Origin of the sequence: Pseudoalteromonas sp. J010, assembly GCF_003934235.1 — a bacterium.
Classification (GTDB): domain Bacteria; phylum Pseudomonadota; class Gammaproteobacteria; order Enterobacterales; family Alteromonadaceae; genus Pseudoalteromonas; species Pseudoalteromonas peptidolytica.
In genome coordinates, this window is sequence record NZ_RDBW01000001.1 from 230,686 (window position 1) to 333,339 (window position 102,654).

The following is a 102,654-nucleotide window of genomic DNA, read 5'->3' on the forward strand; positions in this document are numbered from 1 at the left end:
TGATACACCATCACGATGGGGCCAAAAATTTCATTACTCAAATGAAATGCTAAACCAGTGATCACCCCCATGATAATTCTGGCTCCCATGCTTACTGTTCTAAGAGGCCCAAAAATAAAAGAAAGTGCGACCAACAGCATCACCCCTATCGTCAGCGGCTGCATCACCTTACGCCATAGCGCCAGCTCGTAACTACTTGCGTCTTGCTCATTTTGTTTCAAATACGCTAAAAACGACCATAACCCCGTAAAAGATAGCGCGTCTGGTTCTACTGAGACTACGCCAAGCCTGTCTTCACTTAACTCAGATTCATACAACATGGATTTGGAATAGTGAGTAGTGATTTGCTGCTGACTCAAAAGCACTTCTTCAACATCCTGCAATTGCCAGCCACTCGGGGTGCTTTGTGCCGATTGCGCACGCACAATTTTTGCAAGAGTCAGCGAATCGTCGAAGTAGTAGATGGCAATGTCTTTTAATTGCCCACTTTTTTCAACATTACTGATGTTGATGAAATTGCTCCCGTCTTTAGCCCAAACACCACGCTGAGCACTGTAAACTTCACCACCATAGATAGCTTCATTTTTAAGCTTTTTTGCAGTTTGCTCTGCCTTAGGAGCGCCCCACTCTCCCAAAGCCATCATAAATAACGCCAGTACCACCGCGGTCTTCATTACTGACATTATAATTTGCAGGCGTGACCAACCTGCGGCCTGCATCACAATAAGTTCGCTGCTAGATGCCAACGCGCCAAGCCCAATTAAGCCACCTATTAATGCGGCCATAGGAAAAAACACCACGACATCACTGGGCATGCTATAAAGGGTATATAACATCGCACCAAGCAGGTCATAGCTTCCACGACCCACAGAGCGCAACTGTTCAATAAACTTGATTAAGGTATTAATACCCACAAATACCAGCAGTGCAAACCCAGTAGTTTGCAGGATACTTCGGCCTAGATACCAATCTAGTGTCTTCATCATGCCGTTGTCTCCCGCTTCATAAATACCGATCGCACCCAAACACCAAACGGCCGTCCCTTAGCGATTAAATAAACACCAATAAATAGTACACATAAGTGGATCCACCATAAACCAACAGATGCAGGAACTTTTTCTTCCGCTAGTAAAAATTTACCGGCATTGAGGAGGATAAAATAGCCCAAATATAATGCGATAGCAGGAACCAATTTCGCAAATTTGCCTTGCCTTGGGTTAACCACACTCAGTGGGACTGCGAGCAGGGTTAGCAACAAAATAGAAATAGGTACTGACAGTCTCAACTGAAATTGTGCTTTGGCTTCAGGCGTATCCATTTCTAGTAACTGTAGACTAGGAATAGCCTCTAGTTTTCGACGCTGATGCTCTATTTCTTGTTCTTTAATTTGCACTTGATAGCTACCAAATTCAGTTCTATTTAGCGCCTGACTGAAACCATCGGTTTCGTAGCGTTTACCGTCATGGAGCAACAGCTGCTGCTCACCGGTCTCTAACTCTATGACTTCGCCTTTTTGGGCATACACTAAGCGTGCAGCCTGATTGGAATCTTTTTCAGGGAGTTGTGCTACAAATACTTTGTTTAGTTCACGTCCCTGGTCACTGATCCCATGGACAAATACCACCGCTTTTTCATTTCCGGTTTGTTGAAACCTACCTGCACGAAGAGCAGATAAACCTGACTCGGCATCAGCCTGCTCTCTTAGCTGATACTCTTTTTCACTGGCCCATGGCGCTATATACATGCTCACGCAAGCCGCAAGTAACGCAAAGAAGGCGCTAGACACCAACGTCACTCGCACAACATACCATTCGCTTACCCCGCAGGCTTTTAATACTGTCATTTCACTGTCAGCATAGATGCGACTGTACGCAAGAATTATCCCAAGAAAGAGGCTCAGTGGTAAAATGTAGCCAGCCAGTTGCGGCAATTTTAAGGCTAGCATAGCAAGCACTAACTTACCGGGTATACCTCCTTCAGATGCAGAGCTCAGAATGAGTACAAACTTTTGTGACAAAAAAATTGTCATTAGGGTGAGAAAAACCGCAATCTGAGATTTTAGTACCTCACCCGTTAAATAGCGGAAAATAAGCAATGTTCGTCCCTATAAAACGTCTCGTTTCACTGGAATAGTGGGAAAAATTGAGTAAACTGATTATTTTAGTCAGTTTATTATATGTCAATGTAACGCAATATCCTACCTAAGGTTAAAGCATAATCACGACTTTAATGTAGGAAAGTGTGTTGACATCAAAAGTTCAAAAAGACATAACAAAGACTCAGGAGTCGCAATGGAATTCAGCGTTAAAAGTGGTAGTCCAGAGAAACAGCGCAGTGCATGTATTGTTGTAGGTGTATATGAACCACGCCGTCTCTCACCAATTGGTGAACAGCTGGATAAAATAAGCGAAGGCTACATCTCCAACTTACTCAGACGTGGTGATCTTGAAGGCAAACCAGGACAAGTTTTACTGCTGCACCATGTTCCTAACGTGTTAAGTGAACGTGTTTTATTGGTCGGCTGTGGTAAAGAAAGAGAATTAGACGACAAGCAATATAAACAAATCATCTCAAAGACCATCAATACATTGAATGAAACCGGCTCAATGGAAGCGGTATGTTTCTTAACAGAACAACATGTAAAAGGCCGTGACACCTATTGGAAAGTTCGCCAAGCTGTTGAGACCACACAAGACTGTTTATATACCTTTAATCAATTAAAGAGTAAAAAGAGCGAAGCAAGACGCCCACTTCGCAAAATAGTGTTTAACGTACCCACACGCCGTGAACTAACTATTGGTGAAAGCGCGATTGAACATGGCCTAGCGATCGCCGCGGGAAGCAAGCTGTGTAAAGACGTAGCAAATATGCCACCAAATATCTGTAACCCACGCTATTTAGGTGAGCAGGCACAACAATTGGCTGAAGACTTTGATAATGTGACGGTAAACCTTGTTGGCGAACAAGAAATGGAAGAGCTGGGTATGCACTCTTACCTAGCGGTTGGCCGTGGCAGCCATAACGAGTCGGTGATGTCTGTGATCCACTATAATGGTGGTGATGAAGGGCAAGCACCAATCGTATTCGTGGGCAAAGGGCTCACTTTCGACTCCGGTGGTATCTCTATAAAACCAGGAGAAGCCATGGACGAAATGAAATACGACATGGGAGGTGCCGCTGGCGTGCTTGGTTTGATGCGCGCAGTAGTACAAATGCAGCTACCACTTAACGTCATAGGTGTATTAGCAGGCTGTGAAAACATGCCTAGCGGCGATGCTTATCGCCCTGGCGACATTCTAACAACTATGTCTGGCCAGACCGTTGAAGTACTTAACACGGATGCCGAGGGTAGGTTGGTGCTATGTGACGCCTTAACGTATGTTGAAGCCTTCGAGCCAGAGACGGTTGTAGATGTTGCAACACTCACTGGTGCCTGCATTGTCGCACTTGGCAGTCATGCCACAGGTTTGTTATCTAACCACAATCCGCTAGCCCATGATTTACTCAAAGCATCTGAGCAAAGTGGTGACAGAGCATGGCAACTACCACTTTGGGATGATTATCAAGAGCAGTTAGAAAGCCCATTTGCAGACTTTACTAACTTAGGCGGTCGTGCAGCTGGCACAATCACAGCAGCATGCTTCTTATCTAAGTTTACTAAAAAATACAACTGGGCGCATTTAGACATCGCAGGTACCGCATGGCGTAGCGGCAAAAACAAAGGCGCTACGGGCCGTCCTGTGCCTATGCTGATGCAATATTTACTTAACCGCGCCAATATCACGGATGCACAGCAAGACTAACACTTTTGGTCGCGAACTTGTTTAAGCAAGTTCGCGACATCAAATCACGGCCTATCCCCCCATCATAGCCAAAGGCTACAGAGTACTTGAATTTCCCAAGTCGGCGATTCCCACCACTTATTATATTTTATTCTGCTTAGTTTGGTTCTTGATTGATGGTATTGCCTTTATATGGCAGAATACAGCCTTATTTATGTGCATTTATATGGCGCTATATTTAGTTTTAAACTAAGCCGCGCATACTAACTTTATTAGTCTACTCAATCACAGTAAAAACATTACAGATATTGAGCAGCTGTGGAGCCTGTGGCAAACCACAATACTCCTCGCAACTGGTATTATTATCATGACTATCAAAGCGCGCTTTTACGTGTTAAAACAAAACGATGAGCCGGGGGTTAGCGTTCCGGCTCATTTTGATCTGGCAGCACAAACTGCGGCGAGCTTATATCAAGCTGGACACCGTATCTTTGTTAACGTGGATAATACTGACGACGCTCATTTATTCGATGAGCATCTTTGGTGTTTTGACGCAGACAGATTTGTGCCCCACAACTTACAAGGCGAAGGCCCCAAAGGCGGCGCACCAGTGGAAATTGGCACTATGCCTCCTGCTGCTCGTCGCCCCGTGCTCATTAATCTGGCTCGGGTCATCCCTGACTTTATTCGTCGCTTTGAGCAGGTGATAGATTTTGTGCCTGTTGAAGCCAGCGCTAAGCAAGCCGCGCGAGAACGCTTTAAGCAACTTCGTGCACTTGGCGCAACAATTTCCACTGAAGACATTGAGAAATAGCATTTTTAGGGTTCTGTGTAATGGATAAAACCTACAATCCACAAGATATTGAACAGTCTTTGTATCAAGACTGGGAGTCAAATGGCTACTTTAAGCCATCAGGCAATGGTGACGCATACTCGATTATGATCCCACCGCCGAATGTCACAGGTAGTCTACACATGGGCCACGCGTTCCAAGACACTATCATGGACACGTTGATCCGCTACCAGCGTATGAAAGGCAAGAACACGCTTTGGCAAGTAGGCACTGACCATGCAGGTATTGCAACTCAGATGGTGGTTGAGCGTAAGCTTGCAGCCGAAGAAGGTAAATCACGCCATGATTTAGGCCGTGACGAATTCATCAATAAAATCTGGGAATGGAAAGAGCAATCAGGTGGCACAATCACCAAACAGTTACGCCGTTTAGGTGCATCTGTAGATTGGGATAGAGAACGTTTTACCATGGACGATGGTCTGTCTGAAGCGGTAAAAGAAGTATTCGTGCGCCTATATCAAGATGACTTAATCTACCGCGGTAAGCGCCTTGTTAACTGGGATCCAAAATTACACACTGCGATTTCTGATTTAGAAGTTGAAAACAAAGATAAGCAGGGTCATATGTGGAATTTGCGCTACCCGCTTGCGGATGGCGTAACCACTAAAGATGGTAAAGACTACATTATCGTAGCAACCACACGTCCAGAGACCATGCTAGGTGACACTGGTGTTGCAGTAAACCCGGATGATGAACGTTACCAAGACTTAATTGGCAAAGAAATTCTACTTCCTATCGTCAACCGTCGCATCCCTATCGTTGCTGATGAACATGCAGATATGGAGAAAGGTACAGGCTGCGTAAAGATCACACCAGCACACGACTTTAACGATAACGAAGTTGGTAAGCGTCATGAGCTGCCAATGATCAACGTGTTCAACAAAGACGCAGCTGTTCTGAATACGGGAGAGTGCTTTACTTTTGATGGTAAGCCACTTGAAGCGATGGATGCCCCAATTCCAGAGCGTTTCCACGGCCTTGACCGTTTCGATGCGCGCAAGCTAATTATTGACGAGTTTGAGCAGCTTGGTCTACTTGAGAAAATCGACGACCACAGCCTAACTGTGCCTTACGGCGACCGCTCTGGCGTAGTTATCGAGCCACTACTTACCGATCAGTGGTATGTTCGCGTAGCTCCTCTTGCAGAGCCTGCGGTAAAAGCGGTAGAAGATGGTGATATTCAATTCGTACCTAAGCAATACGAGAACATGTACTTTTCTTGGATGCGTGATGTTCAAGACTGGTGTATTTCTCGTCAACTTTGGTGGGGCCACAGGATCCCAGCTTGGTATGATAATGAAGGTAATGTATATGTTGGCCGTGACGAAGCAGAAGTACGTCAAAGCCATAACCTTGATGCAAGCGTAGTACTTACACAAGATGAAGACGTATTAGACACTTGGTTCTCTTCAGCACTGTGGACTTTCTCAACATTAGGTTGGCCTGAAAACACAGAAGATCTAAAGGTATTCCACCCTTCAGATACCTTGGTTACTGGTTTTGACATTATCTTCTTCTGGGTAGCTCGCATGATCATGATGACCATGCACTTCATCAAAGATGAAGATGGTAAACCTCAAGTTCCATTTAAGACCGTTTATGTGACTGGCCTTATTCGCGATGAAAATGGCGATAAGATGTCTAAGTCAAAAGGTAACGTGTTAGACCCACTAGACATGATTGATGGTATCGATCTTGAGAGTCTAGTGACTAAACGTACGGGCAACATGATGCAGCCACAACTTGCTGCAAAAATTGAGAAAAACACGCGCAAAACATTTGCCGATGGTATTGAAGCACACGGTACTGACGCATTGCGTTTCACTCTTGCAGCAATGGCGTCAACGGGACGTGATATCAACTGGGATATGAATCGTCTTGAAGGTTACCGTAACTTCTGTAACAAGCTTTGGAATGCTAGCCGTTATGTTTTGATGAACACAGAAGAGCAAGACTGTGGCTTCAACGATAACGAAAAAGTGTATTCTCTTGCCGATCGTTGGATTTTAGGTCAATTCCAAAATACAGTTAAGGTGTTCTCAGAGCACTTGGATAACTACCGTTTTGACCTTGCAGCAAATACAATTTATGAGTTCACATGGAACCAATTCTGTGACTGGTATCTAGAGCTAACAAAGCCAATTCTGTTTAAAGGCAATGAAGCACAGCAACGTGGTACACGCCATACGCTTATCACCGTGTTGGAAGGCTTACTTCGTTTGATGCACCCACTAATGCCTTATATCACAGAGACCATTTGGCAACGTGTAGCACCAATCGCTGGGGTCGAAGCAAAGACAATTATGCTTGAAGCCTTCCCTGTATTTGACGAAAGCAAAGTTGATGCGCAAGCGATGGCAGACCTTGAGTGGGTGAAGCAATTTATTATCGCTATCCGTAATATTCGTGGTGAAATGGATATCAGCCCAAGTAAGCCGTTAAACGTGTTACTTGCTGGTGCAAGCGACGATGACAAGCGTCGTCTAGAAGAAAATCAGGCTTTCTTAAGCGCATTAGCGAAACTAGAAACAGTAGACTTACTCGCAAGCAAAGACGAAGCACCTGCTTGTGCAACTGCATTTATTGGCGACCTTGAGATTATGATCCCAATGGCAGGCCTGATTGATGTTGAAGCAGAGCTTGCGCGTATTGCTAAGCAGCTTGAAAAAGCAGAAAAAGGCCTAGCTCAGGTTGAGAAAAAACTTGCGAACGAAAAGTTTGTAAGCAATGCACCTGAAGCAGTACTTGCTAAAGAAAAAGCGAAATTAGCTGAGTTTAGCGATGCGAAAACAAAGCTACTTGAACAAAAAGCTAAGATAGAAAGCTTATAATCGCTTTCTATTGTCCAGCTTTTTAGCTATAAAATCGAAAAAGCCGCAAAATTGCGGCTTTTTTCATAATACTAATTAATTTTACTGTTGTTCAAATAAGCTGTCTGTGCTCAGCCCTTCGTGCTGTAAAATGTCTTTTAAACGTCTCAGTGCTTCTACTTGGATTTGTCTTACACGCTCTCTAGTTAAGCCTATTTCGCGGCCAACATCTTCAAGCGTAGACGGTTCATAGCCAAGTAGACCAAAGCGTCTTGCCAACACTTCTCGCTGCTTTGGATTAAGTTCACCAAGCCAGTCAACGATGTGCTTATTAATGTCATTGCTTTGTACTTCAGTTTCTGGGCCACCACCCTTTTCGTCCGCGATAATATCGAGCAGTGCTTTGTCATTTTCACCACCAATAGGCGTATCTACTGAGGTGATCTTCTCATTCAAACGTAGCATCTTACTGACTTCTTCGACTGGTTTATCGAGGCACTCAGCGATTTCTTCCGCAGTGGGTTCATGATCTAACTTTTGCGTCAACTCTCGCGCTGTACGCAGATACACATTGAGCTCTTTTACGACATGGATTGGTAAACGAATAGTGCGAGTCTGATTCATTATCGCTCGCTCGATGGTTTGGCGGATCCACCAAGTTGCGTAGGTAGAAAATCTAAACCCGCGTTCCGGGTCAAATTTTTCTACGGCTCTTATGAGTCCTAGGTTCCCCTCTTCGATCAGGTCAAGTAAAGCTAAGCCGCGGTTGTTGTAACGGCGCGCTATTTTCACAACTAGCCTTAAATTGCTCTCAATCATCCGTTTGCGTGAAGCTTCACAGCCTCTGAGTGCCTTGCGTGCAAAATACACTTCTTCTTCTGCACTGAGCAGAGGGGAAAATCCAATTTCACCTAAATAAAGCTGAGTAGCGTCCAAGTTTTTAACCACTTCTTCTTTGGCAAAAACATCTTCGTCATCTTCGAGATCTTCGAGCAATTCATCTTTTGGTTCGTCGATGTTGTCATCGTCAAACTTATCTAACTCTGGAGTTGATTTTGTAGGTAATTTTGCAGTGTGAGCCATAAGTATTCTCCCCAAGCGAATAAAAGTACGGGCACTCGACCTAATCGATGTACTCACATACTTTATGGCAAGTATTTTGCCGGGTTTACAGCTTGGCCTTTAAAACGGATCTCAAACCTCAGTGCCGTCTTAGAAGCGTCTGTACTACCCATTTCGGCAATTTTTTCCCCAACTTTAACTTTTTGCTGTTCCCTGACGAGTAACTTAGCGTTATGAGCATAGGCGCTTAGATAATCATCTGTATGTTTCAAAATGATTAAATTACCATATCCTCGCAGTGCGCTCCCTGCATATACAACTACACCGCCAGCAGCAGCCCTTACTGAAGTACCAGGTTTATTAGAGATTTCTAACCCCTTGTAACCGTTTTCTTTAACTGAAAACTGACGTGTTACCTTTCCTTCAGTCGGCCATTTCCATAGTACCTTATTATTATACAAAGCCTTGGCACTATTAGATTTTTGTGTGGCTTGTCTTTGAACATACTCTCGTTGTTTTGGCTTATCAAGCTCTTTTTTAGCGATTTTGTTACTTTTTTGTTTTAAAGACTGAGACTTGCGGTTTACTTTTGTACATTTATTGTTCTTTTTATTCTTATTTACTGGATACTCTAAGCGTATAATTTGATTCGGATAGATGGTGTATGGAGGCTTAATTTTATTGATTTTCGCAAGCGTTCTTACATCTTTGTTAGCACTAAATGCAATTGCAAATAAAGTATCGCCTTTTTTAACTTTGTAACTACTTCCGTTTATATTAATTTTATGTGTCGAAGTGGTCTTACCAGAATATAATGTAGTAACAGGTGCTGGGGTATGATTTGATGAACAAGCAATAAGCAAGCCGCTTAAACAAATCGATATAATGACCCTAGGCTTGCGCATTACTTATATTTTCCAGTATGAATAAGGACTACTTTCATATTAATCTAACTTAAATTTATTGTATTTTCACACTTTACTGGAAAAAATAGAGATATTTTATGTAGTTGCTATGTGAGTTCAGCTTCACGGCATCTAAAAGTCAACGCTACAACTTGTCCTTAATTTAACTTGGACTCGAGTCAACTAAAGACCTAAGCTCAACAGGTGTACTATTACTCTGGCTTGAGACTACTTCTTAATCTAAGGCAAGCTTTTGCGTCAATAGCTAGCCTATTGCAAACAAGCTAAACGCAGTAGCATGGGATTGCAGCTACTAGAGAACAATTTATATCAATTATCTTAGTAAAGTTTGCTTTTTTAAGGCAAGGAAATCTTGTCAATCACACCACTTCCGCATTCTACTAACGCTGCGATAGCGACCTCCGTGGAAGCCAGACAAAAATTTTGCTATTTAGTTGTTCTAAATAAGAATTTTTTAACGCTGTTAGTGTCAGATTTTCCCCTTCAAATTGTGCAAGTATTAAGGCTAATTGGTATCAATATCTCGAGTCCAGATTATCTAATTTGAAGGCCGCCTTTACGCTATTTGCTTAAATTAATTTAAGCGCAGTTGAGTAGTAAACAGCCTGAGCTTCGGATAAGTAGCTAGAGTTTTTGACATCGGCTGTATATTATTGTCTAACTCACTTCACCGGCAACCAAAGGTACAAAGCGTACTGGCGCTAAGGCATGACGAATATATTGCTCTCCCTTTTTGACAAATAAAGTCAACGTTTGTGTCTCAACACCGATTGGGAYGATCATTGCACCTCCGTCTTGTAGCTGAGCAAGTAAGTCATCAGGCACCGATTGTGCTGCTGCGGTGACAATAATGCCAGCAAACGGGGCTTTTGATGGCCAACCTTTCCACCCATCCCCATGCTTCATTGTGACATTGTATAAATCTAATAAGTGAAGCCGTCTTCTAGCTTGCCACTGTAATGATTTAATTCGCTCTATGCTAAATACCTGCTCAAAAACCTGTGCAAGAATAGCAGTTTGATATCCAGAGCCAGTACCAACCTCTAATATACTTCCCTTTACGCCAACTTGTCTCAATACTTCCGTCATTTTTGCGACAATAAAAGGCTGAGAAATAGTTTGTCCTTGTCCAATAGGAAGCGCTGTGTTTTCATAAGATTTATGCTTCAACACTTCGTCGACAAACAAGTGCCTTGGGGTACTTGCCATTACCTCAAGTATTTGTTTGTCTACAACTCCTTGTTGTTTTAACAGCGCCACTAGCGCATTGGCACTGCCCTGATAATTATTCAGCACACGCGCCTCTACAATAACCAGCTAGCCACTGCATCTAAGCTTTCGTGAGCGGTCATATCAACTTTTAACGGAGTAATTGCAGCATAACCATTATTCACTGCATGAAAATCAGTCCCTTCTCCAGCATCACTTTCACGCCCAAGAGTGCCGTACCAATATACGCTTCTACCCCAAGGATCTATTTGCTCAGTCATCGTGTCAGCTTTGTGACGCGCTCCCAAACGCGTTACTTTTATTCCCTTGAGTTCATCAAGGGGAATATCTGGTACATTGATATTAATGATTTGGTCTTTTGGCAGTGGGTGATTTGCCAACTTTTTAATGATCTCTATTGTCACATATGCGGCGGTTTCATAGTGCGCTTCATTTTTTGAACACAGTGATACCGCAATGGCAGGTAGCCCTAAATGCCGTCCCTCAGTCGCAGCAGCAACGGTTCCTGAATATAGCGTATCATCACCAAGATTGGCGCCATTATTAATACCTGCAACCACTAAATCAGGCAATTCATCAGTAAGTTTGCTGACACCTAAGTGAACACAGTCCGTTGGTGTGCCATTCACCGAAATAAAGCCATTATCTAATGTCGTTGCTCGTAAAGGATTTAAAAGCGTTAATGAGTTGCTAGCACCACTACAGTTTCGGTCTGGACCAATCACCGTAACATCAGCTATCTGAGACAATGCTTGATACAAAATAGCAATCCCTTTGGCGTGAACACCATCATCATTACTTAATAGGATCTTCATTTTTACCTCTTCTTTGGCAGGCAATGCGTAGCTTGTTGCCATCTGATTTTTTTATTTTGATTAGTCAATAGGTTGCAAGCAAGCCGAACCAGCTGTTGACTTAATATTAGCACTCTTCACAATGACTGCTAGCACCAGTTAATATCGTTTTGCTTTAATACCTACTCAATTTGCAGGCGTAAGTTTGACGTTCGCTGCAATAAACACCTCATCCTTAAAACGTCGAAGTTACAAACTTTGAGTCTGCCTATAGCGCTGTAGGTACCTTGGCAATAGCAAGCTTAGGTAGTAGCGCTGCCACACCATTTTCTCTTAACCTAGTCCGCTTACACTCAATTAAGCAAATTAATATTACTCACCTGGAACTTTGACTATTTCTTACTAGCGTCACGGTGATTGACAAGCTCTCTGAGCACAGCGGTTGCAAAAGTACCTTTTGGCAAACTAAATTCAAGTACCATAGAACTTTGTTCGGTCATACTAACTTTGAACTCTTGTGGCATTAATCTGAGTGCTCTACGCTCATTCTTCATACCAAACTCAGCCAACCCATTATGCCACTGTGAAAATGGACTCAACCACTCTCGCTCTTGCGGTAGTAACCCTTTTTCACCTTTACCAACTAATGGCGCAGAAAGCAGAATATCGTTACCTAACAGTCGTTCTATTAATTCGCAATCAATATCTGATTCAAAAAAAGCATTACTGCCATTTAAAAGGAATATTTCACGATGCCAGGTGGTTGCCAAGCCATGTTCAGCAACTCGACGACTCACGACTTGATTAAAAAGGTGTGACCTCGCCGCGGACAAAACCAGGCCTCTGAGCTTTTTATCTCGAATTTTTTCACCATCAAACAATCTCTGTGCCATATCAAGGTTGTGACCATCATGACCAAAACGCTGCTCACCAAAGTAATTTGGGACTCCCTGACGCACTGCGTTGATACGAGACAAAATATCGAGTGGCTCAGTGACGTTACGTAACGTAATGGCGAAACGATTACCTTTATGGCAGCCTGTTTTCAGTTTTCGGTTATGTCTTACCTGTTTTACAATGAAGATTGAGTCACTATTGAGCGCGCTAAAGTCCAAAGGTTTTTTTATTGGCACCGGTACACTAAACCATTGGGTACAAACACCATGCCTATCTTTAATACCAGCATAACTCACCTCACGAGGAGGGAGCTGCGCAAACTCTGCTAATTTCTTCGCCACATATGCGGTATTTTCGCCCTTTTTAACGATTTGTAAGCAAACATGCTCACCTTCACCAGTAAAAGGTATGTCTAAGATCTCTTCAACCCGAAAGTCCTCTGGTTGTGACTTGAAGTCACCATCAGAGAGGGGTTTACCATATAGATAATTTAATGTCTTCATGTTTTAACCAATAGCACAACTGCATGACTTGAGATCCCTTCTTTGCGCCCCTCAAACCCCAGTTTTTCTGTGGTAGTCGCTTTCACATTAACTTGGTCTAGCTGAGTTTCACAGTCCGTCGCAATATTGCCGCGCATCGCATCGATATGAGGTCGCATTTTCGGCGCTTGAGCTACAATGGTGACGTCAATATTCCCAATTTGATAACCTCGAGCCTTCACTTGTTCCATAACACGGCGCAACAAAATACGACTGTCTATATTTTCAAATTCACTCGCGGTGTCAGGAAAGTGTTTACCAATGTCTCCAAGTGCGAGCGCACCTAATAAAGCATCACATAACGCATGAATCGCCACATCTCCATCAGAGTGAGCGATAAACCCCTGTTCATAAGGAATTTTTTCGCCACAAATTGTCAGCGGTCCAGCACCACCAAATTTATGAACATCAAATCCGTGGCCAATTCTAATCATGCTGCTTACCTTGTTGTTGAATAATAAACTCCGCCAGAGGTAAATCCTCCGGAGTGGTGATCTTAATATTATCTGTGCGTGCGGCTATCAACTGAACTGGTTTTTTTTGTAATTCCATCGCTGACGCTTCATCTGTAATATTAGCGCCTTGCGCTAACCCAAGCTCCAGTGCCGCCAATAACTCTTCATACTTAAACATTTGCGGTGTGAAAGCCTGCCATAAAGACTCTCTTGGCACCGTTTTTTGCACCAATTCAGTACCACATTTAATCGTATCTTTAACTCTGGCAGCCAGTATGCCACCTTGTCCCTCATTAACACACTTTGCTATCAAGTGATGAATGTCTTCAAGCGCGACGAGAGGTCGAGCAGCATCATGCACGAGTACCCAATCAGGCTTACTCGAAGCTAACGCTCGTAGAGCGAGCAACACAGAATCAGCACGCTCCTTACCACCGTCACAGTGACCAAAGCGACTGTCCGGCAGCAAGCTCGTAGTAAAATAGCTATCTTCTTTCGATACGGCCACCATGAACTGCTCAACGCCATCCAGTTTCGCTAATTTCTCTAATGTGTGCACTAAAATAGGTTTGCCCAATAAAGGGATATACTGCTTAGGCACCTGTGCCTGCATTCTACTGCCGACACCGGCAGCTGGAATAATAACCGCTAATTTATCGTTTCTTTTCATGGGGTACTTTAGGTAATACGCGGATGAAGGTTTCGCCAGGCTTGATCATGCCAAGCTCATGACGAGCCCTCTCTTCAACCCCTTCGAGGCCTAGCTTGAGATCTTCAATATCCGCTTTGAGTAGTTTATTTCTTTTGCTTAGGTTGGTGTTAGTTTCTTGGTGCGATTTAACTACAGATTTAATCCGCGTGTAATCCTCCACGCCGTTGTGGCCGAACCAGAGTCTATATTGAATAAATAGCGCTAACACGAACAGCGCTAATTGAAAAAATCGCATCGTTTATTCCAAACTTCTACCATTGAGCCACTTTTGGATTATTGACTCGTCTTTATTTTTTGTACGTGTGACCAATTAATCGCACTGGCTAATAACATTTCTCTTAATGTTAGCCTGCGCGGTGGTGCCGCTTTACCGTAATGCCAAGTGTGACCGCAGCACGCAGCAACCATCAAGGCTTTTGTGGGTTTTAACAGCTCAATAGATTGCGTCTCCGGTGGCGTTAAGCTGTCACCGTTCATCGCAAACCAGCCAAACTGATTACAATGGACTTTTCCTGAAGCGCAAATTTGATCAACACTATCTAATCGCACAGTAACACCCGAAAGTTCAGCACAAAGAACTGGAGCCACTAACCCAACTTTTACTTTGTTTAAAAAAAATGCCTCATTGGCTACTTTATCACTTTTTGGCTGAATTTTTTGTTTTGCCAGCCAACAGCCATTAAAGCTGTCTAGTTCAAGCGGTACATCACCATGAATAATGTGAGTAGCGGCACGCTCCACATAATACGGTAGGCTGTTTAACAAACGCTGAAGACGTTGATGATCAGATAATTCAGCAAGTTTTGGCAGTTCTCTGGCATAAAATACATTTACAAGTTCTGCAAACATCAGGCGTGATGCTTCATCATACCAAATTGTATTTTGCTGCTGCTCCAAAACGCCTCCTATCGGTACAATCTATCAACGTAGACCGGTGTACATCCTTTATACACTAGCCATGTTTCAAATCAAAGCAAAGTGCGCAGCTGAATAAGCCTTATGGTTTAGTTCCTAGTTTAGCTTCTCCTTCAGCCATAAACTGGACTACCGAACTACGTTTTTTACCAATTAGGAAACTTCCATCCGTCAAAAACATAAAGTTTTGCCAACACCGTTTGAACACATCAAAGCGGGTCTCAATTACATCATCTCGAGAGAGACAAAAATACACCGTGGTATTGGCTTGCCAATCAAGAAATTGCTCAATCGCTTCTGGAAATTGCTCACCAGCCTCCCAGGGCTGTTCCCAACTAAGGGTTTCTTGCCATGACTCAGCTTTGCCAACCCAATCTGTTTTATCAAAAAAATCTGGGTGATCTTTTTCGTTGCTCACCATGGTGCTCCAAAGCACCGCAGCACGCGCCGCAGACATTGGTTTTATCAATGCCAAATCGGCAGCTTCGATTGGAAGATCTTTATGTTTGAAAACCCAAGCTTTCTTATAATCGTCCAGCGCAATATAATTCATCTTTAAACACCTTCAGTCTTAATGGCACGGATTATAACATTTCAGTCCGTCACGTACGGCTTTTATTTTTTGGAGCTTGAATTAGTGGATATCACACCTGGAATTTACCGCCACTACAAAGGAAAACTTTATCGTGTGCATGCTTTGGCAACACACAGTGAAACGCAGGAAAAACAAGTGGTTTATCAAACCCTATATSGAGATATGAGCTTTTGGGTTAGGCCACTTGAAATGTTTTTAGAAAACGTTATGGTCGAAGGCGAGGCGGTACCTCGCTTTACCTTAATTGAAACCGAAGCAGGGTTGGCAGCGAAAAGCTGATTGTGGCAAGATGCAGTTATCTCATCTGACCACAAGAAGTTGAATTATGTTTAAAGGTACTGATCAATATATTGCTACCTCTGCACTACAACAGGCCGTGAATGCGGCCATCGTATTAGAAAAACCACTCTTAATTAAAGGCGAACCTGGTACAGGCAAAACCTTACTCGCTGAAGAACTCGCTAAAAGTTTAGACACAGAGTTAATCCAATGGCATATAAAGTCAACCACCAAGGCCCAGCAAGGCTTGTACGAATACGATGCGGTCTCGCGTTTGCGCGACAGCCAACTTGGCGACCCTCGCGTTAACGATGTTAGTAACTACATCATCAAAGGAAAATTATGGCAGGCGTTTACCGCCACAAAACGCCCTGTTTTACTCATAGATGAAATCGATAAAGCTGATATTGAATTTCCCAATGATCTACTGTTAGAACTCGATAAAATGGAATTTCACGTTTACGAAACTAACGAGCAAATAAAGGCAAAGGTGCGCCCCATCGTTATTATTACTTCAAATAATGAAAAAGAGCTGCCAGATGCCTTTTTACGCCGCTGCTTTTTCCATTATATCGACTTCCCAAGCAAAGAAGAGATGCAGCAAATTGTGGATGTGCATTTTCCACATATTAAATCGAGCTTGGTACAACGTGCTCTTGAAAGCTTTTTCCAATTACGCGACACACCAAACTTAAAGAAAAAGCCCAGTACGAGTGAGCTGCTTGACTGGTTAAAACTATTGCTCGCAGAAGATATTTCCCCTGAGACATTACACGATAAATCCAATCAAGGTGGCTTGATGCCATTATTCGGCGCACTACTTAAAAATGAACAAGATGTTTCTTTGGTTGAAAAACTCGCCTTTATGAGCCGACGCTGATCATGCTTATTGATTTTGTACTCACACTTAGACGTTACGGTATTAAAGCAAGTTTGCGAGAATTACTGGACTGTCTAGAAGCACTTGATAAAGAGGTGTGCTTTGCCGATTTGGATGGCTTTTACTTTTTGGCAAAAACCATCTTCGTGAAAGATGAAACTTTGTTTGATAAATTCGATCGTGCGTTTGCTGATTACTTTGAGGGAATAGAGTCAATAGACCTCTTCTCACAACTTCAACAGCAGCAATTACCTGAGGATTGGCTGCGTAAAGAGTTTGAGAAATCACTGTCTGAAGAAGAAAAAGCCAAACTCAACGCAATGGGTGGACTCGATAAGCTCATTGAAACGTTGAAAGCACGCTTGGCAGAGCAACAAAAACGTCACGCAGGCGGCAATAAGTGGGTGGGTACAGGGGGCACTTCGCCTTTTGGGGCTTACGGCTATAATCCTGAGGGGATCCGCATTGGCCAAGATGGAAGTCGCCACCGTAAAGCCGTAAAAGTTTGGGATAAAAGGCAATACCGCAACCTCGATAGTAATACTGACATTAGCAGCCGCAACATCAAATTGGCTCTTAAGCAGTTGCGTAAATTTGCACGTAGCGGAGCAAGTGATCAGCTTGATCTGAATGAGACCATTCGTGCCACCGCAAGGCAAGGCGGCATGTTAGATGTAAAAATGGCACCAGAGCGACATAACTCAGTTAAAGTCTTGATGCTGTTTGATATTGGTGGCTCCATGGATGACCATATCCAGCTATGTGAGCAACTTTTTAGTGCCGCACACGGTGAGTTTAAGCATCTTGAATTTTTTTACTTCCATAATTGTGTGTACGAACATGTTTGGCACGATAATGACCGTCGTGACAGCGAATTGCTTGACACTTATCAGCTAATTAACCGTTATGACTCAGACTATCGGCTAATATTTGTTGGTGACGCGACAATGGGCCCCTATGAAATCACCTATCCTGGCGGTAGCGTAGAGCATTGGAATCAAGAGGCTGGAGCCACATGGCTGAACCGTTTAACCAATCACTTTAGTAAGGTGGCTTGGCTTAATCCTCAGCCGCAAAGTTATTGGTCTTACTACCATTCAATCGAGCTAATAAATCAATTAATGCAAGACCGAATGTATCCGCTAACAATTGAGGGACTAAGTCAGGCGTTTAAAGAGTTAAGCTAAAAGAGTCTTGCTTGCAAGGAAAGCGTCTTGCAAGCAATGATGCGAGGTTACTCATTCGCTTCAATAGGTTCTAATTGTAGTTTTGAAGCAATCAATACGGCTTGGGTACGATTATAGACCCCTAGCTTTCTGAAAATAGCAGTAATGTGTGCCTTTACCGTCGCTTCTGAGATATTCAATTCATAGGCAATTTGTTTATTTAACAGGCCTTCATGAAGGTATTGCAATACTTTATATTGCTGCGGTGTTAATGACGCAACCTGCTGCGCAAGCTCTTTATCTTCCCCCTCTAGCTCTGCGACTTTGTCTTTCATTCCTTCTGGTAACCAACTTTCTCCATCAAGCACTTGTTCGATAGCTTCTGTAATTTGCTCGACCGACGCTGCTTTTGGGATAAACCCCATCGCACCATAACCCATCACCTTTGAGATGATTGAAAGATCTTCGCTTCCCGACACGACAACAACAGGGAGGCTTGGGTGATCCTCTCGGATCCGAATTAGTCCATATAAATCACCATTGCCCGGCATATGTAAGTCGAGCAGCAGTAGGTCTAGTTCTTCTTGTTGTTGTAAGACCGAGAGCGTAGTGTCAAAGTTTTCAGATTCGAATACCTCTAGCCCTTCAAATTGCGCTTTTAGAGCCCCCTTAAGCGCCTCTCGAAATAGAGGATGATCATCCGCGATTAAAAACTGATACATGCTATGCTCCTAAAAAATCGGCTGTTATCGTAAAGATAACAGCCGTTATAGTATGTTTATATTAGGTCGCAATTCAAGTCATTCTGTTAACGATTTAACCTATTCTCGATTAATTCATCAACAACACTTGGATCAGCAAGGGTAGAAGTATCACCTAATTGCTGATATTCATTCGCAGCTATTTTACGTAAAATGCGGCGCATAATTTTACCGGAGCGCGTTTTAGGCAGACCTGGAGACCACTGGATCATATCTGGGGTTGCTATTGGGCTTAACTCTTTCCTAACCCAGCTTCTCACTTCCTTGGTTAACTCATCAGACACCATAACGCCTTCGTTTGGTGTGATGTAAACATAAATACCTTGGCCTTTGATGTCATGTGGGTATCCTACCACGGCCGCTTCAGCAACCGCCTCATGGGCAACTAACGCACTTTCGATTTCAGCCGTTCCCAAACGATGGCCTGAAACGTTAAGTACATCATCAACACGACCTGTGATCCAATAGTAACCATCCTCGTCCCGACGGCAACCATCGCCCGTAAAATATACGCCCGGATAAGCAGAGAAATAGGTTTGTTCAAAACGTTCATGATCGCCATACACGGTACGCGCTTGAGAGGGCCAGCTATCCAAAATTACCAGATTGCCTTCCGTTGCACCTGTAAGCGTATTACCTTCTGCATCAAATAGTGCAGGCGCAATACCAAAGAATGGACGGGTCGCAGAACCCGGTTTAAGTGCCGTTGCACCAGGTAATGGCGTGATCATGATGCCGCCTGTTTCGGTTTGCCACCAAGTATCTACGATTGGACACTCACTATTACCAATTTGTTCGTAATACCAAGACCAAGCTTCTGGATTAATTGGTTCACCAACCGAACCCAAGATACGTAAACTATCGCGCTTTGAACTTGCAGTCGGCTCGTCACCTTTAGCCATCAAAGCACGGATAGCGGTAGGCGCGGTGTAAAGAATAGTAACGCCATGTTTATCAACAATCTCACCCATACGCCCAGACGTTGGATAGGTTGGCACGCCTTCGAATACAACTTGAGTACAACCATTCACAAGTGGACCATAGGCAATATAACTGTGTCCGGTGATCCAACCGACATCAGCACTACACCAGTAGATATCGTCTTCTTGAAGGTCAAATACATACTCATGTGTCATAGAAGCATACACTAGGTATCCACCCGTAGTATGAACAACCCCTTTTGGTTGACCCGTTGAACCCGAGGTATAAAGAATAAATAGCGGATCTTCCGCATTCATCATTTCAGGTTCACATTCTGCAGGTTTATCAGCAACTAATTCATGCCACCATACATCATGCGTATTCCATTCAACATCACCACCGGTCAGTTGATGTACCACAACATGCTCTATGCTGGTTACACCAGCTTGCGCTACCGCCTCATCGACATTTGCTTTTAATGGAACACAGTTTCCACCACGGCGTCCTTCATCGGAGGTGATGACCACTTTAGCACCTGAATCTTTAATGCGATCTGCAATTGCTGAAGGCGAAAATCCTCCAAAAACCACCGAATGGATGGCACCAATCCTAGCACAAGCTTGCATTGCGTAGATTGCTTGAGGTGTCATAGGCATATAAATAGCGACACGATCGCCCTTTTGTACACCCAAGTGCTTCAAGCCATTTGCCAATTTGGCGACTTCGTCATGAAGTTGCTGGTAGGTAATATTTTCTGTTTGTTCTGGGTTATCACCTTCCCAAATCAATGCAACCTTATCGGCGCGCTTTTCGAGGTGTCTATCGATACAGTTATAAGAGGCATTTAGTACGCCGTCTTCATACCATTTAATATTGATATGGCCTTTGTCGAATGAGGTATTTTTAACTTTGCTATAGGGTTTGAACCAATCTAAACGTTGACCGTGCTCTTTCCAAAACTCTGCGGGGTCATCAACCGACTTTTGATATAGTTCTTGGTATTGTTCGTCGTTGATTAATGCGGCGTTCTTGATTTTTTCAGGAACTGAATAAATGCTCTGTGACATAGTCATCTCCATTATATTTAGAGGTCTAGGTCTGCTAGACACGCTTTTCATAAGGATCACCCAGCCTTGGGTGTTTAAGTATTAGACCTTAGTTGTAGAACCTATGAAAACGAAAAAGTTTCATCGCAACAAATGCTTTGTTACCAATTTAAGATTTACAGCAAAGCCCAAATTCTCGGGTCGCAGACCATCTACCACCTTAGTCTAATAGACCAATAGATAATTGAGTAAAAACCCACCTTCCACAACAGTTAGTGTTGATTTAAATGAATATCAGCTGATGCTGACTGTCAGGCACAGCAATTGAGGAACAGGATTATGACAACGAATAACATTAATAAAAAACTGCTTGCGGTTGCTATCAGCAGTCTTTGTGCGCTTCCTGCCACAGCAGCTGAGATTGGCGACACGAAAGTAAATTACGGTGGTTATATAAAACTTGATGCAATTTGGAGTGACTTTTCTGATGGCTCGTTAGGTGCACAACATATAGGTCGAGATTTTTATGTCCCAGGCACCACTCCTGTTGGCACAAACTCAAGCAGTGACGCTGTTTTTGATATGCATGCCCGTCAATCTCGCTTCAATTTGGCCACCGATACCAAGCTTGATGATGGCAGTAGTATCAAAACTAAAATTGAATTAGATTTTATTGCTTCTGTCGGCGGTAATGAGCGTGTCAGTAACTCCTACTCCCCTCGTATTCGACAAGCTTTTGTTACCTATAAAGGCTTTTTATTTGGTCAAGCTTGGTCAAACTTCCAAAATGTAAGTGCACTACCAGAAACTTTGGACTTTGTAGGCCCTGCAGAAGGTACCGTGTTTGTGCGTCAAGCAATGGCAAAATACACCACTGGCAACTGGTCTTTTTCAATCGAAAACCCTGAAAGCACAGTAACTACAGCCGATAGCAGTCGAGTAGTAACAGATGATGCGAGCATGCCTGATTTTACGGCTCGCTACACACATAATACAGACTGGGGGCATATCGCGGTAGCTGCCCTTGCTCGGCAGATCACTTATAAAGTGGGTGGAGCTGATGAATCTGAAAGCTCATTTGGGATCAGTGCATCTGGCCGTGTCAATTTTGGCAAAAATAACCTGAAATTTATGCTCACTCAAGGTCAAGGGCTTGGCCGCTACATAGGACTAAATGTTGCTAATGGTGCTGTGTACGATGGCAATTCATTGCATGCAATTGACTCAACATCTGGCTTTGTTGCATATCAACACAATTGGAATGATCAATTCCGCTCTACATTTTTATACTCATTTTTTAATGCTGACAACGAAAGTAATCTACTGGCGGTAACGGGAGATCCTACAAAATCAAGCATAAGTTACAGTGCTAATTTACTTTATTCTCCAGTGAAGAAGCTGACTTTTGGTGCTGAATATAAAATCGGTACTCGTGAGACTGAAAGTGGCTTAGAAGGCGATTTAGACAGACTACAGCTTTCTGTAAAATACGTGTTCTAATTTTACAATAAACTGTATTGATCCAACTGTAAGCGGCTAATATGCCGCTTTTTTGCTGTTATACCAACTTGCTTTATTATGTGATCTATTTTGAGGCAAGAAAATCTTATCGATAACTCCGCTACCGCGTCCTGCTATCGCTAAGGTACTTACATCCATACAGGCAAGGCAAAAAGTTTGCTATTTAGGTGTTCTAAATAAGAAATTTTTAACGCTGTTAGCGTCAGATTTACGCCTTTAAATTGAGCAAGTATTAAGTCAAATTGGTATAAGATACCTACAGCCGTAAACAAGGCGAATTTACGCATCAATAGCTGGGTGAATTCAATGCAGTTAGCGCTAACACTGCCTGCTAGAAAGGTATTATTTCTTTGCAGCTCAGGCTATTTAGGTGTTCTAAATAAGGAATTTTTAACGCAGTTAGCGTCAGATTTACGTCTTAAAGTTGAGCAAGTATTGAGATGAATTGGTATTAGAGACCATGCTCTGTTAATACCCTGTTTGCCATAGTTATTATGCGCTACTAAAAGTGAACTAAACGCAGTGTTCATCTGAATTTTTGCCAAATATAAAAAACCCCACACGCTGGCGGGGTTTTTCAGTATAGTAAAGCACGTTACTACTGCGCTTTTGCATCCTTCATATAATCAAAGAATTTACTGTCTGGCGATAACACCATTACGTCATTCTTATTTTTGAAGGTATTTTTATACGCCTCAAGTGAACGTACAAAGCCAAAGAACTCAGGGTCTTTATTGTATGCTTTAGCATAAATGTTGGCAGCTGTTGCATCACCGAGACCACGAACAGCACGAGCATTACGCTCTGCATCTGCAAGCATTACAGTTACCCTGCGGTCTACATCTGCGCGAATTTTCTCTGCCTGTTCTTGACCTTCAGAGCGGTGCTCTTTTGCTACAGCCTGACGCTCCGCACGCATACGCTGGAAAATTGAATTACTTACTTCATTAGGAAGGTTGATTTGCTTAACACGGACGTCTAGCACTTCAATACCTAGTTCAGTTGCACTTTCGGATGCTTGAACAAGGGCTTCTTCCATCAGCTCGCTTCGCTCGCCCGACACAATCTCTTTAATTGTACGAGAACCAAAGTTTGTTCTAAGTCCGTTGTTCACCTTTTGCTTCAGTAGCGTTTCAGCATATTGCTTGTCACCACGAGCACGAAGATAATAAGCGCTGAAGTCATTTACGCGCCATTTTACGTATGAATCAACAWTAAGGTCTTTTTTCTCGCTGGTAACAAAACGGTCAGGTTGTCCATCCAATGTTTGTATACGCGCATCGAGTTTACGAACTTGGCTAAAAAATGGCACTTTAAGGTGAAGCCCTGGCTCATACACCAAAGCATCTCCATTTGCGTCTTTTTGTACCTTACTGAATAGCAAGACAATCGCTCTTTGTCCTTCGTTTACAACGAAAATACCAGAGAAAGACATGATCACGGCAGTGATTAATAGAATGAGACTAAAATTCTTCATATTCATTATCTCCCGTTACCGAATCTATCGCGATTAAATCTATCATTGCTGGAGTTCACAGAGCTGTTTTGCTGCTGATTACCTTCTATCGTTCTGCGCAGTTGTTCGATGTCACTTTGACTCGGCAAGCGTACTGGAGAAGAGCCGCTAGCATGTGATTGCATGATTTTATCTAGTGGCAGATACAACATGTTATTGCCGCCTTCAACATCAACCAAAACTTTAGAACTTTGACCTAAAATTTGCTCCATAGCATCAATATATAAACGCTTACGTGTTACTTCTTTTGCCGCTTGATATTCTGGTAAAAGCTTTTCGAAACGCTCAACTTCACCTTGAGATTCTAGAATGATCCGTTCTCTGTATGCTTCAGCTTCCTGAGTCATACGAGTCACTTGACCACGAGCACGAGGCTCAATCTCTCTTGCGTATGCTTCCGCTTCGCGAATAAAGCGCTCTTCATCTTCCTGTGCTGCAATCGCATCGTCAAACGCGTCTTTTACTTCCGCAGGAGGACGAGAATCTTTAAAGTTAACGTCAGTCACAATCAAGCCTAGATTGTAAGGTTCGATAATGCTGTTCAGCTCATCCCATGTACGCTGACGCACTACTTCACGACCAGTAGTAAGTACTTGATCCATGCGCGAGTGACCAACAACGTAACGTAGAGCACTATCTAGCGCTTGTTGCAAACTATGATCCGCATCTGTCACACTAAAACGATATAGTGTTGGATCGACAACACGGTATTGCACTTCAAACTCCACGCTGACTACGTTTTCGTCTTCTGTCAGCATAAAACCTGATGCAGAAAGTGACCGCACGGCTTCGATATCTACAGGAATAACACGTTCAATAAACGTGGCCTTCCACCGCAGGCCGGGTTCTGCAATACGATCAAATTTCCCGAACTGCAATACGATCCCACGTTCGGCTTCTTTGACGGTATAAATACCGCTTAATGCCCATACAACAACAGCAATAATTAAAATAAAGACGAAGCCCGCTCCGCCTAGTCCGCCGTTACCACCTTTTCCCGGTTTTCCACCGAAGATACCACCGAACTTATTGCCAAATTTACGGAATACTTCATCTAGATCAGGTGGGCCTTGATCCCGCCCTCCGCGGTTTTTCCACGGATCGTTATCATTGCCATTATTACCCGGTTCGTTCCAGGCCATAGCTATACTCCATTGTTATTTAAATGAATTAGGTTAAATCTAACAAAAATCGAGCGACTCTCATATAAAAATACGCTCGAAATTAACGATTTTTAACTGCCAGTGACTAAATCATTGAGATTTTGCCCAAATTCTTTATTGAGCTTTTCCCATTCAATCTGTGGCATTCTTACTGAAACAAGCCAATTGCCTTGCTCATCATAGCCTTTTTCGTTGACCGCATTAAGCTCAAACAAAGCGCCACGCAAACGCCCAAGTGCAGGAGGCACAGCCAGCTCGGCGGTAAAAACCGTTTTAGCTAACAGCTCTTTAATCGCATCGAACAACAGCGAAACTCCAGCCCCCGTATGTGCACTGAGCCACACTCGGACAGGTTTTCCCTCGTCATCCCTATCTATTCTAGGCGCAACATCGTCCATTAGATCAATTTTGTTGTAGACCAAAAGCTGAGGAATGTCATTTGCTTCAATTTCCTCTAAAACCAATTGTACCTGTTCTATATTTTCTTTTCTTCTTGGATCTGCAACATCAATCACATGGAGCTGTAAATCTGCTTCTCGTGTTTCTGTTAGTGTTGCCTTGAACGCCGCGACTAGGTCATGCGGTAAGTGGCGAATAAACCCCACGGTATCCGCTAAAATAACAGCACCAACATCGTCAATTTCAATCTTTCGTAGTGTCGGGTCTAGTGTTGCAAACAGCTGATCTGCAGCATACACCTCTGCATCCGTAATGTGGTTAAATAAGCTCGATTTGCCAGCGTTGGTGTAACCAACAAGCGAAACGGTTGGAATTTCATTGCGACTTCGCGCTCGACGCCCCTGCTCTCGAACAATAGCCACTTTTTCTAGTCGCTTGCGAATACTTTTTATCCGCTCTCGTAGTAAACGCCTATCAGTTTCAAGCTGTGTTTCACCGGGGCCTCTTAAGCCGATCCCCCCTTTTTGCCTTTCTAAGTGCGTCCACCCGCGTATTAAGCGTGTTGAGATATGCCTAAGCTGAGCAAGCTCAACTTGTAATTTACCTTCATGGGTTCGCGCCCTTTGGGCAAAAATGTCTAAGATCAGTGTAGTCCTATCTAACACCCGACACTTACAAATGCGTTCTAAATTGCGCTCTTGTGAGGGACTGAGTTGGTGGTTAAATATGATGACATCTGCGTTGTGGATATTGACAATCTCGGCAATTTCTTCAGCTTTACCCGTTCCGACGAACAACTTCGCATGAGGTGCTTGACGGCTGCCTTGCACAACCGCCACACTACTAACACCAGCAGAAGAAACTAGCATTTCCAATTCACGTAGATCTTCTCGATCACCCTCATGTGGAAATTCTATATGAACCAAGACTGCCTGTTCGCCGGCTTCGTAACGGTCAAACAAGCATTAAGCTCCTACTAATTAAAATCAATAATTACCTTCTTCATTCTGGTCACTCGCGTCACTTCCAGTTGCATTTTGGAAATTTACCGCACGAGCAGGAACCACAGTGGAGATGGCATGTTTATAAACCATTTGGTTTACCGTGTTTTCAAGTAAGATCACAAACTGGTCAAATGACTGGATCTTACCCTGCAATTTAATACCATTTACTAAAAAAATTGAGACAGGAATGCGCTCTCGACGCAAGACATTCAAAAATGGGTCTTGTAAAGATTGGCCTTTTGCCATTTTCTTATCCTTCGTTTTAGGTGTTATTATGTCAGGTCGTTGATTTAATCAGAACACGCTGATTTAACAACTACTATTAGCTTAGCGAAGTTAGAACACGTTGCAAGTTTTCTTGACCATCGGTGTCAAGCCAAGTTACATCTTGCCACCCCCTCAGCCAAGTTAATTGCCGTTTCGCCAGTTGTCTGGTAGCTGCGATGCCTTTGAAAACCATTTCTTCATAATCGCATTCGCCAGCTAAATACTCCCACATTTGCCGATATCCAACACATCGAATTGACGGCAAATCAGGATGTAAATCTTCTCGATTATATAGGGTCAAAACTTCATTTTTAAAGCCTTGTTCCAACATTATTTTAAATCTTTTTTCTATACGTTGGTGCAAGACTTTTCGGTCACTTGGCGCTATCGCAAATTGATGAAATTGATACGGTAATACCGCTTGTTTCGTTTGCTGTAGTTCGGTCATCGTTTTACCACAAATACGATAGACTTCTAGCGCTCGATTTATCCGTTGTGAGTCATTTTCACTAATTTTTAGTGCCGCTTCAGGGTCAATCTCTGTTAATTGTTGATGTAGACCCGGCCATCCAATCTGTTGCGCCTCAAGTTCAAGTGCAGCTCTTACCTCAGCGTTGGCCTCAGGTAATGGCGAAAGCCCCTCTATCAACCCTTTAAAATACATCATAGTGCCACCAACCAAGATGGGCACTTTTCCACGTTGATGCAGATCATCAATCAGTCTGATGGCGTCAGCACGAAACTCTGCCACCGAATAACTTTGCGCAGGGTCAATAATATCAATGAGGTGATGTGGTGCCATTGCTTGCTCTTGCGCGCAAGGCTTAGCCGTACCAATGTCCATGCCACGATACACTAACGCAGAGTCTACACTGATGATTTCGGTGTTAAGCGTTTGGCATAATTCTATCGCTAACGCAGTTTTCCCCGCAGCTGTCGGCCCCATTAGGGTGATGACAGGTAACTTGTTCACATCTAACCTACTAATAAACTACACTAATCTTATATTATAGCTGATTGTGCATCGGAATTAATACCTACTTCTTAGGCAAATTAATCAACACTCAAAAAGCGTACTAACTTATGGCCATCTATTGTAGCAGCATTTTCATGAATGCGAGCCAAACATGCCGTGTTTGAAAGCATTTTATCTTTAACTAAATCAAAGTGCTGACTATCAAAATAAGCGCTAGGCGTGGTTGTCTCAAGCCATTGTAACCAGATAGTGAGTTCAGCTTCCGGTTCCGGCTCCAACATCGCTTTTGAGATTTCCCCCACATCGATGCTGTATAGCGATACAGGAAGTTTTTTAACTAAAATGTGAGTATCGAATAGCTCGATAGAAAAGCCTAAAATCGCGAGCCAAGTTTGCCGTTGCTGAAGAGCAGCAAGTGCGGTTTTATCCAGTTTAATTCGCACAGGTAACAACAATGCTTTACCTTGCAGCGTGCCGTCTTGCTCAATTTGCGCTTGCCAGTAAGGCAACAGGCCATGCTTACAGTCCCCAAACCGCAGCTGATTATCTTGTTCGAGTATTACTTTGCCATGAGGCAACGACATCCAACTGGATTTAGCAGCCAAGCTTGGCGCTTTGGTCAGTTGCTCAGTAGGTATTGCCGACTCAGCTATCGTATCAAAGTGCTGCATCTGTTGATGTGACAGGCCTTGATAAAGCTGATTAACATTTACCTGTTTCTTTTTACTCGCGGCGCTATCTGTATGACCACGGCTTGCTTTTGGTGTTTGTGTGGCGAGACTAGGGTACTGACTAGTGCTTTCATGTCTATGAGATGGCGCTTTAGGTTGGAGTGTTGAGCGATAGCTTTGATGATAAGTCTCATCTTGTTGCTCTTGAGGTGTAAATAAAGGTGTCTCAGAGCTAGGTCTGGGCAGCGATACGGTATCATTATCGCAAGATAACTCCGTTTGCGCTGTTGCAACTTGCTTAATCGCTTGAACAATAAAATCATGTACTAAGCGTGCTTGATGAAAGCGCACTTCGTGTTTAGCTGGGTGGACATTTACATCGACTTGCCGAGGGTCAAGCTCTAGATAGACAACAAACCCAGGAAGTTCTTCATGACCAATTGATTCATCAAATGCTTGGCGGATCGCGTGGAGGATAAGCTTATCTCGCATCATACGACCATTTACGTAAGTATATTGGGTCGAGTTAGTAACGCCTGCTGGTAACACCCAACCAAATAGTCTTAGACCTTCGTGGCCTGATTCGATGAAGCTGGCGTGCTGTGAAAATACCTTGCCACCAACTTGTGCTACCCGTTGCACTCCATGCTCCATCGCGCGCGGTCGGTATTGGCGAACCACTTTTTGATTATGAGTTAAGGTTATTGCAATATCAAAACGGCTCAGTGCGATCCGTTTTACCAATTCATCAATGTGGCTAAACTCCGTTTTCTCGGTTCGTAAAAACTTCCTCCGCGCTGGTGTATTGAAGAATAAGTCCTTTACCTCGATTGTAGTACCGTCTGGGTGCGCCGTTGGCTGGATCTGAACGGCCATATCTCTGCCTTCAGCAAAAGCCTGCCAAGCCGTTTCCTGAGTGCTCGGCTTAGAACTTAGTGTCAGGCGTGACACTGAGCTAATAGATGCCAAGGCTTCACCTCTAAAACCAAGCGATGCAATACACTCAAGGTCATCTAAACTTTTCAGTTTACTAGTGGCATGACGCGACAGTGCCAGCATAAGTTCATCTTTAACGATCCCTTTGCCATTATCACGGATGCGGATCAGCTTGTGACCACCACGTTCAATGTCTATTTGAATTCGGGTTGCCCCAGCGTCGATACTGTTTTCCACCAGCTCTTTTACCACGGAAGCCGGACGTTCTACCACTTCACCTGCGGCAATTTGGTTAGCCAGCCGAGCTGGAAGCACTTCTATTGTCATGGTTTACACTTTTGGGATAGTTAATACTTGGCCGATAAACAAGGTATTGTTTTTTAAGTTGTTTGCTTTTTTAAGAGCTCTGACTGTTATGCCATAACGGCTGGCTAACACACTCAGAGATTCACCACTTTTTACCTTATGGGTTACCGGCTTGTTAGACTGCATACGAGCAAACAGCGAGTTATCAGGTGGGTTTTTCTCATAATACCCCTTGATAGAACTAAAAATAGCGCGGGCTAGGCGTTCTTGATAATGAGGTGAAGTTAATAACTTTTCCTCTCTTGGATTCGAGATAAACCCGGTTTCCACTAAAATCGACGGAATATCAGGGGACTTTAGCACGCCAAAGTTTGCAGCTTGAGGGCGGCTTTTATGCATTTTTGCGACCTTTTTTAGCTCCTTCACAACTTCTTCAGCAACCTGAAATCCGGTTTTCATCGAGTGCTCCATCGACATATCAAGCAGCGCTTTGGCAAGGTATTTCTCATTTGCTGTATCTTTGATTAGATCCGCGGCTCCTCCTAAAAGTTGAGAGTGCTTTTCTTTATCTTCCAACCATTTACCGATTTCAGAGTTAGCTCTTCGTAGCGACAGTACCCATACCGATGCCCCACTTGGTTGTGGACTGGTAAAAGCATCAGCATGAATGGAAACAAAAAAGTCGGCYTTTCTCTCTCTTGCTCTTGCCGTTCGGGTATTTAACTTTAAGTAGTAGTCTCCTGTACGAATGAGTTTCGCACTCATGCCCGGTTGGCTGTCAATTAATCTCGCTAAACGTTTTGCAATTTGTAAAGTCACGAGCTTTTCATAAATACCTGATGGCCCAATTGAGCCGGGGTCTTCCCCCCCATGGCCTGCATCAATGGCAATCACAATATCTCTATCTTGCACTAGCGTTTTTCGCGGAGCAGCTGTTTTGTTATCGCTATAGGCACTTGTTTGTTTGCCATATAAATCTACCACCAGACGGTTTTTATATGGCCCTGTTGGTGCGAGTGCAAATACCTTTGGAGTGGCACTGCGACTTAATTCAACCACAATTCTCGCTGATTGACTGTTTTTAGGTTTACTATGGCGAATTTTGTTAATCACCCGATGCTCATCGGCAATATTTGGGAAGTTTTTTTTCTGTTTAGTGCCTTCGAGATCAATCACCAAGCGTAAGGGATTTTTTAACACAAAGTAGCTGTAATCCGGCTTTTTACTCATATCGAAGACAATACGAGTACTTTCTGGCGAAGGCCACACACGTACACTCTCAATAGCATTTTGAGCAACGCTGTGCATGCTTATAACCAGCATGCACAAAAAAATAAAAAAATACTTACTGTTGAGATGATTACGCATAGTCTTGTAATTGTTTTAGTAACGTCTCACCACGACTAGACTTCGCCTGAAGAATCGCCTGACGACCTTCACCTGCGTATTGCATCGTAATGTCGATATCAGGGCTAGGTATGAATCCTTCCCCTTTTTCTGGCCATTCAACAACACAAATAGCATGGTTTGCGAAGTAGTCGCGGATCCCCATATATTCCAGCTCTTCTGGAGAACCTAGTCGATACAAATCAAAATGATATATTGAGACATCTTCTAATTCATAAGGTTCAACCAAGGTATAGGTAGGACTTTTTACCTTACCTGAATGACCAAGGCTTTGCACTATTCCACGGGTAAGTGTGGTTTTTCCTGCACCCAAATCACCATGTAAAAACAACACGGCACCTTGGCGGACAACTTGGGCAATTTTATTACCCATCGCAACTGTTGCTGGCTCATCAGCCAAATCGAATTTAATATGTCCTGTTGTCACCCTAAAATACCTCGAATATGTTCGAATAAATCCTCGGCTAGCATACCTTTTGCACCATCATCAGCGGCCTGTTCAGCAGCTAAACCATGAATATACACGGCCAGGTTTGTGGCCGCAAATGCTTCCATTCCTTGCGCTAATAAGCCGCCTATAATACCAGATAATACATCCCCCATCCCAGCACTTGCCATTGCGGCGCAGCCTGAACGGTTGATATTTATGCTTTGCTGTTGTGCCACTAGGCTACCAGGCCCTTTTAACACAGTAGTTGCTTGGTATTGCTTGCTAATATTTGATACCACTGCAAATCTATCAGCTTCATCTACTTTTGCATTTACATTTTTCAATAACCGCCTTGCTTCGCCAAGATGAGGCGTTAATACCCAGTTTGACCTTGCAACAGGCTCTTTAGCTAGCAAATTTAGGCCATCAGCATCGAGCACTAATGGTAATTTGGTGTGTATTACTTTTCGAAATAAACTTTGCGCCCACAGATCTTGTCCAAGCCCTGGGCCTAGTACCACCACACTTGCCTTGTTAAGCAGCGGTAATAATGCTTCAGCCGTTGCCACGGCATGCACCATCAATTCATAACGACCATATAGCACCGCGGCGGTATTATCTGGGTGTGTTGCCACCGAAACTAACCCAGCTCCGGCTCTCAATGCGGCTTCTGCGGCTAACCGAACCGCTCCAGCCATGCCATGATTACCACCTATCACTAACACATGGCCATGTGAATTTTTATAACTATCAAGTGCTCTTTGCGGCCTTGTTGCCATCAAAGTTTGATGATTTAAGAAATTCGATGTTGCTGTAACCTGTGAATTAAATGCTTTATCAACACCCAGACCTGCGAGTAATAAATTACCCACAAAACGTTTAGCTGTGCCACTTAACAAACCTTGTTTGAGGGCGATAAAAGTAACCGTTGTAGATGCCATCAGTGCCGATGGCGCAACTTCTCCAGTTGTTGCATTTACACCGCTAGGCACGTCGAGTGCTACTTTCCTAACAGGGAGATTATTAATGCAGTCAAAGCAAGTACGTACATGCTCCGGTAGCTCACCGCGAAATCCAGTTCCAAATACAGCATCGACCACGGTCGTAAATTGGCTCAGGTCTATTTCACTATATGTAGACACCAACTTCCCATGGTATTGACGGTATGCCTGCTGAGCATCTCCAGCTAAGCGTTTAGGTTCAAACAATGTCAGTACAGTTACGGCAATACCAGCCTCCCGACACAGCTGCGCAACTATAAAACCGTCACCAGCATTATTTCCCTTACCAGTGATAACGAGCACCTTTTCATGGGATGACATTGTGTCATTCACATAAGAAAATGCGGCATGACCTGCACGACGCATCAGCGTGGTTAAGTTAGTACCAGATAATTTAGCGGCTTGACCTTCGTATTGCTGTACTTGCTGGGATGTGTAGGCAACTTGTGGTAAATTATCCGAGTATTCATTAGCCATTATTTCTTCCTGTGACAACCAATAACATTAATTATAGTGAACTTGCCGAACAAATTAAGCAATGGGGCCAAGCACTTGGCTTTGCAGAAGTGGGTATCACAGACATTGATCTGAGCCAGCACGAGGCGCAATTACAACGTTGGTTGGATGCCGGCTACCATGGTGAAATGGCTTATATGGCTGCACATGGAATGAAACGAGCTCGCCCTCAGGAGCTGGTTCCAGGAACACAACGTATTATTTCAGTAAAAATGAATTACCTCCCTCCCGATGCCAGTTTTGCCAAGGCATTGGGAAATAAAACAACGGCTTATATTTCACGCTATGCACTAGGTAGAGACTATCATAAAGTGATGCGTAATAAACTAAAACAGCTTGGTAAAATGATAGAGCAGCAAGTTGGGTCTCTAGGCTTTCGGCCATTTGTCGATTCAGCACCTGTTCTAGAGCGTCAAATAGCACAAAAAGCGGGGTTGGGCTGGCAAGGGAAAAATAGCTTAGTCATCAATAAGCAAGCAGGCTCTTGGTTTTTTCTTGGTGAGCTTTTTGTTGATATTCCACTGCCAATCGACAAACCTCATGAAGATGAAGGATGTGGTCGATGTACAGCTTGTCTGACTCTATGTCCAACCGGTGCTATTGTCGCTCCTTATGTTGTCGATGCTAGACGTTGTATTTCATACCTAACGATAGAGCTACAAGGGGCTATTCCTGAGCAATTTCGTGCAAAAATAGGCAACCGAGTTTATGGCTGCGACGACTGCCAATTGGTTTGCCCTTGGAACCGCTACGGGCAACTAACCCAAGAAGACGACTTTCTTCCTCGGCAGCACCTTAAAGATAAAGATCTATTGACATTGTTTGCTTGGAGTGAAGAAACATTTTTAAAAAATACAGAAGGCAGCCCAATACGTCGAATTGGACACGAGCGATGGCTACGCAATTTAGCCGTAGGCCTTGGTAATGCTCCGTATAACGAGGAAATAGTTCGAGCATTAGAAGACAAGCGTCAAAGCACCACCGCGCTGGTGATCGAGCATATAGATTGGGCACTGCAACAACAAAGGGACAAATGTGCTCAATCTACACGTAAAAATGAAAGATTAATCCGTATCATAGAAAAAGGACTGCCACGTGATGCGTAACCTAAGCTCCGCTTCGCAATTTACGTCCTTCTCTTATCGCTCAGCCCGACGCGAGAGTACTTTTAAGTCTTCTTCAATATCATGAAAGGCAGCTCTCACTTCATGAACGCTGGCTTCTCGGGCAACAGAGCTTTGAATTGCTTTATCTACATTTTGATATATAAACTGCTCCTGATCCTCGTCTAGCCCCATTGTAGGGATCCGCTCTTCGAACAGCTCTTGTAGCACTCTAAACACTTTTTCATTTTCTTGACGATTTTTATCCAGTAGCGAAATCATACTTTTGAACTTGCCCTGCACCATTGTGATTGCCGCTTCTAAGTCTTCTCGTTGCCGTGTTAGTTTTCTTTTCGTAAGTATCGCAAGAAGCTGCTGCTCAGTAACACTGGCTATAAAACAGATATGATCTCGTAAGCGGCCATGTTTTTCTTGGTCGTCACTGGGCATATTCAAAATCAAGATACTCAGCCAAGGGTAATTTACCAAAATACGATTTGTGAATTCATGTAATCTTCCCTTGGTATGAAGAATTTCAAATAATTCAATCACGATAGGTGAACATATTCCGGTTGTTGCAAAATGATGTTTTTGCCCTTCAAGCCTTACCTCTACATTGCAATTTAGCCCTAGTCCTTTCAAACATTGGCACAGTGCAGCAGCAAGCCTTGGGATCGAGTCAATTTCCCCTATTTGCTCAATATAATTGACGATTTGACCCATCTCGCTACTATTTGCCATGGCGCTAAACGCGGTAGAAGTAGCGTCTTCAACCTGCTGTGCGAGCAGATCTTTTTCTTTGAGCATCTGACTTAAATGTTGTAACTTGGCTTTTAATTCCCCTTGCCCAAATGGTTTAACAATATAATCCTCGGCACCTACTGAATACCCTTCCATACGCTCTTCAACTGATCCTCTTGCAGAGACAAACATGACGATTATGTGCTGGGTGTTCGGGTTGGCTTTTATTGCTTTACACACCTCATAGCCATTCATCTTCGGCATGCTCACGTCCAGTAAAATAACCTGAGGATCAAACTCCTCAACAACGCCAAGACACGCCTTTCCACTCTCAACCGTTTTAAGCTCAAAATCTAAATCTTCAAGAATTTCTTCAATGATTTCTAAATTAAACGGCTCGTCATCCACCGCCAAGATTCTTTGTAACGCCATAGGTGCTATCCTTTACTGGTATATGACGGTATTAAGTACTCATCAGACTCACCCAATCCAACTTGAACCTAGTTATCACCATTACCTCTATAACTTAACCCAGTTGAAAGACACGCCATTCACATGCTAACCATTTATCAACAGGCAAATAACGAAGTCTGTATTTGTTAATGCACTATTTCTGACTTTAAATAGGGCACATACTCAATACCATAAGTATAAAAACATAGTCTTCTTAGTTATAGACCGATACCGTGAAGCTTGCCAGCTAGAGCCATTACACTAGATAACGTCTTCAGTATGCTCAACCAGTGGTAAGCTTACGTGAATACTGGCGCCGCCATCAGGGTTATTCTGTGCATAAACTTGCCCTTTATGCAGCAAGATGAACTCTTTGCAAATAGCAAGCCCTAAACCAGTACCTCCCGCACCACTATCGGTTTTACTGCTTTGAACAAATTTAGCAAAAATCTGCTCCAGTTCATCTTCTGGGATCCCAACTCCCTGATCGATAATTTTGATATGAATATCCTGCCCTTCGCAGCTAAGCACAATACTCACTTCACTTCCTTCGGGGCTAAATTTCAAAGCATTACCTAGCAAGTTTCTTATCACTTGATTTATTTGCTCTGGATCACAGAATGTCATGACTCCTCGAGTTGGCTTCTCAAAGCGGATCTTAATGCGCCTCTCAAGCGCAGTCCCTGAAACATCTTCAATACCACTTTGAATAATGTTTACTAAGTTATGAAAACTGGGATTAAAAGGAAAACGACCAGCGTCTAGTTTTGATAAATCTAATAGATTATTAAGCAGCACTAACAAGCGCTCTCCGCTGGTTTCAATACGTGACAAGTATTTTTTTAATTTATCGATGGGTACCTCTGGGCTCATCAACTTATCTAGCCCAAATCGCGCAAAACTTAATATCGAGTGCATCGGCGTACGAAGTTCATGAGACATATTAGCTAAAAATTCTGACTTCGATAAGTTAGCTGCCTCAGCCGCTTCCTTCGCTTTTTGCAATTGTGAGGTTCTCGCCTGTACCTCAAACTCTAACAGCTCTTTGGTCTCTTCTAACATTTCTTGCTGCTCTTTGAACTTAGACACATTTTTAAAAATGACCGCAAAGGCCATTTCACCGTGATGATCTATCTCGTTAAAAGTACCCATAAGTGGAATGCTGCGCTCTCCAACTTTAGGAAGGCTTAGCTCACAGTCAAAATGTTTCAGCATCCCGATATGCTTCATTAGGTCACGCAATTGTAAAACTGACACTTCATCAAATAATTCAAAAATAGATAGAGGTTGTAGCTCCTCTACAGTGAGTTCAAATAACTCACAGCACGAGTCATTCGCTTCAATAATGTGCCCTTGGCGATTAAACAGCATGATAGGATCAGGCGTGTGCTTATAAATAACTCGTAACAAACTGTCTCTTTCGATAAGCGCATCTACGGTGTCCTGCAACCGCTCCACTAGTTCTTGATTATGGCGCCTCAGCAGCTCTGTTTGCCAAAGTTTGTGTAAGCTTTGCAACAGATCGCTTTCATCGAACGGTTTGATAAGCACATCCTCAACCCCCTGTCGCACAGCTTCTAACATATCTACCTGATTGACACGAGACGTCATCAGTAAGCAACGGCAATTATGGTGCACTTGGCGCACTTTATTAAATACATCAAGACCTGTGTCTTTTTCTAAATTAAAGTCACAGATCAATAAATCGACTGGATGCTGCTCTGCAACATGTAGTGCTTCGGGCAAGGTAGTTGCAGTTATCACTGCAAGCTGAGCGCCTCGAAGACTATTTGCAAGCATCTCCAAACGGGGGGTATGGTGGTCAACCAACAAGACTTTCGGCAAAACCAGAGAATTGGTTGCACCGACCTCAAGCAAGCGCTCCAATAACCCGGTAATATCTTTATTGGCAAAAAACGGATAGATCACAATGCCATTTGGTAACGCGCGATTTATTTCACTAAATGACTTCAAGTGCTCTGCATTATCGGGTTTTGGTGCTAGCAAAACGAGCTTGTCATGATGTCTAAGCTGTTGAATTGGAGATAATTTACTTGCAGGAACACCATGTGCAACCACCACAACATCAAACCTATCTAGGTCTAGGTCAGCTTCAAGACTGCGATAATGAACATGCTCAACGTCACCACCGAGTAACTCAAACAACACCTTGACTCGCATTGCTTGAACACTGCTGCTGTCAATAATCAGTACCTGACTCGTCATACCCTGATCCTTCAACAAAAAACCTGAATTTTAGTTTAGTTGAAGAATAGCGAGACGCTAAAAAATAGCGGCGATTTAGCCGCCATCAAAAATCAACAGAGACAAACACCTAAAAGATTATCGTAAAGATTTGCCTAATATAGTTAAGCTATATTGAGTTCCGTCCATCTCCGCAATATGGGGTAACTCTCCCCACTTTTGGAAGCCATGTTTTTCGAACAAGCGAATGCTAGGCGCATTATGAGAAAAAATAAACCCTAATAAAGTAGTGATATTAAGCTTTAGTGCCTGCGCTTCAGCAAACATCATTAATTGGCTGCCAAGCCCCTTTCCTTGCTCGGACTTTGCCAGATAAATACTTATTTCTGCGGTACCAGCATACGCAGGACGGCCGTAAAAGTTGCTAAAGCTCAGCCAAGCAACCACTGTATTATCTAACTCAACAACGTAAATTGGTCGACATTTAGTATGTGCATCAAACCAGTCTTGTTTTTGTGCTATGCTGACAGGCTCTGTATCAGCTGTTACTTGGCGACTTGGAATTGTCTCGTTGTAAATGTCGACAATAACACTGAGATCTTGTGAGTTAGCAAGTCGTATATTCATTTAGCTGATCATTTAAATGGATGTGTCCGTATGATAAGAGATAATTTCGTTAAAAGGAAAGTGTTGATGCTAAAAAGTATTTCCACGCTGAGCCTAGCGCTTAGCTTATTATTAAGTGGCGCTGCAAATGCACAGTCGCCAAGCTGCGACGATTTCACCAATGTTGAAATGCGCAAACTACGTTCCGATGAATCTATTAATTTTTGCCAGTTTAAAGACAAACCACTGCTTATCGTAAATACAGCGAGTAACTGCGGCTACACTGGCCAATTTGAAGGGCTAGAAAAGCTTCATCAAAAGTACAAAGATCAAGGGTTAGTTGTGCTTGGGTTTCCATCTGATGACTTTTTTCAAGAAGAAGACGATGAGAAAGAAACCGCAAAGGTGTGCTTTATTAATTATGGTGTAACCTTTGATATGTTTGCCACCACGGCGGTTAGAGGTTCAGATGCAAACCCACTATTTGAGCATTTGAATGAAGTTACTAGCTCACCAAACTGGAACTTTTACAAGTATTTGGTTTCAGCTGACCGTAAAACTATCAAGCGTTTTAATAGCCGCACCAAGCCAATGTCTGAAGAACTTACCAGCGAAATTGAAAAACTATTACCAAGATAAGCTGATTTTTCTATCTGCCTAGATTAGAATAAAGTATGAATAACAATTAATCATTGGAGAAATTATGGCAATCGCTAGTGCAAGGCATATCCTAGTCGATAGTGAAGCGCAATGCTTGGAGCTAAAAGAACGAATCGCCGCAGGGGAGGATTTTGCAGAAATCGCTAAACAGTACTCCAACTGCCCTTCAGGTCAAGATGGTGGTGCGTTGGGAGAGTTTGGCCCCGGCATGATGGTACCTGAGTTTGACAAGGTCGTTTTTTCAGCGCCAATTAACCAGGTACAAGGCCCTGTGCAAACCCAGTTTGGATATCACTTATTAGAAGTGACCAGTCGTAACGACTAATTCACTTGCGAAATCATATGAGTTTCGCCATTATTCCTCACACCGCTTGTTGCAATAGCAACAGAACGTCAGTTTAAGGAATAATGGCATGAAACTCATAGGCTCAAATACCAGCCCTTACGCCCGTCGGATCAGAATGTGGGCGGCGACTAAGCAAATAGAATTAAGCTATCATCATATAGATATTTTTTCGCCAGAAGGTCACAACGAGTTAGTACAGTACAACCCAGCCAGAAAAATACCATTTCTACTAGACGATACACAACTTGTCTGCGACTCCAATCTTATCATCCGTTATCTACGTGAAAAGTACCAGCTTCCAGTGCCTAGCTGGGATCAAGAGAACTGGCTAATACTAATCAATGCGTGCAGTGACTCACTGATTGAATTGTTACTTAGCAAACGCTCCGGCTTCGATATTGAACAAGATAAGCTATTTTTTAATCTGCAACGTGAACGAATTGGTCACACACTTCACACATTAAACGAAGCATGTACAAGCGATACGTTTTTACACTGTGATTATCTGCAAATAAGTTTATACTGCCTACTTGACTGGGTTCTCTTTAGAGAGCTTATCGACCTGAGTGATTATGATAATCTAGTGGCTTTTCATGACCGCTTACAACATCAGCCTATTGCCCAGAAAACAGATCCACGAAATTGAGAACGACGATAATGAATGAAGAAGAAATTGGCTCAGAAGTCAGTGATTTTATTGGACAAGTAAAAAATACTGAAAGTGTTTGGGCACTCAGCTCAAGCGATGGTGGCATGGTTGTAGTTGACTCTAACCAGTTCGACGAAACCGATGTATTGCTTTTGTGGGATAGTGAAGAAAAAGCGCAGGCACAGTGCCGTGATGAGTGGAGCGAATTTTCACCAATGAGCATAGATATTGAAAGTTTCCTAGACGAATGGGTGCTAGATTTAAAAGAAGACGATGCTTTGGTTGGCCTTAACTGGAATGATGACAATGTCTGTATTGAAATTGAACCTGTTGGTCTTGCACGCTTATTAGTTGATATTGAATAAAATAACGATTCACGCAGCTATAGCCATGGGCGCATTATACCAATTTGCTTAATTAAGTGGTCTATTTTGAGGCGAGAAAATTTTGTCGATAACCAGGCAAAAATTTTGCTATTTAGTTGTTCTAAATAAAAAATTTTTAACGCGGTTAGCGTCAGGTTTACTTCCTCAAATTGAGCAAGTAATAAGGCAAATTGGTATTGGTACTAGTTTGATATGCGCCTCGTCAATTTACACCACGCTTTTTATACCAATTCGCTTAATTTAGCTTGCTGTTTTGATTTGAGACGAGAGCATCTTGTCGATAACAGCTGCTAGAGAACAAGTTACCATCTCTATCAGGTTATTATTTCTAAATAATAGATTGTTAACGCAGGTAAACTCAGATTTACTCCTTCAAATTGAGTCTGTATTAGGATTAATTAGTATTACTCATTGGTAGATATTTTTGATACCAGAGCGACCAGCGTCCCTTCTATTGCTCTAACATAAGCTTGTGTCACACTCCCTTTTTGGCTTGGAGCACTTAATGGCTCTGCACCAGCCTCCACAGCTTTGTCATAGCATTCAGGTACATTAGCGCAGCTTAAGGTAATTTCAAAGCCCAGTGCGGGTTGCTTTGGGTGACAACGAATGTAGTCTTGTTTGAATTGAGACTGTGCTAAAGGGTGGCTTGCAAATGCTAATTTAACTTCACCTGTGTCTAATTCGCCGTAGTCGCCATCATCGGTCATGTCACAAGTGCTCAGACCAAACGCTTGATAGTAAAAGTCTAGCACTTCTTCAACGCTATCTACGTATATCACCGTTTTAACAAACACAGATTCCCCACTCCGCTATACACAAAATCGTAACCTTTTATAACTTAAGCACAAATATTGGGCAAGGTAAACTCAGTTTAATACCAATTATCTTAATTAAGTGGTCTATTTTGAGGTAAGAAAATTTTGTGCAAGATTTACATAATCGTATGCTATTAACAGGGCGACTAAGCAAAAACAGATTGGATAAAAACTTTAACGCAGGAATCACCTAGTCGACATGTTTAAAATAAGTACCAAAAAAGAGCAGGGATTATTATACTGGAACCACGCAATTTCGGCCTTCCGCTTTGGCTTGATACACGGCATGATCAGCTGCTTTCAGCGCATGGCTAAACGGTAAGCTGGTATTGACTTGTGCAACACCAAAACTTGAGGTAACGCTAATCTCTCCTGCTGGCGTCGCTATTCGGGCTTGCTCTATTTCATTTCTTAGGCGTTCAGCGATAATCATTGCTGAGTTTATCGATGTGTTTGGCAATAGTACCACAAACTCTTCACCGCCTAAGCGACACATACAATCTTCTAGTCTTAGCGTGTTAACACAAATTTCAGCAAAATGTTTTAATACTAAATCCCCTGTTTCATGACCATAGTTGTCATTTATCTTTTTAAAATGATCAATATCCAGCATCATCAGACTAAAAGGGTGCTCAAAGCGGGCGTGACGGCTCATTTCTCGCTTTGCACTATCCATCAAAAAGCGTCGATTGCTCAGCCCCGTGAGTGGGTCTTTAAATGCCAGCTCTGTTAGTTGTGATTGCAGTTGCCATAGCGCTTTAACTAGCAAGCGGCGGCTACAGCAATCTGCAATCATTTCTGCAAATGCAATTTCATCTTTGTGCCAGGTACGGATCTTATCCCCTTCACAACACACTACACCATGAGGTATTCCATTTTTAAAAATAACGGTATCCAGCATCGTTTTTATGTTGTGAGGGACTAAATAAATATCGTGAAATTCGCAGGTTCTTGGATCTGTTGTTGCATCATTCGCATCAATAGAGCGACCACTGTTAATCGCTGTAAAATAAGCTGCAAAGTCTTCATATTGAAGTGTTGGAAGCTGTTCTGGAAGTGTTTTACCAGACCAATCAGTATTAGCAACATTGATTAACTCTGAAGGCTTATCAAGGTCATCAAACAACCATACTGACACACGAGTGACCTTCAAGGTCTGCTTACCTTCATCAAGTAAATCGAGCAGAAAGCTCTGAAAAGTGCCAGATACATCTAACTCCTGTGAGCTAAGTCGTCTGAGGCGTTGGGTTACATTGCTAAAGTTCTTCAACATAATACGAAGAGTAGACTCTTTTTAGTTAGATTAATACCAATCAAGTCAAATAGCCAATCAAATTGTAGTAACTTGGTGGTAATACAACCCAATCACCTTCAGTGTGCTCGGGTAAGCCATATTTTTTGGTCGGTCATAGAATTTAAGTTCAGACTATTCAACCTAATACCTTGATAGTTATATACTTTTAAAAGAGATGTTTAAGCGTAAACCGTGTTGAATTGACTCTGAATAACTACCAGTATGTAAATTCACGTTGCCAGCCGAGTATAGTTACTATGCTAATCACAGGTCGCAAGCGCAATTCTGTCGCCGAAAGGTGTTGATTAGATAGCGAAGTAATTTAGCGTAACTTTAAAACAATTTGTTAGCCTATTCCCTATCCAAACCTCAAGTTAATTATACCAATTTTCTTAATTAAGTGGTCTATTTTGAGGTGAGAAAATCTTGTTGATAACAAGGCAAAAATTTTGCTATTTAGTTGTTCTAAATAAGAAATTTTTAACGCTGTTAGCGTCAGATTTACTCCTTCAAATTGAGCAAGTATTAAGTCAAATTGGTATTAATATATTTCGCGAGGTACTTTTTGAAAACCGGATCCGTTTTAGCTAATTGTCGCTGCTCTTCCATAATATCGGTCAACATGGCTTCAGAGGTTAGCGGGTTCGCTAATACCACCCTAAATACAACCGTAGGTTGACGCTCATATTGCTCTGGAGTCAAACGTGTCCGTGATACGAACGAGCGCCCGGCTTCACGTTGCCGCTTTTGCATACTTGCAGTGAATCTGTTTAAGGCTGCATAAATGTCTATCTTCTCTTGCTCATCCGCTTGCTCTATTGCCAATTTAATTGCTTCCGGAACATATCGGTAAGTAAGCAAGCAAAGCTCTGGTTCTGAGATGAGCTCAAAATCAGGTGTCTGTTTGATCAATTCAGCAAAATAGCGTGCTTTTTCAATGCCTTTGTCAATGAGCATTTCATAACCTTGACGGCCAATCACTCGTAAACATGCGTGCACAAGCATCGCCATACCGGGCCGGCTCCCCTCTAACGTATGACTTCCTAAGTCTTTTGAGCCTTTTCGCAATATATATTCAGCATGATGTTCAATCGCATCAGATGCTGCGGGGTCTTTAAAAATCACCATCCCAGCCCCCATAGGCACGTACATCTGCTTATGCGCATCAATGGTGATCGAGTCAGCACGCTCCACCCCTTTGAGAAGGTGACGATAATTATTAGAAAGTAATGTTGCCCCTCCCCATGCGGCGTCCACATGAAAGTGGCAACCTAGCTCTTCAGCTAAATCTGCCATATCCTCTAGCGGGTCAATATTACCGGTTTCTGTTGTGCCAGCGACCCCGACAAGCGCTAATACTTTAATGCCTTGGGATTCCAATTCATGTGCTTTTTGTCGCATCGCACTGACATCAACTTTGTTATCAGCTGATGTTTTGATGGAAACGAAGTTATCGCGCCCAATACCTAGCACATCAGCCGCTTTCCCTAATGAATAATGACCACGCTCAGACACTAGTACGGCTAATCCTTTGTAGCCATAGTGCAGCATCGCGGCAACTATACCGGATGCGCCAATCCCCTTAAAATCACCGTCCGCTTTTAATAAGCGGTTGCGTGCAATCCAAAGCGCAGTGATATTTGCAATAGTGCCTCCTGAGCAAAAGGCACCTAAGGAGGTTTTGGCACTGTGCATCCATTTATTGTAGAAAGTATCGTTATTGCCATAGACAAGATGGTGAACCATCCCAAGTACTTGGCGCTCAAGTGGCGTAAATGCTTTTGAAGTTTCTATTTTTACCAAGTTTTGATTCAGCCCTACCATTAACTTGGACAGTGGCAGCACAAAGTGTGGTAACGCGGAGGTCATGTGCCCGATAAAACTAGGCGCTGCTGTATGCACAGAATGCGCAACTAGCTGCTCCATAATATCTTGAGCATAATCGGAGACAAACATTGGCACTTCAGGGATCTGTGCGGACTGAAAGTCTTTTTCAACTTCATGAAGTGGCTTCTCGATTGCAGCTATGTTTTCATTCAAAAAACCAGCCAAGTTACTCGAGATTTCTTGCTCGATTCTGCTCAAAGTTGAATCAGGTGCCTCAGGCACTGTAAATATACGCATTAAGCTTTCTTCAGAGGCAACGGCGCAACGCTTTGGACCCATCAATACTACCTAACATCAAAAGGTGTACTAACACTCTCCCATCAAAATAGACTAGAGCAATGCCAATAACACAAGAGATTGTGATCTATGAAATGGCTAACTTTACTGTAAAGAAAAGGAATTGTCTTCTATTGTCGCGCCAAAATTCATGAAACATTGACAATTTTATGAAAAACCAGCGAAAGTTCAATGAAGGCTAGAGCTCAAATTTGTCGTTTTTATTTTACTTTTCAGGTACAAATAAGGTATAAAATGTCATGCTCATTCAGCTTTTATGAATAGACCAGCTCCTATTCGACAACAATACATTTTGCAGAACATCAATGCGGAACTTTTTTGCTCAATTTCTTTTCATGTGATTAACTTATGATGTATTGTTTATATTATGTAACAAGGCAACACCACCTGAATCCGAAACGGTATTTCGTCATTTACACCAAGTGAATCGGTGGATAAAGGATTATCATGAATACTCGGAGTATCGCTCAGCCACTCAAAGCTAATAAAGTGCGAGAGTCGACCAAAATCTCGCAATTATTGGGACTGACCAGTTATACCCCAAGATTACCAGTTGCGTGGCTCGCTTTAGCATCGTTGATCTTCTTAGCTGCTTTATCCATTTACGTTGTTGCAAACTACTATGATACACGACGTGACATTATGGCTAGTATTGATGCGCAACTTATCAACGCAGCCACCAGCGCAAACGTGATGGTTGGCAAAGGTTATCACAGCTCTCTCGATAGCATTACAGCTGCTGAATTCAAACAAAAAAGCCATGCCTTGACTGAGCTTGCAAACGCATTGAACGTAGAATATGTTTACACTATGGTGCTAAAAGCGCCTAACGTCCATTTTACGGCATCAAGCTATACTCGCGAAGACCTCAAATTAAAACGCCTCACTCGTTATCAAGACATCTACTCTGAAGCTTCTGTAACGTTAAAAAGTGCCTTTCACTCAACGGAGCCGGTCTTTGAAGTAGCGAAAGATAAATGGGGTCATTTTAAAAGTGTATTCATTCCTTTTGTGCTTCCAGATGGTACAACTTATATTGCAGGCGCAGATATTACTATTCATGACCTTGAGAGTAGGCTCAATGAGAGTGTGATAGATGCAGCAGTTGATGCAAGCTTTTTCTTTATCATGTTTTTGGTTGTCGTCAGCCTATATTTTATGTACTACAAGAAAACTCTGACGAGTGATAACCGAACAGGGTTTGGCAATCGAATTGCCTTGGAGCAAGCACTCAAACATTCTAAATCTCAACATTTGTGCTTAAGTGTTGTCTGGGTCAAAGAGCTGGAGGATATCATAAGCTTTTATGGTACAGAGGTTGGGGATAATGTAATGGCTAAAGTAATGAGTTACTTCTCAGAGTTTACTCATCCATTTGAAGTGTATCGCCTAACAACATCTAAAATAGCCTTGGTGACGAGTATTGAGAATAGCGAGCACTACCTTGCCAATTTAACTGAGTCCTTTCCTTGCGCCAAACCTATCTATGATGCGCCGCATCTGTATGTAAATTTGTGCGCAGGCGTTGCCAAAGGCAACTGTGCCTTGTTGCTAGAGAATGCCTTTTTAGCGCTTAGACAAGCACAACAACAAAATATTCAGATTTGTTATTTTGACTCGCAGTTACAAATAAACCCGCAGCAACAATCAAAGAACTTACACCTAACACGATTATTGCAAAGCGCGTGTGAATCAGATCGGATCATACCCTTTTTTACTCCCAGAAAGGCCTGTCATGATCACAACAATATTCAATATCAGTGCAGCGCTCGTATTCTCAATGAGCGAGGTGCAATTATTGATGCAGAGCACTTTTATCCGGTAATGAAGCAACCCAAGTTACGCGCGCAAATTAGTATGAAATTACTTGAGCTATGTGTTACTCGATTTAGAAAATCAAATCATGCCTGGAGCATTCAACTCAGTCATGCAGAAATAGCTGATCCTGAATATTTTGAGTATATCAGTCAAATATTGCGACGATACCCGCAACCTCAACTTATCACGTTTGAGTTTGATGAGAGTGATGTACTAAAGAATTTTAGCGACATGAACTTAATGATGCAGTCCCTAAAGGCTAAAGGTGCCAATGTTGCTGTCAGCGGCGTAAATAGCGGCTYTCTTACAATAAACAGAATATTGAAATTACCACTCGACGCAATTTGCCTCGAGAAAAGTATTTGTGAACAGCTCAGTGATGACGAGATGCTAATGAGCTCCGTCGCCTACTTGGCTGAACACTGCAACACTCGTCGTATCGACCTGATTGTCCCATGTGTGACCACGAGTCGCCAGGCTAAACAACTAGAAGAAGCTGGAGTGGCGCGACTAGAGGGAAGCTGGGTAGGCAAGGCAAGTGGCCACCTTTGATATGAATACCATTAATCTTAATACTTCTCAATTTGACTGAGTGAATCTTGACGATAACAGGACACGAAAGCGGCGTTATCATCGCCAAAATTTTCTTGCCTCACAAAACAACCAAGCCTAGGTTGAATTATGTTGATTTAATCGCATTGCTGAGCATTAAATCTGTGCCAACAAGCGCGTACTCGACTGCCCACTTGCCCAATACTTACGCTCAAAAGGCGTGATTGCTTGCTCGTTTTCGTAAGCTTCAACATGTGCAGAAACACCGCTTAATTCAAGCGCTCTGGCGAACTCTTTAACATAGATATCCCAATTACTACGTAGCTCTAGCTGGCCACCTAATTTTACAATATAGGGAAATACAGCGCTGCCATGCCAACGCCTTTGAATATGCTTAGCCTTTGGCCAAGGATTTGGATAGAGCAAGTAATGGTGGCTAGGTTGCCATTTAGCTTGCAGCGCAAGTCGCCAAAAATCATTTAAGTCAGCTTGTACCAGAATATATTGTCCTTCGTCGGATTGTTTATATTCTACGTCATGCTTTTCAAGGCGATGGGAAGACTTATCAATTCCAATTATAAGCGCTTCAGGGTGGCGCTTAGCAAGGTTCGCGGTACTYTCCCCTACTCCACAGCACGAATCCAAAATAATGGGTCCATCAAATGCCTGAACTCGTTCATTTACCTCATCAAAAGCACGTTGAGTGTGTACTGCTATCGGCTTTTTGAATTCAGCTTTTAAATGTTTTGTGACGATTTCATCGAGCTTTTCATGCAGCCCTTGCTGATTAGTGGTAATACTACGAGAGTTTGCTTCTGTCATAACCTATCGATAATTTGGAAGAAATTGTGGTGATTTTACCTGAAATTAGTCAAGAGTGCTGCCACCATTTACAGCACTCCATTTAAGCGCAAGCGCACTTAGTGCCTAAGCCCAACACCACGTTTAATCAAATTAAGCGCTAATAGGAATAAACCACAGATAAAGATGCCAAGCACTGTAAAGGCCACCCCGATATTTACATCAGAGACTCCTAAAAAGCCAAAGCGAAATGCATTAACCATGTAGATTATTGGGTTTATCTGCGATACGCCTTGCCAAAACTCAGGTAGCAAGGTGATGGAGTAGAACACTCCTCCCAGATAGGTAAGCGGAGTAAGTACAAAAGTAGGAATTATACTGATGTCATCAAAGCTATTGGCGAATACCGCATTGATAAGCCCTCCCAAGGCAAACACCGCAGAGGTTAAGATCACTGTGATAATAATCACCGCAAGATTGTGGATCTGGATATCAACAAAAAATAAGCTCACAATGGTGACGATTAACCCGACCAGCATGCCTCTGGCCATGCCACCTCCCATGTAGCCGAGCACGATAATATAATTAGGTACTGGGGCAACCAATAACTCCTCTATACTTTTTTGAAACTTAGTGGAATAAAAACTAGAAGCTACGTTAGAGTAAGAGTTGGTAATAACCGACATCATAATAAGGCCAGGCACAATAAACTCCATGTAGCTAAAGCCACCCATCTCGCCGATCCTAGAACCTATCAAGCTACCAAAAATCACAAAATAAAGCGTCATTGTGATCGCAGGAGGAACTAAAGTTTGCACCCAAATTCGCAAAAAGCGAATACACTCTTTTATCCAGATACTTTTTAACGCGACGCCGTATTTCAGCACAATTATACCCCTCTGCCCTGCTCTAATAGACCCACAAACAACTCCTCTAATCGGTTAGCCTTGTTGCGCATACTCAGTACTTGATTCCCCTGCTGCGTTAACTGTGAAAAGACCCCATTAAGCCCCTGTGACTTAGCAACTTCGACTTCAATCGTATGATCATCAACACGAGTAAACTGATAACCATCTAACGTCACCGGCTTGATGGGAGACTTGAGATCTAGTACAAAGGTTTCTTTATCTAACTTAGCAAGTAATGCCTTAATAGTTGTATGCTCTACTATGGTGCCTTTATCGATAATCGCAATATTGCGGCACAATAACTCAGCTTCTTCTAAATAGTGGGTAGTTAAGATAATCGTCACCCCTTGTTGGTTTATTTCACGTAAGAAATCCCACATTGAGCGACGTAGTTCAATATCAACACCAGCTGTTGGTTCATCTAAAATAAGTAGCTTTGGTTCGTGCATCAACGCTCTGGCAATCATCAAGCGACGTTTCATGCCACCAGACAAGGTACGAGCTTGCTTATCTTTTTTGTCAAACAGTCCAAGCTGCTTGAGGTACTTTTCTGCTCGTTGATGTGCAACATCTCTTGGCACACCATAGTAGCCTGCTTGTGTCACTAAAATCTGATTTAGCGTCTCAAATTGACTGAAGTTAAACTCTTGCGGCACAAGCCCTAAGTTAGATTTTGCGTCTTCTAAGTGGGTATCAATACTGTGGCCAAATACCTCAACACGGCCCTGGGTTTTATTTACCAGTGAAGCGATAACGCCAATAGTTGTTGATTTTCCGGCGCCATTCGGGCCAAGCAAAGCAAAAAAGTCACCCTCTTGTACTTGTAGATCTATTCCTTTCACTGCTTCGACGCCGTTACTATAGACCTTTTTTAATCCTTCGATGTTAAGTGCTATTGTCATATTTTGTTATTCTCCATAACCCCAGCGTTTCGCTAAAGTATGTTCGATGTTCAAATGATCTAGAATTCGCGCCACCATAAAGTCGACTAAATCCTCAATACTTTGTGGCTGGTGATAGAACCCTGGCGCGGCTGGCATAATCGTCACGCCCAAACGGCTTAATTTAAGCATGTTTTCAAGATGGATTGGGCTAAAAGGCGTCTCACGAGGCACTAAAATCAATTGTCCCCGCTCTTTGATCACAACATCAGCGGCACGCTCCAATAAATTATCAGATGCTCCCAACGCGATGGCTGAAACACTTCCTGCACTACATGGGCATACCACCATTTGTTTTGGTGCCGCCGAGCCAGATGCCACAGGGCTAAACCAATTATCTTTGCCAAACACTTGTATTTGCTGTTGTTTGGCTGCGAATAGCGTTTGTAGCTGCTCGCTCGCTTTTTGCTCATTACCAGATAGCTTTACACTTGACTCGGTGTCCAAAACCACTCGAGCTGCGCTAGAGATTAACACATAAACTTGATAGTTTAACGACACTAATACTTCTAACAACCGCAGTCCGTAAGGTGCACCTGAGGCACCACTAAATGCCAATGTAATTGGCCCTTTAAATGTTTGTTCTGACATACAAATTACTTTTTTAATGCAGTTAATAATTTATCGTGAATACCACCAAAGCCGCCGTTGCTCATTACTAAAACATGTTGATTCGGCGCTTGATTTGCAACAACTTGTGTAACAATTTCATCGACACTAGAAAAGCACCGCCGTCCAGCACTTTCAGCCTGTGCTTTTAACGACCAAGACAAGCCTTCAGGCTCAAACAAATACACCTCATCAGCTACTGCTAATGACTGCATTAAAGTCTCTTGGTGCACCCCAAGCTTCATGGTGTTTGAGCGCGGCTCTAAAATCGCAATGATGGGTGCATCACCTACTTTTGCTCGAAGCCCTGCAAGTGTCGTTGCGATAGCGGTGGGGTGATGAGCAAAATCATCATAAACCGTTACTCCGTTTACTTCTCCTTTACACTCCATGCGTCGTTTAGGTGAGATAAACTGGCCTAGCGCTTCAATACTTACTTCTATTGGGATCCCAACATGTCTTGCGGCTGCAATCGTCACCATGGCATTCTTGACATTGTGTTCACCGATGGCTTGCCAGTTAACTACACCCTTTTCTTCTCCTTCAAACAGTACCGTAAAACTAGAGCCATCTGCTTTGATGAGGTTATACGACCATTCTTTGCCAAGGGATTCCTGCAAGCTCCAAAATCCTCTATTTATCACCTCTTGCAATGCCTTATCGTCGGCAGGATAGATGGCTTTACCTTGGCTCGGTAGCGTACGAATAAGATGATGGAATTGCGTCTGAATGGCGTTTAAATCGGGAAAAATATCCGCATGATCATATTCTAGATTATTCAAGATTAGCGTACGCGGTAAATAATGAACAAACTTACTCCGCTTATCAAAAAATGCGGTGTCATATTCGTCTGCTTCGATGACAAAAAATGGTGTGTCCGAAGTACGCGCAGACACCCCAAAGTTTTGAACCACCCCGCCGATTAAAAACCCTGGACGTAACCCAGCATATTCAAGCACCCAAGCCAGCATACTTGCGGTAGTCGTTTTTCCGTGTGTACCAGCAACAGCGAGTACCCAAGATTCTCTTAGTACATTTTCTCGAAGCCATTCAGGGCCTGACGTATAGTAAAGCCCTTTTTCCAGCACATATTCAACACAGGGGTTACCGCGACTCATGGCATTGCCGATGACCACCACATCAGGCTGAGCATCAACTAATTGCTGTGGGTCATAGCCTTGAGTAAGCTCAATGCCAAGTGCTTCGAGCTGGGTACTCATTGGTGGATAAACGTTGAGATCTGAGCCTGTAACTTTGTGACCTAAAGACTTCGCTATAGCGGCAATACCACCCATAAAGGTGCCGCATATCCCTAAAATATGTACGTGCATAGCATTCGCATTCTTTATTTTTCATTTTTAGCTAGATTAACATACTCAGCTTATCGGTGGCTGACTTTATTGTTGAATCTATTGCACCAGTATTATTCTGGTCTTGCTGAGGGCTGCAAGGCTGAGGTTATACAGAAAGGTTGGGCCGAACAATCGTTCGGCCCAAATAATTTAAGACTTGTTACGATTTTCTTTTGCAAACGCACGTAACTTACGTTTTTGTGATAGCGTCATTTTATTTGAACGGCCTGCGTACGGGTTGTCCCCTTCGCGGAACTCAATTTTAATTGGCGTCCCCATCACATTTAAAGCCTTGCGATAATAGTTCATTAGGTAACGTTTATAACTATCTGGCAGTTCGTGCACCATGTTACCGTGGATAACAATACGCGGTGGGTTATAACCACCTGCGTGTGCGTACTTCAGCTTCACACGACGACCACGTACCAATGGTGGCTGGTGATCAGCCTGCGCCATATCCATAATGCGACGCAACATTGCTGTACTGACACGTTTAGTTGCCGACTCGTAGGCTTCATCGATAGACTCAAACAAGTGACCAACACCGGTGCCATGCAACGCGCTAATAAAGTGTAATCGTGCAAAATCAACAAAGCCCAGTCTGCGGTCTAGCTCTGTTTTGATCCGCTCTTTTACGTAGTCATCAAGACCATCCCACTTGTTCACTGCAATCACCAATGAACGACCCGCATTCAGGGCAAAGCCAAGCAAGCTTAAGTCTTGATCAGAGATCCCTTCACGAGCATCAACAACTAGCAAAACTACATTTGCGTCTTCAATTGCCTGTAATGTTTTTATCACAGAAAACTTCTCAACAACATCGCTGACTTTCTTGCGTTTACGTACACCTGCGGTATCAATCAGTACGTATTCTTTGTCGTTGCGAGTCATTGGGATGTAAATTGAGTCTCGTGTCGTACCTGGCATGTCGTACACTATCACTCGATCTTCGCCTAGAATCCGATTTGTCAGTGTCGACTTACCGACATTTGGGCGTCCAATAATCGCAAGTTTTACAGGCTTGTCTTCAAAGCCAGTTTTGCCAGCTTCAACTTCTTCATCTTCAAGATAAAGTTCCGCAATGTCTTCATCATCTTGCGCCACGGCTTCTTCTTGTAAAGAAAGCTCTGCAATGACTGGCTGTAAGGTTAACTCGAGTAGTTGAGTTACACCACGGCCATGTGCTGCTGCTATTTGCTGTACATCGCCTAATGCTAATTGATAAAACTCTGCACAATTAGAGTCTGCATCAATGCCATCCGTCTTGTTAGCCACGACAAAGCACTTTTTCTGCTGTTTGCGAAGGTGCTGTGCGATTGCTTGATCAGCAACAGTCATGCCTGCTCGTGCATCAACCAAAAATAGCACAATATCCGCCTCTTCAATTGCCAGCAGAGATTGTTCAGCCATTTCAGTTTCAATGCCTTCTTCTGAGCCATCAATACCACCCGTGTCCACCACGATAAACTCATAGCCTTCGTAATTTGCTTGGCCATACTTGCGGTCACGAGTGAGGCCAGGGAAATCAGCAACTAACGCGTCTCGAGTACGTGTTAAACGATTAAATAGTGTGGATTTACCCACATTAGGTCGCCCAACCAGAGCGATCACAGGAAGCATAGACTACCTCTTTTATAAACAACAAAAGGCTTCGCGTAAGCGAAGCCCCATAAAATATTCAAAATTCAGAAGGTTATTTTGGAATTTGAACTGCGCTAAGTTCACCATCTCGCGTATATACAAATACCTTGTCATCAACGACGATTGGCTCAATATAAAACCCTGAATCATCAAACTCAGTACGAGATACTAGCTCTCCTGAGTTTTTATCCAACCAATGTAAGTTACCTTCTTGGTCACCGACCACGATATAATTGCCTGCAACTGTTGGGGCAGTAAGATACCAGCCACGCAAAGCAGCTTGTGTCCAACGTTCAATACCTGAGTTTTTGTCTAGGGCGTATAACACCCCGTCACTGTCAACCAAATAAATAACATCTAGGTCTAGCGTTAAGTCGCGATAACTACTGTACTCACGATCCCATACTACGTTACCGCTGCGAACATCAATAGCCACTAGTTTACCATTATAGGCGATAGAATACACATATGCGCCACTCACGACAGGCTTAGTGTCTACATCAACCAAACGCTCAAACTCTGAAGCACCTTTTGCAATCGCAACATCAGTACTCCAAGCGGTAAAGCCATTCTCGGCGATTAATGCCGTCAGTTTGCCACTTTCTTCACCAACAAGTACACCGCCATTGGCGCTGGTTGGCGAACTTAAACCACGCAAGGTCAGAGCCGGCACTTCTTGTTCGTAGTGCCAACGTTCTTCACCTGTATCAGGGTGTAAAGCAACGAGTTTACCTGAACCTAAGTTAACATATAGCAGGCCATCCCCTGCAGAAGGGGCAGAAAGCGCTTCGCCAGGTACTGATTTACGCCACACCACTTCACCGGTTTCACGGTCTAAGGCAAAAACCTGTCCATGCTCAGAGCCGATGTACAGCTTACCATATGCTTGGGTAATACCGCCTGACAACTTAGCACTGTCACTGTCTTCCCATGGCCAAAAGCTGGTATTTTTACGCACATCAACTTGCCACTTTTCTTTACCTGTCTCGACGTCAAACGCGGTGACTATACCCTCTCGAGCAGCAGCAAAGACCGTTGTTTGGTAGCTCACAGGGGCAAGATGAGAGAAATAATGCTCTACACCGTCACCAACGCCCTCTTGCCACACAATATTCGCTTCAAACTGGTTGTTGATTTCAGGCAGTATCAGTTCTTCTTCGTCATCATTTGATGAGCACCCAGCCGTAAGTGCTGCCACACATAGAGCCAAAGAGGCCATAGTTAACTTCTTCATGGCAACTCCTTAAACCGTTGTCTTTTGTGCTAAATCATCCAGTTTAATTTGCAGCATGGGGTTATTATTACCTGTTGCCGCTTCTAGTGCTGACTGATAAGCGTCACGTGCCTTATCTTGCTCACCTTGCGCTAGGTAAATATCACCTTGGATTTCTGATTGCTGTGCTTTGAATGCCTCAGGCATCGGTTTTGCTAACGTTGCTAGCGCCTGCTCGTACTGCTTTTGAGAAGCCTGAACACGTGCTAATCGAAGCAGCGCCGTTGCTTTGAGCTCAGCATTATCTACATTTTCAGCAGCCCAAGTTAATTTGTCTGCGGCTAATGTTAAGTCATTCTTTTCAATTGCCTCTTTTGCAGCAACAAATGCGGCTAATACGGCATAGTTAGAATCAGCATTATCGGCAACAAACGCTTCGCTTTTTGCAAGCACATCATCGCTTTCCACGATTTGGCTGTAGGCTTCTGATGTCGCTTCTGCGGTGTCAATCTGACTCTGATTATAGGCTTTCCAACCGTATAAACCGCCTAACCCCAATACAGCCCCTATCACTAGGGTTGTACCATTCTCGCGGAAAAATCGCTTTATTGCTTCTTCTTGTTGCTCTTCTGTTGAATAAATTTCCATTCTAACCTCTTAGCTTACCAACTCTGCAAGCAGTGCTTTTACTTCTGCAAGCGGTAAGGTGATTTGTTCTTTCTCTTCACGCAAATATTTTACAGTCACTTTGCCTTGCGCCAGTTCATCTTCGCCTAGCACTAATGCCACGACTGCATCACTTTTGTCTGCGCGTTTAAATTGCTTTTTGAAGTTGCCCCCACCGCAATGTACCATCACGCGAAGTCCTGCAACCTCATCTCGTAGCTGCTGCGCTACTACTGGAGCTTGGATTGCCGCTTTGTCACCCATAGCAACTACATAAACATCAGCATTGCGGCGGATTTCACCAACACACTCTAATGTTTGTAACATTAACACAAGACGCTCGATACCCATCGCAAAACCGACAGCCGGTGTCGCTTTTCCGCCTAGCTGTTCAACCAAGCCATCGTAACGTCCACCTGCACACACAGTGCCTTGAGCACCAAGACTGGTTGTTACCCACTCAAATACAGTACGGTTGTAGTAGTCTAGGCCACGTACCAGCTTTTCATTAACCTGGTATTCGACGCCAGCTGCGTCTAAACGTTCACATAAATTCGCAAAATGTTCACGCGACTCTTGGTCTAAATGCTCAGAAAGCTTTGGTGCATCGACTAAAATTGCCTGAACGTCTGGGTTTTTGCTATCAAGAACTCGAAGCGGGTTACTGTACATACGACGTAAACTGTCTTCATCAAGTGCCGCTTTATGCTGCTCTAAATAAGCTATCAAAGCATCTCGATATTCAGCTCGGGCTTCGTTAGAGCCCAATGAATTAAGCTCAAGCTTGACGTGCTCTTGAATACCAAATTGCTGCCATAGGCGCGCCGTCATTAAGATCACTTCAGCATCAATATCAGGCGTTGCGACCCCATAAGTTTCAACACCAAATTGGTGGAATTGACGATAACGACCTTTCTGCGGCCGCTCATGGCGGAACATTGGCCCCATATACCAAAGACGCTGCTCTTGGTTATACAGCAAACCATGTTGATTACCAGCACGTACGCACACAGCCGTCCCTTCAGGACGTAGCGTTAAGCTGTCGCCGTTACGATCATCAAAGGTATACATTTCTTTTTCAACAATATCGGTTACTTCACCAATAGAGCGTTTGAATAGATCAGTCGATTCAACGATTGGAAAACGGATCTCTTGGTAGCCAAACGCAGCCACAGTTTCTTTTAATACCGATTCTACTTTCTGCCAGATTTGTGTATCACCTGGCAGACAATCATTCATTCCACGGATTGCCTGAAGTTGTTTTGTCACTGAAAACCCTAATTATTCTTTGCCATCAGCCAATATGTGTTGGTTGATGCTATTGCTTAAACACATGCTCAGGTAGCATTGTTTGCGTACCTGGATAAAGCTTGAAAATTCGCTTATCTTAACGATTACATCCGTATCAGTCGATGATTTTTACATCGATTTTTTCTTCGCTCTCTTTTTTCTCTACATACTCTCTAATTTGAGATTCAAGCTGAGCAACAATATCATCATTATCAATACGTGTTTTTTGACGTTCACCATTAATGTAAAGCCCTGAGCGGCGATTTGCACCTGCAAGACCTAAATCACTCACTAATGCTTCACCAGGGCCATTTACCACACACCCTATCACCGACACCGAAATTGGCGTAGTGATATCTTCTAGACGCTCTTCAAGTTGGTTCATGGTGTTGACCACATCAAACTCTTGTCTTGAACAGCTTGGGCAAGCGATAAAGTTAATACCACGCGAACGGATACGCAGCGATTTAAGGATATCGAAGCCAACTTTTATCTCTTGTACTGGATCAGCAGCAAGAGAAACGCGCAGGGTGTCACCTATCCCCTCAGCCAACAACATGCCAAGACCCACTGCCGACTTCACTGAACCGGCTCTAAAGCCACCTGCTTCTGTGATCCCTAAATGTAGTGGCTGATCGATTTCTTTAGCGAGTAGACGATAAGCGCCCACTGCCAGAAATACATCTGACGCTTTTACCGATACCTTAAACTGATCGAAGTTATGGCGCTGAAGAATCTCAACGTGACGCATCGCGGACTCAAGTAAAGCCTCAGGTGTTGGCTCACCGTACTTCTCTTGCAAGTCTCGCTCAAGTGATCCGCCATTGACCCCAATTCGAATAGGGATATTGTGTTCACCAGCGGCGTCAATCACAGCGCGGATCCTGTCTTCACTACCGATATTGCCAGGATTGATCCGCAGACAGTCCGCGCCATACTTGGCAACTTGTAAAGCGATGCGGTAGTCGAAATGAATGTCTGTCACCAGTGGAATGTCTACTTGTGCTTTAATGCTTTTGAATGCTTCAGCGGCATCCATGGTCGGCACAGAAACGCGAACGATATCAGCGCCCGCATCTTGGATTGCTCTTATCTGCGCCACCGTTGCATCGACATCTAGGGTGTTAGTATTCGTCATCGATTGCACCGCTATCGGTGCGCCATCACCAATAGGCACATTACCGACATAGATCCTCGTTGACTTTCTACGCTTAATAGGTGGTTCTGAAAACATGCTGACTACTCTGCTAACGGTAAATTAAATTTGGCTAGACGGTTTTTAGTGAACTCTGGCAAGGTCACAGGTTTACCATCAAGTGTGACCTCTACGGCCCGATGCTTGCCGAGTATAACAGAAAAAGGAGCTTTCCCTTCAACTGTCATGGTATATCCTGCTTTTTTAACCCCAAATGCCACGCGCTCTTGGGTTGCATCAAACATCTCAACCCAACTTTCTTCATTAAAGTACATCACCACCGTGCTGATCCCTGGCGCGCGTTTAGTCTGCTCTTTCGGATTGCTCTGGGCAGGCGTTGATGTCGCCACCTCAAGCGTACTTGTTGGCTGCTCTTCTAGCGCACCTGTACTCTCAGACTGTTCTGGCTCGTCGTTTTGTATCTCTTCTTGAGCGCTGGTTACTTCAAGCTCTGATGCTTCAAGCTCTGGTGCTTCAATTGTGGTGACCGCGCTTTCTTGAGCGCTTTCAGACTCCGAAGTATTGGTCTGCCAAAACCACAACGCTGAGGATCCCAACACAATAGCAAGCACGATATAACTCACCATCATTAAACGGCTATCGTGTGCCTCTTTGTGCGTACGACGCGAAAAGCTTTGCATTCGTTTTTTCTGCGGCGGTACCACTGGGGATTGGTACATAGCCAGTACCTCTACCGGATTTAGTCCGAGCAATGCGGCATAGTTTTTAATATAACCACGCACAAATGTTTCAGGCCCTAAATCTTGATAATCGTCCTGCTCGAGCTTGGTGAGTTGGGCATGAGTCATCTTTAGACGTGATTCAATCTCAGCAAAACTGATCCCAGCATTTTGTCTTGCAGTCGCCAAAGTTTGCCCGATTGAAGGCTGCTCTTGTTCAGGTGCTTCTTGCTCTTTCATATTTTGGTTCATAAAACGTAATTTGTTGGGTCTACTATTAATAATCCGTGGCCTGCTTGCAGCGCCACGTCAGGAGTTAGCTTATTCCATCGCATAATTTCATCGATCAACACACCATATCGATCGGCTACGCTGAGCAAAGTATCTCCCACAGCGATTTTATGGATCACATTGGGATTATTTAGATACACCTTTTGACCCGCAACTAACCTTGCAGATTCACGCACTTGATTATACTGCATCAAATCGACCATTTTAATGTCGTATTTTACAGAAATACTAAATAGGTTTTCACCTGCTATCACCGTGTGAAACGCTACCTTTGGTGGCGTTAATTCGCTGTTTAGCAGCGGTATGGAAGTGTTAGTTGCTGCCGCGGTCACTACATGACGTTCCTTTGGCATTTCACTAAAGGTGACATCTGCAGGATTTGGTTGATAGAACTCAACTTGCTCATCAGAGCGCAATGACGTAGTTACCGCTGGAGAATTTTTAACTACCTCAGGTTTTGCTACTGGCGCAAAATTATTAGTCTCTACAGGTGAATCAGCAGTGAATATAGGCGTTGATTTGCGTTGCGTTTTTTTACGTTTAATTTTTATCTTTGGATTTGCAACGATATGACTGGGTGACGCACCAGCCAACTTGTTAAGCTGCGCTTCTCGGTATCGATTCCTCAGTCGTTCAAACTCACTCGCCACAGTATTGTCAGTTAATATCAAGGCCGCCTGCGCTGACTTTGGATAGCTTTGCACTAACGTGGTTGCTAAGTCCTGCGCTTTTTGTAAATGTCCCATTTGCATGTGAACAAGGTGGCCAAGCATCAGGCTTCTGGGAGAAACAAAACCCCGCTTTTCAATACTTTCTAGAATATCTTCGACTCGCAAAAAGTCACTGCGCGCATAATACAGACCGGCTAAAGCCAGCTGTGAAGAGATCTGCTGCGCATTATGCTTAATAGCGCTTTGCAAATAATCCTCAGCAAGTAAATATTCATTTTGCTTCAAAGCACATAATGCTAAGTTTTCGTAACTGGCTGCTACTCTGAGATAACTTGGCACTTCAATTGCTTTAAAAAAGTACGCATTAGCTTTATCGTACTGCCCTACTCGGCACAAAAACGTGCCATAGTTATTTAGCGTATCGGGATTATCAGGTTCAATATCCAATGCCGCTTGGTACGCATTGTCGGCACGCTGTTGCTCTCCCACCTGCTCATAGTAATAGGCCAGCGTATAGTGTGCTTCTGCCAGCTTTGGCGCGAGTTGCAACGCGCGCTCAAGATTAAACTTCGCTGACGTAGTATTACCTGAATTGAGATATTGAAGTGCAAGCGCGATACGAGTTCTAGCAGCATTGGTGTTATTGACTTGCTGCTCGGCTACTGGACGGCCATCAGCACGATAGCTGCGCTCCGTCACACAACCTGACAAAACTAAACTCGCACCTGCGAGAATGGATGCAGCCAATCCTGTTTTGCGATAATTTCGCGATTGCATCACTCACCTTTGAATGCCACTGGGTTTTATATCTGCACTATATTACCCAAAAGGCTACGAGATTCACCTATTTTTTGTAAGATAACCAGAACTTATCTGAGACTCAGATGAAATGAGCTGACCCAAGCCAGCTCATTATTTATTATTGTGCACTCACATTGACAGCAATGGCATTGTCATCACGTTGCTTTTTCTTGGCTAGACGCTTGGTTCTATCCACAACATCACCAACCAACTGACCACATGCAGCATCAATATCATCGCCACGAGTACGACGCACAATACAAGTCAGTCCAGCCGCTTGTAACACTTTCGAGAATCTATCGATACGACTATTACTAGAGCGGCCATATTCGTTACCAGGGAACGGGTTGAACGGGATCAAGTTAATCTTTGATGGCGTGCCTTTAAGCACTTTTACTAACTCATGGGCATGATCCGTGCTGTCATTAACATCTTGCAGCATTACATACTCAATGGTGACATCTTTATTCGCCTTTGAGCCATCAATATAACGGCGACATGCCGCTAAGAACTCTTCAATTGGATACTTTTTATTGATTGGTACAAGCACATCGCGAAGTGGGTTATTTGGTGCATGTAGTGAAATTGCAAGTGCCACATCTATTTTTTCTTTCAAGATGTCAAGCGCAGGTACCACGCCTGATGTACTGAGCGTGACGCGGCGCTTGGATAGGCCAAACGCCCAATCGTCCATCATCAGCTCCATCGCTGGTACAACGTTATTGAGGTTTAACAGAGGCTCACCCATACCCATCATCACGATGTTAGTAATTGGGCGCTTAGTGCTATCACCTTTATGTAGACCAATGTCGGTTGCCACGCGCCAAACCTGACCTATGATCTCAGACACTTTTAAGTTACGGTTAAAGCCCTGCTGCGCCGTTGAGCAAAAAGTACATTCCAACGCACAGCCAACCTGAGAAGATACACACAGTGTGGCTCTATCTTTTTCTGGGATCCACACGGTTTCAACTTCTTGGCCGCCTTCGAGTAACAGTGCATATTTGATGGTGCCATCTGAAGCCTCTTGCTTTACTGATATTTCAGGCGCTTTAATCTCACACTCAGCCTGCAAACGTGCACGAAGCTTTTTATTTAAGTTACTCATCTCATCGAAATTATCGATACCAAAATGATAAATCCATTTCATCACCTGATCCGCGCGAAACGGCTTTTCGCCATATGATGCAAATAACTCGCGCATCCCCTCGCGATTTAAATCAAGTAAGTTAATTTTTTTCTCAATAGTGGTCATGAACAACCTCGGTTATAGACGGTAAAAACAGCTTAATTGCCAACTGAAAATTGTACAAAAAAGCAGCAAGCATCACAAATAATGAAACGTGTTTTGTGAAGTAGTGTGATTACTTTACAAAGCACGCTTATCCCATATCAACACCATTTGGCTACGGGACAAAAAAAGGGCTCGAAAGCCCTTTTTTGGCACCAAGTCTCGAATTAACGAGTACGTGGGCAGATTTCTTCTTCAGCGAAGAAGTAAGCGATTTCGCGAGCAGCAGACTCTGGTGCGTCAGAACCGTGTACAGCGTTCTCGTCGATGCTGTCTGCGTAGTCAGCACGTAGTGTACCAGCTAACGCTTCTGCAGGGTTAGTAGCACCCATGATTTCACGGTTTTTACGAACTGCATCTTCACCTTCAAGAACCTGAACCATTACAGGGCCTGAAGTCATGAAAGAAACTAGTGCACCAAAGAAAGGACGCTCTTTGTGCTCTGCGTAGAAACCTTCAGCTTTCTCTTGAGAAAGGTGAACCATTTTTGATGCAACGATTTTAAGACCAGCAGACTCAAAACGGTTGTAGATAGCACCGATGTGGTTTTTAGCTACCGCATCAGGCTTGATGATTGAAAAAGTACGCTCTAAAGCCATCTTTTGCTCCAAAATATTGTTGTGAATATTAACGGGCGCGAATTATACGTTGTTTGGTAGAAAAAACCTACTATCTCACGCCGCTTTCTTTGAGAAGATAAAGAAGTTTAGTCAATTTAATATCAATAAACGTCCATAATTCACCGCTACAGCCCAGCTGACAGGGAAATCTATTTGCTTCACAGACAACATCGAAAAACCTGATCTACATCAAAATTATTTTACAGGCTTTCTTCTATACTGCGCCGCTTTTTAGAATCAGCGCACGAAATCACTCAACAGCTGACCCGTAATCAGTTCAATGTATGAGGTAAACCATGTTTGTACCAGAACTTCTCTCTCCAGCCGGCAGTTTAAAGAATATGCGTTACGCTTTTGCGTACGGTGCCGACGCCGTCTATGCCGGACAACCTAGATATAGTTTGCGAGTGCGTAATAACGAATTTGACCTTGAGAACCTTGAGATAGGTATCAATGAAGCTCACCAGCAGAATAAAAAGCTTTATGTGGTGTCAAATATTGCGCCGCATAATGGCAAAGTAAAGACCTACTTACGTGATATTGAACCCGTCATCGCGATGAAACCAGATGCGCTTATCATGTCCGATCCTGGGCTAATTATGCTCGTACGTGACAAGTGGCCTGATATGCCAATTCACCTTTCTGTACAGGCTAATGCAGTCAACTATGCTGCGGTACAATTTTGGGCGAAACAAGGAATTGAGCGCGTAATTCTTTCTCGGGAACTATCACTACAAGAAATAGAAGAGATCCGTGCGCTTTGCCCAGAAACAGAACTTGAGGTGTTTGTCCATGGGGCACTGTGCATGGCATACTCTGGGCGCTGTTTGTTATCTGGTTACATCAATAAGCGCGATCCAAACCAAGGGACGTGTACCAATGCCTGTCGCTGGAGTTACGACGTAAAGCCAGGTCAAGAAGACGAAACCGGTGACGTAGTGCATAAAGTGGATCCAAAGGCCATTATTCCTACTTTGGGTGAAGGCCAGCCAACCGATCAAGTCTTTATGCTCGAAGAGCAAGGCCGTCCAGGTGAATATATGCCAGCGTTTGAGGATGAACACGGCACATACATCATGAACTCCAAAGACTTACGTGCTGTACAGTATGTTGACCAGTTGACTCGTATGGGCGTACATAGCCTTAAAATTGAAGGTCGTACCAAATCTTTCTATTACGTTGCACGTACCGCTCAAGTTTATCGTAAAGCCATCGATGATGCAGTGGCGGGTAAGCCATTTGATCCCAGCTTAATGAAAACTCTAGAGAATCTTGCTCACCGAGGCTACACCGAAGGCTTCTTAAAGCGTCATGTACATCAGGACTACCAAAACTACGACTACGGCCACTCTATCTCAGATAAACAACAATTTGTCGGTGAAGTGCTAGGTCGCACAAACAATGGCTTAGTTGAAATCGACGTAAAGAACAAGTTCTGCACAGGACACAGCCTTGAGTTGATGACACCAAAAGGGAATATTCACTTTAACCTTGAACACATGGAAAATAAAAAAGGTGAGACCATTGATGACGCTAAAGGCTCAGGCCATGTTGTAAAGATCCCATTGCCGGAAGATATTGACTTAGACCATGCGATTTTAATGCGTAATTTAGGTCAGCATGAGGACACACGAAACCCATTTAAAAAGGCTTAGTCATGGCACTTTTGATCAACGATAAATGTATCAACTGTGACATGTGTGACCCTGAATGTCCAAATCAAGCCATTTATATGGGCGATAAAATTTATCAAATTGACCCAGATAAGTGCACAGAATGCGTGGGGCATTACGATACACCAACTTGTGTGAGTGTATGCCCAATAGACTGTATCAAGCCGGACCCAAACTATAAGGAAAGCCTTGATCAACTGGCTGAAAAGTATCTTCGCCTTACTGAACCAAATCCGTGAAGCCTAAAGGCTTCACTTTCTCTTTTCATCCTTCACTCGCCTCAAAAATACCAACGTCTTCCTACTTGCTTGAGACGACAGCATAATTTTGATGCTAACGGTAGGAATAGCCTTATCTCAAACAACTATACAGACAATTTTAATCTGTAATTTATTACCTCAAAATAGCGCGCTTACTAACCTGATGAACGTCTAATAATTAGGCTAATTGATATAGTTCAGATTTGACCTTGTCGAAGTTTCAAATAGATATACTACAATCAAATTAAGCTTAGAAACGAATTAATTATCTTTAATTGCATTATAGCAAATGCGTGATTTTGCAAAGAAAACGATAGAGCTAATAACTCGAAGATTAATACTGCAACTGTGTAGGCCGAAAAACTTTATATTCAATCGTATAGGAATATTTCTCAAATAGGTTAAAGAGCCAACACAGCTTGATAGTTACCCTCTGGAATTGGTATCACTTAAGGTAGGGAAATAACATGGATTTGAACTCATTTGAGTCTTTTTTTCACAATGCCTACATGCCCCATGGCCACTGCTACTTGTGGCAACCTCATTTGCTATGGACAAATGTCATCTCCGATATTCTGATCGCGACTGCATATTTTTCCATCCCCATGGCGATCATCATTTATGCAAAACAGAGACCTGATGTTGGCAAGAATTGGGTATTCGTACTGTTTTGTAGCTTCATTACCTTATGTGGCTTAACACATCTTATTGGTGTCTACACCGTTTGGCATGGTGCGTATGGTATACACGGGATCTCAAAAGCCGCAACCGCCCTTATTTCTATGATCACAGCGGTATACTTATTCAGGCTTATTCCAAGCGCAGTCGCTATTCCAACGCCAAACCAATTTCATGGTATTAGCGCAAAACTCAAACRTGTCACCGATGAAAAGCAAGCCCTACATACCCAGCTTGATCAACATAGGGTCACTGAATTTATGCTCAATACGCTGCCAACAAGCACCTTACTGCTCGATGAGTTGCTTTCGATAAGTAAGTGTAACCCTTATTTCTATCGTGAACTTGGTTATGACTCCCCCGATGAACTTATCGGATTACGATTACATGACATCATCAGCTTGGATGACCCCTTCGATAGTCTCGAGTCTGTAAGCCAATCATTACTTGATCAAAATGAATACAGTAAAGAGTCACTGTGTCATGTTCGGGATAAATTTGGTAACCAAATTCCGATGGAAATGCGACTAGTGCAAGAACCTCATGATGGTACCCATCTCATTCTTGCAGTATTCAATAATCTTTCCTCCCTAAAGAAGACGGAACAAGCGCTTGCCGACTCTATAGATAAAATGAAACGAGCCATTGGTGCAACAGAAGATGGGATATGGGAGTGGAACGTTGTTGACAATAGCGTAAGTTACTCTGCTGGGCTAAAAGCAATGATAGGCAAAAGAGAAGATGAAAACGTGACTTTTGATGACTGGTTTGCACACATCCACCCAGATCATCAAAATAAAGTGCAAGCCGCTATCGAGCAACACTTTGAAACGAAGGCACAATACTTTGTAGAGTATTTAGGCAGAGATAATAAAGGTGAATATGCGTGGTTTTCTGCTGTAGGTAACAGTCAGTTTGATGACAATGGCAAACCCCATATTATGTCTGGTGCGCTGAGAAATATTCACCAAAGAAAAGCCCTTGAATTACAGGTTGCGGAGAAAAGCAAAATTTTAAATGCCATTTACGAAGGTTCAAGCCAAGCCATTTGGTTATTGAAAGTCGAACCAAATCAAGATTTTCGCTTTTTAGAGTTCAATAAATTTGCCTGTCAGCGTACCGGAGTAAAATTAGAACAAGTGCTTGGGAAAACACTGAAAGAGCTCAGAGGCGCGACACTTGACGCAGAATTAGTCGACAGAATAGAAAAAAACTACTTGCTCTGCGTAGAGCTTGCAAAGCCAATCGACTACACCGAAATGATGCCACTGAAAGGCAAAGCGCACTGGTATCAGACTACCCTCTACCCGTTAAAAGATCATAAACAAAATGTTGAGCGTATTGTCGGGGTAGCTGTAGACATTACCGCACGAAAAATTGCAGAAAAAGAACTCAAGGATAATCACAATTTCTTACAACGAATGATTGACTCTGCGGTGTGTGGTCTTTACCTCTACGACTTGAAAGCACATAAAAATACTCGGATCAATAAACGCTATACACAAATACTGGGCTACACCATGAAAGAACTAGAGCTCTGTGACCTTGATAGTTGTTTCCATGAGAGTGAACGCGCTTTGGTGTATGAGCACATAGAAGAAATCAAATCTAGCCAAGATGGCGTGCTTATTCCCATAAAGTATCGATTTAAACACAAAGATGGGCATTGGGTGTGGTGCTACTCAGTAGATACCATTATCACCCGTGATAAACACGGTGAACCTGAATTGATGTTAGGTACTTTCGTCGACATGACTGAGTACACAGAACTCTTACTTCAGTTACAGGAGTCAAACGCGCACCTTGAGCATTTTGCATATATCGCCTCTCATGACTTGCAAGAACCGCTGAGAAAGATCACCGCCTTTTCGGATAGCTTAGCACAGAGGATCACGCCTGAGCTTAAAGACTATGACGATGCAAAGTTTGAAATCGACAGGCTGGTTGATGCCAGTCAGCGAATGCGAGTCATGATCCAAGACCTATTAAAACTTTCACGCTTACATTCACACACTTTAAAGCGACAACCCACTAACTTGACTATACTAATTGAGGATGTTTGTGAAGTGATGAGCTTTAGCTTAGAGGAAAGTCAAGCCGAGATTAAGCTTGAAAATGCTGAGGTACCGCTACAGCTTGATGCTTCTTTATTTTTGCAAGTATTGCAAAATCTAATAAGTAATAGCATCAAATTTAAATCACCTGATACGGTACCAATTATTCGTATTTCAGTTACYCAAAGTAGTAGTGAAACCATGATCTATTATCAAGATAATGGGATAGGAATACCAAAATCACGACGACAACAAATATTCGAACCATTTAGGCGCTTTGGTACAACACAAGAATACGGTAGTGGAATAGGACTTGCTTTGTGTCGTCAAATTATTAAGTTACACGGCGGCACCATTAAGTGTATAGAGTGCGAACAAGGTGCTTTATTTGTAATGGCTTTTGCAAATAAAGCTAAGGAGTAATAATGGAACTGTTATTAGTTGAGGATGACCCCGATGATGTCTATTTCTTTGAACGTGCCTATCGCAGTATAGATAACGCACCTGAGTTGAAAATCTTTTCAGATGGTCATGCTTTGCTGGATTATCTCAACACCTGTAAAACCCCCAACCAAGTGCTGTTGTTAGACTTGAATATGCCTGTGATGAGCGGCTTCGAGGTAATGGAAGCTTTACGCGCTGAGCACATGATAGATAATTTAATTACGGTGTGTTACACCACCTCCACACATCACAGTGATATCCGTAAAGCGTATCAACTCGGTGCAAAATCCTACATCACCAAACCTGGACGTTTGCGTGATTTAGAGTCATTAATTAAGTTGATAAAACAATATTGGTTTGATAACAATCGAGTTGTGCAGGGATAACTATGAATACATGTCTTGTTTACCTTCTAGAAGACAACGATGAAGATGCCTACTTGGTAAAGCGCACGCTTGCCAAAGTCGAAGGCAGACAAAAGTTTAATGTGAAGCACTTTATCAATCTCGAACAGCTTGATCATGCAATCAACACTGTTAAGCCTGACGTGTTATTGCTCGACCTAAATATCGAAGAAAGCCAAGGACTATCCACTTTAATTAAAGTAAAACAGCTTAATATACGCGCCCCTATCGTAGTGTTAACAGGGGTGTCAGAAACGCTTTTTGGAGAAAAGGCCATACAATTGGGTGCACAAGACTATATACCTAAGCATGAACTCAGCGGCCCACTGCTTGCTCGCACTATCACCTTTTCAAAAGAACGTTATGAGATGCATCGCAATTTAGAAAACTTAGTTGTCATGGACAAACTAACCATGCTTCACAACCGTGGAGCATTTGATACTGAACTAGAAAAAGCCATATCAGGCTCTGAGCGATATGGTCACGGATTTGGTTTGTTGTTCATTGATTTAGATAACTTTAAACCGGTCAATGATACGCTCGGTCACCAAGCCGGTGATCAATTGTTAAAAATAATCTCAGCGAAGCTCAAAATGTACAAACGTGCATCTGATTTTGTCGCCCGCTATGGCGGAGATGAGTTTGTCGTTATTGCACCCAATCTTTGCGAAAAAAACCAACTTAAAAAGCTCGTACAACACAAATATGACTTGCTCAGCGATACCTATTGTTTACAAGATGAAAGCGGCTGTATTCAAGAAGTAAAGTTAAGTTTAAGTATCGGTGCTGTCATTTATCCGTCCGATGCGGCTTCGGCCACTGAACTGGTTGCAAAAGCAGACAAAGCCATGTACTTCGCAAAAAGTAATCAACTCCCATACGCTCTCTATAACGAAACTGAACTATCTGAGCAATAAAAGAACAACTCATACCAATTTGACTTAATACTTGCTCAATTTGAAGGAGTAAATCTGACGCTAACCGCGTTAAAAATTTCTTATTTAGAACAACTAAATAGCAAAATTTTTGCCTTGTCTATATGGATGTAGGTACCTTAGCGATAGCAGGACGCGGAAGCGGAGTTATCGACAAGATTTTCTCGCCTCAAAACAGACCACTTAATTAAGAAAATTGGCATCATTCACTCTTGGATGGCCTTCACCTCAGCGATTGCATAGTTTATGTATTCCTTTTGTTTCGTCCGAACACTTCGAGCCAAACAGCCCCCTTGTTAAACCCAGTCAAAACAAAACTTTTATTTTACAAAATAATTACACTTAGTTATAACTTAACCTGAACAAAAAACAAACAAAAAGGATACAGCATGAAACACCACTATCTATCAGCATGTATACTCGCATTGCTTTCGCACCAAGCTACAGCAGCAGGTCAACACGACTCAATCTCGCTACCTGATTTTACTGCAGAGCATGTTCGTAGCTTACCAATCTCCAGCCTGATGGCCGTAAACCCAGATCTATTTCTATTTAGTAACGCGCTGCAGTATGTTGATTGGCAACAAACTCTTGATACAACTGCGCCCCATCTCAACGATAAACTAGAGGTCATCTTGCATTACGCAGGCTATGCCAGTATCAATCCAAAGCTATTGCTCGCTTTAATGGAAATGTCATCTGGCATCATTAGCACGCCAACGCCAGAGGCATACTTAGCACCGTTTGGAAAACTCTCGCATGAAACAGGCTTCGATGCGCAACTTAAAGATATCGCGCTAAATTTAAGTGGTCGATACTACGCGTTCCAAAAACTTCAAACTGAAATGGGCTTACAAGCCTTTCCAGCAGTAAATGAAGCCACCGTTGCCCTTGCTGATCTGACTAATATGCCAGTCAATCAACTATTTAATGTTTATCAGACATTATTTAATGGTGAATCTTTGGCACTCAAGGAAGATAGCGTTTCACACTTTACGGTCTCAAAAGACTCACAAGTAGGCACACTCGCCAGTTTCACTCTCAACTTTCCTTGGCCTTCAGGTTACGCTTGGTATAGTGGTGGCGCACACTCGAATACCGGATCTGGATACCCATACTCTTCATTGGACTTTAATAATGGGTCTGGTGGTTGGGGTAGTAATACACCTTGGGTACAAGCCGCACACGGCGGTACCGTCACGCGCTACTCACAATGTAATATTCGAGTAACACACTCAAGTGGCTACTCAACTCAGTACTACCATATGGAAGGCCTCCAATATAACACTGGTGATGTGGTATCCGCAGGCGCGTGGCTCGGCCGCTATGCCGACGACAAATCAACAGCATTATGCCAAGGAGGTCAATCAACAGGCCCTCATGTGCACTTCTCTTTACTCTATAATGGCGGGCATATTTCACTTCATAATTGGTACATCAGTGGCTATCGCATAGACGTTGGTAACTACAACTATGACGATAATTGCAGCCGCTTCTACTTTGAGAAAAACGGTTACCGCACCTGTGCCTGGAGAGCATTGTATAAGTAGGTGATAACTTGTTCTCTAGCCGCTGTTATCCCTTAGGGTAAAATTTATTTTAAGAGATAGCTTCCGGCTAGCGTGATGTTGCACGTCTGGGTTTAGGTATTTTAGTTGATTAACTAACTTCTTATCTCAAGTTGAGGCTAAGATACCCCCTCAGCTAGAGATAACACTATACTTTTGTATTATTCGATAAAGGCTTGCCTACGTAGCTGGCCTTTACCTACATGACCATTCTAAAGCACTGAAGCTCCAGTAAAATTCAACAATAGCGTCTTATTGCCTAACGTTTTAACGCCAAAAATAGAGTCGTTAATTCAGCAAACCCAAATTATAAAAAACTTAACTTTTTGTAAAAACTATGTATATTAATTTTTAAATAAAATAAAAAAGGATTGAGTACATCCATGCTTACTAAGGAAAATTCTAATGATTTCATCGAGTGGCAAAAACGCAACTTTTTTATCTTAACTCACGCCAAAGCCGATACAAGCTCTACCAACTACACACTATTAATAAAAGTGCTAGAAACCTTAGGCAGCTCGGTTAAAGTTGATACCAGACTTCCTGAGCCAAACTTACGCGCACAAACCGCTCTTTTTTTGGTAGATACTGAACACCGAGACTGTAACGAGCTGATAAGTGCTGAAGTTAAGCTATTGGCCGCAACCCATAAAGTTTTGTTGTTCAATGCCAATCCCGAAGAAGTAAATGAAAAAACAGCATTACTTGGTAATGTGAAAGGCTTACTTTACCAGAACTCCCCCCCCGAAACTCTATTTAAAGGGCTTAGCAGAGTCTTAAAAGGTGAGCTTTGGTTTTGTCGAAGTGCTATTTCTACCGCATTTAGTGAGCTACTTGCTGCACTCCCTCAAACGCTGCCTAATAGCGATATAGTCTTAAACAGTGAAGAGCTAAGTATACTCACCTGTCGAGAAAAATCAGTGATCAAACTAATCGCGGCGGGTGCCAAAAATGAAGATATCGCTGACAAGCTAAATATAAGTAGTCATACAGTAAAAACTCATATCTATAGCGCGTTTAAAAAAACGAACTCACGCAACCGGGTTGAGCTAGCTAATTGGGCGCTACGGCATATACCCATAGTCAGTTTAAATTAAATATCAGTAATTCACTTAACGCTCAGAAAAATATAGTGCCTTTGATTGTACGAACGCAAAGTGAAAAGAGAATAGGCGGCTAGTAAACCTAACCGCTCAATAATACAAAGCGCGAGCTGTATTACGCTACGCCATAGCTATCACGGTATGCTTTAACTGCATCTAGGTGTGCATCCATACCACCTTGTTGCTCAAGGTAAGTAATAAGATCAGCAAGCTTAACAATAGAAACTACCTGAGTATTAAAATCGCGCTCAACTTCCTGAATAGCCGAAAGCTCAGCTTTGCCTTTTTCTTGACGATCCAGCGCAATTAATACACCAGCAAGATCGGCACCGTTGGCAGCGATGATTTCCATTGACTCACGAATAGCAGTACCCGCCGTGATCACATCATCAACCAACATAATACGACCTTCAAGTGCAGAACCTACTAAGTTACCGCCTTCACCGTGCTCTTTCTTTTCTTTACGGTTAAAGCAATAAGGCACATCTTTATTGTGATGATCGGCAAGGGCAACCGCTGTAGTGGTTGCAATCGGGATACCTTTGTATGCCGGGCCAAACAACACATCAAACTCAATACCTGCATCTTCCAATGCTGACGCATAAAAACGGCCTAAACGGGCAAGATCACGACCCGTGTTAAACAAGCCTGCATTGAAAAAGTATGGGCTTGTACGGCCTGATTTTAACGTAAACTCACCAAACTTCAGCACCTGCTTTTCTAAGGCAAATTCAATAAACTCTTTTTGATACTGTTTCATGTTTTCCTACCGAGTGTTGATTACGCTAACGCTTGCTTTTGTAGATCAATAATTTCTCTAATTGAATGTTTCGCCAAGCCAAGTAGCTCGTCTAGCTCGTCGAACGAGAAAGGTTCGCCCTCAGCAGTACCTTGTACTTCAATGAGCTTACCGGTTTCAGTCATGATCACATTCATGTCTGTTTCCGCTTCTGAATCTTCAAGATACTCGAGATCTGTGATTGGCTGACCTTTATAAACCCCAACCGAGATTGCCGCGATCATAAATTTTAATGGGTTTACATTAATCATGCCTTTTGCACGCATGTGCGTTAGTGCATCAACCAATGCCACACAAGCACCACTGATTGAAGCCGTACGCGTACCACCATCAGCTTGAATAACATCACAGTCAATGGTAATTGTGTTTTCACCTAACGCTTTTAAATCAACCGCGGCACGTAAAGCACGCGCGATTAAGCGTTGGATTTCCATGGTGCGACCACCTTGTTTACCGCGCGCCGCTTCACGGTTGTTACGCGTATGTGTAGAGCGCGGAAGCATACCGTATTCTGCGGTGATCCAGCCCTTGCCTTGCCCCTTCATAAAGCGTGGTACACCGGCTTCTACAGAAGCTGTGCATAACACTTTTGTGTTACCAAACTCCACCATTACTGAGCCTTCAGCGTGCATAGTATAGTTACGAGTAAATGTAACCGGCCTGATCTGATTTGCAGTTCTTTCGCTTGGACGCATCCACGTTCCCCCATCATCAAAATTTGCCGTACATTATAAAGGGATCACAAAGACTATGCCACGCGATCCGACTAAAAATAAAATTCACTTTAGGGCTGTGTGGAAATTCGGCTATAATGCTGCGGTTAAACCAAGCTAAATTTTAGGGACTTTATATGATCCATAGTATGACCGCCTACGCCCGCAAAGAAGTGAAAGGTGATTGGGGCACTGGGGTTTGGGAAATTCGTTCAGTTAATCAACGCTACCTTGAAACCTTTATCCGCGCACCGGAACAATTTAGAGGCTTAGAGCCAGTAATACGTGAGCGCCTGCGTAAACACCTACAACGCGGCAAAGTTGAAGTATTCCTAAAGTTCACCGCCAACCCAGCGCACGTAGGCCAACTCAGTGTCAACGAAGCACTCGCGAAGCAACTTGTTGAAAGCGCAAAGTGGCTGCAATCTCAAAGTGGTGGCGACATCAATCCCGTAGATATTCTACGCTGGCCAGGCGTGATGGAAGCCGAAGAAGTTGATTTGGACTCCGTAAACAGCGAGCTGTTAAGTGGCTTTGACGATCTAGTTGAAGACTTTAAAGCGGCGCGTGCAAGTGAAGGTGAAAATTTAGAGACCATGATCACCACCCGCCTCGACGGTATATTAGAACAAGTTGACATTGTTGAAGGGCACATGCCTGAGGTGACAAAATGGCAACGTGAAAAGCTTTCTCAAAAGCTTGAAGAACTCAAAACCGACATTGATGAAGGCCGCTTAGAGCAAGAACTTATTTATCTTGCACAAAAACAAGATGTTGCCGAAGAACTCGACCGTCTTAAGTCACACGTTAAAGAAACCCACAAAATCCTCAAAAAAGGAGGCGCTTGTGGCCGTCGTTTAGACTTTATGATGCAAGAATTTAACCGCGAATCTAACACCCTTGCTTCAAAGTCGATCAACAGCGACATCACCAACGCCGCTGTAGAATTAAAAGTGCTGATCGAACAGATGCGCGAGCAGATCCAAAACATCGAATAACCAGCCATATTTTGAGATATGTCACCGGTTTGGTGACATATCTCATTATGTTCGATACCGTGATATTGTCGGCAGTTTGAGCTGAGCTTACATTTGCATATCTCATTACACTTGGCACTTGATGGCGATAATAAAAACCAATTTTGACTTAAATTCTGTGCCATTGCCCCCGTTCAAATCGCTTTAGTACGTTGCATTTTGGTGAAATGGAAATTAAATATAACCATTCATTTTCCACCAGCTGTTTCACCACTTCATGCTCAGCCATCACATGCTCAAGGGCGCTTGTCGGTGCTTGGACTATTACGCTCAAACGCTGTGGTGTGTGCATCCACTTTTCACCGTTATAAACTGATTGCAGTGGCAGACCAATTCGCAAATCACCACCATTACCCTCAAAAACGCCTATTCGCCCCCCTACCACGTTATGAAGTACTTTATTACCACTACCATACTTACCAGGATCGGTGACTGAAGCGTTATATTGCATATTAATCCAATTAGTAACGAGCATTGGCGCCGTTAAAATTGAGGTTAATTTAGTTAACTCTGGGTCTTGCTGATAATCGTACTCATGTAAGAACACTCGACCTTGCAGGTCTAGCCCCTGCGTTGTCTGTCGAGGCGCAATAATAAATCCAGCGTTATTCGCAAGCCCCCACTCAGGACGTACTTGAGACCAGTCCTTGGTTCGAGCGCTAAACTGCTGTTCTAGCTGTTGCTGTGACAAAATATCTGGGTTGATTGCAAGTGCCTCTGAGCGCTCAATGCGGGCTAGATGTGATGCCTGTTTTAGCCACTGACTGATCTCTGGTTTGAGTTCGCCATAAGTTACAATTTGCTCTGTTGTGGTATTGTGTAATGCCGCGATGAACCGAGTTGTGACAGGGATCTGCACCCCCAGTTTTATCAGCTCATTACGCACCGCAACATCATTTAATAGCTGGGCGAGTACCTTTACATTAACCTCGCCAGATTGACCACCGCATGCGCCACACTGTAGCCCCGCGTCGTGAAGATTATTAGTGGTTTTTGCTCCGTGGCCTACTAACAAAACTGTATCTGCAAATGTTGTTAGTCCCATACCCGCTAAGATAGGTGCAACCAATTGAGCTTGTTCAGTAGCCGAAATCTCTCTTTCATCTTGAGTAAGCCGCCATGCTGTTGTACCTATGTGGCTATCAATAGGGTGCGCGGTGGGATGCAGCATAAACACTTTACGTAACAGCTTGTAAAAATAGCTCATCCCCATCGATTCAACCATAGAAAAAGAAGCTGCGGCAGAATGTGACCAACTCTGCCAGCGCCCCGCATGTTGACGTTGTGTGGTTAGCGATTGTGGCTCGTGTATTTGTGTTACCTTTAATGGGGCTTTTAATAAACCGGGTAATTGTGCCCGCTCAAAGCCGCTATCTGAGGCTCGATAATCTATCGGTAAGCCAAAAAAACCAGCATATCCCATCGTTTGAATACCAAGGTGCTGCTTTTCTAATGCCCGACGTATTACCTCTGAGCGCACATCAATGCAAAATATAGCTTGTAGTATATTTGCGTTGCTCTCATGTGCTTGCTTAGACTCGAATTGTTGAGCTAACTTAGTTTGATAGCTAAGCTCCAGTGCACGCTGGAATAACAACCTTGGCGAGAGTGCTTGCTTATGCTCCGCGATGATTTTAGGTAGCTGCTGCTTTTGCCTGTTCCAATGATGGCTGATTTGACTAAACATCGTAGGATAACGTTTACTAACATACTGCCAAATCACAAGCTCCCATGCCATTCTAATAGCCAATAGCGCCCGCATGTCAGAAGTTGGGCTGCCGGTAAGATTGGCCTGCCAACGCTCGTACCCAACCCATGACGCCCAACCATTTATATCTAACAGCAGCATATGTGCGTAGTCCGCAAGCGCTGTGAACTCAATACCCAATGTCTCAACGGTCAGCGCTATTACCGTCTCAGGTTCTGTCGGTAACTGTTTAAAGTATTCGACTAAACCTGGTTCCCCCATCACGATACTTATGCCCAAATCTTGAGAAACCGTCTCATGCCAATGACGATAAACGCAGAGCTTTTTGTGTTCTTGGGTTTGTTTCAAGATAGGCTGCACTTGCTGATAGTGGGCAGCGCAAAATTGGCTAATTTGATGGGTTATTTCCTCTTGCCATGGCATCTTGTGTTCAGAGCGGTAGCGGTCAAATAGATCAGCCAATGTATGCCAATGTGGTAACGCTTTTCGGCGACTTTGCCTTAACCAATTCAGTAATTCATTATTGCTGCGCGGCACCTGATAGTACTCGGCAGCTTGTTGTAGCGCAGCAGGCGAGATAGCCCCTTGTTGCCACTGTTCAAGATAGAAATCAACGGGCATCAACATGTTAACTTGTGCCAACGCACTCATTTTGCTCACCGCCACATCAAATGACAAGGCTTTTATCCCCCAAAACGGATTAACCGCAATTAACTGATCAATCGGCCAAGTTGGCGCTATCCGCATTTCTGCGTCGAGCAATTGCTGTTGCTGTGGCGCTGACAATACACTTTGGTTATTACTGTGATTGAACATTACTTCAGCTCCTCAAGGTTGGGGGTATAATGATGTTTAGCGAGATACTTTTGCTTTTTGGTACGAGGCAGCTGCACAGGCCAAAGTAATATGGTCAATCTAGTCATCCATTCATCCAAATAGAAACCGGCATATAATAATCGAGACAGCTTTTGTACCAGAGGTAAGTGGGCGCGATAGTAAAGTAGATAATTGACTATCGCTAATGTGATCACTATGGTGAGCAGCCATATGTCTGAAGCAGAAAAAGCCTGTGTTCTTAGCTCGTCAGGTAAAGCGACCATAAAATGTAATAACCATTTCTGTACGCTGTACACAACCAGTAGTACCAACGCAATACCGAGTATTTTCCAATAGCTACGCAGCACCTGAGCTTCGAACCGCAGTGCCAACCATACTGTCAGTGCGCCTATCATCAGTGTCCAAATACTCACAGGCCCTTGGTACCCGATACTACTTGCTGCACCATAAACCAAACCCATGGCAACACCAAGTGCGCCTAACCACTGCCACAAAGGCGGCTCCACTTGCTTGCTCATCCGTCGAGTTAAGTCTTCATGAACCCATTGACTCGCATTAAGAAAGGCATGTGCTTTATACGCTGAGTGAGCAAGCAAGTGTAGCAGCGCCAACTCGTATAGCCCAAGCGCACATTCCACCAGCATGAGCCCCATTTGCGCTGATGTAGACCAAGCTAAACGAACCTTTAAGCTGATCCTCGTAGTCATAATAAGCGCCGCTAATAACGTGGTGATCCCTGCTACAATTAAAAGCAGCCACTTCGCAGCCTCTACCCGTAAGACTAAGGCTCCAAATAACATCACCAGAAAACCACCTAAATTAATGATCCCGGCGTGCAGCAGCGCGCTGACAGGCGTTGGAGACTCAACAACCTGCATTAGCCACCCATGAACGGGGAGCTGAGCACACTTTATTAACGCAACAACAGCCAATAAAATGGCGGCGGTTTGATCCAAAGCTGTGATCGCGCCTGCATATGTCGAATAAAATTCCGATATTTCATTAACTTGTAGTGAGCCTGTGGTTAAATAGATACAGATAAAAGCACCTAAGAGTGCTGACTCCGCCAACCGCGCCAAAATAAACTTTTTATGTGCAGCCAAGGCAGCTCTTGGTCGGTTTGGATAAAACACTAGAAGACGATGTAAACTTAGGCTAATTCCAACCCAAGAAACCCAAAATAGTATCAAGTGATTGCTTAACACCACCACAGTCACACACAGCAATGTGATCAGCAGGCTGCGAAAATACCGCCCTCGTAACTTGTCGCCATCAAGGTAATGAATTGAATAGCGCAGTAACACAAAGCTCATAAAGCCAATAAGAGAAACCACACAAAGTCGCAAAAAGTTTATTTCAAACAATGTGTTTGCGTTGCTTTTTGAGGTACTCCAATACCCCCAAGCTAGCACCAAACAAAGGCCAACACCCAGAGCAAAAAGGTTAGTAACACGGAATAAAAAACCATTTTGAGCCGTGCTTTTTCCCATCACAAAAGCGGCAACGACAAAATGGAGGAGCAGTAAAATCACCAAGGTGGTAAGCATCAATTTCTACACTTCGTTATCGAATTTTACGGTATCAGTATTATTCCAACCTTTTTAACTTAATAAAAATAGATATAATTTAACTATTCGTTCTGTTTTTGTTATATATAAATGAGCCGACTCAACTATCATCACCTTTATTACTTTTGGCAAGTCGCCAAACAAGGTAACCTGACTCAAGCAGCTAAAGATCTACATGTGTCACAGTCTGCACTTTCAGCACAGATAAAGCAGCTAGAGCACAATAGCGGAGTTGCATTATTTGAACGCAGCGGCCGACAGTTAATACTTACCGAGCAGGGTAAAAAAGTACTTAGCTATGCGGATGATATTTTTACTACAGGACAGGAACTTGAGGCGTTATTAAGTAAAGGCGTACAATCTACCACTCATGTTACGATTGGGGTTTTAACAACTCTCTCACGTAACTTTGTCGAGGCATTCATCACCCCGTTGATGGAGCGCTGTGATGTTCAATTTAAATTGAAATCAGGCAGTATCTCTGAGCTACTAAATGGACTAACCAAGCACGAACTGGATTTAGTACTAACCAACCGCACCGTTAACTTGGATACATCCGATCCATACTGGCAATGTCAGCTCGTGGCAAAGCAACCGCTAGCCATTGTAGGCCCACCTCAAAACAAACCCGATACATTGTTTCCAAAAGGCTTTGCTAACACCCGTTGGATTTTACCCCCAGCAAGTTCTGATCTCCGCACTGCTTTTAATGCCTTATGCGCGCAACACCAGTTCTTTCCTAACATACTTGCTGAGGTGGATGACATGGCAATGATGCGACTGCTTGCAAGAGACAGTGGTGCTGTGGCGGTATTGCCAGCAGTGGTGGTAAAAGACGAAATTGCTCAAGGGGTGTTAACGCACTATCAAGACTTACCTGATATTTATGAATATTTTTATGCTATTTCAACACATAAAAAAGTCATCCCTGAAGCGATTAAGCTGTTGTTACATAAAGCACGTAGCGACCCTGAAGCCTTTTAAGTTGAGATTGTTAGCGACCATACTCATTACGCATGCCATCAAGCGATAAAACGTTCAGTAACACAGAGACTTAATTTACCATATAGCAAGGCTGCCACCACCCAAAAGCTGAGGTATCTATATTGCCCTATAAAGTTAGTGTAAATGGACAATAGTCGAGTGTTTTGTAACTGAGCCCATATTTAGGTAAGAAAATCACCCTAAGCACTTGACCAATTAACGTTTATTTAGCAAGCTGAAGTTATAGGACAAAAAATAAACGAGGCGATGATCGTGTTCAAACTTGCGCATAATGGCAACATTTTAATGGATGTGAAATCTGCTTCACCGCCAAGTGCAGCCTTTATCATCGAAGCGCTTGAAAAGTCGCAGTTTGCCGACTGTGAAGTTGACCATGAATCTATTGACGCTTACTTCAAGAGTGACTTCCCTGAAAGTCAGCTTGTTGTCGCGAAACAATATGACGCTGAGTTTACCGTGACACTCAGCGACGACAAAATGCAAGCTTTCGGGCAACTCAAAACCGCACGCGGCGGTAAAGCGATTTCATTAGAAGAAGCCAAGAAGGTTATAATCAAAGCGGGTGTTAGTCGTGGCTATAAGCAAGCCTACCTCGAAAAGATTTTAAGCAAACAGTTTGAATTACCTCCTGGTGAAGAAGCCTCTGGTATCATCGCACAAGGGCGACCGCCACAAGATGGTCAATCCGCTAAGTTATTACCTCATGTACAAACGCTAAAAGAACGCCTTAAACAACCAAGAATGCGTGAAGATGGCACTGTGGATATGCGTGATTTTGGCAAGCTCGCAAGTGTTTCCCCCGGAGATCTACTGGTTACACAAAGACCAGCAACCCCAGGTAAAGAAGGGTTTACTGTCACAGGTGAAAGCATTGAAGCCAAAGCTGGAGAGTCTTTTCAGTTGATGGCAGGTGATGGTACAGAAATTAACCCCAGTAATCCTCTTGAGCTCATAGCAACAATTGCGGGGTGCCCATCAGACATAAGTAACGGTATGCGGGTAGACGATGTTTTTACCATTGCTGATGTAACTGTAAAAAGTGGCCACGTTGACTTCAATGGGAGCGTAGTCGTCACACACAATGTTGAACCAGGCATGCGGGTTACAGCAAAAGGAGATATAACGATATTAGGCACAGTAGAATCAGGAGAGCTAGTTGCTGGTGGGAATATCGAAGTAAAAGGTGGCGTTATAGGTCATGTTGACCACCAAAATAACGAACAAGGCTTAACTTGCAAACTCAGCGCAAAAGGCAATGTCGAGATCGCTCATGGTCAGTATACTTACCTTGAAGGTGAAAATGTATTTATCAATAAGCAAAGTAACCATTGTGATATCAAAGCGCAGCGGCTGGTTCAAGTAGGCACTGGGGAGCACCCTAATGGCAAACTCATCGGCGGCTCTATCATTGATGCTCAGATGATAGTAGCAGGAGAGATAGGCAGTGGTTCTGGGGCTAAAATGATGATTTACTTAGCCCGTAAAGGGATTCAAATCACTGAAGATACCGACATATTATTCAAAGAAGTCGCAGCGACCAATGAATCTTTAGACCAACTCCAACAAGCTATTGAAAAAGCAGAGTTAGTCAAAGACACGGAGAAAAAGCAACAGCTAAAAACAAAGATAGGTGCAACACAAATGCACTATTGCCAGCAAGCCGAGCAGCTAGAGAAGCAGCTCTATCAGCTCGACCATGACTTACATGAACTATTAGAAAATACAAAATTATCTGCAAATAAAGCGCTGCATTCTGGCGTTGAAATACATATATTTGATCGCGTTTATAAAACAACCCGCAGCTATCCACCTTGCACAGCCTCATTACAAGATAACCAAGTTAAAATTGATTTTAAAACGGCTGGTAACTAGAGCCTGTTGACCTTTGATTTTTGCTCCTTGAGTGTACTTTGGTCGCGGTGCTCAACTTGCCGCCCAATAGTCAAAGCAGAAGTTGGGCAATCGTGAACAAGGCGCACTTGGGTAAACCTAAAGGGCAACGCTTGATCCGCATTTTTACTGAGTTGCTCTATCAGGGGGCAAGGAGACTTTACAGCAGCACAAACTCTTTATCGTCTGACTGACATAAAGCAACTCTCCTACGCAGGCTCTACCTTATACAATACCAATCAAACGACTGCGAAAACAAACTTAAAAAAATAAGCAAACTCTCAAACCATTTATCGTTGGCATTTGGGACAATACACTGTACTTCGCTGTCCTAATCGGACTTCTTTCAATGAAGTTTCACAAGTAACACACGGCTCACCTTTTCGTCCGTACACCAGTAACTCTTGGGCAAAATAGCCAGGTTTACCATCGCTTTGTGCAAAGTCTTTTAGCGTAGTACCGCCTTGTTTAATCGCCGCACTAAGGGTTTCCTTAATTATGGGCGCAAGTGCCTGATAACGTTTAAGGGATATTTTTCCTGCTTCTTTTTTAGGGTGGATCCCAGCTTTAAACAAGGATTCATTCGCATAAATATTCCCTACCCCCACGACTACGTGGTTATCCATAATAAATTGCTTAACTGCTTGCTTTTTACCACGGCTCATTGCAAACAAATACTCCGCAGTAAACTCAACGGTCAAAGGCTCGGGACCAAGTTTTGCTAAAGTCGGGTGTTGTGCTCCTTTTGCTTGCCACAAAAAAGCCCCGAAGCGGCGGGGATCGTTCAGCCGAAGTGATTTGCCACCAGCGAGGATAATTTCGACATGATCATGCTTTTTAAGCGGTTCACCTTGGTCAACAACTCGCAAGTTTCCCGACATACCCAAATGCAATATTGCGGTACCATGAGTCGACTCGATTAAGAGATATTTAGCGCGGCGCTTCACGGCGGTGACTTGCTCCCCTTCCAACAAATGCACGTCTTGGGGTACAGGCCACCTTAGCTTCTCGTTATAGACTTTTACATGGGTGATAACTTGTTCAGTTAAGTAGGGTTGAATGCCCAACCGACTTACTTCCACTTCTGGTAATTCAGGCATAATTAGCTCTATATTTCTTGCTGTCTAAATAATATGGGTAAAAACAAGGCGCGCACCTGTGCTTCATCAAGCTCAAACCAGCGCTGTTTATGCTTATCAAACAAAATCAACCTGTTGCTATGTTGATATAATTGAAAGCTTAATGGCAGTTCATGTGTCGCTAACCAAATACGCGCGACACTAAGCGCTTCACCTAGTTGTGTTGGTTTTTCAATAACATTAAGCTGGGCTTTTTGCCAACTTGAGACCATTGCACTAAGCTCTGACACGCTATAAGACTGCGTCGCGCCTTTTGGCAGTTCTATACGCCAGCTAGTACCAATACGTTCAATCTTATAACCGGGAAACGCTAATGTCAGGACAAAGCTTTGCGCTGGTAACACCGCCTGTATTCCCATTTTTTCATCTGTTGGATTCAGTTTGTAATGTAACCCATTGAGAAAGAAAATCATCAGCAGCATGGAAAATATAACCACGTTATTCCATGCTTTACGGCTCATTTGGATCATAGCTATCTCCTAGGGTCTACTGACCTTTTGCTTTTATTTTTATAGCTATCTGCTCGCTAACCACTGCTTTTGATAATGTAGGCCCTTATTAGCGATTCGCTTTGGCGCTTAACTAAGCTTATCAAATAGCGAAATTATTCATTTCATGAGTATAACATCAGCACAGATGAATAAGGCTAAAGTTTCCCTCACTTATAGATGCTCGTTACCACATTCACAGCTATAAAAGCCAATGCTTTCCTAAAGCAGGCTTGCTATCTTGAACTCAAACTAACTGGGGTAAATTGCACATTTGGACTATTTAATTAACAAGTTATTTTGCTAGAATGTGGGCAAAATTTTTAGGAGTTCCGTCAATGGCAATGTATGTTGTGGGTCATAAGATCCCAGATTCAGATTCAATCTGTGGTGCAATCGCACTTGCATATTTAAAAAATCAAATTGGTGAAGAGGCAATCCCATCACGTTTAGGTGATGTATCACCTGAAACTCAGTTTATCCTTGACCGTTTTGGTTTTGAAGCGCCTGAGCTGAAAATGAGCTACGCAGGTGAAAAGGTTTACATCGTAGATCACACTGAAAAGACGCAAGCACCTGATGACATCGATAAAGCGACGATTGTCGGCGTTGTTGACCACCATAAGCTTGGCGATCTGACCACATCTGCCCCACTAGAATGTTGGATCCGTCCAGTCGGTTGTAGTAACACGATTATCAAAATGATGTATGACTTTTACGATGTTGAAATCCCAGCAAATATTGCTGGCATCATGATGTGTGCAATTTTAAGCGATACAGTGATCTTTAAGTCACCGACTTGTACTACAGCAGATATTAAATGTGTTGAAGCGCTAGCTGAAATTGCTGGTGTTGATGACGCAAAAGCACTGGGCATGGAAATGTTCAAAGTAAAATCTGCAGTTGATGGCACTCCAGTGCGTGATTTAGTAATGCGTGATTTTAAAGACTTCAATATGAATGGAAACCTTGTTGGGATCGGCCAACTTGAAGTCGTTGATCTTGCTGTGTTCGACAATATCAAAGATGAGCTACACGCTGATATTGCCAAGTTAAAAGCTGAAGGTAATCGCCACAGTGTGATGTTACTGCTGACTGACATCATGAAAGAAGGCTCACAAATACTAATTGCATCTGATGATGAAGCAATTATTGCTAAAGCCTATAATGTTGAACCAGAAGCAAGCAAAGTATGGTTAGACGGTGTACTAAGCCGTAAAAAACAAGTAGTCCCGCCACTACAAGATGCCTTTGCACAGTAATGCCATTGCCGAGGTGCTTACCTCGGCATTTTACTCCTGACTCTATACGACCAAGCCCGCACACTAAACAGCATTAGCCGCTGACCAGACCCCCTTTTCTATCCCTTGCTTCACTATTAACGTTAACGCTTTTTCAATCGCTTGAGTCACACAAATATGCATCGGCTCATTATCACTAAACCCTGCTTCCGCTTCCGCCAGCCGCTTATAACTTACGTAACGAAAAAAACCGGCTCGAACTTCCATTGAGAGTACTTTTTTGCTGCTTGCAACAGACAATAATACTTGCCCAGTACGCACATCAACAGCGCGCATATAAATTGAAATGACATCTTCTCGATAAAGCTCTGAAGCACCAATACCAAAGTACTCCATACCTAATCCACCCGTGCGAATATTAGAGTCATAACTGATGATCCCGCCTTCTAAAATAATTTTTGCGGTTGTAAGTGGCGGTAATGGCGCAGCATCGTTGTCATCATTGGCTGCACGAATAATTTTACGCYCGGTCAATAGGTTTTGTAGCCCCTCTCGTTCAACCGGAATAAACCAGTCGGTCTCGTGTAGCGCTTGCATCAAAATTGAGTTTGCGCCTTGTGTGACTGCGGTAGAAAAAGAGCTAACATTGTCTTGTGGCTTATATTGACCGGTTTGATCGCGAAAGGAATAAACAGAAACAGGTATTCGACCTCTGGGCCTAGGTAGCGCTTTTAGCTCTGCAAACGTTTGTGTTTCTGTTAATGCGATAGCAGCACTCTGCGAAGGAGGTAAAACACGAGACAGATTAGAGCAACCTGTTACAAAGAGCGTGATGGCAATTACTACTAGTCGGTACATTTAAAACCCTCCGTCGGGAGAGACTGAAAACCTAGGAACCTCTAGGATCGTTTCTTCACCTGACGAAGTGTTAGTAATCCTCACTGTAATGGTATCTGGCGTACTTGTGATCACTTGGATCTGATAATCTCCACTCATAAATGTGGCATCTTGATCAAAAATACTATCTTTTACATCATCACCAAAAGCCACATCAGTGATCTCTCTGACCAAACGATTGAGATATGTTCGCTCTAGCGATTCTTGAAACTTTTCATCATAAGTCTTTTCAATGATCGGAGCTCGGTGTTTATTTTGTGATTGCGCTTTACTTAGTAACATATTGGCGTTTAGCGGATTACCACCAAAAGCTGGATTAATTGGTTTGTAGACCAACTCAGTTGCCATACTATTTTCGCTGTGAACACAGCTCAACACACCGAGTAACAATGTTATTTTTATTATTTTCATTTTACCACCCACTAGCTGCCAAATCTTCAGACCCACTTTGCTGATACTGCGCCTTAGCCATCGCATCCATTACCGTAAAAATCGCGGTTTCAACACGTTCGTCAACAGAGCCACCTCGCCTTCCCATTGCAGTTGCGTACACAGGTTTATTATTCATTAACACTTCCAATCGAGTACCAGCTCTTGGTAAAACGGTTTCTTTAACCGTAATGTTAATTCCAGTTGAATTTGGCACATCTCGCCAAAGTTGTGAGAATTGGGAATAAAATTGATGGCCAAACCGGCTAATACTTTGATCCATCACTAAACCATCGATCTCAACATCTTGTTGTGCCACTGCTATATTGGCTAAAAAAAGTTGCGCACTTAGTAGTATTATTATTTTTGTCATGACTTATCTGCTCGTTATTTTGGCAATGTTGGTGAGAGTATTCCTACTAGACTACAGTTTACAGCCAAGTATTAATTGAGGATAAATAGGCTAAACAGTACCAACTTGCTTCATTCAGTGATGTATTATGAGGCGAAAGAATCTTGTCGATAACACCGTTAAAATTTTGCCATTTAGTGGTTCTAAATAAGACTTTTTTAACGCTATTAGCGCCAGGTTTACTCCTTCGAATTGAGCAAGCATCAAGACAAATTGATACCAGTACAAAGCGGGGGCCTGCTCACTAAGCCCCCGTTTATTCGAAGTTACTGCTGCGTTATTGTAGCAACGTTATTGTCGCCTACTTGTGTAACCGTGATGTTTTGACCACTGCCTGTAATGCCACCTTGTACCAAGTTACCATCACCCACTTGGCTAATTGTTAGGGCATTATCATCACCATTGATAACAAAAGCGTCAGATCCCATCCCCATAACAAAGTTATTAGTGCCAGTTTGTGTGATGTCTAACATATTGCGACTGCCTTCTAACATCAGATCAATGGCATTGAACTCTCCAGACTGAGCAATATCAACCTGGTTAGCGCTACTTTCAAAAACACTGCTCATTGTCACAGCGACACCATTGCTGTCACCGTCTTGAGTAATATCAAGCGCATTGTTATTACTTGCCAAGTTCACGTTTGGATAAGATGACTGTACAAGTGCTTCATTGTTGCTGCCGGTTTGAACCACCTCAATATCATTATCATTACCGTTGAAATTGGCGATATGCGCAACGTTACCATCACCGATTTGCACTGCTGAAAACTCATTGTTGTTCCCTGCAACACCTAGGTACATATCATTGTTATCGCCGACCTGAAGTGCGCTAAACTCGTTATTGTCACCAACAACATCTGCCAAAATGTTATTGTTTTCGCGTCGTTGTTCTGTGGTTATCTCATTGTCACTACCAACAAGTAAATCAGATGCAAACTGGTTACCCGAGCCCTCTTGCTCTATCGCTAGCTCATTACTATCACCTGAAATTTCAAATACGCTAACGCTATTATTATTACCTTCTGATTGCTCTATTTCTATTTGATTATCATCACCTGTGATTGTCTCAATTGAAACCACATTGAAATCACCACTTTGACTAGATTCAATCTCGTTTTCGTTACCTTGTAAACTCACCACTTTGTATTGATTGTACAAGCCGTCTTGCGTCAAGGTTATTTGGTTCATATCACCTTGCAGTGACTCTAATGTAGCCTCATTCCAAGTGCCGGTTTGTGTTGCAGAGACCTCATTTTGGCTGCCTTTCATGTCTAGGTTATAGAACCATTGACCACCGGAACCTTGAGACACCGAGATGGTATTCTGATCACCGGTTACTACGTTAATCGCTTCGTTATTAATACCAAGCAGACCAGCACCTGATTGCTGTACATCAATGTTGTTATCATCACCTGTTACTTCTGAAAGCGCGCCGTTAGACTCTCCGTCTTGGCTGTACACTTGTTCATTGTTATTACCGGTTGTAGTGATAATAGCAACATTGCCTGTACCATTTTGCTCTGCTGTCGTCGTATTATCATCACCAACTGTTGTTACATCGGTTAGGTTGGAAACACCAGATTGAACGGAGATTAGTTCGTTATCACCGTGGCTTCTTGAAGTTTGAGAAAGCTTTAACTGGTTACTAGTACCATTGATTTGCTCAACTTGTGAAAGTGCAGAAGTAGAAAGCGCTTTGTTGTCTGATTTTGTATCAGCCTGTGCAGCAAACGAATGAGTTAATGCAAGTGCTATGGCGCAGCTCACAATTGATTTTGAAAACTTCACACTGTTCTCCTTAGAGATTTATTATATTGTTTTAAAATTAAGTGTTCAGTGTTGCGTCTGAGCAGTTGCCTTTACTCAGTTAAATACCACCTTCACCTAATCAACGTCCTGTTATGGCTCAATAATTTGAGCCGCTCCTACCTAAGCCAGTTACCAGAGTGTTACATTTGAGTGAAAAACATAATCTATATCAAAGCATCCACCTTGATATGCTGAAATAATATATTCCATTACGTTTTGCCATCTCTAACTCTAAGTTGGGAACATCCGAAGATAAATAGGAAAGTTTTATGAAATATATAACCTCATAATTACATCAACTTACCTATGAAAAATCACACCCTATTACAAATCAAAAATTTAACTACAAAAAAAGTATGACTAAAGTTCCATCGCGTTTAGCTTATCTCTACTCACAAAAAAGAACTAAATAATATATTCTTAAATTTGCAAACCAATAAAAATGCCTGATTTTTTTATTTAACCCTTTTTTTACATTGCATAGCCGAATTTCTGCGTCTACGTTTTAAAGCGTTGCCAAAAAGACCACAGCCACTACCAGAAAACTACCAACTAAAACAGCGTGATAATAAAAAGCGCTTGAAATTAAAAAGGTTATTAAAATGAGATCAAAACTTTCTGCATTGTCTTTGGCTTTGCTACCTGCATTTGCGTTTACGGCTCAAGCAGCCGTTCAAATTGACACAACAACCGCAACTGCTGACGACAGTATTTTAGTAGTATTTAAAGAAAATACGTCCGCGGCACTGCGCGCTAACGCAAGAAATCTTGTTAAAGCAAAAATATCGGATTTAAACGCAGACGGTATAGATGATAAATATCGCCATGTTTTAAAAGGACGACTAGCAAACTTTAAGCTTGATAGCATCAAAGCAAAACAAGCTATTGAAAAGCTAGCTAACCACCCTGCGGTAGAATATGTAGAGCCAGACTATCAGGTCAAAGCACTTGGGATCCCTGATGACAGCCGCTTCGATGAACTTTGGGGTATGCACAATACCGGCCAAACAGGTGGAACAGCAGATGCTGATATCGATGCACCTGAGGCATGGGACATTAGTATTGGTTCACGTGATGTGATTGTCGGTGTTATTGATACAGGTGTAGACTACACACACCCAGACCTTGCAGCAAATGCCTGGGTAAACCCTGGCGAAATTGCTGGAGATGGTATCGATAATGATGGTAATGGCTATATCGATGACGTCTACGGGATCAACGCAATCACAGGTAGCGGTGACCCTATGGATGACCAAGGTCACGGTACTCACGTTTCTGGTACAATTGGTGCCACTGGTAATGATGCAACAGGTGTTGTTGGTGTCAACCATGAAGTATCCATTGTAGGCTGTAAATTCCTCGATGCGTCAGGCTCAGGTTCTACTTCTGATGCTATCGAGTGTATTGACTATATGGTTGCATTAAAAAATGCAGGCCACAATGTCCGCGTAACAAATAACAGCTGGGGTGGTGGCGGATTTAGCCAAGCACTGTCTGATTCGATTACAGCAAGCGAAAATGCGGATATTCTGTTTGTTGCAGCAGCGGGTAACAGCGCGGTTGATAATGATGTAAACCCACATTATCCATCAAGCTATGATCACGATACTGTTTTCTCTATCGCCAGCACAACACATACTGATGCTATGTCTTCGTTCTCACAATGGGGATTAACATCGGTAGATATGGGTGCGCCAGGTAGCGCAATTCTGTCTACCGTACCTGGTGGCGGCTATGCGAGTTATTCAGGCACATCTATGGCCACACCTCATGTTGCCGGTGCCGCCGCATTAGTACTTTCTGTGAATCCAACATTGAGTGCTGTTGAGCTTAAAAGTCTACTAATGCAAAGTGGTGACGTAAACGCAGATCTTACCGATAAAACGGTCTCTGGTACGCGTTTAAATGTAAATCAAGCTGTTATTGATGCCGATCCTGAGCCAGGCTTTAGAGTCTCAGCACGTCCAGCAAATCTAGAAATTGTTGCTGGTGATACTGCAACTTATGAGTTCACGTTCACATCAGTTGCTGATTGGCAAGGTTCCATCAATCTTGCAGTGGCTTCACCTCTTGAGGGTGCAACACTATCTGCTGATACAGCAATGCCTGGTGATACAGTAACGTTATCAGTACCAACCACCAGCATGACGCAGTGGGGCGAATATAATTTGACTCTAAACGCGACGTCTGGAGAGTTAGCTGATAGCGAACAGGTTGGACTTTATGTACTTCCGCAGGGCTTAAGTGACTTTAGCTATGACAATACCACCACAGTTGATATTCCTGACAACGATGCAACGGGTATTACCTCTGTGATCACTGTTGCTGATACTGTTACAGTATTTGACAGCAATACGCTTGTAGATATTACTCATACTTTCATCGGAGACCTAATTGTGACGTTAACGTCACCAGCAGGAACTGTTGCGACGCTGCACAACCGTCAAGGCGGTAGCACAGACAACATTAATCAAACCTTCAATTCAGCGGCATTTAATGGTGAAGTTGCAACAGGTGACTGGATATTATCTGTTTCTGATAATGCCGGTATTGACACCGGCTCACTAAACAGCTGGACTTTAAACTTAACGGGTCTTGGTGAAGTAGCACCACAACCACCTGTGGCAGGATTTAGCTATAGTGCATCAGGTTTAGCCGTAACCTTTACAGATGAAAGCCGTGATCCCAATGATGATATTGTCAGCTGGGCATGGGATTTTGGAGATGGCAGCACGAGCACTGACGCAAGCCCTATTCATGAGTTTGCAGCATCCGGTGAATATAACGTTGCACTTACTGTTACCGATAGCGAAGGCAATAGTCACACAACGGCGCAATCTGTTGTGGTAAGCAGTGACGAAGTCGCACTGTCTCTTGTGCGGGCAAATAAATCTCGCTTGGGCTTTATCCGTGTTGAACTATCATGGGAAGGAAGTAGTGCAAGTGAGGTATCAATTTATCGAGATGGTCGACTACTTGAAACCGTTTCTAACACTGGTAAGTACAGAGACTTTGCTCGAAATCTAGAGGCAACTAGCTACACATATAAAGTGTGTCAATCTGCTGATCTTTGCTCAAATGAGATCACAGTAAACTTCTAATCATCCTCTTCCAGTGGATAATTCAAAGCCCCGCTAGGGGCTTTTTCTATTAAAAATGTCTCATCTAGAACAACTAAATAGCAAAATTTTTGCCTTGCCTATATGGATGTAGGTACCTTAGCGATAGCAAGGCGCGGTAGTGGAGTTATCGACAAGATTTTCTCGCCTCAAAATAGACCACTTAATTAAGCAAATTGGCATTAAGCGCTCAATACTTCCCCCTCGATACAAAAATATAAAAAATAAACGAGTATTCACACCTTCTGTTTAACTATCAAGTTATTCTAATTTGCAACTTTTTGACAGAAAGATACAATGCCCAATGAAATTTGGAAATCAGTCAAAATATGGACTTTTATGAAAGCAGTAATTCCTGTTGCGGGTCTTGGAACCCGAATGCTCCCAATGACCAAAGCAATTCCGAAAGAAATGCTACCTTTAGTCGATAAGCCGCTTATTCAGTACATCGTTAAAGAATGCGTAGCTGCTGGGATAAAAGAAATAGTACTTGTAACCCACTCTTCTAAAAATGCAATTGAAAACCACTTTGACACTAGCTTTGAGTTAGAAGCTACGCTCGAAAAGCGTGTGAAACGTAAGTTACTCGATGAGGTCCGCTCAATTTGCCCTGAAGATGTCACCATTATGCACGTTCGCCAGGGTGAAGCAAAAGGTCTAGGTCACGCCGTTTTGTGCGCACAACCCATTGTTGGCGATAATGACTTTGTAGTTGTGTTACCGGATGTCATTTTAGATGAATATACCGCAGATCAAGGCCAAGAAAATCTAGCAGCAATGCTACAACGCTTTTCACAAACACAGGCCAGCCAAATCATGTTAGAGCCTGTTCCCCAAGAAGACGTATGCAAATATGGTATCGCCGATATTGGTGGTGTAACGCTTTGTCCAGGTAAGAGCAGCCCTATTAAGCACATGGTAGAAAAGCCTGATATGGAAACAGCACCTTCTAATCTCGCAGTGGTTGGCCGCTATGTGCTTTCTAAAAATATTTGGCCGCTCCTTAAAAAGACACCACAGGGGGCAGGCGGTGAAATACAACTCACTGACACCATTGATATGCTGATGGAGCAAGAAACCGTTGAAGCTTTCCATATGAGTGGTAGATCGCACGACTGTGGCGATAAACTTGGTTATTTAAAAGCGATTGTTGAATATGCTATCCGAGATGAACAGCTAGGTGACGCGTTTTCACAATTTTTAAAGCAATTACAATAGCAGAGTCACAGACTGGGATAGCGTCTATCACACCTCACACATAGTAACCACTTATAACAGTGGCTACTATGGATAACGGCCGGCTCTTTAGCAGCTGTTACCCTTACTATAGCGTTAAATTTGCTTGTATAATTTTACAATATATGAAGTAACAATCTCTCGTTGTAGTGGTATTTCGCTTTTGGGCTACTGCCTTTTAGTTGATTAACTCTCTTCTTACTTCGAGTTTAGATTATGACCTGCGCGGTATATCATACCCTTCCGAAAAAAAACAAAACCCGCTACACTAACCGCTCTTAATACTCAAGGTGTTGATCATTGTATGAAAACTCATTTAGGCAGACGAGCATTCTCAACAATGGAACTTCATACTCTATTTAACGGGTACATCTATACCGACGAAAAATTAAAACGGGAACAGCCCAAACATTGGCACTTTTGGCTACCATTACTGAGTTACTACACTGGTGCCTACAGCGACGAAATTGGCTCGCTCACCCTTGATGATATTTTTCAACAAGACCATGTACACCTATTGCACTTTAACACCCATGGTAAAATTCAGCCTCGCGTGGTACCTATTCATCCAGCGCTCTGGCAAAGTGGACTTGAGCAATATTTAACGCAGATCAAAAAACTCGGTCAGCAACGTATTTTATTTGATCTACCGGCCAAAAGTGGAAGGTACAGTGAAAAAGTCAGGATTTGGTTTTCAGGAGAAGGAGAGCGACAAGGCTACCTGCAAAAATGCGGCTTACCCAATGTCGATCAACAAGGAATGAAAACGGCTATTAGTAGCCTTCGTTTGAACTTTGAGCAACAAATAAGAATATCTGCTATCCAACAAGGTCATAAGAGTAGCTTGCATTACCTGCTTGGGTTAAAGGATGATGGCGATATAGTAACCCGCCCGCCATTAGCGATATTAAAGCAGATCACCTCTCAGCTTAGAGTTATCAATCCGAACATAACTTGGCAAAGATTTTTAGACCGCCACTAATGTAGTACTCAGTTACTACCCTTTTCTACCCCTGCTAATTTATGATGTGCGAGGTAAGTTAAGCAAGTTACCCGTAACATAGAAGCAAGATTGTTAATCTCACCATGACGTTCTATCGCCTCTTGATACAGTGTAGAAATAAACTCAGCGAGTGATAGTTGCTCCTGTTTTGCGATAGTTTCTAGCACAAACCAAATTTCGTTTTCTAACGCAAGGCTTGTTACCGCGCCTTGAATACGAATAGAGCGCCGATCAACTTCATAGCGATGCGGCGCCGTTGAAGCGTATAGCTCACACATAAATATTCCAAAGGTTATAAATGGCAAAAATGATACATAGCATGATCAGAGTAAAAGATGCTGATCAATCAATTCGATTTTATCACGACGTATTTGCATTGACTGTAAAACGACGTATAGATTTTAGCAACTTTTCCCTTATTTATCTGGGTAATGAGCAAACCTCGTTTGAGCTGGAGTTGACTTGGAACCATGACATGCAGTCAAAATACATCCATGGTAATGGCTACGGGCACCTTGCGTTTGTTGTAGATGAACTAGAGTCTACCTTTGAGCAAGCTCAGGCGCTTGGTTACCAGCCAAAGGCCATAAAAGACTTTTACAATCGAGATGTGCTAGTTGCCAAGTTCTTTTTTATCACTGACCCTGATGGGTATGAGGTTGAGGTTATTGAGAAAAGCGATGTATATCGCTGATCTGAGCTTTAGGATAAAAGCGAGATAACCTGAAGCTGCGTTAGGGATCGAGTGAGTTTATCGTGTATTACACACGCCTGACATTATACTTTTCAGCAAAGAATTAGGTATAACGTAGCTTTTTATGCTTACTCTTGCAAGATTTCAGCTTTTTTTAGGCTCGACTAACTCACACTCCAGCGCAACTCCTTGGGTAGGCGCAATTTCTTGATATAGGGTAGCCTCTGATTATACAAAACTTTTTGCAGTCCGCATTAATGCCACTCTGAAGGTATGGTTAAAGGTTACCCAGAAAAAAGCCGCGTCTCCGCGGCTTAGATGATTGGACTAATCATTCTTTTCTATGCACCAGTCACTACTGAGCAAGTCACCGGCACATTAATTGTTTCAGCTGTACCGTCCGCTGTAATTGTTGCAGTTACAGTGCCTGTCGCATTAGCTATTCTTGGTTTAACTGACACGGTATAGGTTTGCCCTTGAACCATGTCACTTAGTGTGTAAGTGCCGCCACCCGCATTTCCAGCTGTTCTCCTTGAGCTACTACCCTGAGCATACCTCACAACGGCAGCAGGTACTGGTGTAGATACGGTGCTATCGTTTGTACAAGTCGCTGTTATCGAGACGTTTTCACTCACTAATGTAACAGGGTTAGTCAACGGTGTATCAAACGTGCCACAAACAGGGATTTCACCATTTGATTGAAACCAAGTATTGTTTGAAAAATCGAATACCCTTATGCTCGCCGTCGCTGTTGCTGATACTCTAACTCGCGACGATTGAGGTCCAGTCAACAATGTGGTGTTACCATCTTGTGTAACCGCAAATAACTCCCCCAAATCTGCAGACTGCAGAGTCACAAGTAACCCTGTGTTTGGCACTGATGCACCGGATGTATTGATTATCACGCCAGCGTCACAGCGAGGTTCATTTCTTGTAACAGCGAAGAAAGTTAAGTGATCTGTTTGAAAGGTGCCATTGTAGGTATTAGTGGCCTCATTTAGCGCGCCAACTGTGACCATTTGTTCTTCAGCAGACCATACGCCAGTGTCCTCATTGTGCGATCTGAGGTTTAGCATATCACCAGTTTTAACCTCTACACCATTGACTTTTTTTCCAGCAGGTATAGACATTGAAACGGTAATTGGGCTTGAGAATTTTTTAACTTTTTTACCATTTTCAGCTGTCATTACAACATTTGATACTCCAATAGCTTGAAGTACGTTGCCAGAGTCGTTACCGCCATTTAAGCCTGCAGGCAAGACTAAGGCTGCTGCTGAGCTATTTGAGTCTGCACCACTCACGTTAAGTGAAACAGCGCCAGAAATAGCTGCACCGTCAGCATCTTGTAATACAACACCTGAAGGGATTTTTGCACTAGCTCCAGCTTTACCCGTTGTTTCAGCAACAATTTCACTGGTGGTTGTACCATCAGTACCTACTGATGCTTCTACAGTTGTGTCAGACACATCATCACCTGTTTTGGCAACGATAGGGAGCAAAGTATTGACAGCGGTGCTGTCCCCTGATGTCTCAAGTGCTACAGTAAAGTCTTTACTAAAGTAACCTTCAGCACTCACCCGAATGGTCACCTCACTCAATTCAGCGCCATCTTTTTTGGTGAACACAAAAGCACCTTCGTCATCACTCAGTGATGTTATCGCATTACCATCTACATCTACAATATTGCTTGATACCGCTCCACCTTCTAGGAAGCGGATTGTGCTTGGCACAATATCATTTGAGGCTCTATCCACCACGTTCGCACTGATCACTAGAGTAAGCGGATCTGAGCTTTCTGGTGGAACCACTACAGGATCCGTTGGTTCAGGCGGTGGCACAACAACATTATCGTCGTCATCACTAAAACAACCAGAAAGCACCAGTGCAGAAGCCACTGATAAAGCTAGTATAGACTTTTTGTTTGAAATCATGATTAATCCTTGTTCCGATTTTGCAAGCGCACGAGTGCGCAGTAGCGCATTTTTTAATTATCAAATAAGAACTATAGAAGAGGTTTTAGATTTCTCCAGCTTTGGAGTAAAATTTTTATGGCTCTGATCACTCATTACTTCCAAACTGGTGTCGTATGCAGGGCGTTTTTAGTAGAGCTGATTTTAGTGTCAGCTCTACCGCTTTGTTTTATAAAATATTAGGCTCCTGTTACCTCAGAGCAAGATATTGTGATATTCAATGACTCTGCTGCACCTCCAGCAGTTATAGTCGTGGTTTGAGCAGCGACGGGGCCATTGGTATCATTGACGCGAGGGTTAATGCTCACATTGTATGTGGACCCCTCAACCATGTCAGAGAACTGATAAGAACCGGCACCTAGATTTACCGCTGTTTTAGCGGAAAACCCCGGTAAGGAGTAACGTACAACTGAAGCAGTGAGTGGCACAGACACATTGGCATCATTACTACACGTTGCTGTTAGACTAAAGGTTTCATCAACATAGCTTACAGGCTCAACAAGCTCAGCTTGCACCGTCCCACACACTGGAACTTCACTTATTGAGTCAAACCAGACATTGTTAGAAAAGTCGAATACCCTGACTCGAGCCGTTGCCTCAGCAGAAACGCCATAACGAGTCGCAAGCTCACCACTTAATATTCTCAAAGAACTTGCCCCCCCTGGCGCGTAACCACTAGCGCTTGCATCAGATGAGGTTTCTGTTACCAAAAGGCCAGCTGAAGGCACGGCAGCTCCAGTAAAATTAACCACCATATCATTGGTACAAGCTGGCGTTGAACGCGTTATGGCAAAAAACGTTAGATGGTCAGTTTGAAAAGACCCAGTATAGGTATTGGTCTCCGCATTAAAGCTCCCAACCGTGGCTTGAGTAGACTCAGCAGTCCATACACCGGTATCTTCATTGTGAGACTTAAGGCTCAATGTATCACCTGTTTTGATTGGCACACCGTTCAACGTTGTTGTTGCTGGGATAGAAGTAGTTACTGTGATTGGATTTGAAAACTGCTTAACTTTACTACCTGACGCGCTACTCACCAACACATTTGCCACCCCAACTGCTTGCTCGATATTAGCAGCGCCGCCTGCATTCAGTCCTTCAGGTAAAATAGCAGTGACAGCACTGGTTGAAGCGTCTGCGCCACTGACATTGACCGAAACTTGGCCAGTAACAGGGTTGCCTGACGCATCTCGCAAAATAACCCCAGCGGGTATGTTAGCCCCAGCGGCTGCTTTACCTGAAGTTTGCGCTACAATCTCTTCAGCAGACGAGCCATCGCCTCCTATCGTTGCAGGAACTACAGTATCTGATACACCCTCAGCATTTTTGGAGGTGAGCGCCAACTGTACGGGTAATACCGTTTGGCCTTCTTGTGCCGTTAAGTTAACCACAAAACTTTTACCGATATAACCGTCAGCAGTTACACTTACAGTTACTTCTGTTAGTGTTGCATCGTCTTTTTTAGTAAATGCAAAGCTTCCACCAGTCCCCTCAATCATGGAGATGGCATTACCATCAACGTCAACAATATTTTGAGATGCGACACCGTTTTCCAAGAATCGAACATCAGCGTCGACCACTCTTTGCGTTGCTGCGTCTACGATATTTGCGCTCACAACCAAAGCAAGTGCATCGGGCAGCTCAGGTGCAACCACAACGGGATCTGTTGGTTCTGTTGGTGGTACCACCACAACCTTGTTGTCATCATCATCACTAAAACAACCTGACAGTGTTAAAGCTGACGCTACAGATAAAGCGAGTAAAGATTTTTTGTTCGAAATCATGATGGATCCTTGTTCCCTTTTAGCAAGCGCCCATTGGCGTGGTGGCGCATTTTGATGTGTTGAGATTTAAATATAGAAAAGCTTCAAGGATTGTCTAGGCTGGAGGTAAAATATTTTATTAACAGGGAATAGCATTTAGCAGTAAACCGACCTTCGGTTCTTTAATTGACCTTTAACTACTTTTTGGGTTTTCCTAGAAAGTTTTGTAGCTCCTCCAATCAAGTGTGTAGATAACTGCGCACAAAAAAGCCACTTCAAATTTGAAGTGGCTTTTATAAGCAAACTAAAGTTTAGCTATTATGCACCAGTTACGGTTTCACAAGCCATCTGTAGTTGTTGGTCAGCAGCATCAGAGCCTGCTGTGAATGAGAACGATGTACTTTGTCCTGACGCTACATCTAGTGACAGAGTATCGATGTTCACAGTGTAATCTTGGCCAACAACCAAGTTGTTTAGCGTATACGTGCCTGACGCATTTGCAGCTTGGTATGTTGCTTTACCTGCACGACGGTAAGTGACTACCGAGTTTTGTACTGGAACAGTAACGGTCGCATCATTAGAACAAACCCCAGTCAATGCGAATGAAGTTGTTGCGTACTCAACTTGAGGCGCTGCAAGTGTTGCATTTACAGGCGTACCACACACAGCGACTTCTTCTTCAGTATCAAACCAAACAGTACCTTCAGCATCACGTAATACGATACGTGCTGTTGCATCTGCACTCACGTTATTCTTACCCGCATTTTGTGCAGTGTAAATTACTTTAGTAGTCGCACCTGCCGCAATAGAGCTTGTTGCGTTAATATCTGAAGACTGAACATCTACGAATAAACCGCCAGCTGGTACTTCACCACTGATATTTACTGATACTTCAGCATTACAAACATCAACTTCGTCAGTTGCGGTAAAGAACGTAAGGTGGTCAGTCATGAAAGAAGCTTTGTAAGCAGTACCAGCAGCGTTTAGATCACCAACTGTTACTTGGTTATTTTCTTCTTTGGTCCATACACCTGTATCTTCGTTGTGAGAAGATAGGCCTAATACATCACCTGTTTGTACTGCACGACCTTCTGATGCCAACACTGTATCTTTAGGAATCGAAATCGTGATAGAAATTGGGTTACTGAATTTTTTAATCTTTACGCCATTGTCATCTGTCATGGTTACGTTAGCAACACCAACAGGTGCCGCTAAAGTAGCAGCACTACCTGCGTTTAGACCTTCAGGAAGTACAGCACCAGCATCAGACGATGTAGGATCTGCTGAGCCAACATTTAAAGAAATTGAAGAGCCAGTAATTGGATTACCATTTGCATCTTGTAATACGATACCAGCAGGGATCGTTACGTCCGCACCTGCTTTACCTTTTGCAGCTTCAGCGGTAATTGCTGTGTCAACGCTGCCACCAGCTACTGATGCTTCAACAACCTTTTCAACAACCGTGTCTAAGTTTTTAGAAACAAGTGCTAATTGAACCGCTAGCTCTGCTACTTCTGCTTCTGTTGTTAAGTCAATATTAAAACTTTTTGAGAAGTAACCATCAGCGCTAACCACTGCAGTAATTTGAGAAAGCTCCGCACCTTCTTTAACAGAGAATACAAAGTTACCAGCTTCGCCCGTTTCTACAGACGCAATGACTTCACCTTTGGTGTTTACGATATTGTCTGATGCTTCACCGTTTTCAAGAAAAGCGATGGTTGAAGGAACAACATTAGTTGACTTGCTGTCAACTACACTGCCGTTAACTACCACAGAAAGTGCTGCAGGTGCTTCTGGAGCAACAACTACTGGATCAGTAGGCTCTGTTGGCGGAACAGTAACGTTGTTATCGTCATCACTAAAACAGCCAGAAAGCGTTAGTGCAGACGCCACAGAGAGCGCTAGTAGAGATTTTTTATTTGCAATCATGATTAGTCCTTGTTTTCCTTTTGTTAACTTTCGCTTTGATAGCGCGTTAACTCATAAAAAAAGCCATATTGTTGACAATATGAGCTTAAGTTTTTAAATCATTTTAATTAAGACAGACAGGGACTAAATCGCTCCCTGACTAAAGCCAACTTAGCTACTTTACCTATTTGAGATAAAACAACTAGATAGTCGAAGTTAGCAGCCTTAATTTATCACAGAAAAGCGGTAGTTCCAACCGCCTGTGATAGGTTGAAAGTAGGATACCTATGGCATATTAAATAAACAATGAACGAAATCAAATATGTGCAAAAACGCGCTTACCTAATGCTTATTAATTAACAAAGTAGCGATGGTAAAGTGCAAATATACAGCAATGAAGACAACAGATACACCAAGCCCATCTTTTTAGCTGGTATTTATCATTCTTGGCTTATTAACTCGCCATAAAAGGTAAATTGTTACCAATGCCGATAGCTAACTGAATTGTAAAGACGAGAGCCAAATCAACAATATCGCGAGGTAAACTCGCCCCACAATACGACCACTTTGGTAAGAACAGCCTCCCCGACAAGAAAGACAACATCAAATTTATCAGCGTAACAATTAAAAGCGCGGGTTTGCCCCGCGCCTTTATGTATTACCTGTAAGTTAAATACGCTTCTCTCAGCCTTGCCAAGTTACTATAAATATAACTGCTTGATAAGCGCCCTTGATTAAGGAATGTTTTGTCTAAATTTACAGGGGTTTTAACTGTATGAGCACGACCAACAACTAAGGCATTAGTCGATTCACCAATACGCGTACTTACCTCATGACGCCACGCTTCATTGCCTTTAATTTGGCCATATCGGATAGGTGCCATATCTTTGCGTGGAGTAAGTGGAATACTAAATGCGATACCAGCTACTTGGACATCAGTATCTTGTGCAAATACAGAAATATAGCTGTCACCAAACCAAAAGCGCGTTTCAAGTTTTACGCCGCTATCTTCATAAAAGAAACGTCCAGCTGTGGCATGAAAGCTCACATCCTGCTCGACCCAGTTATAACGATATGACAAGGTTTGATAATCCCTGTCTAAATCAAAATCGTCATATTCTAAATACCCAATTTCTGCATTAATTTGGTGACGACCATTTTCACTTAGCCAAGCGGTCTCATTCTTGATGCCTGTGTAATCATTAAACTCTTTAAAGAAACCAATATGGGTTTGGTTATAAATACCGTAAGGTAAATCTAACGTTTGATAGATTGTTGCTTGCGTAACACCACTGTCTTTTGCAAAGCGGCCAAATGGTTTACCGGTCTCATAGTCATCTGTTTTGGCTACTTCCGTTTCAGCGCTAACGCTTATACCACCGCCATACCACATCGGCACATCTACATCGGCTTTAATTGCGAGTGAAAAGTCGTAAACACCTATCTCAGTCGCAAAATGTGAATCTAGTGAAGGCCCGACCGTTACGCGAGGCCTAAAGTAAGGGCTATTTGCCTTAGGCATACCCACCCAGGATACACTGCCGATTGGATCCATTTCTCCGCGGCGAATATCCATATCTGGCGTGCTGCTGGTATTAATAAACTCACGGTAATTGTCTATATCACCACGCACTGACAGCATAGGTATACCGCGGTTTAGCAACTGAATAGTATACTTGGTATTTGGCTCATCAATGTGCTCTGCAATTCGACCAAGTACCAAACCTATGGCGTCTATATCATTGCGATTAAACACATAGTTCTCAAAACTTACCACAATATGAGGGTCGCGATTAAAGCCAACGCTAATAGCCTCAAGGCCATCATCAATTAGGGCATTTTTAAGCTCACGAGTTTGTAATGTGAGGGACTTTCTAAACTCATCTCGCTCAGTTACTTCTTGTTTGGCTTCTTCTAGCGGCTTTTGAGCTAATTCTCGCTGCTGTTGATAGTGCGCTTCAAATGCAGCCTCACGCTTTTTATGATTATCTAAAATCGGCGCTGGTGCAGCTTCCGTAGGATCGTTTAGCTTAGCTTGCTCAAAAAGCGGCATCGAAAAGTTAACTCCCCAGAAGGTATCCTTTTCTGCATGATCAGTATTACTGTAAAACTTACTAGTCAACGTAAGCGTACCTACATCGTAAATCCACTCTTTAGGCACAGTTAACCGTAAGCCTGCATTCACAGCATCCGCATCATGTTCAAGCTGTAATGCAAACCACTCTAATGGTTGCCATTCAATCCCTGCAAAAGCACCATCCATTTGCCCTGTAGCGCGGTCGCTTACTGCAAAGCCCGCAGAAAACCTAAAATCGTTCCATTCACGAGAGCCAGCTAGGTAGTAAGTTTCGTAGTTATTGGCAGCGCCACCTAAGTCTTTACCGCCGATAGCAAGGTTAAACCACTCTTTAGGAATATAAGGGATTTGGTACTTTAAGTTAAAAGAAAGATCTCGCGTTTGCCCTTCAGCCCTAACCTCTGATTTAAATAGGTTATCGTGCATTGAGCTTGCTGCTATTTGACCACTTACCTCTAGCCCATCAAATAATCCAGCTGAGAATATATAGTTATGGCCATCTTCATATCTCAACCCCTTTAAGTCGAGGTTATTATTATAACCAATATCAATACTGCCTTTTTTAAGTACTTCAGCGGTAGGTGTGTTTAATAACCCAGTATAACCTGCAAATGCAGTGTAATTATTTATTTGGGTGTCAGCTAAGACAGGCATACAAGCAAGCACAAAGCTACTTGCAATTATCGTGTTTGTTTTTGACATGTGCGCAGACCGATTTATAGTTTTGTATTCTTGACATTAAATGAAGTAAAGCAAGCTCACTAGGACTCCTTGCCCTAACTCTTAAGTTTATTCAGCTATCGTACAGTGAACGGTAAAAAAACCCAAGTCCACTGTCAGAGGTTCTGCCCACTATCGCACGCACAACCTGATATAATTTAGCTCTAAAAGTGCAACTAATCGGGCGGTTATCTACTATTGCTTATTTTCAACAGCTCCCTCTTGTCATCACAGCTTCACCTATGAGCATTTTAACTGGGGAGCACTCCGTAGGAGCGAGTTTACCTCGCGAGAACTTAAGCTTAAAAGCCCACAGAATAACAATGCAGCTTCACTCCCCCTTATTTCCTTCTAGTTGAGCCCTCTTTGTAGGAGCGGGTTTACCCCGCGAGAACTTTGACTTAAAAGCATCAGTAATAACGGAACAGCTCCACTCCACCTTATTACCCTCTCATTAAGCACCCTTTGTAGGCGGGTTTACCCCGCGAGAACTTTTACTTAAAAGCCCACAGAAGAACAAAGCAGCTCCACTCTCCCTTATTTCCCTCTCGTTAAGTACCCTTTGTAGGAGCGGGTTTACCCCGCGAGAACTTTTACTTAAAAGCCCACAGAATAACAAAGCAGCTTCACTCTCCCTTATTACCCTCTCGTTAAGTACCCTTTGTAGGAGCGGGTTTACCCCGCGAGAACTTTTACTTAAAAGCCCACAGAATAACAAAGCAGCTCCAATCCCCCTTATTTCCTTCTAGTTGAGCCCTCTCTGTAAAAGCTGGTTTACCCTGCGAAAGGTTTAGTTCCAAATAGCCAGAATAAAAAACCGTTTCTTTCCCTTTATTTGCCATCATTAAGCACCTCATGTGGGAAGAAGCTCACTCCACGACAGTTATTAAGCCCTGTCACTTAAAGGCAGTTCTCAGCTAAACCACTACGGGTTTCTGAGATTAACAACTTTTCGCTCTGCTTCGTCTTGAGTAGCAAGCATTTGACGCTTTTCATTCCAAACTAAGTCACAAATACCATCTGTAGGATTAAAGCCCGTAGGCGCTTCTAGCATCAACTTACGGATAAGCTCATGATCAAAGTTATGACAAGCATCATCCATCGCTTTCATTAACAACTCTAACTCTGTAAGTGACAATTTGACCTCATTAGCAGTCATAATTCTGGGGTGTGAAGTATTAGCAACATTGTCACCAATCAAAAGCTCTTCATACAACTTTTCACCAGGTCGTAAACCGGTACATTGAATTTCAATATCACCGTGGGGGTTTGACTCTGACTTTACTTCTAATCCTGATAGGTGAACCATTTTTGTCGCTAAGTCTTTAATTTTAACCGACTCCCCCATATCTAATACAAACACATCACCACCTTTACCCATGGCTCCTGCTTGAATAACTAACTGAGCGGCCTCTGGGATTGTCATAAAAAAACGTGTAATGTCTTGGTGAGTTAGGGTAATCGGGCCGCCTTCTTTGATTTGTTTGCGGAACAAAGGTACTACAGAGCCACTAGAGCCAAGCACATTACCAAAACGTACCATGCAG

At 43.1% G+C, this 102,654-nt stretch carries 87 protein-coding genes (1 of these 87 only partly in view); 28 read left to right on the forward strand and 59 right to left on the reverse strand.

Features of this window, described 5'->3' with window-relative positions:
• A protein-coding gene (gene lptG, locus EAG18_RS01050; protein ID WP_125250566.1) for an LPS export ABC transporter permease LptG crosses the window boundary here: on the reverse strand, positions 1-986 show its 5' portion. 82 nt of this gene lie to the left of the window's left edge; 986 of the gene's 1,068 nt are visible here — the first part of the coding sequence; it begins with the start codon at positions 984-986; its stop codon lies off the left edge, out of view.
• Positions 983-2,095, reverse strand: coding sequence for an LPS export ABC transporter permease LptF (gene lptF, locus EAG18_RS01055; RefSeq protein ID WP_125250567.1), 1,113 nt, complete (start codon positions 2,093-2,095; stop codon positions 983-985). Before lptF ends, lptG begins: the two co-directional genes overlap by 4 nt.
• A 196-nt stretch (positions 2,096-2,291) precedes the next feature.
• Between lptF and pepA the strand changes: the two genes are divergently transcribed.
• The 3 genes from pepA to EAG18_RS01070 all read left to right on the forward strand — a co-directional run bounded on the left by pepA (position 2,292) and on the right by EAG18_RS01070 (position 7,466).
• On the forward strand, positions 2,292-3,803 hold the full coding sequence (gene pepA, locus EAG18_RS01060; RefSeq protein WP_125250568.1) for a leucyl aminopeptidase: 1,512 nt from the start codon (positions 2,292-2,294) through the stop codon (positions 3,801-3,803).
• A 346-nt stretch (positions 3,804-4,149) separates the two neighbouring features.
• The gene (locus EAG18_RS01065; protein ID WP_125250569.1) at positions 4,150-4,596 is read left to right on the forward strand and encodes a DNA polymerase III subunit chi; all 447 of its coding nucleotides are present in this window, start codon (positions 4,150-4,152) and stop codon (positions 4,594-4,596) included.
• Between the two features lie 20 nt (positions 4,597-4,616).
• The gene (locus EAG18_RS01070) at positions 4,617-7,466 is read left to right on the forward strand and encodes a valine--tRNA ligase (RefSeq protein WP_125250570.1); all 2,850 of its coding nucleotides are present in this window, start codon (positions 4,617-4,619) and stop codon (positions 7,464-7,466) included.
• 81 nt (positions 7,467-7,547) lie between these two features.
• Here the strand turns inward: EAG18_RS01070 and rpoS are convergent, their stop codons facing one another.
• The 10 genes from rpoS to EAG18_RS01120 form a co-directional block, all read right to left on the reverse strand.
• Positions 7,548-8,528 carry an RNA polymerase sigma factor RpoS gene (gene rpoS, locus EAG18_RS01075; protein WP_125250571.1) on the reverse strand — a complete coding sequence of 327 codons (981 nt, stop codon included), beginning with the start codon at positions 8,526-8,528 and terminating at the stop codon, positions 7,548-7,550.
• A 62-nt stretch (positions 8,529-8,590) separates the two neighbouring features.
• Complete coding sequence (locus EAG18_RS01080) at positions 8,591-9,412, reverse strand: peptidoglycan DD-metalloendopeptidase family protein (RefSeq protein ID WP_125250572.1); 822 nt, start codon at positions 9,410-9,412, stop codon at positions 8,591-8,593.
• Positions 9,413-10,090: 678 nt separating this feature from the next.
• Positions 10,091-10,729: a protein-L-isoaspartate(D-aspartate) O-methyltransferase gene (locus tag EAG18_RS01085; RefSeq protein WP_125250573.1), complete on the reverse strand. Its 639-nt coding sequence runs from the start codon at positions 10,727-10,729 to the stop codon at positions 10,091-10,093.
• Between the two features lie 8 nt (positions 10,730-10,737).
• Positions 10,738-11,478: a 5'/3'-nucleotidase SurE gene (gene surE / locus EAG18_RS01090; RefSeq protein WP_125250653.1), complete on the reverse strand. Its 741-nt coding sequence runs from the start codon at positions 11,476-11,478 to the stop codon at positions 10,738-10,740.
• Between the two features lie 371 nt (positions 11,479-11,849).
• A complete protein-coding gene (locus EAG18_RS01095) occupies positions 11,850-12,857 on the reverse strand; it encodes a tRNA pseudouridine(13) synthase TruD (protein ID WP_125250574.1) in 1,008 nt (335 codons plus the stop codon).
• Complete coding sequence (gene ispF / locus EAG18_RS01100) at positions 12,854-13,330, reverse strand: 2-C-methyl-D-erythritol 2,4-cyclodiphosphate synthase (RefSeq protein ID WP_125250575.1); 477 nt, start codon at positions 13,328-13,330, stop codon at positions 12,854-12,856. Before ispF ends, EAG18_RS01095 begins: the two co-directional genes overlap by 4 nt.
• Positions 13,323-14,021 (reverse strand): 2-C-methyl-D-erythritol 4-phosphate cytidylyltransferase, encoded by a 699-nt coding sequence (ispD, locus tag EAG18_RS01105; protein ID WP_125250576.1) that lies wholly within the window; start codon positions 14,019-14,021, stop codon positions 13,323-13,325. Before ispD ends, ispF begins: the two co-directional genes overlap by 8 nt.
• Entirely contained in the window at positions 14,005-14,298 is a 294-nt protein-coding gene (gene ftsB / locus EAG18_RS01110; protein ID WP_125250577.1) for a cell division protein FtsB, read from the reverse strand. Before ftsB ends, ispD begins: the two co-directional genes overlap by 17 nt.
• Positions 14,299-14,336: 38 nt before the next feature.
• A complete protein-coding gene (locus EAG18_RS01115; protein WP_125250578.1) occupies positions 14,337-14,960 on the reverse strand; it encodes a hypothetical protein in 624 nt (207 codons plus the stop codon).
• A gap of 100 nt (positions 14,961-15,060) precedes the next feature.
• On the reverse strand, positions 15,061-15,531 hold the full coding sequence (locus EAG18_RS01120; RefSeq protein ID WP_125250579.1) for a DUF2947 domain-containing protein: 471 nt from the start codon (positions 15,529-15,531) through the stop codon (positions 15,061-15,063).
• A gap of 84 nt (positions 15,532-15,615) precedes the next feature.
• Between EAG18_RS01120 and EAG18_RS01125 the strand changes: the two genes are divergently transcribed.
• Genes EAG18_RS01125 through EAG18_RS01135 form a run of 3 tightly spaced genes read left to right on the forward strand, consistent with a single transcriptional unit; the run spans position 15,616 to position 17,919 of the window.
• Positions 15,616-15,852, forward strand: a complete 237-nt coding sequence (locus EAG18_RS01125) for a DUF1653 domain-containing protein (RefSeq protein WP_125250654.1) — start codon at positions 15,616-15,618, stop codon at positions 15,850-15,852.
• A 43-nt stretch (positions 15,853-15,895) separates the two neighbouring features.
• Complete coding sequence (locus tag EAG18_RS01130; protein ID WP_125250580.1) at positions 15,896-16,732, forward strand: MoxR family ATPase; 837 nt, start codon at positions 15,896-15,898, stop codon at positions 16,730-16,732.
• Between the two features lie 2 nt (positions 16,733-16,734).
• The gene (locus tag EAG18_RS01135) at positions 16,735-17,919 is read left to right on the forward strand and encodes a VWA domain-containing protein (RefSeq protein ID WP_125250581.1); all 1,185 of its coding nucleotides are present in this window, start codon (positions 16,735-16,737) and stop codon (positions 17,917-17,919) included.
• 47 nt (positions 17,920-17,966) lie between these two features.
• Here the strand turns inward: EAG18_RS01135 and EAG18_RS01140 are convergent, their stop codons facing one another.
• Positions 17,967-18,620 (reverse strand): response regulator transcription factor, encoded by a 654-nt coding sequence (locus EAG18_RS01140; RefSeq protein ID WP_125250582.1) that lies wholly within the window; start codon positions 18,618-18,620, stop codon positions 17,967-17,969.
• Between the two features lie 86 nt (positions 18,621-18,706).
• Positions 18,707-20,647: an acetate--CoA ligase gene (gene acs / locus EAG18_RS01145; protein WP_125250583.1), complete on the reverse strand. Its 1,941-nt coding sequence runs from the start codon at positions 20,645-20,647 to the stop codon at positions 18,707-18,709.
• A gap of 318 nt (positions 20,648-20,965) precedes the next feature.
• Between acs and EAG18_RS01150 the strand changes: the two genes are divergently transcribed.
• Entirely contained in the window at positions 20,966-22,126 is a 1,161-nt protein-coding gene (locus tag EAG18_RS01150) for a DcaP family trimeric outer membrane transporter (protein ID WP_125250584.1), read from the forward strand.
• A gap of 619 nt (positions 22,127-22,745) precedes the next feature.
• On the opposite strand, the gene hflC is transcribed toward EAG18_RS01150, so the two are convergent.
• The 9 genes from hflC to EAG18_RS01200 form a co-directional block, all read right to left on the reverse strand.
• Positions 22,746-23,624: a protease modulator HflC gene (hflC, locus tag EAG18_RS01160; RefSeq protein WP_125250585.1), complete on the reverse strand. Its 879-nt coding sequence runs from the start codon at positions 23,622-23,624 to the stop codon at positions 22,746-22,748.
• Positions 23,625-23,629: 5 nt separating this feature from the next.
• A complete protein-coding gene (hflK, locus tag EAG18_RS01165) occupies positions 23,630-24,805 on the reverse strand; it encodes an FtsH protease activity modulator HflK (RefSeq protein ID WP_125250586.1) in 1,176 nt (391 codons plus the stop codon).
• 92 nt (positions 24,806-24,897) lie between these two features.
• Positions 24,898-26,187, reverse strand: coding sequence for a ribosome rescue GTPase HflX (gene hflX / locus EAG18_RS01170; RefSeq protein ID WP_125250587.1), 1,290 nt, complete (start codon positions 26,185-26,187; stop codon positions 24,898-24,900).
• A gap of 24 nt (positions 26,188-26,211) precedes the next feature.
• The gene (gene hfq / locus EAG18_RS01175; RefSeq protein ID WP_125250588.1) at positions 26,212-26,475 is read right to left on the reverse strand and encodes an RNA chaperone Hfq; all 264 of its coding nucleotides are present in this window, start codon (positions 26,473-26,475) and stop codon (positions 26,212-26,214) included.
• A 76-nt stretch (positions 26,476-26,551) separates the two neighbouring features.
• Complete coding sequence (gene miaA / locus EAG18_RS01180; RefSeq protein WP_275557207.1) at positions 26,552-27,442, reverse strand: tRNA (adenosine(37)-N6)-dimethylallyltransferase MiaA; 891 nt, start codon at positions 27,440-27,442, stop codon at positions 26,552-26,554.
• Positions 27,443-27,549: 107 nt separating this feature from the next.
• A complete protein-coding gene (gene mutL / locus EAG18_RS01185; protein ID WP_125250590.1) occupies positions 27,550-29,406 on the reverse strand; it encodes a DNA mismatch repair endonuclease MutL in 1,857 nt (618 codons plus the stop codon).
• A gap of 3 nt (positions 29,407-29,409) precedes the next feature.
• Positions 29,410-30,753, reverse strand: a complete 1,344-nt coding sequence (locus EAG18_RS01190) for an N-acetylmuramoyl-L-alanine amidase (protein WP_125250591.1) — start codon at positions 30,751-30,753, stop codon at positions 29,410-29,412.
• Positions 30,746-31,219, reverse strand: coding sequence for a tRNA (adenosine(37)-N6)-threonylcarbamoyltransferase complex ATPase subunit type 1 TsaE (tsaE, locus tag EAG18_RS01195; protein WP_125250592.1), 474 nt, complete (start codon positions 31,217-31,219; stop codon positions 30,746-30,748). The genes EAG18_RS01190 and tsaE overlap by 8 nt, the downstream gene beginning before the upstream one ends.
• Entirely contained in the window at positions 31,216-32,700 is a 1,485-nt protein-coding gene (locus EAG18_RS01200; RefSeq protein WP_125250593.1) for an NAD(P)H-hydrate dehydratase, read from the reverse strand. Before EAG18_RS01200 ends, tsaE begins: the two co-directional genes overlap by 4 nt.
• Before the next feature lie 11 nt (positions 32,701-32,711).
• On the opposite strand from EAG18_RS01200, the gene queG reads away from it, so the two are divergent.
• A complete protein-coding gene (gene queG / locus EAG18_RS01205) occupies positions 32,712-33,845 on the forward strand; it encodes a tRNA epoxyqueuosine(34) reductase QueG (RefSeq protein ID WP_125250594.1) in 1,134 nt (377 codons plus the stop codon).
• A 33-nt stretch (positions 33,846-33,878) separates the two neighbouring features.
• Here the strand turns inward: queG and EAG18_RS01210 are convergent, their stop codons facing one another.
• From EAG18_RS01210 to EAG18_RS01220, 3 genes are all read right to left on the reverse strand, one after another.
• Positions 33,879-35,015, reverse strand: a complete 1,137-nt coding sequence (locus EAG18_RS01210; protein WP_125250595.1) for a response regulator — start codon at positions 35,013-35,015, stop codon at positions 33,879-33,881.
• 282 nt (positions 35,016-35,297) lie between these two features.
• A complete protein-coding gene (locus EAG18_RS01215) occupies positions 35,298-37,262 on the reverse strand; it encodes an ATP-binding protein (protein ID WP_125250596.1) in 1,965 nt (654 codons plus the stop codon).
• 117 nt (positions 37,263-37,379) lie between these two features.
• Positions 37,380-37,868 carry a GNAT family N-acetyltransferase gene (locus tag EAG18_RS01220; RefSeq protein ID WP_125250597.1) on the reverse strand — a complete coding sequence of 163 codons (489 nt, stop codon included), beginning with the start codon at positions 37,866-37,868 and terminating at the stop codon, positions 37,380-37,382.
• A gap of 66 nt (positions 37,869-37,934) precedes the next feature.
• Between EAG18_RS01220 and EAG18_RS01225 the strand changes: the two genes are divergently transcribed.
• The 4 genes from EAG18_RS01225 (at position 37,935) to EAG18_RS01240 (ending at position 39,867) form a co-directional block, all read left to right on the forward strand.
• Complete coding sequence (locus EAG18_RS01225; RefSeq protein WP_125250598.1) at positions 37,935-38,486, forward strand: glutathione peroxidase; 552 nt, start codon at positions 37,935-37,937, stop codon at positions 38,484-38,486.
• Positions 38,487-38,550: 64 nt separating this feature from the next.
• A complete protein-coding gene (locus tag EAG18_RS01230; protein ID WP_125250599.1) occupies positions 38,551-38,832 on the forward strand; it encodes a peptidylprolyl isomerase in 282 nt (93 codons plus the stop codon).
• Positions 38,833-38,920: 88 nt separating this feature from the next.
• Entirely contained in the window at positions 38,921-39,499 is a 579-nt protein-coding gene (locus EAG18_RS01235; protein WP_125250600.1) for a glutathione S-transferase family protein, read from the forward strand.
• Between the two features lie 11 nt (positions 39,500-39,510).
• Positions 39,511-39,867 (forward strand): DUF2750 domain-containing protein, encoded by a 357-nt coding sequence (locus EAG18_RS01240; protein WP_170178637.1) that lies wholly within the window; start codon positions 39,511-39,513, stop codon positions 39,865-39,867.
• A 425-nt stretch (positions 39,868-40,292) separates the two neighbouring features.
• Here EAG18_RS01240 and EAG18_RS01250 read toward each other — a convergent pair whose 3' ends face one another.
• The 3 genes from EAG18_RS01250 to panP all read right to left on the reverse strand — a co-directional run bounded on the left by EAG18_RS01250 (position 40,293) and on the right by panP (position 44,166).
• Complete coding sequence (locus tag EAG18_RS01250) at positions 40,293-40,685, reverse strand: VOC family protein (RefSeq protein WP_125250602.1); 393 nt, start codon at positions 40,683-40,685, stop codon at positions 40,293-40,295.
• A gap of 256 nt (positions 40,686-40,941) precedes the next feature.
• A complete protein-coding gene (locus EAG18_RS01255) occupies positions 40,942-41,979 on the reverse strand; it encodes a sensor domain-containing diguanylate cyclase (RefSeq protein WP_125250603.1) in 1,038 nt (345 codons plus the stop codon).
• Positions 41,980-42,525: 546 nt separating this feature from the next.
• Positions 42,526-44,166, reverse strand: coding sequence for a pyridoxal-dependent aspartate 1-decarboxylase PanP (gene panP / locus EAG18_RS01260; protein WP_125250604.1), 1,641 nt, complete (start codon positions 44,164-44,166; stop codon positions 42,526-42,528).
• Between the two features lie 465 nt (positions 44,167-44,631).
• Between panP and EAG18_RS01265 the strand changes: the two genes are divergently transcribed.
• Complete coding sequence (locus tag EAG18_RS01265; RefSeq protein WP_125250605.1) at positions 44,632-46,554, forward strand: EAL domain-containing protein; 1,923 nt, start codon at positions 44,632-44,634, stop codon at positions 46,552-46,554.
• 156 nt (positions 46,555-46,710) lie between these two features.
• On the opposite strand, the gene EAG18_RS01270 is transcribed toward EAG18_RS01265, so the two are convergent.
• From EAG18_RS01270 to ndk, 14 genes are all read right to left on the reverse strand, one after another.
• Positions 46,711-47,376: an SAM-dependent methyltransferase gene (locus tag EAG18_RS01270; RefSeq protein ID WP_125250606.1), complete on the reverse strand. Its 666-nt coding sequence runs from the start codon at positions 47,374-47,376 to the stop codon at positions 46,711-46,713.
• Positions 47,377-47,474: 98 nt separating this feature from the next.
• A complete protein-coding gene (locus EAG18_RS01275) occupies positions 47,475-48,242 on the reverse strand; it encodes an ABC transporter permease (RefSeq protein WP_125250607.1) in 768 nt (255 codons plus the stop codon).
• A gap of 2 nt (positions 48,243-48,244) precedes the next feature.
• Positions 48,245-49,165 (reverse strand): ABC transporter ATP-binding protein, encoded by a 921-nt coding sequence (locus EAG18_RS01280; protein ID WP_125250608.1) that lies wholly within the window; start codon positions 49,163-49,165, stop codon positions 48,245-48,247.
• A 6-nt stretch (positions 49,166-49,171) separates the two neighbouring features.
• The gene (locus EAG18_RS01285; RefSeq protein WP_125250609.1) at positions 49,172-49,795 is read right to left on the reverse strand and encodes a flavin prenyltransferase UbiX; all 624 of its coding nucleotides are present in this window, start codon (positions 49,793-49,795) and stop codon (positions 49,172-49,174) included.
• Between the two features lie 5 nt (positions 49,796-49,800).
• Positions 49,801-51,144 (reverse strand): UDP-N-acetylmuramate:L-alanyl-gamma-D-glutamyl-meso-diaminopimelate ligase, encoded by a 1,344-nt coding sequence (mpl, locus tag EAG18_RS01290; protein WP_125250610.1) that lies wholly within the window; start codon positions 51,142-51,144, stop codon positions 49,801-49,803.
• A gap of 171 nt (positions 51,145-51,315) precedes the next feature.
• Positions 51,316-52,785, reverse strand: coding sequence for a ribosome biogenesis GTPase Der (gene der, locus EAG18_RS01295; protein ID WP_125250611.1), 1,470 nt, complete (start codon positions 52,783-52,785; stop codon positions 51,316-51,318).
• A 73-nt stretch (positions 52,786-52,858) separates the two neighbouring features.
• Positions 52,859-54,040 (reverse strand): outer membrane protein assembly factor BamB, encoded by a 1,182-nt coding sequence (bamB, locus tag EAG18_RS01300; RefSeq protein ID WP_125250612.1) that lies wholly within the window; start codon positions 54,038-54,040, stop codon positions 52,859-52,861.
• A 9-nt stretch (positions 54,041-54,049) separates the two neighbouring features.
• On the reverse strand, positions 54,050-54,667 hold the full coding sequence (locus EAG18_RS01305; protein WP_125250613.1) for a tetratricopeptide repeat protein: 618 nt from the start codon (positions 54,665-54,667) through the stop codon (positions 54,050-54,052).
• Positions 54,668-54,676: 9 nt separating this feature from the next.
• Positions 54,677-55,954 carry a histidine--tRNA ligase gene (gene hisS, locus EAG18_RS01310; protein WP_125250614.1) on the reverse strand — a complete coding sequence of 426 codons (1,278 nt, stop codon included), beginning with the start codon at positions 55,952-55,954 and terminating at the stop codon, positions 54,677-54,679.
• A 136-nt stretch (positions 55,955-56,090) separates the two neighbouring features.
• Positions 56,091-57,209, reverse strand: coding sequence for a flavodoxin-dependent (E)-4-hydroxy-3-methylbut-2-enyl-diphosphate synthase (gene ispG / locus EAG18_RS01315; RefSeq protein ID WP_125250615.1), 1,119 nt, complete (start codon positions 57,207-57,209; stop codon positions 56,091-56,093).
• Positions 57,210-57,214: 5 nt separating this feature from the next.
• On the reverse strand, positions 57,215-58,090 hold the full coding sequence (locus tag EAG18_RS01320; protein ID WP_275557204.1) for a RodZ domain-containing protein: 876 nt from the start codon (positions 58,088-58,090) through the stop codon (positions 57,215-57,217).
• Positions 58,091-58,098: 8 nt separating this feature from the next.
• Positions 58,099-59,589 carry a type IV pilus biogenesis/stability protein PilW gene (gene pilW, locus EAG18_RS01325; RefSeq protein ID WP_125250617.1) on the reverse strand — a complete coding sequence of 497 codons (1,491 nt, stop codon included), beginning with the start codon at positions 59,587-59,589 and terminating at the stop codon, positions 58,099-58,101.
• Between the two features lie 142 nt (positions 59,590-59,731).
• Positions 59,732-60,868 (reverse strand): bifunctional tRNA (adenosine(37)-C2)-methyltransferase TrmG/ribosomal RNA large subunit methyltransferase RlmN, encoded by a 1,137-nt coding sequence (locus EAG18_RS01330; RefSeq protein ID WP_125250618.1) that lies wholly within the window; start codon positions 60,866-60,868, stop codon positions 59,732-59,734.
• A gap of 203 nt (positions 60,869-61,071) precedes the next feature.
• Positions 61,072-61,503: a nucleoside-diphosphate kinase gene (ndk, locus tag EAG18_RS01335; RefSeq protein ID WP_010377338.1), complete on the reverse strand. Its 432-nt coding sequence runs from the start codon at positions 61,501-61,503 to the stop codon at positions 61,072-61,074.
• A 317-nt stretch (positions 61,504-61,820) separates the two neighbouring features.
• Between ndk and yegQ the strand changes: the two genes are divergently transcribed.
• The 7 genes from yegQ to EAG18_RS01370 all read left to right on the forward strand — a co-directional run bounded on the left by yegQ (position 61,821) and on the right by EAG18_RS01370 (position 70,637).
• Positions 61,821-63,179, forward strand: a complete 1,359-nt coding sequence (gene yegQ, locus EAG18_RS01340; RefSeq protein ID WP_125250619.1) for a tRNA 5-hydroxyuridine modification protein YegQ — start codon at positions 61,821-61,823, stop codon at positions 63,177-63,179.
• 2 nt (positions 63,180-63,181) lie between these two features.
• Positions 63,182-63,436, forward strand: a complete 255-nt coding sequence (locus EAG18_RS01345) for a YfhL family 4Fe-4S dicluster ferredoxin (RefSeq protein ID WP_125250620.1) — start codon at positions 63,182-63,184, stop codon at positions 63,434-63,436.
• 488 nt (positions 63,437-63,924) lie between these two features.
• The gene (locus tag EAG18_RS01350) at positions 63,925-66,612 is read left to right on the forward strand and encodes a PAS domain-containing sensor histidine kinase (protein ID WP_125250621.1); all 2,688 of its coding nucleotides are present in this window, start codon (positions 63,925-63,927) and stop codon (positions 66,610-66,612) included.
• Positions 66,613-66,614: 2 nt separating this feature from the next.
• Positions 66,615-67,019, forward strand: a complete 405-nt coding sequence (locus tag EAG18_RS01355; protein WP_125250622.1) for a response regulator — start codon at positions 66,615-66,617, stop codon at positions 67,017-67,019.
• Positions 67,020-67,021: 2 nt separating this feature from the next.
• Positions 67,022-67,954 (forward strand): GGDEF domain-containing response regulator, encoded by a 933-nt coding sequence (locus EAG18_RS01360; RefSeq protein ID WP_125250623.1) that lies wholly within the window; start codon positions 67,022-67,024, stop codon positions 67,952-67,954.
• 407 nt (positions 67,955-68,361) lie between these two features.
• Positions 68,362-69,522, forward strand: coding sequence for a M23 family metallopeptidase (locus tag EAG18_RS01365; protein WP_125250624.1), 1,161 nt, complete (start codon positions 68,362-68,364; stop codon positions 69,520-69,522).
• A gap of 401 nt (positions 69,523-69,923) precedes the next feature.
• Entirely contained in the window at positions 69,924-70,637 is a 714-nt protein-coding gene (locus EAG18_RS01370) for a response regulator transcription factor (RefSeq protein ID WP_125250625.1), read from the forward strand.
• A gap of 121 nt (positions 70,638-70,758) precedes the next feature.
• On the opposite strand, the gene pyrE is transcribed toward EAG18_RS01370, so the two are convergent.
• Positions 70,759-71,403: an orotate phosphoribosyltransferase gene (gene pyrE, locus EAG18_RS01375; RefSeq protein WP_125250626.1), complete on the reverse strand. Its 645-nt coding sequence runs from the start codon at positions 71,401-71,403 to the stop codon at positions 70,759-70,761.
• Between the two features lie 20 nt (positions 71,404-71,423).
• Positions 71,424-72,137 (reverse strand): ribonuclease PH, encoded by a 714-nt coding sequence (gene rph / locus EAG18_RS01380; RefSeq protein WP_010377321.1) that lies wholly within the window; start codon positions 72,135-72,137, stop codon positions 71,424-71,426.
• A gap of 155 nt (positions 72,138-72,292) precedes the next feature.
• On the opposite strand from rph, the gene EAG18_RS01385 reads away from it, so the two are divergent.
• Positions 72,293-73,153 (forward strand): YicC/YloC family endoribonuclease, encoded by an 861-nt coding sequence (locus EAG18_RS01385; protein ID WP_125250627.1) that lies wholly within the window; start codon positions 72,293-72,295, stop codon positions 73,151-73,153.
• Between the two features lie 148 nt (positions 73,154-73,301).
• Here EAG18_RS01385 and EAG18_RS01390 read toward each other — a convergent pair whose 3' ends face one another.
• Together EAG18_RS01390 and EAG18_RS01395 are read right to left on the reverse strand one after the other, a co-directional pair.
• Entirely contained in the window at positions 73,302-75,716 is a 2,415-nt protein-coding gene (locus EAG18_RS01390) for a DUF2309 domain-containing protein (RefSeq protein ID WP_125250628.1), read from the reverse strand.
• Positions 75,716-77,284: an NADH-quinone oxidoreductase subunit L gene (locus EAG18_RS01395; RefSeq protein WP_125250629.1), complete on the reverse strand. Its 1,569-nt coding sequence runs from the start codon at positions 77,282-77,284 to the stop codon at positions 75,716-75,718. Before EAG18_RS01395 ends, EAG18_RS01390 begins: the two co-directional genes overlap by 1 nt.
• A 111-nt stretch (positions 77,285-77,395) precedes the next feature.
• On the opposite strand from EAG18_RS01395, the gene EAG18_RS01400 reads away from it, so the two are divergent.
• A complete protein-coding gene (locus EAG18_RS01400; RefSeq protein WP_125250630.1) occupies positions 77,396-78,289 on the forward strand; it encodes a LysR family transcriptional regulator in 894 nt (297 codons plus the stop codon).
• A gap of 273 nt (positions 78,290-78,562) precedes the next feature.
• Positions 78,563-80,182, forward strand: a complete 1,620-nt coding sequence (locus EAG18_RS01405; protein ID WP_125250631.1) for a FapA family protein — start codon at positions 78,563-78,565, stop codon at positions 80,180-80,182.
• A gap of 308 nt (positions 80,183-80,490) precedes the next feature.
• Here the strand turns inward: EAG18_RS01405 and mutM are convergent, their stop codons facing one another.
• Positions 80,491-81,300: a bifunctional DNA-formamidopyrimidine glycosylase/DNA-(apurinic or apyrimidinic site) lyase gene (mutM, locus tag EAG18_RS01415; protein ID WP_125250632.1), complete on the reverse strand. Its 810-nt coding sequence runs from the start codon at positions 81,298-81,300 to the stop codon at positions 80,491-80,493.
• Positions 81,301-81,308: 8 nt separating this feature from the next.
• The gene (locus EAG18_RS01420) at positions 81,309-81,809 is read right to left on the reverse strand and encodes a hypothetical protein (RefSeq protein ID WP_125250633.1); all 501 of its coding nucleotides are present in this window, start codon (positions 81,807-81,809) and stop codon (positions 81,309-81,311) included.
• A gap of 356 nt (positions 81,810-82,165) precedes the next feature.
• Here EAG18_RS01420 and EAG18_RS01425 point away from each other — a divergent pair, with 356 nt between their 5' ends.
• A complete protein-coding gene (locus EAG18_RS01425) occupies positions 82,166-83,089 on the forward strand; it encodes a manganese-dependent inorganic pyrophosphatase (protein ID WP_125250634.1) in 924 nt (307 codons plus the stop codon).
• Positions 83,090-83,152: 63 nt separating this feature from the next.
• Here the strand turns inward: EAG18_RS01425 and EAG18_RS01430 are convergent, their stop codons facing one another.
• From EAG18_RS01430 to EAG18_RS01445, 4 genes are all read right to left on the reverse strand, one after another.
• Positions 83,153-83,926: a CsgG/HfaB family protein gene (locus EAG18_RS01430; RefSeq protein ID WP_125250635.1), complete on the reverse strand. Its 774-nt coding sequence runs from the start codon at positions 83,924-83,926 to the stop codon at positions 83,153-83,155.
• Positions 83,927-84,376 carry a curli assembly protein CsgF gene (locus tag EAG18_RS01435; RefSeq protein ID WP_275557205.1) on the reverse strand — a complete coding sequence of 150 codons (450 nt, stop codon included), beginning with the start codon at positions 84,374-84,376 and terminating at the stop codon, positions 83,927-83,929.
• Between the two features lies 1 nt (position 84,377).
• Entirely contained in the window at positions 84,378-84,767 is a 390-nt protein-coding gene (locus tag EAG18_RS01440) for a CsgE family curli-type amyloid fiber assembly protein (protein ID WP_125250636.1), read from the reverse strand.
• A gap of 305 nt (positions 84,768-85,072) precedes the next feature.
• A complete protein-coding gene (locus EAG18_RS01445; RefSeq protein WP_125250637.1) occupies positions 85,073-86,596 on the reverse strand; it encodes a curlin in 1,524 nt (507 codons plus the stop codon).
• A gap of 623 nt (positions 86,597-87,219) precedes the next feature.
• Here EAG18_RS01445 and EAG18_RS01450 point away from each other — a divergent pair.
• From EAG18_RS01450 to EAG18_RS01460, 3 genes are all read left to right on the forward strand, one after another.
• Positions 87,220-89,718: a S8 family serine peptidase gene (locus EAG18_RS01450; protein ID WP_125250638.1), complete on the forward strand. Its 2,499-nt coding sequence runs from the start codon at positions 87,220-87,222 to the stop codon at positions 89,716-89,718.
• A 357-nt stretch (positions 89,719-90,075) separates the two neighbouring features.
• Positions 90,076-90,954, forward strand: coding sequence for a UTP--glucose-1-phosphate uridylyltransferase GalU (gene galU, locus EAG18_RS01455; protein ID WP_125250639.1), 879 nt, complete (start codon positions 90,076-90,078; stop codon positions 90,952-90,954).
• A gap of 322 nt (positions 90,955-91,276) precedes the next feature.
• Positions 91,277-91,954, forward strand: coding sequence for a hypothetical protein (locus tag EAG18_RS01460; protein WP_185745535.1), 678 nt, complete (start codon positions 91,277-91,279; stop codon positions 91,952-91,954).
• Positions 91,955-91,962: 8 nt separating this feature from the next.
• Here EAG18_RS01460 and EAG18_RS01465 read toward each other — a convergent pair whose 3' ends face one another.
• Positions 91,963-92,253 carry a ribbon-helix-helix domain-containing protein gene (locus tag EAG18_RS01465; RefSeq protein ID WP_125250640.1) on the reverse strand — a complete coding sequence of 97 codons (291 nt, stop codon included), beginning with the start codon at positions 92,251-92,253 and terminating at the stop codon, positions 91,963-91,965.
• Between the two features lie 20 nt (positions 92,254-92,273).
• Here EAG18_RS01465 and EAG18_RS01470 point away from each other — a divergent pair, with 20 nt between their 5' ends.
• A complete protein-coding gene (locus EAG18_RS01470; RefSeq protein WP_125250641.1) occupies positions 92,274-92,669 on the forward strand; it encodes a VOC family protein in 396 nt (131 codons plus the stop codon).
• Positions 92,670-93,010: 341 nt separating this feature from the next.
• Here the strand turns inward: EAG18_RS01470 and EAG18_RS01475 are convergent, their stop codons facing one another.
• From EAG18_RS01475 to EAG18_RS01495, 5 genes are all read right to left on the reverse strand, one after another.
• Positions 93,011-94,600, reverse strand: a complete 1,590-nt coding sequence (locus EAG18_RS01475) for a hypothetical protein (RefSeq protein ID WP_125250642.1) — start codon at positions 94,598-94,600, stop codon at positions 93,011-93,013.
• A gap of 218 nt (positions 94,601-94,818) precedes the next feature.
• A complete protein-coding gene (locus EAG18_RS01480; RefSeq protein ID WP_125250643.1) occupies positions 94,819-96,423 on the reverse strand; it encodes a hypothetical protein in 1,605 nt (534 codons plus the stop codon).
• A 297-nt stretch (positions 96,424-96,720) separates the two neighbouring features.
• Positions 96,721-98,331 (reverse strand): hypothetical protein, encoded by a 1,611-nt coding sequence (locus EAG18_RS01485; RefSeq protein ID WP_125250644.1) that lies wholly within the window; start codon positions 98,329-98,331, stop codon positions 96,721-96,723.
• Positions 98,332-98,968: 637 nt separating this feature from the next.
• A complete protein-coding gene (locus EAG18_RS01490; protein ID WP_125250645.1) occupies positions 98,969-101,089 on the reverse strand; it encodes a YjbH domain-containing protein in 2,121 nt (706 codons plus the stop codon).
• Between the two features lie 943 nt (positions 101,090-102,032).
• Positions 102,033-102,654: polysaccharide biosynthesis protein (locus EAG18_RS01495; protein ID WP_148098518.1), on the reverse strand; the 622-nt coding region annotated here is incomplete at its 5' end.

Bases quoted from the DNA above. Each gene is read 5' to 3' on its own strand.
- pepA (WP_125250568.1), top strand. From the start codon at position 2,292: ATGGAATTCAGCGTTAAAAGTGGTAGTCCAGAGAAACAGCGCAGTGCA.
- EAG18_RS01065 (WP_125250569.1), top strand. From the start codon at position 4,150: ATGACTATCAAAGCGCGCTTTTACGTGTTAAAACAAAACGATGAGCCG.
- EAG18_RS01070 (WP_125250570.1), top strand. From the start codon at position 4,617: ATGGATAAAACCTACAATCCACAAGATATTGAACAGTCTTTGTATCAA.
- rpoS (WP_125250571.1), bottom strand. From the start codon at position 8,528: ATGGCTCACACTGCAAAATTACCTACAAAATCAACTCCAGAGTTAGAT.
- EAG18_RS01080 (WP_125250572.1), bottom strand. From the start codon at position 9,412: ATGCGCAAGCCTAGGGTCATTATATCGATTTGTTTAAGCGGCTTGCTT.
- surE (WP_125250653.1), bottom strand. From the start codon at position 11,478: ATGAAGATCCTATTAAGTAATGATGATGGTGTTCACGCCAAAGGGATT.
- EAG18_RS01095 (WP_125250574.1), bottom strand. From the start codon at position 12,857: ATGAAGACATTAAATTATCTATATGGTAAACCCCTCTCTGATGGTGAC.
- ispF (WP_125250575.1), bottom strand. From the start codon at position 13,330: ATGATTAGAATTGGCCACGGATTTGATGTTCATAAATTTGGTGGTGCT.
- ispD (WP_125250576.1), bottom strand. From the start codon at position 14,021: ATGAAAAGAAACGATAAATTAGCGGTTATTATTCCAGCTGCCGGTGTC.
- ftsB (WP_125250577.1), bottom strand. From the start codon at position 14,298: ATGCGATTTTTTCAATTAGCGCTGTTCGTGTTAGCGCTATTTATTCAA.
- EAG18_RS01120 (WP_125250579.1), bottom strand. From the start codon at position 15,531: ATGAATTATATTGCGCTGGACGATTATAAGAAAGCTTGGGTTTTCAAA.
- EAG18_RS01135 (WP_125250581.1), top strand. From the start codon at position 16,735: ATGCTTATTGATTTTGTACTCACACTTAGACGTTACGGTATTAAAGCA.
- EAG18_RS01140 (WP_125250582.1), bottom strand. From the start codon at position 18,620: ATGTATCAGTTTTTAATCGCGGATGATCATCCTCTATTTCGAGAGGCG.
- acs (WP_125250583.1), bottom strand. From the start codon at position 20,647: ATGTCACAGAGCATTTATTCAGTTCCTGAAAAAATCAAGAACGCCGCA.
- EAG18_RS01150 (WP_125250584.1), top strand. From the start codon at position 20,966: ATGACAACGAATAACATTAATAAAAAACTGCTTGCGGTTGCTATCAGC.
- hflK (WP_125250586.1), bottom strand. From the start codon at position 24,805: ATGGCCTGGAACGAACCGGGTAATAATGGCAATGATAACGATCCGTGG.
- hfq (WP_125250588.1), bottom strand. From the start codon at position 26,475: ATGGCAAAAGGCCAATCTTTACAAGACCCATTTTTGAATGTCTTGCGT.
- miaA (WP_275557207.1), bottom strand. From the start codon at position 27,442: ATGGGGCCGACAGCTGCGGGGAAAACTGCGTTAGCGATAGAATTATGC.
- mutL (WP_125250590.1), bottom strand. From the start codon at position 29,406: ATGACAATAGAAGTGCTTCCAGCTCGGCTGGCTAACCAAATTGCCGCA.
- EAG18_RS01200 (WP_125250593.1), bottom strand. From the start codon at position 32,700: ATGGCTAATGAATACTCGGATAATTTACCACAAGTTGCCTACACATCC.
- EAG18_RS01210 (WP_125250595.1), bottom strand. From the start codon at position 35,015: ATGGCGTTACAAAGAATCTTGGCGGTGGATGACGAGCCGTTTAATTTA.
- EAG18_RS01215 (WP_125250596.1), bottom strand. From the start codon at position 37,262: ATGACGAGTCAGGTACTGATTATTGACAGCAGCAGTGTTCAAGCAATG.
- EAG18_RS01220 (WP_125250597.1), bottom strand. From the start codon at position 37,868: ATGAATATACGACTTGCTAACTCACAAGATCTCAGTGTTATTGTCGAC.
- EAG18_RS01225 (WP_125250598.1), top strand. From the start codon at position 37,935: ATGCTAAAAAGTATTTCCACGCTGAGCCTAGCGCTTAGCTTATTATTA.
- EAG18_RS01230 (WP_125250599.1), top strand. From the start codon at position 38,551: ATGGCAATCGCTAGTGCAAGGCATATCCTAGTCGATAGTGAAGCGCAA.
- EAG18_RS01235 (WP_125250600.1), top strand. From the start codon at position 38,921: ATGAAACTCATAGGCTCAAATACCAGCCCTTACGCCCGTCGGATCAGA.
- EAG18_RS01240 (WP_170178637.1), top strand. From the start codon at position 39,511: ATGAATGAAGAAGAAATTGGCTCAGAAGTCAGTGATTTTATTGGACAA.
- EAG18_RS01255 (WP_125250603.1), bottom strand. From the start codon at position 41,979: ATGTTGAAGAACTTTAGCAATGTAACCCAACGCCTCAGACGACTTAGC.
- panP (WP_125250604.1), bottom strand. From the start codon at position 44,166: ATGGGTCCAAAGCGTTGCGCCGTTGCCTCTGAAGAAAGCTTAATGCGT.
- EAG18_RS01280 (WP_125250608.1), bottom strand. From the start codon at position 49,165: ATGACAATAGCACTTAACATCGAAGGATTAAAAAAGGTCTATAGTAAC.
- EAG18_RS01285 (WP_125250609.1), bottom strand. From the start codon at position 49,795: ATGTCAGAACAAACATTTAAAGGGCCAATTACATTGGCATTTAGTGGT.
- mpl (WP_125250610.1), bottom strand. From the start codon at position 51,144: ATGCACGTACATATTTTAGGGATATGCGGCACCTTTATGGGTGGTATT.
- der (WP_125250611.1), bottom strand. From the start codon at position 52,785: ATGCTTCCTGTGATCGCTCTGGTTGGGCGACCTAATGTGGGTAAATCC.
- bamB (WP_125250612.1), bottom strand. From the start codon at position 54,040: ATGAAGAAGTTAACTATGGCCTCTTTGGCTCTATGTGTGGCAGCACTT.
- EAG18_RS01305 (WP_125250613.1), bottom strand. From the start codon at position 54,667: ATGGAAATTTATTCAACAGAAGAGCAACAAGAAGAAGCAATAAAGCGA.
- ispG (WP_125250615.1), bottom strand. From the start codon at position 57,209: ATGTTTTCAGAACCACCTATTAAGCGTAGAAAGTCAACGAGGATCTAT.
- EAG18_RS01320 (WP_275557204.1), bottom strand. From the start codon at position 58,090: ATGAAAGAGCAAGAAGCACCTGAACAAGAGCAGCCTTCAATCGGGCAA.
- pilW (WP_125250617.1), bottom strand. From the start codon at position 59,589: ATGCAATCGCGAAATTATCGCAAAACAGGATTGGCTGCATCCATTCTC.
- EAG18_RS01330 (WP_125250618.1), bottom strand. From the start codon at position 60,868: ATGACCACTATTGAGAAAAAAATTAACTTACTTGATTTAAATCGCGAG.
- ndk (WP_010377338.1), bottom strand. From the start codon at position 61,503: ATGGCTTTAGAGCGTACTTTTTCAATCATCAAGCCTGATGCGGTAGCT.
- yegQ (WP_125250619.1), top strand. From the start codon at position 61,821: ATGTTTGTACCAGAACTTCTCTCTCCAGCCGGCAGTTTAAAGAATATG.
- EAG18_RS01345 (WP_125250620.1), top strand. From the start codon at position 63,182: ATGGCACTTTTGATCAACGATAAATGTATCAACTGTGACATGTGTGAC.
- EAG18_RS01355 (WP_125250622.1), top strand. From the start codon at position 66,615: ATGGAACTGTTATTAGTTGAGGATGACCCCGATGATGTCTATTTCTTT.
- EAG18_RS01360 (WP_125250623.1), top strand. From the start codon at position 67,022: ATGAATACATGTCTTGTTTACCTTCTAGAAGACAACGATGAAGATGCC.
- EAG18_RS01365 (WP_125250624.1), top strand. From the start codon at position 68,362: ATGAAACACCACTATCTATCAGCATGTATACTCGCATTGCTTTCGCAC.
- EAG18_RS01370 (WP_125250625.1), top strand. From the start codon at position 69,924: ATGCTTACTAAGGAAAATTCTAATGATTTCATCGAGTGGCAAAAACGC.
- pyrE (WP_125250626.1), bottom strand. From the start codon at position 71,403: ATGAAACAGTATCAAAAAGAGTTTATTGAATTTGCCTTAGAAAAGCAG.
- rph (WP_010377321.1), bottom strand. From the start codon at position 72,137: ATGCGTCCAAGCGAAAGAACTGCAAATCAGATCAGGCCGGTTACATTT.
- EAG18_RS01385 (WP_125250627.1), top strand. From the start codon at position 72,293: ATGATCCATAGTATGACCGCCTACGCCCGCAAAGAAGTGAAAGGTGAT.
- EAG18_RS01390 (WP_125250628.1), bottom strand. From the start codon at position 75,716: ATGTTCAATCACAGTAATAACCAAAGTGTATTGTCAGCGCCACAGCAA.
- EAG18_RS01395 (WP_125250629.1), bottom strand. From the start codon at position 77,284: ATGCTTACCACCTTGGTGATTTTACTGCTCCTCCATTTTGTCGTTGCC.
- EAG18_RS01400 (WP_125250630.1), top strand. From the start codon at position 77,396: ATGAGCCGACTCAACTATCATCACCTTTATTACTTTTGGCAAGTCGCC.
- mutM (WP_125250632.1), bottom strand. From the start codon at position 81,300: ATGCCTGAATTACCAGAAGTGGAAGTAAGTCGGTTGGGCATTCAACCC.
- EAG18_RS01420 (WP_125250633.1), bottom strand. From the start codon at position 81,809: ATGATCCAAATGAGCCGTAAAGCATGGAATAACGTGGTTATATTTTCC.
- EAG18_RS01425 (WP_125250634.1), top strand. From the start codon at position 82,166: ATGGCAATGTATGTTGTGGGTCATAAGATCCCAGATTCAGATTCAATC.
- EAG18_RS01435 (WP_275557205.1), bottom strand. From the start codon at position 84,376: ATGAAAATAATAAAAATAACATTGTTACTCGGTGTGTTGAGCTGTGTT.
- EAG18_RS01440 (WP_125250636.1), bottom strand. From the start codon at position 84,767: ATGACAAAAATAATAATACTACTAAGTGCGCAACTTTTTTTAGCCAAT.
- EAG18_RS01450 (WP_125250638.1), top strand. From the start codon at position 87,220: ATGAGATCAAAACTTTCTGCATTGTCTTTGGCTTTGCTACCTGCATTT.
- galU (WP_125250639.1), top strand. From the start codon at position 90,076: ATGAAAGCAGTAATTCCTGTTGCGGGTCTTGGAACCCGAATGCTCCCA.
- EAG18_RS01460 (WP_185745535.1), top strand. From the start codon at position 91,277: ATGAAAACTCATTTAGGCAGACGAGCATTCTCAACAATGGAACTTCAT.
- EAG18_RS01465 (WP_125250640.1), bottom strand. From the start codon at position 92,253: ATGTGTGAGCTATACGCTTCAACGGCGCCGCATCGCTATGAAGTTGAT.
- EAG18_RS01470 (WP_125250641.1), top strand. From the start codon at position 92,274: ATGGCAAAAATGATACATAGCATGATCAGAGTAAAAGATGCTGATCAA.
- EAG18_RS01475 (WP_125250642.1), bottom strand. From the start codon at position 94,600: ATGATTTCAAACAAAAAGTCTATACTAGCTTTATCAGTGGCTTCTGCA.
- EAG18_RS01480 (WP_125250643.1), bottom strand. From the start codon at position 96,423: ATGATTTCGAACAAAAAATCTTTACTCGCTTTATCTGTAGCGTCAGCT.
- EAG18_RS01485 (WP_125250644.1), bottom strand. From the start codon at position 98,331: ATGATTGCAAATAAAAAATCTCTACTAGCGCTCTCTGTGGCGTCTGCA.
- EAG18_RS01490 (WP_125250645.1), bottom strand. From the start codon at position 101,089: ATGTCAAAAACAAACACGATAATTGCAAGTAGCTTTGTGCTTGCTTGT.